Source organism: Methylocapsa aurea (genome assembly GCF_000746085.1).
GTDB lineage: Bacteria > Pseudomonadota > Alphaproteobacteria > Rhizobiales > Beijerinckiaceae > Methylocapsa > Methylocapsa aurea.
This window is the reverse complement of the sequence record NZ_JQKO01000011.1, coordinates 57,672-163,025: the sequence shown is the minus strand read 5'-3', so window position 1 is coordinate 163,025 and position 105,354 is coordinate 57,672. Positions and strand designations below refer to the sequence as shown.

87 protein-coding genes are annotated in these 105,354 nt (G+C 62.4%); 37 read left to right on the top strand and 50 right to left on the bottom strand.

Going from position 1 to position 105,354, the window contains the following annotated elements:
* The 9 genes from DL86_RS09380 to DL86_RS09340 all read right to left on the bottom strand — a co-directional run.
* Positions 1–1,595, bottom strand: a 1,595-nt coding sequence (locus DL86_RS09380; RefSeq protein ID WP_036260585.1) for a malate synthase G, incomplete at its 3' end; no start/stop codon positions are given.
* 185 nt (positions 1,596–1,780) lie between these two features.
* Positions 1,781–3,073: an RsmB/NOP family class I SAM-dependent RNA methyltransferase gene (locus tag DL86_RS09375; protein WP_036260584.1), complete on the bottom strand. Its 1,293-nt coding sequence runs from the start codon at positions 3,071–3,073 to the stop codon at positions 1,781–1,783.
* Positions 3,074–3,080: 7 nt separating this feature from the next.
* Positions 3,081–3,518 carry an MAPEG family protein gene (locus DL86_RS09370; RefSeq protein ID WP_036260583.1) on the bottom strand — a complete coding sequence of 146 codons (438 nt, stop codon included), beginning with the start codon at positions 3,516–3,518 and terminating at the stop codon, positions 3,081–3,083.
* Positions 3,519–3,561: 43 nt separating this feature from the next.
* Positions 3,562–5,052, bottom strand: a complete 1,491-nt coding sequence (gene guaB, locus DL86_RS09365; protein WP_036260661.1) for an IMP dehydrogenase — start codon at positions 5,050–5,052, stop codon at positions 3,562–3,564.
* A 165-nt stretch (positions 5,053–5,217) separates the two neighbouring features.
* Entirely contained in the window at positions 5,218–5,925 is a 708-nt protein-coding gene (locus DL86_RS09360) for an RlmE family RNA methyltransferase (RefSeq protein ID WP_036260582.1), read from the bottom strand.
* Positions 5,922–7,136 (bottom strand): Ppx/GppA phosphatase family protein, encoded by a 1,215-nt coding sequence (locus tag DL86_RS09355; protein ID WP_245276319.1) that lies wholly within the window; start codon positions 7,134–7,136, stop codon positions 5,922–5,924. Before DL86_RS09355 ends, DL86_RS09360 begins: the two co-directional genes overlap by 4 nt.
* Positions 7,137–7,287: 151 nt before the next feature.
* Positions 7,288–10,065, bottom strand: a complete 2,778-nt coding sequence (locus DL86_RS20280; RefSeq protein WP_202899187.1) for a caspase family protein — start codon at positions 10,063–10,065, stop codon at positions 7,288–7,290.
* 192 nt (positions 10,066–10,257) lie between these two features.
* On the bottom strand, positions 10,258–10,788 hold the full coding sequence (locus DL86_RS09345; RefSeq protein WP_245276318.1) for a uracil-DNA glycosylase family protein: 531 nt from the start codon (positions 10,786–10,788) through the stop codon (positions 10,258–10,260).
* Positions 10,789–10,891: 103 nt separating this feature from the next.
* Positions 10,892–11,635: an MBL fold metallo-hydrolase gene (locus tag DL86_RS09340; protein ID WP_036260577.1), complete on the bottom strand. Its 744-nt coding sequence runs from the start codon at positions 11,633–11,635 to the stop codon at positions 10,892–10,894.
* 712 nt (positions 11,636–12,347) lie between these two features.
* Here DL86_RS09340 and DL86_RS09330 point away from each other — a divergent pair.
* Positions 12,348–13,895, top strand: coding sequence for a sensor histidine kinase (locus tag DL86_RS09330; protein ID WP_036260574.1), 1,548 nt, complete (start codon positions 12,348–12,350; stop codon positions 13,893–13,895).
* Positions 13,896–14,171: 276 nt separating this feature from the next.
* Complete coding sequence (locus DL86_RS09325; RefSeq protein WP_051953072.1) at positions 14,172–15,707, top strand: S10 family peptidase; 1,536 nt, start codon at positions 14,172–14,174, stop codon at positions 15,705–15,707.
* 15 nt (positions 15,708–15,722) lie between these two features.
* Here DL86_RS09325 and DL86_RS20275 read toward each other — a convergent pair whose 3' ends face one another.
* Both DL86_RS20275 and cobT read right to left on the bottom strand, forming a co-directional pair.
* On the bottom strand, positions 15,723–15,890 hold the full coding sequence (locus DL86_RS20275; protein WP_202899186.1) for a hypothetical protein: 168 nt from the start codon (positions 15,888–15,890) through the stop codon (positions 15,723–15,725).
* Positions 15,891–15,983: 93 nt separating this feature from the next.
* Entirely contained in the window at positions 15,984–17,009 is a 1,026-nt protein-coding gene (cobT, locus tag DL86_RS09320; protein ID WP_036260653.1) for a nicotinate-nucleotide--dimethylbenzimidazole phosphoribosyltransferase, read from the bottom strand.
* A gap of 446 nt (positions 17,010–17,455) precedes the next feature.
* On the opposite strand from cobT, the gene DL86_RS09315 reads away from it, so the two are divergent.
* The 3 genes from DL86_RS09315 (at position 17,456) to DL86_RS09305 (ending at position 19,319) form a co-directional block, all read left to right on the top strand.
* Positions 17,456–17,725 (top strand): hypothetical protein, encoded by a 270-nt coding sequence (locus tag DL86_RS09315; RefSeq protein WP_156964556.1) that lies wholly within the window; start codon positions 17,456–17,458, stop codon positions 17,723–17,725.
* A gap of 83 nt (positions 17,726–17,808) precedes the next feature.
* The gene (locus DL86_RS09310; protein WP_036260570.1) at positions 17,809–18,600 is read left to right on the top strand and encodes an adenosylcobinamide-GDP ribazoletransferase; all 792 of its coding nucleotides are present in this window, start codon (positions 17,809–17,811) and stop codon (positions 18,598–18,600) included.
* A gap of 221 nt (positions 18,601–18,821) precedes the next feature.
* Complete coding sequence (locus DL86_RS09305) at positions 18,822–19,319, top strand: TIGR00645 family protein (RefSeq protein WP_036260651.1); 498 nt, start codon at positions 18,822–18,824, stop codon at positions 19,317–19,319.
* Positions 19,320–19,431: 112 nt separating this feature from the next.
* Here DL86_RS09305 and DL86_RS09300 read toward each other — a convergent pair whose 3' ends face one another.
* The 4 genes from DL86_RS09300 to DL86_RS09285 form a co-directional block, all read right to left on the bottom strand.
* Positions 19,432–20,754, bottom strand: a complete 1,323-nt coding sequence (locus DL86_RS09300; RefSeq protein ID WP_036260568.1) for a M23 family metallopeptidase — start codon at positions 20,752–20,754, stop codon at positions 19,432–19,434.
* A 134-nt stretch (positions 20,755–20,888) separates the two neighbouring features.
* Complete coding sequence (locus DL86_RS09295) at positions 20,889–21,587, bottom strand: protein-L-isoaspartate O-methyltransferase family protein (protein WP_051953070.1); 699 nt, start codon at positions 21,585–21,587, stop codon at positions 20,889–20,891.
* Positions 21,588–21,596: 9 nt separating this feature from the next.
* Positions 21,597–22,358, bottom strand: a complete 762-nt coding sequence (gene surE, locus DL86_RS09290; RefSeq protein ID WP_036260566.1) for a 5'/3'-nucleotidase SurE — start codon at positions 22,356–22,358, stop codon at positions 21,597–21,599.
* A gap of 167 nt (positions 22,359–22,525) precedes the next feature.
* Entirely contained in the window at positions 22,526–23,440 is a 915-nt protein-coding gene (locus DL86_RS09285) for a cell envelope integrity EipB family protein (protein WP_036260565.1), read from the bottom strand.
* Between the two features lie 189 nt (positions 23,441–23,629).
* Here DL86_RS09285 and DL86_RS09280 point away from each other — a divergent pair, with 189 nt between their 5' ends.
* From DL86_RS09280 to DL86_RS09250, 7 genes are all read left to right on the top strand, one after another.
* Positions 23,630–24,103 (top strand): RidA family protein, encoded by a 474-nt coding sequence (locus DL86_RS09280; protein ID WP_036260563.1) that lies wholly within the window; start codon positions 23,630–23,632, stop codon positions 24,101–24,103.
* Positions 24,103–24,864 (top strand): glycerophosphodiester phosphodiesterase family protein, encoded by a 762-nt coding sequence (locus DL86_RS09275; RefSeq protein ID WP_051953068.1) that lies wholly within the window; start codon positions 24,103–24,105, stop codon positions 24,862–24,864. The genes DL86_RS09280 and DL86_RS09275 overlap by 1 nt, the downstream gene beginning before the upstream one ends.
* Before the next feature lie 278 nt (positions 24,865–25,142).
* The gene (locus DL86_RS09270) at positions 25,143–26,297 is read left to right on the top strand and encodes a glycosyltransferase family 2 protein (protein WP_245276317.1); all 1,155 of its coding nucleotides are present in this window, start codon (positions 25,143–25,145) and stop codon (positions 26,295–26,297) included.
* Positions 26,298–26,618: 321 nt separating this feature from the next.
* Complete coding sequence (locus tag DL86_RS09265) at positions 26,619–27,152, top strand: YcgN family cysteine cluster protein (protein ID WP_051953091.1); 534 nt, start codon at positions 26,619–26,621, stop codon at positions 27,150–27,152.
* A 184-nt stretch (positions 27,153–27,336) separates the two neighbouring features.
* The gene (locus DL86_RS09260; RefSeq protein WP_036260560.1) at positions 27,337–27,792 is read left to right on the top strand and encodes an Lrp/AsnC family transcriptional regulator; all 456 of its coding nucleotides are present in this window, start codon (positions 27,337–27,339) and stop codon (positions 27,790–27,792) included.
* 68 nt (positions 27,793–27,860) lie between these two features.
* On the top strand, positions 27,861–28,880 hold the full coding sequence (locus DL86_RS09255) for an isopenicillin N synthase family dioxygenase (RefSeq protein ID WP_036260646.1): 1,020 nt from the start codon (positions 27,861–27,863) through the stop codon (positions 28,878–28,880).
* A gap of 70 nt (positions 28,881–28,950) precedes the next feature.
* A complete protein-coding gene (locus DL86_RS09250; protein WP_036260558.1) occupies positions 28,951–29,934 on the top strand; it encodes an NAD(P)-dependent oxidoreductase in 984 nt (327 codons plus the stop codon).
* Here DL86_RS09250 and DL86_RS09245 read toward each other — a convergent pair.
* Positions 29,880–31,466, bottom strand: a complete 1,587-nt coding sequence (locus DL86_RS09245; protein WP_051953066.1) for a class I SAM-dependent methyltransferase — start codon at positions 31,464–31,466, stop codon at positions 29,880–29,882. The genes DL86_RS09250 and DL86_RS09245 overlap by 55 nt on opposite strands.
* A gap of 361 nt (positions 31,467–31,827) precedes the next feature.
* Here DL86_RS09245 and DL86_RS09240 point away from each other — a divergent pair, with 361 nt between their 5' ends.
* The 3 genes from DL86_RS09240 to DL86_RS09230 all read left to right on the top strand — a co-directional run bounded on the left by DL86_RS09240 (position 31,828) and on the right by DL86_RS09230 (position 35,289).
* Entirely contained in the window at positions 31,828–34,056 is a 2,229-nt protein-coding gene (locus DL86_RS09240) for a transglycosylase domain-containing protein (protein ID WP_051953064.1), read from the top strand.
* Positions 34,057–34,129: 73 nt separating this feature from the next.
* Positions 34,130–34,708 (top strand): DUF1214 domain-containing protein, encoded by a 579-nt coding sequence (locus tag DL86_RS09235; RefSeq protein ID WP_036260557.1) that lies wholly within the window; start codon positions 34,130–34,132, stop codon positions 34,706–34,708.
* A complete protein-coding gene (locus DL86_RS09230) occupies positions 34,705–35,289 on the top strand; it encodes a DUF1254 domain-containing protein (protein ID WP_051953062.1) in 585 nt (194 codons plus the stop codon). Before DL86_RS09235 ends, DL86_RS09230 begins: the two co-directional genes overlap by 4 nt.
* Positions 35,290–35,412: 123 nt before the next feature.
* Here DL86_RS09230 and DL86_RS19770 read toward each other — a convergent pair whose 3' ends face one another.
* Entirely contained in the window at positions 35,413–35,634 is a 222-nt protein-coding gene (locus DL86_RS19770; RefSeq protein ID WP_156964554.1) for a hypothetical protein, read from the bottom strand.
* Between the two features lie 697 nt (positions 35,635–36,331).
* The gene (locus DL86_RS09220) at positions 36,332–36,709 is read right to left on the bottom strand and encodes a DUF2267 domain-containing protein (RefSeq protein WP_036260640.1); all 378 of its coding nucleotides are present in this window, start codon (positions 36,707–36,709) and stop codon (positions 36,332–36,334) included.
* A gap of 219 nt (positions 36,710–36,928) precedes the next feature.
* Between DL86_RS09220 and DL86_RS09215 the strand changes: the two genes are divergently transcribed.
* Positions 36,929–38,467 carry a helicase HerA-like domain-containing protein gene (locus tag DL86_RS09215; RefSeq protein WP_036260551.1) on the top strand — a complete coding sequence of 513 codons (1,539 nt, stop codon included), beginning with the start codon at positions 36,929–36,931 and terminating at the stop codon, positions 38,465–38,467.
* A 229-nt stretch (positions 38,468–38,696) separates the two neighbouring features.
* Here the strand turns inward: DL86_RS09215 and DL86_RS09210 are convergent, their stop codons facing one another.
* Both DL86_RS09210 and DL86_RS09205 read right to left on the bottom strand, forming a co-directional pair.
* Complete coding sequence (locus DL86_RS09210; RefSeq protein WP_036260549.1) at positions 38,697–39,377, bottom strand: peptidoglycan-binding domain-containing protein; 681 nt, start codon at positions 39,375–39,377, stop codon at positions 38,697–38,699.
* Positions 39,370–41,211: a PAS domain-containing sensor histidine kinase gene (locus DL86_RS09205; protein ID WP_162180414.1), complete on the bottom strand. Its 1,842-nt coding sequence runs from the start codon at positions 41,209–41,211 to the stop codon at positions 39,370–39,372. The genes DL86_RS09210 and DL86_RS09205 overlap by 8 nt, the downstream gene beginning before the upstream one ends.
* A 414-nt stretch (positions 41,212–41,625) precedes the next feature.
* On the opposite strand from DL86_RS09205, the gene DL86_RS09200 reads away from it, so the two are divergent.
* Both DL86_RS09200 and DL86_RS09195 read left to right on the top strand, forming a co-directional pair.
* Complete coding sequence (locus DL86_RS09200) at positions 41,626–41,910, top strand: hypothetical protein (protein ID WP_036260548.1); 285 nt, start codon at positions 41,626–41,628, stop codon at positions 41,908–41,910.
* Between the two features lie 227 nt (positions 41,911–42,137).
* Positions 42,138–42,566, top strand: a complete 429-nt coding sequence (locus DL86_RS09195; RefSeq protein WP_036260546.1) for a SufE family protein — start codon at positions 42,138–42,140, stop codon at positions 42,564–42,566.
* Between the two features lie 507 nt (positions 42,567–43,073).
* Here the strand turns inward: DL86_RS09195 and DL86_RS09190 are convergent.
* On the bottom strand, positions 43,074–43,490 hold the full coding sequence (locus DL86_RS09190) for a Ros/MucR family transcriptional regulator (protein ID WP_036260544.1): 417 nt from the start codon (positions 43,488–43,490) through the stop codon (positions 43,074–43,076).
* Positions 43,491–43,892: 402 nt separating this feature from the next.
* Here DL86_RS09190 and msrB point away from each other — a divergent pair, with 402 nt between their 5' ends.
* Positions 43,893–44,309, top strand: coding sequence for a peptide-methionine (R)-S-oxide reductase MsrB (gene msrB, locus DL86_RS09185; RefSeq protein ID WP_036260542.1), 417 nt, complete (start codon positions 43,893–43,895; stop codon positions 44,307–44,309).
* Between the two features lie 46 nt (positions 44,310–44,355).
* Positions 44,356–46,488, top strand: coding sequence for a S9 family peptidase (locus tag DL86_RS09180; protein ID WP_036260540.1), 2,133 nt, complete (start codon positions 44,356–44,358; stop codon positions 46,486–46,488).
* Between the two features lie 24 nt (positions 46,489–46,512).
* On the opposite strand, the gene DL86_RS09175 is transcribed toward DL86_RS09180, so the two are convergent.
* Complete coding sequence (locus DL86_RS09175; protein ID WP_036260538.1) at positions 46,513–47,706, bottom strand: hypothetical protein; 1,194 nt, start codon at positions 47,704–47,706, stop codon at positions 46,513–46,515.
* Between the two features lie 270 nt (positions 47,707–47,976).
* Here DL86_RS09175 and DL86_RS09170 point away from each other — a divergent pair, with 270 nt between their 5' ends.
* Positions 47,977–48,576 (top strand): superoxide dismutase, encoded by a 600-nt coding sequence (locus tag DL86_RS09170; protein ID WP_036260536.1) that lies wholly within the window; start codon positions 47,977–47,979, stop codon positions 48,574–48,576.
* A 148-nt stretch (positions 48,577–48,724) separates the two neighbouring features.
* On the opposite strand, the gene DL86_RS09165 is transcribed toward DL86_RS09170, so the two are convergent.
* Positions 48,725–49,060, bottom strand: coding sequence for an HPF/RaiA family ribosome-associated protein (locus tag DL86_RS09165; RefSeq protein ID WP_051953058.1), 336 nt, complete (start codon positions 49,058–49,060; stop codon positions 48,725–48,727).
* 301 nt (positions 49,061–49,361) lie between these two features.
* On the opposite strand from DL86_RS09165, the gene lexA reads away from it, so the two are divergent.
* Positions 49,362–50,075, top strand: a complete 714-nt coding sequence (lexA, locus tag DL86_RS09160; protein ID WP_036260534.1) for a transcriptional repressor LexA — start codon at positions 49,362–49,364, stop codon at positions 50,073–50,075.
* Between the two features lie 30 nt (positions 50,076–50,105).
* Here the strand turns inward: lexA and DL86_RS09155 are convergent, their stop codons facing one another.
* Positions 50,106–52,478, bottom strand: a complete 2,373-nt coding sequence (locus tag DL86_RS09155; RefSeq protein ID WP_084572807.1) for a ComEC/Rec2 family competence protein — start codon at positions 52,476–52,478, stop codon at positions 50,106–50,108.
* Between the two features lie 200 nt (positions 52,479–52,678).
* Here DL86_RS09155 and gltX point away from each other — a divergent pair, with 200 nt between their 5' ends.
* The 4 genes from gltX to xth all read left to right on the top strand — a co-directional run bounded on the left by gltX (position 52,679) and on the right by xth (position 58,044).
* Positions 52,679–54,100: a glutamate--tRNA ligase gene (gene gltX, locus DL86_RS09150; protein WP_036260532.1), complete on the top strand. Its 1,422-nt coding sequence runs from the start codon at positions 52,679–52,681 to the stop codon at positions 54,098–54,100.
* Positions 54,101–54,476: 376 nt separating this feature from the next.
* Positions 54,477–55,766 carry a citrate synthase gene (gene gltA / locus DL86_RS09145; protein WP_036260531.1) on the top strand — a complete coding sequence of 430 codons (1,290 nt, stop codon included), beginning with the start codon at positions 54,477–54,479 and terminating at the stop codon, positions 55,764–55,766.
* Between the two features lie 152 nt (positions 55,767–55,918).
* Positions 55,919–57,211 (top strand): FAD-dependent monooxygenase, encoded by a 1,293-nt coding sequence (locus DL86_RS09140; RefSeq protein ID WP_084572806.1) that lies wholly within the window; start codon positions 55,919–55,921, stop codon positions 57,209–57,211.
* A gap of 56 nt (positions 57,212–57,267) precedes the next feature.
* Positions 57,268–58,044, top strand: a complete 777-nt coding sequence (xth, locus tag DL86_RS09135; RefSeq protein ID WP_036260529.1) for an exodeoxyribonuclease III — start codon at positions 57,268–57,270, stop codon at positions 58,042–58,044.
* 34 nt (positions 58,045–58,078) lie between these two features.
* Here the strand turns inward: xth and DL86_RS09130 are convergent, their stop codons facing one another.
* From DL86_RS09130 to mntR, 4 genes are all read right to left on the bottom strand, one after another.
* Positions 58,079–58,927 carry a DUF72 domain-containing protein gene (locus DL86_RS09130; RefSeq protein WP_202899185.1) on the bottom strand — a complete coding sequence of 283 codons (849 nt, stop codon included), beginning with the start codon at positions 58,925–58,927 and terminating at the stop codon, positions 58,079–58,081.
* A 189-nt stretch (positions 58,928–59,116) separates the two neighbouring features.
* Positions 59,117–59,554, bottom strand: a complete 438-nt coding sequence (locus DL86_RS09125; RefSeq protein ID WP_036260527.1) for an anthrone oxygenase family protein — start codon at positions 59,552–59,554, stop codon at positions 59,117–59,119.
* A gap of 57 nt (positions 59,555–59,611) precedes the next feature.
* Positions 59,612–60,442: a tetratricopeptide repeat protein gene (locus tag DL86_RS09120; RefSeq protein WP_245276316.1), complete on the bottom strand. Its 831-nt coding sequence runs from the start codon at positions 60,440–60,442 to the stop codon at positions 59,612–59,614.
* A 671-nt stretch (positions 60,443–61,113) separates the two neighbouring features.
* Positions 61,114–61,581, bottom strand: a complete 468-nt coding sequence (gene mntR, locus DL86_RS09110) for a manganese-binding transcriptional regulator MntR (protein WP_036260523.1) — start codon at positions 61,579–61,581, stop codon at positions 61,114–61,116.
* Between the two features lie 335 nt (positions 61,582–61,916).
* On the opposite strand from mntR, the gene DL86_RS09100 reads away from it, so the two are divergent.
* Positions 61,917–63,248: an Nramp family divalent metal transporter gene (locus DL86_RS09100; protein ID WP_425348911.1), complete on the top strand. Its 1,332-nt coding sequence runs from the start codon at positions 61,917–61,919 to the stop codon at positions 63,246–63,248.
* A gap of 51 nt (positions 63,249–63,299) precedes the next feature.
* Here DL86_RS09100 and DL86_RS09095 read toward each other — a convergent pair whose 3' ends face one another.
* The 4 genes from DL86_RS09095 to DL86_RS09080 form a co-directional block, all read right to left on the bottom strand.
* Positions 63,300–66,020: a valine--tRNA ligase gene (locus tag DL86_RS09095; RefSeq protein ID WP_036260520.1), complete on the bottom strand. Its 2,721-nt coding sequence runs from the start codon at positions 66,018–66,020 to the stop codon at positions 63,300–63,302.
* A 192-nt stretch (positions 66,021–66,212) separates the two neighbouring features.
* Positions 66,213–66,833 (bottom strand): PopZ family protein, encoded by a 621-nt coding sequence (locus DL86_RS09090; RefSeq protein WP_036260626.1) that lies wholly within the window; start codon positions 66,831–66,833, stop codon positions 66,213–66,215.
* 647 nt (positions 66,834–67,480) lie between these two features.
* Positions 67,481–68,851, bottom strand: coding sequence for a TolC family outer membrane protein (locus DL86_RS09085; RefSeq protein ID WP_084572813.1), 1,371 nt, complete (start codon positions 68,849–68,851; stop codon positions 67,481–67,483).
* A gap of 436 nt (positions 68,852–69,287) precedes the next feature.
* Positions 69,288–69,998 (bottom strand): protein-L-isoaspartate O-methyltransferase family protein, encoded by a 711-nt coding sequence (locus DL86_RS09080; protein WP_036260623.1) that lies wholly within the window; start codon positions 69,996–69,998, stop codon positions 69,288–69,290.
* Positions 69,999–70,353: 355 nt separating this feature from the next.
* Here DL86_RS09080 and DL86_RS09070 point away from each other — a divergent pair, with 355 nt between their 5' ends.
* Positions 70,354–70,917: a DUF4337 family protein gene (locus tag DL86_RS09070; RefSeq protein WP_036260516.1), complete on the top strand. Its 564-nt coding sequence runs from the start codon at positions 70,354–70,356 to the stop codon at positions 70,915–70,917.
* Positions 70,918–71,061: 144 nt separating this feature from the next.
* Here the strand turns inward: DL86_RS09070 and DL86_RS09065 are convergent, their stop codons facing one another.
* The 3 genes from DL86_RS09065 to DL86_RS09055 all read right to left on the bottom strand — a co-directional run bounded on the left by DL86_RS09065 (position 71,062) and on the right by DL86_RS09055 (position 73,853).
* Positions 71,062–71,586: a hypothetical protein gene (locus DL86_RS09065; RefSeq protein ID WP_036260515.1), complete on the bottom strand. Its 525-nt coding sequence runs from the start codon at positions 71,584–71,586 to the stop codon at positions 71,062–71,064.
* A 177-nt stretch (positions 71,587–71,763) separates the two neighbouring features.
* Positions 71,764–72,696 (bottom strand): translation elongation factor Ts, encoded by a 933-nt coding sequence (tsf, locus tag DL86_RS09060; RefSeq protein ID WP_036260513.1) that lies wholly within the window; start codon positions 72,694–72,696, stop codon positions 71,764–71,766.
* 128 nt (positions 72,697–72,824) lie between these two features.
* Complete coding sequence (locus DL86_RS09055) at positions 72,825–73,853, bottom strand: 30S ribosomal protein S2 (protein WP_036260511.1); 1,029 nt, start codon at positions 73,851–73,853, stop codon at positions 72,825–72,827.
* A 671-nt stretch (positions 73,854–74,524) separates the two neighbouring features.
* Here DL86_RS09055 and DL86_RS20270 point away from each other — a divergent pair.
* Together DL86_RS20270 and DL86_RS09045 are read left to right on the top strand one after the other, a co-directional pair.
* Complete coding sequence (locus DL86_RS20270) at positions 74,525–74,878, top strand: endonuclease NucS domain-containing protein (RefSeq protein ID WP_202899184.1); 354 nt, start codon at positions 74,525–74,527, stop codon at positions 74,876–74,878.
* Positions 74,879–74,909: 31 nt separating this feature from the next.
* Positions 74,910–76,397 (top strand): FAD-linked oxidase C-terminal domain-containing protein, encoded by a 1,488-nt coding sequence (locus DL86_RS09045; protein ID WP_036260507.1) that lies wholly within the window; start codon positions 74,910–74,912, stop codon positions 76,395–76,397.
* 59 nt (positions 76,398–76,456) lie between these two features.
* Here DL86_RS09045 and DL86_RS09040 read toward each other — a convergent pair whose 3' ends face one another.
* Entirely contained in the window at positions 76,457–77,890 is a 1,434-nt protein-coding gene (locus DL86_RS09040) for a hypothetical protein (RefSeq protein WP_162180413.1), read from the bottom strand.
* Positions 77,891–78,607: 717 nt separating this feature from the next.
* On the opposite strand from DL86_RS09040, the gene DL86_RS09035 reads away from it, so the two are divergent.
* A complete protein-coding gene (locus DL86_RS09035) occupies positions 78,608–79,567 on the top strand; it encodes a TAXI family TRAP transporter solute-binding subunit (protein ID WP_162180412.1) in 960 nt (319 codons plus the stop codon).
* 55 nt (positions 79,568–79,622) lie between these two features.
* Here the strand turns inward: DL86_RS09035 and DL86_RS09030 are convergent, their stop codons facing one another.
* The 3 genes from DL86_RS09030 to DL86_RS09020 are packed head-to-tail and all read right to left on the bottom strand — an operon-like array spanning position 79,623 to position 84,228.
* Entirely contained in the window at positions 79,623–79,991 is a 369-nt protein-coding gene (locus DL86_RS09030; RefSeq protein WP_036260503.1) for a carboxymuconolactone decarboxylase family protein, read from the bottom strand.
* Positions 79,988–83,266 (bottom strand): efflux RND transporter permease subunit, encoded by a 3,279-nt coding sequence (locus tag DL86_RS09025; protein ID WP_036260501.1) that lies wholly within the window; start codon positions 83,264–83,266, stop codon positions 79,988–79,990. Before DL86_RS09025 ends, DL86_RS09030 begins: the two co-directional genes overlap by 4 nt.
* Positions 83,263–84,228, bottom strand: a complete 966-nt coding sequence (locus DL86_RS09020) for an efflux RND transporter periplasmic adaptor subunit (RefSeq protein ID WP_036260499.1) — start codon at positions 84,226–84,228, stop codon at positions 83,263–83,265. Before DL86_RS09020 ends, DL86_RS09025 begins: the two co-directional genes overlap by 4 nt.
* A gap of 61 nt (positions 84,229–84,289) precedes the next feature.
* On the opposite strand from DL86_RS09020, the gene DL86_RS09015 reads away from it, so the two are divergent.
* From DL86_RS09015 to DL86_RS09005, 3 genes are all read left to right on the top strand, one after another.
* Positions 84,290–84,598 carry an ArsR/SmtB family transcription factor gene (locus DL86_RS09015; RefSeq protein WP_036260498.1) on the top strand — a complete coding sequence of 103 codons (309 nt, stop codon included), beginning with the start codon at positions 84,290–84,292 and terminating at the stop codon, positions 84,596–84,598.
* A 14-nt stretch (positions 84,599–84,612) separates the two neighbouring features.
* Entirely contained in the window at positions 84,613–84,816 is a 204-nt protein-coding gene (locus DL86_RS09010) for a YgaP family membrane protein (protein WP_036260496.1), read from the top strand.
* Between the two features lie 80 nt (positions 84,817–84,896).
* Positions 84,897–86,201: an NAD(P)/FAD-dependent oxidoreductase gene (locus DL86_RS09005; RefSeq protein ID WP_036260618.1), complete on the top strand. Its 1,305-nt coding sequence runs from the start codon at positions 84,897–84,899 to the stop codon at positions 86,199–86,201.
* A gap of 15 nt (positions 86,202–86,216) precedes the next feature.
* On the opposite strand, the gene DL86_RS09000 is transcribed toward DL86_RS09005, so the two are convergent.
* Positions 86,217–86,819: a glutathione S-transferase family protein gene (locus DL86_RS09000; protein ID WP_036260494.1), complete on the bottom strand. Its 603-nt coding sequence runs from the start codon at positions 86,817–86,819 to the stop codon at positions 86,217–86,219.
* A 139-nt stretch (positions 86,820–86,958) separates the two neighbouring features.
* Complete coding sequence (gene dnaE / locus DL86_RS08995; protein ID WP_245276315.1) at positions 86,959–90,456, bottom strand: DNA polymerase III subunit alpha; 3,498 nt, start codon at positions 90,454–90,456, stop codon at positions 86,959–86,961.
* A 361-nt stretch (positions 90,457–90,817) separates the two neighbouring features.
* Between dnaE and DL86_RS08990 the strand changes: the two genes are divergently transcribed.
* Positions 90,818–91,711, top strand: a complete 894-nt coding sequence (locus tag DL86_RS08990) for a cupin-like domain-containing protein (protein WP_051953049.1) — start codon at positions 90,818–90,820, stop codon at positions 91,709–91,711.
* 183 nt (positions 91,712–91,894) lie between these two features.
* On the opposite strand, the gene DL86_RS08985 is transcribed toward DL86_RS08990, so the two are convergent.
* The 5 genes from DL86_RS08985 to DL86_RS08965 form a co-directional block, all read right to left on the bottom strand.
* Positions 91,895–92,194 (bottom strand): hypothetical protein, encoded by a 300-nt coding sequence (locus DL86_RS08985; RefSeq protein WP_156964553.1) that lies wholly within the window; start codon positions 92,192–92,194, stop codon positions 91,895–91,897.
* 143 nt (positions 92,195–92,337) lie between these two features.
* Entirely contained in the window at positions 92,338–93,087 is a 750-nt protein-coding gene (locus tag DL86_RS08980) for an amino acid ABC transporter ATP-binding protein (protein ID WP_202899183.1), read from the bottom strand.
* 11 nt (positions 93,088–93,098) lie between these two features.
* The gene (locus DL86_RS08975) at positions 93,099–94,256 is read right to left on the bottom strand and encodes an amino acid ABC transporter permease (protein WP_036260487.1); all 1,158 of its coding nucleotides are present in this window, start codon (positions 94,254–94,256) and stop codon (positions 93,099–93,101) included.
* Positions 94,257–94,258: 2 nt separating this feature from the next.
* A complete protein-coding gene (locus DL86_RS08970) occupies positions 94,259–95,413 on the bottom strand; it encodes an amino acid ABC transporter permease (RefSeq protein ID WP_051953083.1) in 1,155 nt (384 codons plus the stop codon).
* A 162-nt stretch (positions 95,414–95,575) separates the two neighbouring features.
* Positions 95,576–96,589: an amino acid ABC transporter substrate-binding protein gene (locus DL86_RS08965; protein ID WP_036260485.1), complete on the bottom strand. Its 1,014-nt coding sequence runs from the start codon at positions 96,587–96,589 to the stop codon at positions 95,576–95,578.
* A 212-nt stretch (positions 96,590–96,801) separates the two neighbouring features.
* Between DL86_RS08965 and metC the strand changes: the two genes are divergently transcribed.
* Together metC and DL86_RS08950 are read left to right on the top strand one after the other, a co-directional pair.
* Entirely contained in the window at positions 96,802–97,989 is a 1,188-nt protein-coding gene (metC, locus tag DL86_RS08955) for a cystathionine beta-lyase (RefSeq protein ID WP_036260610.1), read from the top strand.
* Between the two features lie 152 nt (positions 97,990–98,141).
* Positions 98,142–98,951, top strand: coding sequence for a hypothetical protein (locus DL86_RS08950; RefSeq protein WP_036260481.1), 810 nt, complete (start codon positions 98,142–98,144; stop codon positions 98,949–98,951).
* A gap of 83 nt (positions 98,952–99,034) precedes the next feature.
* Here DL86_RS08950 and DL86_RS08945 read toward each other — a convergent pair whose 3' ends face one another.
* The 4 genes from DL86_RS08945 to DL86_RS08925 all read right to left on the bottom strand — a co-directional run bounded on the left by DL86_RS08945 (position 99,035) and on the right by DL86_RS08925 (position 105,031).
* A complete protein-coding gene (locus tag DL86_RS08945; RefSeq protein ID WP_036260479.1) occupies positions 99,035–100,711 on the bottom strand; it encodes a formate--tetrahydrofolate ligase in 1,677 nt (558 codons plus the stop codon).
* A gap of 501 nt (positions 100,712–101,212) precedes the next feature.
* Positions 101,213–102,154 (bottom strand): D-2-hydroxyacid dehydrogenase, encoded by a 942-nt coding sequence (locus tag DL86_RS08935; protein ID WP_036260473.1) that lies wholly within the window; start codon positions 102,152–102,154, stop codon positions 101,213–101,215.
* Between the two features lie 224 nt (positions 102,155–102,378).
* Positions 102,379–103,617, bottom strand: a complete 1,239-nt coding sequence (locus tag DL86_RS08930) for an aminotransferase class V-fold PLP-dependent enzyme (RefSeq protein ID WP_036260471.1) — start codon at positions 103,615–103,617, stop codon at positions 102,379–102,381.
* Between the two features lie 148 nt (positions 103,618–103,765).
* Positions 103,766–105,031, bottom strand: a complete 1,266-nt coding sequence (locus tag DL86_RS08925; protein ID WP_036260608.1) for a glycerate kinase type-2 family protein — start codon at positions 105,029–105,031, stop codon at positions 103,766–103,768.
* Positions 105,032–105,354 lie beyond the last annotated feature (323 nt).

Below are 105,354 nucleotides of genomic sequence, written 5' to 3'. Positions count from 1 at the left end.
CCGGCCAGCGGATGGGCGATTTTTTGCGCCAGCATGTCGGCCATCAGGTCCGGAGCGGCCCACATCCCCTTGCCGATCTGCGCCCGCCCCGGCAAGCCGCAGGCGAGGCCCACATCGACATTCGCATTCTCGTAAGCCGCGATCCACGGCGTCGATTTCATCTCGTTCTTGCGGATCATCGGACCCGCCTCCATCGAGGTGTGGATCTCGTCGGCGGTGGGGTCGTGGAAGCCGGTGTTGATGAAAAACACCCGGTCGGCGGCGGCCGCGATGCAGGCCTTGAGATTGAGCGTGGTGCGGCGCTCCTCGTCCATGATTCCCATTTTCAACGTATGCCGCGGCAGGCGGAGCAGGTCCTCGACGCGGCCAAAAAGGTCGTTGGCGAGCGCGGCCTCGGCCGGCCCGTGCAGCTTCGGCTTGACGATATAGACCGACCCAGAGCGGCTGTTGCGCAAGGCGCGGCCCGGCGCCAGATCATGCATGGCGATGAGGGCGGTGATCGCGGCGTCGAGGATCGTCTCCGGGACGGGCCGTCCCTGCGCGTCCAGCACCGCGTCGCTGAACATGTGATGCCCGACATTTCGGACCAACAGCAGGCTGCGCCCATGCAAGGCCATCGGCTCCCCGTCCCGCCCAATGTAGCCGCGGTCCGACGCTAGACGGCGGTCGATGATAAGTCCCCTCTTCTCGAGCGAGGCCGAGAGAGTTCCTTGCATCAGGCCGAGCCAGTTTCGATAAACGGCGACCTTGTCCGGCGCGTCGACCGCCGCGGTGCTGTCCTCAAGATCAATAATCGCGCTCAGCGCGGCTTCGAGAACGACATCGGCCACCCCCGCGATATTGTCGGCTCCGACCAGGCTGCCGTGATCGATCTGGAGCTCGATATGCAAGCCATGCTGGCGCAGCAGAATGACGAAGGCGTCGGACGCCGTCTTTTTATAGCCGGCGAAGCGGCCGGGATGCTTCAAACGCGCATCGAGGCCATTGTCGAGCGTCGCGACGAGTTCGCCATTGGCGACCCTATATTCCGTGACCGCCTTGTGGGAGCCTTTCGAGAGCGGCGTCACTTCGTCGAGAAAATTGCGGACCCATGCAATAACCCGCTCGCCGCGTTTCTTATTATAGCCCTTGCCGCGTTCCGCTCCGCCGGTTTCGGGAATGACATCGGAACCGTAAAGCGCATCGTAGAGGCTGCCCCAGCGCGCATTGGCGGCATTGAGGACATAGCGAGCGTTCGACGCCGGAACGACGAGCTGCGGCCCCGCGACCCTGGCGATTTCCAGGACATTTTCGGTGCGAATCGCGAAATCGGCCGGCTCCGGCTCGAGATAGCCGATGTCGCGCAGAAAGGACTCATACTCCGCCGGATCGAAGGGCTGACTGGCGCGGGCGCGATGATATTGGTCGATCTTTTCCTGCAGCTCGTCGCGAATTTGCAGTTGGGCGCGGATGCGAGGCGCAAAATCAGCGATCAGATCGGCCACCCCGCTCCAAAAATGCTCAGCGTCGACGCCCGTCCCAGGCAAGACTTCATCGCGGATAAAATCATGCAGAACATCGGCAATGCTGATTTTTCCGATTTGCGCGTAAGCCATCGTTGTCTCGTCCCTGTGAGATTGATCGCTCCTCGCGTCGGCGCGCCGCCCCATAGCTTGATCTTTATTCTTTGCTTGAGCTTCGCAGCGCCCTGGCGTGCAGGAGATACGAGAACGCGTCAGCTGCCTTTATAGGCTGTATATAACTCAGGCGCGAGACAAGGCCAGATGCGGCTCCCGTTCAATCAGCCGCGCTGCAGCATGGCGATGAAGAAACCATCGGTTTCGCTCGTCAATGGCGTGAGGCGCAGCCCCGGCCCGAAGGGCGAGGCGAAGCCGCCAAGCTGCGGCAGCCCCGCCTGTTCGGCCATCTCAACGCCGGGCAGGCCCTTGAACTCGGGATGAGCGGCGAGAAAGACCACAAGCCGCTCTTCATTCTCCTCCCGCAGCACCGAACAGGTCACATAGAGAATCCGCCCCCCCGGCTTGACGAACCGCACCGCCTCCTCCAGCGCGCGATCCTGATCCAAGATCCGCTGCTCCAGCGCGCCGGGCCTAATCCGCCATTTGGCGTCCGGATTGCGCCGCCAGGTCCCGGTTCCGGTGCAGGGCGCGTCGACCACGACGAGGTCGCAGCGCCCGTCGAGATCGGCCAGCGCGTCCTGCCCACGGCGCGGCGCCCGAACTTGAACGTTGCGGGCTCCGGCCCGCTCCAGCCGCTTGAAAATCGGCATCAGCCTGCGGCCATCGCTGTCGGTCGCGTAAATTTGTCCCTTGTTCTGCATTGCCGCGGCGAGCGCCAAGGTCTTCCCGCCAGCTCCGGCGCAAAGATCCAGCACCTGTTCGCCGGGCTTCGCCGCAGCCAGAAGCGCAGCGAGTTGCGACCCTTCGTCCTGAATTTCGATGAGACCTTTGACATAAGCCGGCTCGGCGGTGAGCGCTGCGCCGCGTCCGTCCAGCGTCAAAGGGACGCGAAGCCCTAAAGGCGAGAGGCTGGTTGGTTGCGGCTGGAGATGCGCCAGGCTCGCGAGCGCCTTGTCGCGCGTCGCCTTCAGCGTATTGACGCGAAGATCGAGCGGCGCCCTGGCGGCGAGCGCCGCGGTCTCGCCGACGACGGCCGCGCCAAAGACGGCGATGAAGGACGGCTCCAGCCATTGCGGAAAATCGCCTGCGACATGGGCTGGCGCGCCGGTCAGGTCGGCAGAAGCGAGGCGTTCGGATTCGCCGCCATCCAGCGGCGAAGGCGCATGCGCCTCGCCAGAGCAAAGCGCGCCGATCTCATCGACGCTCATCCCCCGGACCTGGCGCAAGGCGCCGAGCATGATGGCGCGAGCGGTTTCTTCCCCCATGATATAGGCCGAGGACGCCCTTCGGCGCAGCGCGTCGAAAACGAGCGAGCCGATCGCTCCGCGGTCCTTGGAGCCGGCGAACCGATGCGCCAAGCCCCATTCCTTCAAAACCTCGGCGGCGGGTCTTTTGCGCGCTTCAATCTCCTCGAGGACCTCGATCGCGGCGGCGATCCGTGCGCCAGGAATCATAGCGGCATCACAGCGGTCCGAGAGCTGGAGCGATGAGAATGCGGAACGCAAAGAGCGCCCACATCAAGAATAGGTCGATGACGCCTAAAATGAAAAACTGGCCGCGCATCGGCACGTAGTTGGACGTCGTGAAAACATAGGCATGCGCAATGCGCGTGACGACGAAAACCCACTCCATGACGACAAAAACGAGATCCGCCTTTTTGGTGATAATGGCGAGAATGACGAGAACATAGAACAGGATCGGAATCTCGAATTGGTTCTGGAAGCAATTGCCGACCTGCTGCGCGGGCGCGGGCCAGGGCGTTTGCTTCAAAGCAATATCCCGCCAATGCATTTGACCGCGCGTGAAAAGGCTCCAGCGCCGCTTCGCCATCCAAAAGCTAAGGAAAAAGACGAGGCCAATCTGAACGAACAGCGGCAGAAGAATCATTTGGAGAGTCATGCGGCCTCATCGCGCAATAGACGCCAGGAATTCACTTCAAGCATTAAATGCCGGTCGGGTAGTTCGGGCTCTCACGCGTGATCGCGACGTCATGGACATGGCTCTCGCGCAGGCTCGCGGATGAGATTCGAACGAACCGCGCGCGGGCGTGAAACGCCGCTATGTCGGGCGCCCCGACGTAGCCCATGGCGGCGCGCAATCCGCCCGCCAATTGATGCAGGATTGGCGCGACGGGGCCGCGATAGGGCACCTGCCCCTCGACGCCTTCGGGCACCAGCTTCAGATGGTCCTTGATGTCCTGCTGGAAATAGCGGTCGGCGGAGCCGCGCGCCATCGCCCCGACCGATCCCATGCCGCGATAGGATTTGAACGAGCGGCCCTGGTAGAGATAGACCTCGCCCGGGCTCTCGTCGGTTCCGGCGAAGAGCGAGCCAATCATGACGCTGTCGGCGCCCGCCGCGATCGCCTTGGCGAGATCGCCAGAATATTTGATCCCGCCATCGGCGATGACCGGGATATTGGAGGCGTGCGCGGCTTCGGCGCAATCCATGATGGCGGTGAGCTGCGGCACGCCGACGCCGGCGACGATCCGGGTGGTGCAAATCGAGCCGGGGCCGATGCCCACCTTGATCGCGTCGGCTCCGGCGTCGATCAGCGCCTTTGCGCCATCGGCGGTCGCGACATTGCCGGCGATCAGCGCGACTTTGTTGGAGGCCAGCTTCAGCCGCGCGACCTGATCCAGCACCGATTGCGAATGACCATGCGCGGTGTCGACGACGATGCAATCGACGCCGGCGTCGATCAGCATCAGCGCGCGCTCGAAACCGGAATCGCCCACCGTCGAGGCGGCAGCGACCCTGAGGCGTCCCTCGGCATCCTTGCTGGCGAGCGGATGCAAGGTGGCTTTTTCCATATCCTTGACGGTGACGAGACCGACGCAGCGGCCGTCCTCATCGACGACAATCAGCTTTTCCAGCCGGTGCTGATGCAGCAGCCGGCGGGCCTCGTCCTGGCTCACGCCCTCGCGGACCGTGATGAGGGTTTTGGTCATCAGCTCGGAAACCGGCTGCAACGGATTGTCGGCGAACCGGACATCGCGATTGGTCAAGATGCCGCAAAGCCGCGCCGGCTTGCCGCCAGGACCGCGCTCCACCACCGGAATGCCGGAAATCCCGTGCTGGCGCATCAGCGCCAGGGCGTCGGCGAGCGTTTCATCAGGGAAAATCGTGATCGGATTGACCACCATGCCGCTTTCGTAGCGCTTGACCTTGCGGACTTCCTCGGCCTGTTCGCTCGGCTCGAGGTTGCGGTGGATGACGCCAATTCCTCCGGCCTGAGCCAGGGCGATCGCGAGCTTCGCCTCGGTGACAGTGTCCATGGCCGAGGACACCATGGGAATGTGCAAGCTGATGGTCGCGGTGAGCCGCGTCTTGAGGTCCGCCGCGCCCGGCAAAATCTCGGAATGGCCCGGAAGGAGGAGCACATCGTCGAAAGTGAGCGCTTCGTTAAGAGACGGTCGGGTGATCAAAGCCAAATGCCAACTCCGTAATTTGCTTCCGGGGGCGACGCCGCCTGAGTTCGTGCGGAAAGCAATTTCCAAAGGAATTACGTCGACCGAGAGTTGCCGGGGGCTCTTAGCACGCATGTGACGAAGCGCAAAGGCGGGAGCGATAAGTCCCGGGAGGCGCGATTGCCCGATTCAGGCGCCTGGAGCGCCGCGGAATCCGGTGGCGAGCACGTAAAGCTCCGCCGAATCGGCGCGGCTGGCCTGCGGCTTCACGTGGCGCACGACCGCGAACTCGCGCTTCAGCCGCGCGAGCAATTCATGTTCGGTCCCGCCCTGGATCACCTTGGCGAGGAAGCTGCCGCCCTCGGCCAGAACCTCGCAAGCGAAATCGGCGGCGAGCTCGACAAGGCCGATGATCCGCAAATGATCGGTTTTCTTATGTCCGGTCGCATTCGCCGCCATATCGGAGAGAACCACATCCGCCTTTCCGCCGAGCCATTCCATGAGCTGGCGCGGCGCTTCCGCTTCGAGGAAATCCATGACTTTGAATTCGACGCCGGGAAGTGGCTCCATTTCGAGGAGATCGATGCCGAGCACCCTGCCCCGGCCAGCCTCGGCGCCGACCGCGCGGGCCGCTACCTGCGACCAGCCTCCAGGCGCGGCGCCGAGATCGACGACCCTCTGGCCTGGTTTCAAGAAATGCCAGCGCTCGTCGATTTCGATCAGCTTATAGGCCGCGCGCGAGCGCAGTCCCTCCCGCTTGGCCCGCGCCACATAGGGGTCATTGAGCTGGCGCGCGAGCCATAGCGTCGAGGAGAGCGAGCGCTTTCGCGCCGTCTTCACCCGCGTCTTCAGCGAGCGTCCGCCTTCGCGGCCGGAGGAGGACGGCGTTTGGGTCATCTGCGCATCCGCACGGAGGCCCTGTCGGCGCTCATGAGTTGAAGCAAGATTCCCTCGCGCAGGCCGCGGTCGGCGATGCGGACGCGATCGGCCGGAAAGGCGCGGCGGATGGCTTCCAGAATAGCGCAGCCGGCGAGCACGAGATCGGCGCGGCCGAGCCCGATGCAGCCATTCGCGGCGCGCTCACCATAGGTCATCTTGCGCAACGACGCCACGGCCTCGCTCACTTCCGCGCTCGACATCCATAATCCGTCGACGCGGCGGCGATCATAACGCGCCAAACCAAGAAAGACGCCGGCGATGGTCGTGACCGTTCCGGACGTCCCAAGAAGATGGAAGCGCGGGCAGCGCTGCTCCGCGCCGACCGTAACGACAAAGCTCCGCAGCTCTCCGGCGACATGCTCGATCATCGCCTCGAAAGTCGCGTCGGAAACCTCGAGGCCGCCGAATTTTTCCGCCAAGGTCACGACGCCAAGTTTCAGGGAAACCCAGCACCGGATCCTTTCGCGCAACGCCATGTCCGTCGGCTCCGCGCCGGCGCGCGCGCCGTTATTGTCGCGGCCAAGCCAAACGATCTCGGAAGATCCGCCGCCAATATCGAAGAGAAGCACGCCAGCGGCCGCCGAATCGGCGAGAGAAGCCGAACCTGCAGCGGCCAAATGCGCTTCGGTTTCGCGATCGACGACTTCAAGTTCGAGGCCGGTCTCTCCGCGCACTTTGTTGAGGAATTCGGCCCCATTTTGCGCCGACCGGCAGGCCTCCGTTGCGATCAGCCGCGCCCGCGTCACGCCGCGCGCGGTCATTTTATCGCGGCAAATCTCCAGTGCGCCGAGCGTCCGGTCGATCGCCGCCGCGCTGAGCCGACCGGTTCCCGACAGTCCTTCGCCGAGCCGAACAATGCGCGAGAAGGAATCGATGACGCGAAACCCTGCGCGGCCGCCGCCTCCGGGCGTCGGACGGGCGATCAACAGGCGGCAATTATTGGTGCCAAGATCGAGCGCCGCATAAAGCTGCTCTTCTCCTGGCCGATGCGCCAGAGCGAAACGGCTGGCTGCGACGCGCGCCGGGCTGGCAGTCTCGGGAGGGACCGTCCCGCCAATGGGCTCGGCGCCGCACAAGCCGGAATTTTGCGCCCGAGTCGCGAGGCTGACGGCCAAGTCCGTGCTTTCGACCGGTCCCATTTCCACCTCCCGGAGCCTTTGACGGGACATTTCGCTCCGTTGCGGCCTAGGCGAGTGTAACAACGGCCGGAGCAAACGCCAAGCGCCACGCTTGGCGGCGCGGCTTGCGTGGCTATTGGTCCGGGCGCTGCGGCGTCTCGGCGGGCTTTGACGCGGGTTTGGCCGCGTTTCCGGAAGGCGCTTATTGCTGCGAAGCCGGGGCATTCCGGCCGGCCTCCGGCTCCGGCGCTTTCGGCTTGATCTGCGGCGCGGCTTTCGGCGCGATTGGCTCCGGCGCCTTTGGCTTGGAGCTAGGCTCTGGCTTGGAACTTGATTCAGGCTTGGAGCTTGGTTCAGACTTGACGGCAGGCGCCGGCTTGGCCGAAGGCGCCTGGGTCCCCGACGGCGAATGCGGCGGGCGGACGCCGGAAGGCGGCGAGCGCTGGTCTTCCGTCGGGACGCGGCTCGGCTCGCGCTTGGGTTGAGCCGGAGGCAGGGTCTTTGCGGCGGGCGGAGCGGTTTTCTCCTTTGGCTGCGCCGCAGGCGGAGTCGCGGGAGAAACCGGCGCCTGATCTGGCGCGGGCGCCCCCGGCGGCGGAGGCGCGCGGCGTCCCTTGGTTTCGCTTGCCGGCTGCGCCTCTTTGCCTTGCGGCAGAGCGTGGCTTGGCGCGCCCTTCGGCTCAGCCTTGGGATGAGCCGGAGCCGTTGACGGCCGCGTCGTGGGCGCGATCGGCGTTTGGCCGGGCTCCTGACCAAGTTCCTGGCCAGGACCTTGGCCTGGAGCCTGGCCAGGCTTGGCGCCCTGCGGATGGCCGCCGGGCGCAGGCGCTCCCGATGGTCCTGCCGGGAGCCGTCCTTTGGGTTCGCTTGCGGCGGGCAGATCCTTGCCTTGCGGCAGAGCGTGGCTTGGCGCGCCCTTCGGCTCGATCTTGGGCTGACCAGAAGCCGCTGAAGGCCGCGTCGTGGGCGCGATCGGCGTTTGGCCGGGCTCCTGACCAAGTTCTTGGCCAGGACCTTGGCCTGGAGCCTGGCCAGGCTTGGCACCTTGCGGATGGCCGCCGGGCGCCGGCGCACCCGATGGTCCCGCCGGGAGCCGTCCTTTGGGTTCGCTTGCGGCGGGCAGATCCTTGCCTTGCGGCAGAGCGTGGCTTGGCTCGCCCTTCGGCTCGATCTTAGGTTGAGCGGGAGCCGTTGACGGTCGCGTCGTGGGCGAAACAGGCTCTGAGCCCGGTTCTTGACTTGTCTTTTGGCCCGGCTTGGCGCCCTGCGGATGGCCGCCGGGCGCGGGCGCTCCCGATGGCTCGCCTGGGCGCTGGCCATTGGGTTCGACCGCCGGCGGCAACCCCTTGCCCTGCGGTAGCGCGTGGCCGGGCCCGGCAGCGCCGCCGACGGGCGCAGGAGCCGGTCCTTCCGATTTCGCGGGTTGCCCTTGCTGTGCAGGTTGCCCTGGCGGCAAAATAGCCGGGCGTCCCTGGAAAGGCCTTTGGTCAGGCGCCGACGGCGCCTCGACAGGCTGGCCCACCTCTTGGCCCACCCCCTGCTCGCGATGGCGCGGCGAACCTTCGCCCTGGCCGAAGCCGGCGGGTCTTTGCTGGCCGAAATTTTGCTGAATCACGACGCCTTGCGGGACATTCGGACGGGCATAGGGCAGCGGAATTGGGATTGGAATCGGCAGAAAGCCCTGGCTTTGCGGTGGCGGCGGCGGCGGAAGCTCAATGAAAACCCTCGGGCGCGGCGGCAGGAAATAAGCCGGGGGCGGCGGCGGCGGCGCGTAGACGTCTCCATCGAACAAAAAGATCGGGCGATCCACGATTCTATATTCCGCCTCGGGCGGCGGCGGCAAACCGCCGAAATCATAATCATCGAACCGCGACGGCGGCTCTGGCGGAGCCGAAAGCAGGATAAGCCTGCGCCGGGCGTCGGCAAAATGCGGCCCGCGCGGATAGCGGCGCATATAGGTCCAATAGCTGTTCGGCGTATCCGCCGCGACGGTGCGCCGCCAGGTCAGCGCTTCGCGCCGCGCCGCCAGCAAGGCGCGCACGCGGCCGGCCAGCCGGTCGTTTGGATAGACCGCGAGAAAATCCTGATAGCCGGCGAGCGTGTCCCGCTCGATCGCGGCGGCATAGGCTTCCGCAACCGGGAACTCCCGGATCGGGCGCGAGCGCGAGGCGGCATAGGCTTGCGCCGTGGCCTGCGGCGGCGCATCCGGCCGGCCGGGCAACAGGACGACCGGCGGATCGAGCTTCGAGACATCCCACGGCACGAAGGCGCCGCGGGTGACTTCATCAACCCGCAGACGAATGCGGGAAAAGACTTCATCGACCGGGATGCCGCCTTCACGCAACATTTCTGCCAGCGCTTGTGCATAAGCGCCATAGGGAGCGGGTTCGTCGGGAGCGATGGTGCCAGGCGCCGTATTGAAGGCATAGAGCGCGCCGGGCTCGGCGTCGACGAGCGCAAGGCCGCTGGCGAGCGGCTGACCGCTTTTCGCGAATGGATTGGCGCGGGCCGCGTCCAGAACGACAATCCGCGCTTTCAAAGGCTGCGCCGCGAGCGCGCGGGTGAAATCGGAGACGCGCAGCGCCTCGATTGGAACATCGGCGTCGCGCGCAATGGTCGCCTCGATCGGCGCGAAATAATTTTCGCCTTCATATTGAAGTCCGCGCCCGGCGAGATAGACGAAGACGATTGCGTCGGGGCCCGCCTGCGCCGTCTTGGCGAGAAATTCCCTGAACGCCCGGCGCAGCGCGTCTTGGTCGAGGTTGGCGGCGCCGCTGACCTGGAAACCCGCGGCGCGCAAAGTTTCGGCGACGAGCCCAGCGTCATTGGCGGGCGTCGCCAGCGGCGACTCGCGATAGTCCGCATTTCCGATCACAAGCGCCAGACGGGGCTCGCCGCCTTGCGCGAAAGCCTGCCGGGACAATGGCAAGGTGAACGCCAGACAAAGGATCAGGAGGCCGCCAATTGCTAATTTTCTCATTTTCATCCTTTGGCGCCGCGAGACAAAACAGGAGGGTCTCTTAGAAACGGCCAATATGGCTGAACATTGGCTGAACGTTGGAGCGCTTTCCGATAGAATGCAGTCATTCGATCGATCAGAAATCGCTCCGATGTTAAAACGTCTGAGCATATTCTCGTCGAACAGATTGAACCAATCTGTTCGGAATAGGCTCTAGCCGCCGATCGCGCGCGCCACCTCGGCCCGCACCATCGGCAGGACATCCGCTTCAAACCAGGGGTTGCGTTTGATCCAGCCGCTGTTGCGCCAGGACGGATGCGGCAAGGCGATGAGTCGCGGTCCCTGCTCCCCAGACCCCTGCCCGCCGAAATCCTTCCAGCGCCGCACGACGTCGTCGAGCCGCGCGCCCTTCGGCAAGGGCCGCCCGAGCCGGGCGAAATGATAATCTTGCGCGTAGCGCCCAATCGCGAGGATGCAGTCGAGCTGCGGCAAAAGCCGAAACAGGTCGTCGTGCCAGGTCTCGCGGCACTCCCGCCGCGGCGGCAGATCGCTCTTGGCTGCGCCATGGCCCGGAAAGCAAAAACCCATTGGAATGATCGCCACCCTCGATTCGTCGTAGAAGACGTCGCGGGTGAGGCCCATCCATTGCCGCAGACGATCGCCCGAGGCGTCGTTGAACGAGAGCCCGGTCGCATGCACTTTCGTCCCCGGCGCTTGGCTAGCGACGAGGAGACGCGCGGTCATTGAGGCGCGCAAGACCGGCCGCGGCTGGTGCGGCAGCGCCGGGCCGCGCGGGGATTCGACGCAGAGCCGGCAGGCCCTGATGCGATCAGCTAGCGCTGCGAGCTCAGAGATCGAAGACCTGTCCGTCATAGGCGATCGTCAGCCCGGCCTGCTCCATCTCGCCGCGGCGCGCCAGCGCCGAGTCGCCCATATGGGTCACGACCATCCGCTTGGCCGAAAAGCCGGGCAAATTGGCTTTGAGCGTCGGCCAATCCATGTGATTGGGCGTCGGCGCGGCTCCGGAATAGCACTCGACGAGAAAAATATCGGCATTGGCGGAGAGATCGAACAGGGTTTCGGTCCAGGCGGTGTCGCCGGAATAGGCGAAGACGCTGTTTCCGTCGCAGAGGCGAACGCCCGTCGACAGGCCGCCGGACTCGTGAACCACCTCGAACGTCTCGAGGCTCATTCCGGCGGCTTGCGTCTTTCGTCGGGCGAGAAGCTCCTCCACCCGCCACGGAAACCGCCACGCCGCATTCCTCGCGCCGGGAAAAAACATGTCCAGCGCGACATCGAGCCGCTGCTTCAGGCCGGGCGGGCCAATCAACGTCAGCGGCTTGGTCCTGCGCTCAACGAACTGACAATCGAGCAAGAGGAAAGGCAGTCCGCCGAAATGATCCCCATGGAGATGGGAAACCACAACCGCATCCACGGCGTCGAACTGGAAGCCAAGGCTCTTCCAGGCCCCGATCGAACCGGCGCCGAAATCGACGATGGCCGTCGTCCCGGACGCGTCGACCCTGAAGCAGGTATGCGCCCTTCCGCCTGATCCAAAGGCGTCTCCTGATCCGACAATAGTTACTTTCATTGAACGCCCGCATCAAACCAAAACACCGAAACTTATATTCTTTATGTTCAGTAGATATTTTTTACCTAACCAAAGTTACTTAGTATAGAAGAACTCAATAGCCTCACGCCAGCCTATCACTATCAAAAATGCCCGAAAACGGCTTTTTTGTCTAATATTTGCGAATTTGGCGCAGCTTTTGAGCATGTTCTAAAAAAGTTGCTCGACTTTTTCAGTCGCAACATGCCCCAACTCTTTGAATCTGGCGATTTCTTTTCGAGCGGATGGGTCCATCCCATCGGGAAGCGCTTTAGGCTGCGTTTCTTGGAAAATCGGCAGGTGCGGCGGGACATCGATTAGACCGCCTGCGCGGTTCGCTATGTGCGTCCGCACACATTCAATTGATAGGCGATGGCGCAAGCGCCGATACGCGGAACGGATGCCGATTCTCGTGACAACAACGGGATAAAACAAACTCTTACAGCGTTTCTTGTTTGCTTTTGAGACAGGTCGGCGCGACGGCGCGACGGGTCCCGAATGAGCCCGCGGGAGCAGCGGCCCGGCTGGCGGCGGCGCATCGCCTTTCGGTCGAACCCAAACAGCGCCGGTCAGCCTCGGGTCCGCCTCGGATGCGATCAATTCAGCCGATCGCGTGAGGCTGTCATTAATCTTTTTCGGGCATCGTCCACGAAATCTTTCCATTGACGCGAGAATTGAGCGGGTCTTCCAAAGGATGACAGAAGTCACCGCAGAAATGATCGCAGGCCGGAGGGCGGCGGATCCGAGGATCGCGGCGAAACCCAGCAGCCTCGCCATCGCCCTTCGCAAGGCGCGGGAAAAGCTGAGCCGGTCGGGTTCTGGGCATCGCGATTTCGATATTGCATTGTTGCGGCTTTTCGCCAAGGGACGGCGCGCGTCCGGCTCCGCCATGGCCATCCTCAGCGGAGTCGCCGCTGCGATTGCGGTCGCCTGGGTTCCCCTCGACGCCGTCCTGATTTGGCTCTGCGCAAATATCGCCGCATTAAGTTTGGGGCACCGGCTCGCCGGCAAATTCCTGAACGCGCCCGACGCCAGCATTGACGTCGATCGTTGGCGCCGAAATTTCGTCATCGCCGAGATGGTCCAGGGCGTCGCATGGGCGATCCTTATTTGCCTCATCAGCCACCCGGCGGATCCCGCCGCGCGCGCTTGCGTCCTCGTCATGCTGTTGCTGGTCGCCGCCATGAACGCGACCATCACCGCATCGATTCCCGCAGCGGCGCAGGCAGGCTTGACCCCGGTGGCTCTGACCATCCTCATTGTCATGCGGCCGGCGAGCCTCTCGGACGGAACCTTGCCGCTTGTCGCCGTCGCCTGCGGAACTCTGCTCTATTTCATGCATCTTGCGAGGAAGCTGCATGCGGCCTCGCTCGAAGCGCTCTCGTTTCAGGCCGAAAAAGACGAATTGATCGCCGAGCTCGAACAGTCCAAGGCCAATAGCGATCTGGCGCGCCGCCGCGCCGAGGAAGCAAACCTCGCCAAATCCCGTTTTCTCGCCACGATGAGCCATGAATTGCGCACGCCGCTCAACGCCATTCTCGGCTTCTCCGAAGTCATGAAAGGCGAATTGTTCGGTTCGCACATCATAGCTTCCTATAAGGAATATTCGACCGACATCCATTCGAGCGGCCAGCATCTGTTGATGCTGATCAATGAAATCCTCGATCTGTCGCGAATCGAGGCTGGGCGCTTCGACCTCAAGGAGGAGCCCGTCGCGCTCCCCCATATCGTCGAGGATTGCCGCCATCTGCTGAGCCTGCGCGCCAAGAAGCGCAATATCGACATCGAGGAGGCCGTGGAGCCCACCTTGCCTCGACTTTGGGCCGATGAACGCGCGGTCCGTCAGGTGACGTTGAATCTTCTGTCCAACGCGATCAAGTTCACGCCGCCAGGCGGAAAGATCACGATCAAGATCGGCTGGACCTCGAGCGGGGGCCAATATTTCGCGGTGCGCGACAGCGGCCCTGGGATACCCGAAGAGGAAATTCCGATCGTCATGTCTTCCTTCGGCCGCGGCACGCTCGCCCAAAAAAACGCCGACGAGGGCTCCGGCCTCGGCCTGCCGATCGTCAAAGGCCTTGTCGAGCTCCACGGCGGCAGCTTCACCTTGAAGTCCAAACTTCGCGAGGGCACCGAAGTCATTGTGATCTTCCCGCCTGAGCGGGTTATGGACGCCGCGCCGATCGCCGAGCCCGACGCTTTCGCGGCAAAGGCCCGGCGCAAGACCCGCTCGGCGGCGTGACCCTCAAACGGGAAGTTCGAGGAGCCTGCGGATCCTTCCCCATCACCGCTTTGTGCAAAGCCATTTGCCGAACCGTCTGTTAGAGCGCTTCCCGATTGCGCAGAATCACGTGATCGAAAAGGAATCGCTCAAATTCAAAGAGTTGGAGCATGTGAGACATCGGATATATTCGATGTCTCAATATCGAAAAAGTCGAGCAACCTTTTCGGGACATGCTCTAATGCGGACAATATATCCAATTTCCGAAGGAGATCAGCACGCGTGGCCTCTCGATCCATGACAGCGACGCCCGGCAATTGGAAATCCATGCTGGCGGCAATTCTTTTCGGCTGCGCCGCCATCGCGCCCGCGACAGCGCTGGAGCCGCCCGCGCCGGCCAAACCCGAAGCGGCGGAGCCCACGCAGACGCCGGCGACGACCCCGCCCAATCCGCTGCCGCCAGCCGCGACGACATCCCATTCGCTCGATCTTCCCGGACGCAACCTTCGCTTCAAGGCAATCGCCGGCGCGATCCGGCTGAGCGATGGGCAGAATGGGACGCCGCAAGCCGACATCGGCGCGCTCGCGTTTCTCTTAGAGGGCGCCGATCCGGCCAAACGCCCTGTCGCCTTCGCCATCAATGGCGGGCCCGGCGCGGGCTCGGCCTGGCTCGACCTTGGCGCATTGGGACCGTGGCGGCTGCCGCTCGATGGCGCGCCGCAATCGCCCTCCGCGCCGCCGATCGCGATCGACAATGCCGAGACCTGGCTCGATTTCACCGACCTCGTCTTCATCGATCCGCCCGGCGCCGGCTATAGCCGCATCTTGGCCAAGGGCGAGGACGCGCGCCGCCATTTCTATTCGGTCGGCGGCGACATCGACGCGCTCGCCGTGACGATCCGCAAATGGCTGGTTGCGAACAAACGGCTCGAAAGCCCGAAATTCATCGTCGGCGAAAGCTATGGCGGCTTTCGCGCGCCAAAGCTCGCCCGCCGCTTGCAGGATCAAGAAGGGATCGGCGTCGCAGGCCTTGTGCTGATTTCACCGGTCCTGGACTTCGGCTGGTTCGAGGGCGCCAATAATCCGCTGACCTTCGTGACCAGGCTGCCCTCGCAAGCCGCCGCCGCGCGGAGCCTCAACGGCGCCGATGGCCGCGCCCGCCTCGCCGATGTCGAAGCTTACGCCGCCGGTCCCTATCTCGCCGATCTTCTGCGCGGAGAGCGCGATGCGCAGGCGCTCAATCGAATCAGCGAAAAAGTCGCGGGCTTCACCGGCCTCGATCCGGCCCTCGTGCGCCAACTCGGCGGGCGGGTCGACATGGCGAGCTTCTCCCGCGAACGCAGCCGCGCCGACGGCAAGATCGCAAGTCTTTACGACGCGAATATCAGCGGCTTCGACCCGGCGCCCCACTCGGCTTCGAGCGACTATTCCGATCCCGTCCTCGACGCGCTCAAGACGCCGCTCGCCAGCGCGATGGCCGACATCACTGGAAACCGCCTCGGCTGGCCCATCGAGGCCCGCTACGAAATCCTCAACGAAAACGTCAATCGGCAATGGGATTGGGGCAGCGGCCGGAGCCGCCCCGAGGCCCTTGGGGATCTCAAGCGGGCGATGGCGATCGACCCGCATCTGCGCGTGCTCGTCGCGCATGGGCTGACCGACCAGGTGACCCCCTATTTCGCGTCAAAGCTTCTGTTGGATCAGGTTCCGCCCTTGGGCGATCCGGACCGCCTGCGGCTCAAGGTCTATGGCGGCGGACATATGCTCTACCTTCAGGACAAGCCCCGCGCCGCCCTGCGCGAGGACGCGCGCAAGCTGATCGAGGGCAAGTAGCCCCAGGGAAGGGGACTATTCTTCGGCGTCGGTGGAAAGAATGACTTCGTCCGGCAGCCCCTCCGTCACGCTCTTTTCGAGAGCGACCCCGGCGACGCGGGCAAAGGCGCCGTCGCCTTCGAGAAGCACCACGGCCTCGCCGGGCATTTCCCGCAGCCGTTCGATCAATTGCGCGACCGTCATCCTCTGTCCTTCGCGTTATTTGCCACCGGCGCGCCATCTTGCGCCGGCGGCAAGAAGCGGCCTGTATAGAGCCGCCTCCAACCAAGGCAAATCCTATTCCGCCAGCCGGCCCGCGACGCCCGCCTGCGCAAAAGTCGCCATATCCGCGTGGCAGGCGAGCGCCGCCTTGACGATCCCGACGGCGAGGGCCGCTCCGGAGCCTTCGCCGAGCCGCAGGCCAAGATCAAGCAGCGGCTTCTTGCCGAGCCGGCGCAGCGCCTCGGCATGCGCGCCCTCGGCTGAAACATGCGCGGCGAGGCAATGGTCGAGCGACGTGGGATCCAGCGCATGGAGAATGGCGGCGGCGGCGCAGACCACATAGCCATCGAGGATGACCGGGATCCGCTGCAGGCGCGCGGCCAGGATCGCCCCCGCCATCGCCGCGATCTCGCGCCCTCCGAGGCGGCGCATCACCTCAAAAGGATCGGCGAGATGCGGCTTGTGGAGCGCTATGGCCGCCTCGACCGCCGCGACTTTGCGCGCAAGGCCGGCATCATCCACCCCGGCGCCGCGACCAACCCAATCGGCCGCCGCGCCGCCATAAAGGCCATGATAGATCGCGGCGGCGATGGTCGTGTTGCCGATCCCCATTTCGCCGAGGCACAAAAGATCGACGCCGCCGGCGATCGCCTCCATGCCGAAAGCGAAGGTCGCCGCCGCCTCAGCCGCCCCAAGCGCCGGAGCCTGGGTTATGTCTTGGGTCGGGATGTCGAGCGCGAGTTCAAAAACCTTCAGACCAATCCCGTAGGTTGCGCAGATCTGGTTGATCGCGGCCCCGCCCGCGGAAAAATTCTCCAGCATGGACCTGGTGACCGAGGCCGGATAGGCCGACACGCCCTTGGCCGCGACGCCGTGATTGGCAGCGAAGACCGCGACAAGGGGATGGTCGACCGTCGGCTGGGGCTTGCCCTGCCAGGCGGCGAGAAACGCGACGATCTCTTCGAGCCGGCCAAGCGCGCCTTGCGGTTTTGTCAATAGCGCGTCACGGGCGCGGACCGCCGCAACAGAGGTTTCGGACGCCTCGGGCATCAGCGCGAGAAGATCGCGGAGGGAGTCGAAGGGCAATCCCTTTGCGGACATCGAAACCTGAAAAATGGAGGAGCGGTAGATCACTTAGAGCAGGCAAGGACAAAGTTGCCAGTGTTTTTCCCCGGGGCCGGTTCGACGCGCCGATTTTCCGAGGCTCGGGGATCAAGTGCGGGGCGAGCGCCAAGCGGAGACGCCGCGTTGCGTTTTTTAGCCCGCGCTATCGCAATGCAGCAAAGGAGGACTATATTGTCATTTGCAAGAGCCGCCGGAGGACAGGACCTAAGCCCAGCCCCGGCGCCGGGATCCGCGTGGAACGCCCCCTCCAGAGGCTGTGTTCTAGCGCCGATACAGAAACAAAAATCGCAAAAATTGGTCCGCGGCGAGATGCCCCAGCCTGTTTCGCTTTTGCTATATTGCAATGCAGCATATGACAGCATATCTTACCTTTATAGGGAGAAAACGTCTCAATCTCAGATCTTGGATTGGAGACCAATATCATGCGTAAGCTTTCTTTCCTCACGGCCGGCCTCGTTCTCGCCACCACGGCCTGCGGCTTTGCCGCCTCCAGCGGCATATCGAACCTGGGTCAGGCGGCGGCGTACTCGATCGTGAGCTCCGCCTCGGCGTCAGAGACAAAGCGCGTCCGTTGCTATTCCGGCGTCAGAGACGACCGTAGCAATTTCTACAACGGCATTAAGGCGGACCCGGACAATCTCTATCGAGGCTGGGTCTGTGAGCCCGACCGTGGCTCTGCGCCGGCGGACTGATGCGCGCCGGGCAAGCAAATGTCTTGACGCAATCCGCTTGCGGGACGTCTCGACAAAGGCCCGCCAATAACCGATGAGAAGCGATGCGCCTTGGCTCGTCGCTTCTCATCGACCTTCTGATTTGCCTCCGTTTCACCACGCGGCTTCCCCTCCCCATCCTCGCCTTCGAGCCCGCGCCGCATGCATTTGCGGGCTTTTCCCGCGCCGTGCGAATGATTCCGGCGGCGGGCGCCTTGCTCGGAGCCCTGGCGGCGGGGGTTCTCGCCATGGCCGCGAGCATCGGCTTGCCGCCGCTGATCGCGGCGCCGCTCGCCATCGGCGCCTTGCTGCTTCTCAGCGGCGCATTGCATGAGGACGGCCTCGCCGATTGCGCCGATGGCTTCGGGGGCGGCTCCAGCGCCGAGCGAAAGCTCGAAATCATGAGAGACAGCCGAATCGGCGCATTTGGCGCTTTGGCGCTCGCGCTGGCGCTCTATTTACGCGTGGCGAGCCTGACGGTCATGGCAGGGCACAAGCTCGCTCTGGCGGGCGCCGTGCTGATTGGCGCGGCGGCCCTCTCCCGCGCGGCCGCGCTCATCCCCCAAGCGCTCCTTCCTCCAGCCCGCAACGATGGCGCGGGCTTTTGCGCGGGAAAGCCCGAGCCGGAAGCGCTCGCCGCCGCCGCATGCCTTGCCATCCTATTCGCGCTGACTCCAATTATCGCAGGGGCCGGACTTGGCAAAGCGCTGGCCGGCGCGGCTGCTGGGATCGGCGCCGCGCTTGCCTTCACGGCACTGGCCAAACGTCAGATCGGCGGCCAGACCGGCGATGTCGCCGGAGGCGCGCAGCAGTTGAGCGAAATCGCCTTTTATCTCGTTTTCGCGGCCGGGAATTGACGCGGGCCAGAGGGCTTGCGCCTGAATCGATTAGGCTTTTGAGCTCATCGCCGCCAAACATTGGCTAAGCCAGAATGCCGCGCCTAAGGACTTTCACACAACAATGATGCAAGAACAAATGGCTCCTGGCGAGGACTTCGCTTAGGTGTCGTCGCCATGCAGATTGCCGCCAAATGCGGCCGATCGAGCGGACTTACGCAATCGCCAAGAAAGCGCTTCTAATGATCGAACGATATCTCGAGAAAATCCTGTTTGCGAGCCGGTGGCTGCTCGCCCCGCTTTATCTGACCCTTGCCCTCGGCCTGGTCGCGCTCCTCGTCAAGATGGTGCAGATGATCTATGAAATCGCGCCCCATCTTTGGGAGGCGCGCGAAGCCTCCGTGGTCCTCGATGTGCTCGCCCTCGTCGACCTGACCTTCGCCGGCTCGCTCGTCGTCCTCGTCATTTTTTCCGGATATGAGAATTTCGTCTCGAAGATCGACGCCGCCGAACATAAATCCTGGCCGGAATGGATGGCCAAGATCGACTTTACCGGCTTGAAGCTGAAACTGATGTCGTCAATCGTCGCCATTTCCGCCATTCAATTGCTGCGCGCCTTCATGGACGTCAGGAACACGCCGGACCGCGAGCTTTATTGGTATGCCGGGATTCATATTGTTTTTGTCGTATCGGCGTTCCTCCTGGCGCTGACGGATCGCTTTACAGCCGAGAAACATTGAAACCTGCGAAAGAGTCCCAGCCCAACGCCGCAGCGAGAACGCCACATCAGCGCAATTCTCGATCGGAAGGCCTCCGATCGATCCCTTCAGGAAAAACGCGAGGCCGATCCGATCAAAGTCCCGCGAGATAGAGCGTCGGATCGACCGGCGTCGCGCCTTTGCGCAGCTCGAAGTGGAGCTGAGGCGAGGCGACATTGCCGCTTTGCCCGGATTTCGCGATGGTCTGGCCCCGCTTCACCGTCTCGCCGCGCTTGACCTCGATGTCGCCATTATTCGCATAGGCCGACACAAAGCCATTGGGATGGCGGATCAGGATCAAATTGCCATAGCCCTTCAATTCACTTCCGGCGTAAGCGACGACGCCGCTTTCGGCCGCCTTGACGGACGTGCCCTCTGGAACCGCTATATTGATCCCGTCATTGCCGCCGGGCTTGAAGGCCTGGATGATGCGTCCCCGCGCCGGCCAGCGAAATTCCGGATTGGCGTCGGCGCTGGCCTTGACGGCCTCGGTCGGGGCGCTCGCGGCCTCCTGCGGCGGCTTTTTCGCCTCCGCGACGGGCGTCTCGACTTTTGCGACTTTCTCCGTTTCCGGCTTGGCCTTCGGCTGGCCGGCGACCACCGGCGGCTTGGCCGCGACCGCAAGATTCTTTGCCGGCTCCTTGACAGGCTCCTTAGCGAGCCCCTTGGCGGCTTCCTTTACCGGCTCCTTCGTCTGGTCTTGACCATGCGCCGCGACGAGTTTGGCCGGCGGCTTGGGCTGCGCCGCCTCCTTCACGGGTTTTGGAGGCGTTCTTTCGGGCGCCGCCACTGTGGATGCAAGCTTGCTCGCGGGCGCCGCGCCGGTCAGGATTTTCACCTTGGCGGCATGGCTCGCCGCCGCGGGGGCCGGAGCCGGCGCTGCGCTCGATGCGGCCAAAGAGGCATTGTAGACTGGGATGACGACGCGGGCGCCCGGCTGCACCTGGGCGGCTGCGCTAAAACCATTGGTGCGAACGAGCGCATCGACTGGGATGCCGTAGCGTCGTGAGAGGATTTCGGCGTTCTCGCCCTGCGCGACGGTGATTGGCGATCCGCCCGTGGCGGTCCAGCCTGCCGTTGTCGGCCCTGACGGCGCCCCGGCGCTCGTCCGTGGGCTCGATTGCGCGAATTTCGAGGGTGCGGGATTTGGTTGCGCAAAGCTGGGCTGTGGCTGCGGCGACGGGCTTGCGCTGGGCGCCGCGAGCGGGCGCGACTGCACGGGAGAGACCGGCGCGGCGGGAGCAATGCTCGATGTCGGCGTCGGATCCACGGCGCTCGCCGTCGCCTGGAAAGGATTGCCGAAAGGATCGGCAAGACGGTCGGAGCTGGCGCAGCCCGCAAGCAAACCGGCGGCTGCGCTCGTCAGGGCGAGACGAAACGCGAGACGGGAGCAATAGATTGAAACGGAATGGCTCATGACGCAACCCACTGACGCAGTACCTGTCTAGGCATTAAATGGGGCGCGGGTTAAGGGAGGGTTTAGATGAACGAATATTCACGAAAATCCCTATGAAATGAACTTTCTTTCACGGCGAATGGCTTGGCCTGAGCTTAGAGCGCCCGCGCTTCGCCGGAAAGGATCGCCTGAAGCCGACATGGACAGATCGGCGTCTCGGCAAGGCCGCCTTCTTCGTCGCGCACGATCCGCACTACATGCTGGCGCATCGGCGCTTCAGGATCGGGACGCGCCGCGACAAGCACGCCGTCTTCAGCCAGCGCCGCGACGAGGCTTTCAGGAATCTCGCTCAACGAGCCTTGCACGATCACGCGGTCGAACAAACCGATTTGCGGCAACATCGCAAGCCCGTCGCCCCATACGACGCCGGCGTTTCGCACCTCCAGCCTTTCAAGCCGGGCCCCAGCTTCGATCGCAAGGCTCTGGAACCGCTCGATCGAGAGCACTTCGCGCGCGATGCGGGCGAGAAGCGCCGTGGCGTAACCTGACCCGGTGCCGATTTCAAGAACGCGGTGCTGCGACGCCGGCGCCAGCACCTCGATCATGCGCGCGGCAAGCCAGGGTTCGGGCAGCGTCTGGCCGCAGCGCAGCGGGAGGGCTAGATCGCGGCGCGCGAGGTCAACATAGCGATGCGGCACGAAAATTTCACGCGGGATCGTCTCAAGCGCGCGCAGGACCTCCAGATCCTGGATGCCCCTCGCCCGCAGCGCCAGCAGAAACACCGCTTTGGCCTGCGCCGCTGCGGCGGCCTCGCCCGATTGCGCTCCTGCGGCTTCGCTGCGGCCGGGCTGCATGGGGCTCAATCAGCATAGCGCCCGCGCATAGCGCGCGAGCGAGGGTTCGTCGGTCAAATCAAGCCTGAGCGGCGTGACGGAAATGAATTTTCGCGCCAAGGCTTCAAGGTCGGTGCCTTCGCCTGGAACCAATTGATTGCGATCGAAGGCGATCCAATAATACGGATTGCCGCGTCCATCGGCCCGCGCGTCGATCTTGACGAGATAGCCGCGCCGGCCCTGCACGGTCACCGCGACTCCCTGAACCTCCTCCGGCCGGCACGCCGGGAAATTCACGTTCATTACGATATGTGGCGCGATCCCCTCGGCCAAGAGCTTGTCGATGAGCGGCGGCGCATGGGTCTCGGCGCAACTCCAGATCGCGCCCTCGCGGCCGGTATCGGAGCTGTAGGACTGGGACAGAGCAATCGATGGGATTCCTAGGATCCCGCCTTCCATCGCGCCCGCGATCGTGCCGGAATAGACCACGTCCTCGGCGACGTTCTGGCCGCAATTGACCCCGGACAGGATGACGTCCGGCCGGACGCCGTCAAGAATCCTACGCACGCCCATGATGACGCAATCGGTCGGCGTGCCCTTCACAGCGTAATGGCGCTCGGAAATCTTGCGCAGGCGCAAAGGATCATTGAGCGACAATGAGTGAGCGACGCCGGATTGGTCGTTTTCGGGGGCGACGACCAGAACATCGTCCGTCAGCGTTTTGGCGATCCGCTCCAAAGCGGCGAGTCCAGGCGCGTGAATGCCGTCGTCATTGGTCACCAAAATACGCATCTCGTCCGACTCCCGCGCAACGGCCCGAATGGATCGGCTCGGTCATACGGCGCCCATCTGTCAAGGGAAATCGCCGCCCGCGATCAAAACGATTTAATCGCGCTGCGCCAAGATCAGGAAGGCGGCGCTGCAATCGGAACGCTTTGGCTAAGGCTGCCGCAGATCGCCTATTTATGGCAAGCGGGCTCGTTCAGCAGCTCAAGGCTGGACATTTCGCCGGCGAGCACGAAATCGCCGTAGTCGAGCTTCAGCGCGCGCGAAATGCCGTTCTCATAGAGATCGAAAGACAAGGTATAGCTCGGTCCGTCATCCTTCTTGCCGGCGTCGAAATAGCTGATCGACACCGGCCAGCGCCGCATGTTTTCGAGCACTGGAATCTTCGCCGCCTGCTCGATGACCGGCGCGGCGATCGGATGACCGATGAAAGTCGTCGTCTCATAAACCTTTTCGCCGGTCTCGGATCCGTCGAAGACCTTGACCTCGATGGAGCTCTTGCCAGCCTGGGCGGCGGCCAGGATCCGTCTCAAATGTTCCGTCGGAAACGCGATGTCAGGCGCGAGATCGAACTTGCTCCGCTTCGGCTTGGCGAGATGGACCGACAAAGGGCCATTGGCGATTTTCGACGCCTTGCCGTCGACTGCCTCGGCGGCTCCGTCATCGACGCTGGTGCGCATCTTGAAGTCGAAACTCTTGCCGTCGGGGTCTTCAAAGGTCGCCGAATGCATGTCCGATACGCGCGTTGGCCCTTCGGCTGGCTGCAATTCGGTCAATTGCCGGAAGTTTTGCACATAGCCCTCGCAGGGGGAGCCCGCGAAATCGAAGGCGATGCGTCCATGCGCCGCCGTTGGACTCTTGCTGCCGACCGATTTTGACAGCGTCAGCTCATAGACCGCTCGATGCGAGGCGAGCGCCACGGCGCCGCTCATGTCCATTTTTGCCTGGGTCTCCGGCGCGGAGCGGGGCGGCGCGGGTTGCGCCGGGGCCGATTTGGCGGCGAAGGCCGAAGGCGCGAAGGGACCGACCGTGATGAGGGCCAAGGCCCACGCGCCTGAGGCCAGGAAACGGGCGTGCGAAGCAAGCATTATCGATGTTCCTCGAACGACTTGGGTCAGCGGCGTTAGGAAACGAATCCAGACCGCGAAGAGTAAAATTAGAGTTAAGGCGCGCGACATGCAACCCAAACCGTCCGGTGTGCGGATTTGCCCTTCGCGCTCCAGCGTTTTACGCTTTAGCAGCGTACTATAGCGCACAGGCAAAAGGAGTTCTCATCTATGAGCAAGACCGAAGAAAGATTGGCTGCTTTGGGCGTATCGCTTCCGATCCCCGCCGCGCCGGTCGCCAATTACGTTCCTTTTGTAGCGACGGGCGCTCTCCTTGTCATTTCCGGCCAGCTCGCCTTCGGCCTGGACGGCAAACTCGATCCCGCCCATGTCGGCAAGCTCGGCGCGCAGGTTTCGAGCGAAGCGGGACGCGCGGCGGCGCGCAATTGCGCAATCAATATTCTTGCGCAAGCGAAGGCCGCCTTGGGCGATCTCGACAAGATTTCGCGCTGCATCCGGCTCGGCGGCTTCATCAACACGGCGCCGGGGTTCTCGGCGATCGCCCCGGTGATGAACGGGGCCTCCGATTTCATGGTTGAGGTTCTCGGCGACAAGGGACGCCATGCAAGATCCACCGTGGGAGTCGCCGAATTGCCATTCGATAGCGTCGTGGAGGTCGAAGCCCTGTTCGAAATCGCCATCTGATGCCGCGGCACATGATCGCCGCGCCCGATTGGCTGACCGCGCGGCCGATCGCCCATCGCGGCCTTCATTCGAAGGCGCGGGGATTGGTTGAAAACACGCCCGCGGCGGCGGCGGCGGCGATCGCCAAAGGCTACGCCATCGAATGCGACATCCAGCGCGCCAAGGACGGCGAAGCCATGGTGTTTCACGATTTCACGCTCGACCGCCTGATGCGCGCACAAGGCCGCCTCGACGCCTATAGCGCCCGCGAAATCGCGGCGTTCGCCTACAAAGACAGCGACCAGTCGATTGCGACCCTGCCGGCGTTTCTGGCCTTTGTCGATGGACGCGCCCCGCTCATCATCGAGGTCAAGAGCCGGTTCGACGGCGATCAGCGCCTCGCCGAACGCGCCATCGCCGTCGTGGCGGATTATCGCGGTCCGGTTTGCCTCAAAAGCTTTGATCCCTTGATCCTCGCCCATATCCGCGCCGCTGGCGTCGCCTGCCCTCTCGGTCTCGTCGCGGAGGCCAGCTATGGCGAGGCCGACTGGCCCGAACTCACGCCACAGATGCGCGCCCGCCTGACCGATCTCCGCGATTACCCGAGAATCCTGCCGGATTTTCTGTCCTGGCATGTGAGCGATTTGCCGCATGCGGTCCCACAGCTCTGCCGGAGCGGGATTGGCATGCCGGTCATGACCTGGACGGTTCGGTCGGAGGCCGACGGAGCCTACGCGGCGCCATGGGCCGATCAAATTATTTTCGAGGGTTTCGAGCCTTGAGCCAATCTTATTGCGCACCCCCTTCGCTGTTTCACAAACGGCTTCCGAAACAGTTCCTGATTGGGCCTAAGGGGCGCGAAACGTCTTCGATTCCGGGCGCATCGGATCATGCGATCCAGATTAAGCCATGACGCCTTTAGCAAAAACAAATTTGCGCTCTATTTCTCCGCTTTAGTGCAGGTCTTGCTCAAGGAGCCATCCTCCGGGATTGCGTTCTAACCCACTGACGCTGGCCGGCTATGCCGAGAACCGAGATTTAAGCGATGGATGAACGGCGCATGGCGACCAATATTTCGGGCTTGGACATCGACGCCGCGGAAGACGCCTTTCGCCCGCCCTTGGTGAGCGTCATTGTCGTCAATTTCAACTACGGACGCTTCCTTCGGGCCGCGGTAGACTCGATATTCGCGCAGACCTATCCGAATATCGAATGCGTCATCGTCGACAACGCCTCGACCGACGAGAGCGATGCCGTCCTGCGCGCGATCGAGCGCGATCGCAAGGGCGTTAGGATCATCCGGCGCGCCGAGAATGGCGGTCAAACGCTGGCGACGCTGGAGGGTCTCGCCGCATCCAGCGGACCCTATGTCATCTTTGTCGACGCCGACGATTTCCTGCTCCCCCACTGCATTGAGACGCATATTTTCGTGCATCTCTCGCTTCGCATCCACGTTGGCTTCACCTCCGGCGACATGCTCCAGGCGCTCGACGACCAGGTGGTTCTTGGAACCGAGAACGCTTTCAATCGGATCATGCAGACCGAGACCGGAAAGAAGTCCAATGCAACGCGGCCCTATCGTCAAGTTTGCGGTTCTTGGCCCGGCGAGGCTTTTGACCGTTCGGTTCTGGAAAAAATCCGCTTCGTCGCGCCGATGACCAATGAGTGGGTCTGGGCGCCCACGTCGGGCAATTGTTTTCGCCGCGATGCGCTTTCCCTGTTTTCGGACAATCCCGCCTTGGCCAGCCTCCGCACCGGGACCGATCTTTACTTCTGCCTCGGAATCAACGCCGTCAGCGGCAGCGTCCTGATCGATGACGCGGTCGCGGTCTATCGCCTCCACGGCGGCAATATGTTTTCGCGGCGCCCGCAATTGAACCACGTGCTCTGCTACGAACCCGGCGGCGCCGGCGACAGCAACGCGCAAGCGAAAGCCATTCTGATCGACCATTTGATCGAACATGCGGCGCGGTTCGTGGACCGAGGCTGGACCCGGTTCGATTACGCCCGGCTCCTGCGGCGGACCGATTGCTCGAACCCCGGCGTCGATGCGCCGCGATGGCTGAGCCGCTCTCGCGTCGCCGACCAGCTCATCGCGCGCTTCGGCATGGTCGCGGCGGTGCTCGGCGTCTGGCAAACCAGGGCCTTGATGTTTCAGAGCGGCGTTCCCTGGAAGCTGATTTGGCGCTCGCGTCAGGTTTCACCGACCGGCTAGAGCATTTTCGAGCGAAGTGGATACTGGTTCGCGTTAAGAAAATGCGACAAAACAAAGACCTAGAGCTGCTTTTTGATTCCGCCGAAACTGAAAGCGCTCTCGGTCCCCGACCGGCCCCTTGACGACCGCCTTAGGAGAGCGCAAGTGCGGGGCGCTGCTTTCAACCAGGGGCGCGCCCAGCCGATGCCTTCGTCCTCATCTCGAAATGCAAGCGCCGCTCCTGCCAAACCCAAAGCGGCGAGCCCGAGATCCGCGAAGCCAAAGTCCGCCGCAAGCCCCAAATCCAAAGGCGCCAAAGCCGCGAACACCAAAGCCGTCGGGATCTCCAAGGCGGCTGCCGAAACGCCATTTTGGAAGCAAAAGCCGCTTGAGGCCTTGAGTCAGGCCGAATGGGAAAGCCTTTGCGACGGGTGCGGGCGCTGTTGCCTCGTCAAATTGGAAGACGAGGACACCGGCCAAATCCATTATACGGATATCGCCTGCAAGCTGTTTTCGGCGGAAACCTGCCGCTGCGCCGATTATGGGCAACGGCGGCGCAAAGTGCATGATTGCGTCAAGTTGACTCCGGCGGCGGTGCGGTCGCTGAAATGGCTGCCCCGCTCTTGCGCCTATCGGCTGATCGCCGAGGGACGCGACCTCGCCTGGTGGCACCCGCTGGTCTCCGGCTCGGCTTCCACGGTGCATGAGGCGGGCGTTTCCGTGCGCGGCCGCGTCGCGCTCTCGGAGACAGAGGTCCAGCTCGCGGATTATCCTGATTACATCGTCTCCTGGCCCGGGCAGGCCCCGAGGCCGGCGAAGACTCGAGGCTCCGGCGCGGAGAAACCGCGACGGCGCGCGGAGCCCGCCCCAGAGTAAGGCGCCCCAATCGGTCGCCCATCCGATTCGGAGGCTATTGCCTGCCGCTTCCCCCGGTTCGCACACTGACCCAAGGCGGAGCCGACGCCCCTGCGCAATCCGCGCTTGCAATCCGGATATCAATAAGCTCTATAATTCTTATAGTCTAACTAGCGACTGTTTGACGATGAGCTCAATGAGAATCATGGACGCGATTGACCGGCGGATTTTGCGCATCGTGCAGAAAGACGCGTCGCTGTCGATCTATGAAATCGCGACGCAAGTCGGACTTTCACAAACGCCCTGTTGGAAGCGGCTGCAGCGGCTTGAAGCCTCCGGCGTGATCAAGCGCCGCATCGCTTTGCTCGATCCGGCGAAAGTCGGACTCGGAATCACGGTTTTCGTCTCGATCCAGGTCGGCGACCATTCCGGCAAGGCTTTGGCGCGCTTCGCCGCCGAGGTCTCGGCGATGGAGGAAGTGCTGGATTTCTATCGGATGGCCGGCGATGTCGATTATGTCTTGCGCGTCGTCGCTCCCGACACATCGGCGTTCGACGCCTTTTACAAGCGATTGATCGAGATGATGCCGCTTAAGAATGTGACGTCGCGTTTCGCTCTCGAAAGCATCAAGTCGGAAACCGCCCTTCCGATCGCGACCTGATTGTCGCCGCTTGTCGAGGGACGAGACTTCGGCGATCCTGGATTGGGAAACATGGGCTTGGAATGGCCATGACGCGAGCGCCGCAATACTCCTCCCTGCCGCTCCTCGACCTTCGCCGGCTTGAGGACGCCGACGAACGCGCCGGATTTCTCGCCGATTTGCGGTCGGCCGCGCGCGACGTCGGATTTTTCTATCTGGCCGGGCACGGCGTGGAAGCCGAGCAGAACGCCGAGATTCTCAGCATCGCGCGCCGGTTCTTTGCCCTTCCGGAGAAGGCGAAACAGGCGGTCGAGATGATCCATTCGCCGCATTTTCGCGGCTATGCCAGGGCCGGCGCGGAGATCACGCGCGGGCGCGCCGATTGGCGCGAGCAGTTCGACATCAACTCCGAGCGCGAGGCGGTTTGGCGACCCGGCGCTCCGGCCTGGATGCGCCTGCAAGGCCCCAATCAATGGCCGGCGGCCCTGCCCGAGCTGCGCCCGGCGCTGCTTGCCTGGCAAAGCGCGCTGACCAAGGTCGCAGTCCGGTTGCTGCACGCTTTCGCGCAAAGCCTTGAGCAAAGCCCCGACGTTTTTGAGCCGACCTATCGGGACGCGCCCAACCAGCATATCAAGATCATCCGCTATCCAGGCCGCGACGCGAGCTCGACCGACCAGGGCGTGGGCCCGCACAAGGACAGCGGCTTTCTCACTTTTGTGCTCCAGGATCGCCAGGACGGCCTCGAGGTCGAGGCGGCGGACGGCCAATGGATCAAGGCGGAGCCGCGGCAAGACACATTCGTCGTCAATATCGGCGAGCTCTTGGAGCTGGCCTCGAACGGGTATTTGCGCGCCACCGTGCATCGCGTCGTCGCCCCGCCTCCCGGCGCGGAGCGGCTTTCCGCCGCCTTCTTCCTAGGCGCAGGGCATGATTCGACAACGCCTTTGCTGGCGCTTCCCCCAGCGCTGGCCGGCGAGGCGCGCGGCCCCTCGAGCGATCCCGCCAATCCGCTTTTCCGGCATGCCGGAGAGAATTATCTCAAGGGGCGGCTGCGGTCGCATCCCGACGTCGCCCAACGCCATTATGGCGGCCTGATCGAAGTCAGTTAGGCTCAGATCGATTGGCGTTGCAGGTTAAATTTCGCTATCGCTTGGAGAAGGCGAAATTTAAAGAGAAGCCATGATCGATTCTCCCGAGCGTTCCGGCGCGGCCGAACCGGTTCGCACCCCCGTCATCGTCAATCAGGGCGGCCGCAAGCTCGGCGAGCGCTTGGCCGCGCATTGGTCCCGTCCGCAAATACTCGAACATCCCAAAGACGCGCCGGCCTGGGCGATCCCGCCGCATGCCGACGTTCTCGTCACCCAGCCCTCCGCCTGGAATGGGGCGGGACAAAGCCCACCGCCGGGCTGGCCCTTCGGCCTGCACTTCATTCAAGTGATCACGGCCGGCGTCGATCCCTACCCCTCATGGCTGTTCGAGGGCGCAATCGCCGCTTGCGCGCGCGGGGTCGCCGCCATTCCGGTCTCGGAATTCGTATTGGCGACGATCCTCGCCTACGAAAAGGATTTCGACGCCATCCGCATACATAGCCCCTCGCAATGGAAAATGCGGCCGCTTGGCTCCCTCCAGGGGCGTTGCCTCGGCCTTGCGGGCTATGGGGCGATCGGGCGGGCGATCGCGGTCCGGGCGCAGCCGTTCGGCGTGCGGATCGTCGCGTTGCGGCGCGGCTCCGGCCCGCTCGACGCCAATGTCGAGCCCGCATCGGATTTCGCCTCCCTCGTCGCCGAGGCGGATCATCTGGTTCTGGTCTTGCCGCTGACGCCGCAAACCCATCATATCCTCGATGCAGCCGCCTTGACCCACGCAAAAAACACGCTGCATGTCATCAATGTGGCGCGCGGCCCCCTCATTGATCAGGAGGCTTTGCTGGCGGCTCTCGATCAAGGCCGCATCGGCGCCGCCAGCCTCGACGTGACCGATCCCGAACCGCCGCCTGAAGGGCATCGTTTTTATGCGCACCCAAAGGTCCGGCTGACGCCGCACATTTCCTGGGGCGACGTTAAGGCCACCGATCGGCTGGTCGAAAAGATATTCGCCAATCTCGATCGCTACGCGCGCCGCGAGCCGATTGAAGATATTGTCGATCCAGCGCGCGGATATTGAGTTTGGCGCGACGTCTCGGCGATCTTCAAACGCCGAAGGACAGGTAGCGTTTTCGCATCGAAGCTTTCGAGCTGAGCCTCTATGGCCGCGCGCTCCGGCGCGCAGGCGGGCGCGCCAGCGCTCCCCGGCGCGTCCTTCAGGAAGCCTTCGACAAAACTTAACCGATCCTCGATCCCCTCCCGCATCGCCAGCAAAGCGAGCTGTCCGATCCGGTCGACCGCGACCCCAGCTCCTGTGACCGGCGAAGCCAGGAATTCAAAATGCGCGCCCAGCCGCGCGCGGAGCAGGACGGCGCGATTGAACGCGTCCGTCGCCTTCTCCCGCTCCCTCTCTCCATGCGCGGGCAAAGCGATCTGACAGGTCTTCTGCGCGACAAGAACCAGAAGGTGCTGGCGCAAATTGGCCCAGCCCATGGCTGCGATGCGCGGCTCGGCGAGGAGCTGTCCCACGCTCGCAGGGCCGGCGTCGAGGCGATCGAGGAGCGGCCCGTAGGTTTCCGGCGCGAGGGCGGCTTCCGCCAGCGTTCCCTTGACTGTCAGCGGAATATCCTGGGCGCGGGCCGTCAGCGCGAAGCGCAGATCCCGCCAGAGGTCCCAGGCGTTCTCGACGGGCTGAAAGGCGCCCTTGATATAGATGTCGCTCCTGAAATCCTGGTTGACGATGAGGTCCCGCAGCGATTCCTTGCGGATGGGGTCCTTGACCTGATTCAAGATGTACTGCTGCCGGTCGGTAAGGTTCAAGGGATCAAGATGATCGGCGATTTGGGCTGAGCCGACAAACTGCAGCTTGGCTTGCGCAAGCTCCCGGCTGACGTCGGCGGAGTGAAAAATCGTCCAGTTCGCGTTAAGAAATTCATGCGCAAGATAATTGCGCGGCAGAGTCTCCATCTGTCTGAAGCGCTCGATGACGCCGGGATTCGCATTAAGGCAGCGCGCGCCCATATCGCCAAGAAGCTTGAATATTTTGAAGAATTGATCGATCCGAACGTCGATCGGCTCCTGCGGCGCCCCCGCCGCGATATCGGCGAAAAGGCGCTGGATTGGAATCGACGGCGCCCAGCCAGGGTGACAATTATACGAAAGATATAAAATCCCGCCCGGACGAAGCTTCTCGCGCGCGATCTGCACAATCTGGGCCCGACTCTCCGCCGACACCCAGCTGTAGATTCCGTGCAGAGTTATAAAGTCGAATTCGCCGGCGCCGGGATCGGCGGCGAATTCCTCGAACGAGGCTTCGCTGAAATGGACATTGTCGACGCCGCCGGCGCGGGCCAACGCTTTTGCGCTGGCGATATGTCCCGGGTTGAAATCGATTGCCGCATATTCAATATGCGGATTGGCGGCGGCGATGACATTGGCCGAAAATCCCTGCCCGCATCCAAGCTCCAGCACGCGAAGCGGACCGCCATCGAGCCCCGGCGCGGCGACGCCTTTGGCCAAAGCCGCCAGCGCCAGATTTTGCGGCGCAAGGGCGCGGAAATAGCCCGCGCCGCAGCCGACTTCGGTGACGTAGCCAGCGGTCCAGTCCGTCATGAAATAGCCTTTCCAAAATTCGAGGCTCGAGGGGCGCGCCGGCGTTCCGAGGCCTTCCGCATACTCTCCCCGATCAAGCTGGCGGCGGGCTGGCGGGTGCTTCAGGGGCCGTTTCCGAAAAGCCCCGGCCTTGCGCGGCGGGATTGGCTCAACATATTGATCTGGAGTGGGCTTTTATCGATTAGACGAGACAGCCGGACGGATCGGCGCACTGGAGCGCTTCCCGATCAGATGGACTCAGGGGATCGAAAAGGAGCCGCTCAGAGTCGAAGGGTTAGCGCGCCGTTCGCCTGACCTTGAAAATGTTCTATACTGAAGCACTTCCGACCTCCCGCGTCGGTCAGTTTGGGAGCCTCAAACTTTGTTCGATGGTCTGCGATCGTCGCGTCTTGGCCGGAAAATCGCGCGGGGGCTGCTCGCCTTCGACGCCTATGTCGATTCGCAGCTCTACGCCAGCGGACAAAGCGCGCGCGAAAACTACGCCGCCTTTTCCGCCTTCATGGACCGGTTCCATATCGCTGGCTGGCGGCGCGTCCTCAATGAACTCGCCTGCGAAACAATGACGATCGGGATCGGCGTCGGCCTCGTCGCCCTCGTCCTGGCGGGTCCCGCCTTCCTGGAAACCTCGGACGATTGGCTGAAGCAGCAGGACCTCTCGGTGACCTTTCTCGACCGCTATGGCCAGGAGGTTGGGCAGCGCGGCATCAAGCACGACGATTCAGTCTCCTTCGATCAATTGCCCGAACATCTGATCCAGGCGGTCCTAGCGACGGAGGATCGGCGTTTCTTCGAACATTTCGGCATTGACGTGATCGGCACGATGCGCGCCCTGACCGTCAATGCGCGGGCGAACACCGTCGTCCAGGGCGGCTCCTCGATCACCCAGCAATTGGCGAAAAACCTGTTTCTGTCGAACAAGCGGACCTTGGAGCGGAAAATCAAGGAGGCCTATCTCGCGGTCTGGCTGGAATTCCGCCTACCCAAGCGCGAGATCTTGCGGCTTTATCTCGATCGCGCCTATCTCGGCGGCGGCGCCTTCGGCGTGCAAGCCGCCGCCGAATTCTACTTCGGCAAGTCGGTGCGCGACCTCTCGCTCGCCGAGGCCGCCATGATGGCCGGACTCTTCAAGGCCCCGACGAAATATGCGCCGCATGTCAATCTGCCCGCCGCCAGAGCCAGGGCCAACGACGTCTTGAACAATATGGTCGACGCCGGCTACCTGACCGAGGGGCAGATCTACGCCGCGCTCCGCAATCCGGCGACGGCGGTCGATCGCAACCGCGACGCCAGTCCCGATTGGTATCTTGATTACGCCTATGATGAAGTGAAAAAACTCGCCGAGGCGAAGAAGCTCGGCGACGATCGCGTGCTCACGGTGCGCACCGCCCTCGACGCCGGCCTGCAAAAGCACGCCGACGCGACCATCGAGGATCAATTGCGCCAATATGGGAAGGGCTATCACGCGAGCCAAAGCGCTATGGTGGTCGTCGAACCGCTCGGCGCGCTGCGGGCGATGGTTGGCGGCCGCGACTATGGCGCGAGCCAGTTCAACCGCGCCACCGACGCCCTGCGCCAGCCGGGCTCATCGTTCAAGCCTTTCGTCTATCTGACCGCGCTGATGACCGGCAAGTTCAAGCCCACGACCATCGTCGTCGATGCGCCGATCTGCATCGGCAATTGGTGCCCGCATAATTACGGCGGCTCCTATGCCGGCTCCCTGCCGCTGGTCAACGCCTTGGCCCGGTCGCTGAACACTGTCGCGGTCCGATTGTCGATCGCGATAGGCGACGGCAGTCCGAAAGCGGGCCGCGCCAAGATCATCGACACGGCGCGGCGGATGGGGCTGACGACGCCTTTGGTCGATACGGTCTCCTTGCCGATCGGCGCCGCCGAAGTCACCGTGGTAGATATGGCTTCGGCCTATTGCACCTTCGCCAATGGCGGCCTGCGCGCGCCGCCTTATTCGGCGGTCGAGATCGCCAACAGCCGCGGCGAGGTGATCTACCGGCATGATCGCGACGCCCCGCCGCCGCGCCGGATCATCGAGGCCGACACGATCGCCACGATGGACTCGATGCTGATGCAGGTGGTCCTCGCCGGCACCGCTCGAAAGGCCCAACTCGACAATATCGACGTCGCCGGGAAGACGGGGACGACGAATGGCTACAAGGACGCCTGGTTCATCGGCTTCACGGGAAACTATGTTGGGGCGATCTGGTTCGGCAATGACGACGACACCTCGATGAAAAACATGACCGGCGGCAGCCTCCCCGCAGCGACCTGGCACGAAGTCATGGCCTATGCCCATCAGGGCATCGAACTGAAGCCTTTGCCCGGCCGGCCGACCCCGGTCGCCGCGGCCGCTGAACCTTTGGCGGCCGGATCCAGCGCCGCCACGGACGGCGCGCATCGGCGCCCCGCCACATTATCCGTGCGCGCGGTCGAAGTCCTAGGCGGGATCGAAGCCGCGATGAAAGCCAGCGAAAAACAACGCCAGGAGGCCGGCCTCGTATCGCGTCCCATTGACGAAGGCGCCAAGGGCCGCGACAACGCTGTCGGGCGGGGCAAAGGCGCGGGCGGTGGGGGCTGAGCTTTGCCGTTGCCGCTGTCCGTGAGCAATCATGGACGCTATGCGGCGCCCCTGAAGCAAATTGCGAGCGAGCGTGGCGACTTTCTTCAAATTCCTTCTAGTCGGCGCCATAGGCTCCGTTCTTGGACTGGCCTTGACCTTCGTGACGATCCAGCGCGGAACCGGCTTTAGCGCCGTCAAGGCGGGTCCTTGGGTGGCCTATCCAAAGATTGGCGCCGGCGACGTCGACCCTTACGCGCGCGCCATGCTCGCGCATTCGGGCGAAATGGCCTTGGGCGCATCGGAAGGACTAAGCTTCGTCGCCCGCCGCGACAGCACCGGCGCGGCGCTCGACCCGGACTGTGACTACACGCTGACCGGCCAGCCGCCGAAGGCCCGTTACTGGACCCTGACTTTGCTGTCCCCGGCGGGTTTTCTCGTCGCCAACGCGGCGCAACGGCACGGCTTTACGTCGAGCCAGATCCTGCGCGGGTCGGATGGCGGATTCGAGATCGCGCTCTCGCGCCATGCGCGACCGGGCAATTGGCTGCCGATCGGCGAGGACGGCAAATTCATCCTTGTCCTACGTCTCTACGACACCGAACTCAGCGCGGCCACGGTTGCGCTCGACGCGACGAACCTCCCAAGACTCGTCAAAGGCGCTTGCCGATGAGCTGGCTCGATCGCTTCCTCGCCGGCCTGCTCTGGCTGCTTGGCGTTGTTTTCGTGGCGGGAATCGTCCATCTGGTCGCGATTTTCACCCTGCCCGGCCTCGAAGCGAATGATGCGTTCGGGCGGCTTTCGAAGCTGGCGAAGCCGGCCAGCCTGACCCTGCTGCCAAGCCCGCGCCCGGGCGCGCAAAACATGCCCTTCGAGGATCCCGCCTTGGCGCAGGGCGTCTGCCTGTTCGATCTTTCTCAACGCGCCCTGCGTCTCCATGGCGACGTCGACGCCGACCGGCTGCTCACGCTTTCGTTTCGCACGCCTGCGGGCCAGGTCTTCTATTCGATGACAGACCGGGGGGCCCAACATGGCAAGATCGACGTTCTGCTTCTCAGTCCGGAGCAACTCGAAACGCTCGAGGCTGAAGCCGACGATGAAGACGAGCCGCCCCAGGAATTGCGGCTTCTCTCCCCAACCCGCCAAGGAATTATCTTTATCAGCGCATTGGCTTCCCTCCCAAGCGAAAGGGCGGAGGCCGAGGAGCGGATCAAAGCCATTTCTTGCGAGGCGGAGGAAGCGCCCCAGGAGTAGCGCTCCTCGGTCGCATCTCAGGACGCTCGAAAGCGTCGGCCCCGGCCGGGCGCGGCCTCCGGGCAGGAGCATGATCGCATCACGGCGATGCGATTGTCGTTTACTTTCGCGCCTCGCTCAAATCTACTTGGAAATCGTATCCTTGGCGCGGCCAGAGCGCGACTTGCCTGGGCTCTTGCCGGAGGCTTTGTCCGCCGTCCTGCCCGCGCGTTTCGATGCCTTGCTGGGATCAATCGCGCGTTCGCGCCAGACGCCGTTGAAAAAGAGGATTGTCGCGGGCTGGATCGGCCCCGGACTCGGGCGCGGGGCGCCTTTCGCTACTTTGAAAGCTATGAGTTCGCCCATTGGCCTCGCCTCCAAACATCCATTTTGCCGCCGACAGAGGGCCAGGCCCAATTCGTCCGCAGACATCAAAATCTACCGCGCGCGCCTTGATAAAGTTTCAGAACCCAATGAAAAATCCCAACAAAAGCATCAAGGATTTCCCCAACGCGCAACCGGCAGCCAAATCTCCGTCCGTGACGCGGGCGGATTGCGAACTTTGGTCCACGAAGCGCTCACAGATCGCATGATAGATTGCACGTTCGGCGCCTTTCGAATGTGATCAATCGCACCTTCCTGAACGGCGGCGCCTATGAAACACATAGGCGCCGCCCTTGGTTGCGAATGGGCCGGGACGACGACGCGACTCTTTCGGGCCTCGCACCTCCAAATGCATCAATCGGGAAGAGAAGTTGCAGCCCTCTTGCGAAAAATCCTACGCCAAAACAGACGGACAGCCGGCAGTTCGATCCCGCTCAAAATGGCCCTAGAGCGCCTTCGGCTTCGGCGGAATCAGAAAGCAGCGCTAGAGCCGGATGATTTTGGACGGAATCGCAAGGCGATCTCGTCCAAAGTCTGAATCCGCCTCTTCTCAAAGAGTTAGAGCATGATGTCGTCCGAAAACCGGTTTCCACTTTTCGGCATCATGCTCTAGGTCCTTGTTTTATCGCATTTTCTTAACGCGAACCGGTTTCCACTTCGCGCGAAGATGCTGTAGACTTTAAAGAAACTGGCTAAGGCCAGGAATCGCCGCGGCGACTTGGCCAACGCGCTCGTCGCCAGCCTTTTCGCGAACAAAGGCGAAGACCTCTTTGCCAGTCGCCTGCATCTGGCCCATGCCGAGGCCAAGCGCGGTAAGCCGAGCGGCGAGTCCCATGAGGCCGCCTCCCATCATGCCGGCGAGGCCGCTCAGCGCGCCGCTGCTGTCCGCAGCGGTCGCCGCCGCCTCCGCCGCACCGGGAACGCTTGCAAATAATTCGTCGACCTCGGCTTGCGGCCCTTCCTTGCGAAGAAAGTCAAGAATGACCCCGACCGCCTTTCTGGCGACCTCCGGCTCGCTGCCCGAGGCGGCAGCGATGCGCGCAATCAATTCATCCATTTGAGCCTCTTTCATGCTCCGCGTCTTCGTCCTATCGCCGTTCACCCGCATCGGAGTCCGCTTCGCCTTGAAACGCCCCAGCGACTCCCGCACTTGCCACCTTGGCTGGGAGAAAATCAAGGCGCGCTCCGTTGCGAAAAATCTGCTGGCGAGGCGATCGCACGTCGTCCCATAATGGCTTTTGTCCTTTTGTGGTTCCCAAGAGCTAAGGAAAGCCGGATGGCCGATGACCCCGCACAGGCTCCTGGCCGCATTCTCGTCGGCAAGGGCGATCGATACGAGCACCTCCTTCTGGCGCTCGGCAACCGCCATGGCCTCATCGCCGGCGCGACCGGAACCGGCAAGACCGTGACGCTGCAGCTTCTCGCAGAAGGGTTTTCACGCGCAGGGACGGCGGTTTTTGCCGCCGATGTCAAAGGGGACCTCGCCGGAATCGCGATGCCCGGCGAATCGAAGCCGCATTTCATCAAACGGGCCGAGGATATCGGGATCGCCTATGCGCCTGACCATTTTCCGGTCGTCTTTTGGGATCTTTTCGGCCAGCAGGGCTGCCCGATCCGCGCGACCATATCGGATATGGGGCCCTTGCTTCTCGCCAGCCTTCTCGAGCTCAACGAGATTCAGGAAGGCGTCCTCAACATCGCCTTCAAGATCGCCGACGAAGCCGGGCTTCTTCTTCTCGATCTCAAGGATCTGCGCGCAATCCTGCAGCACCTCGGCGAAAATGCATCGGCCCTGACCAAGACCTATGGCAATGTCGCGCCGGCGACGATTGGCGCGATCCAGCGCCAATTGCTGGTGCTCGAAAATCAGGGCGCGGCGGCGTTTTTCGGCGAGCCGGCGCTCGACATCAACGACTTCCTGCGCATCGGCCCCGATGGGCGCGGCGCCGTCAACTTGCTTTGCGCCGACAAATTGATGCGCTCGCCGCGTCTCTACGCGACGTTCCTCTTGTGGATGCTATCGGAATTGTTCGAGCAATTGCCCGAGGTCGGCGATCTCGACAAGCCCAAACTCGTTTTCTTCTTCGACGAGGCGCATCTGCTATTCAACAAGGCTCCCAAGAGCCTCCTCACCGCAGTCGAGCAGGTCGTCCGCCTGATCCGCTCGAAGGGCGTCGGCGTCTTTTTTGTCACGCAAAATCCGCTTGACGTGCCCGACGCCGTGCTAGGACAACTCGGCAATCGGGTGCAGCACGCGCTGCGCGCCTTCACGCCGCGCGATCAGAAAGCGGTTCGCGCCGCAGCCGACACATTCCGTCAGAATCCTGCGTTCGAGACGGCTGCGGTCATTACCCAGCTGGGCGTTGGCGAAGCCCTGGTCTCGATGCTTGACGCCAAAGGGACGCCTGAAATCGTCGCGCGGGCGCTGATCGCGCCGCCTTCAGCGCGGGTCGGGCCGATCAGCATCGAGGAACGCCAGGCGCTGATGCGGGCAAGCGGATTTTCCGCCAAATATAAGGCGACGATCGACAGGAAGTCGGCCTTCGAGGATTTGCAAGAGGACGGCAACCGGCTCGATCGAACCGCCGCGACTCCTCCAGACGCCACATCCGAACAGCACGCGGCGGGCGGATTTCTTGGTTCGCTCGCCGGGGCCATCGGCGGACTTTTCGGCAGTTCTCCGGGGGGCAAGCGGCAACGCATGTCGACCGGAGAACTCATCGTTCGTTCGGCGGTCCAGTCCGCCGCGCGTTCGGCTGGAACCCAGATCGCGCACGCTATCGTGCGAGGCCTTCTTGGCGGCCGGTCGAAATAGCCTTCGAGCCCTTTCCGATTCAGCGGAATTGGAAAGCAACTCTAATTTCCTATTCCATCGCATTTTCTTGACGCGAGCCGGTATCCACTTCGCTCGAAAATGCTCTAGAGCCGGATGACTTTTGATGGAATCGCAGCGCGGTTCCATCAAAAGTTTGAATCCCCCTCTCATCAAAGAGTTAGAGCATGATGTCGCCCGAAAACCGGTTTCCACTTTTCGGCATCATGCTCTAGTTGACCGGAACGCCCGACGCGGCGCTCAATTGCCTCATCAAGGCCGGCGTGAGTTCGCCGCGCACCGGCAATTTATGGTCGCGCTCATAGCGTTCGATGGCCTGCCGCGTCGCCGCTCCCGCCACGCCATCGGCCTTCAGCACATAGCCCAATTTGATGAGCGCCCGCTGCGCCGCCATCACCGCTTTGCTCGGCTCAGCCGATGTCTTGGCGGCGGGCTCGTGAGCCGGCGTCTTCAACAATTGAGAAATCGGGTCGTGCTGGCGCGGCTCCGCAGCCTCGCCCGGCGCGGCTGGGAGCGCCGGATGCGGAGCGCGCTCGACTGGTTTGTCGGCCGCAGGATTGGCGGGCGCCGCCTTTGGCGCGGAGCGTTGCGCCGGAGCGCGGGCCGTCTCGGCGATCGATGGCTCCTTCACGCGCGGAGCCGGGACCGTGCGCCCGAAAAGAGGCGCCGGATGACGAGTCTTTTGCAAGGTCAGCGCATTGACCAGAATGCCGCAGATGGCCGCGACGGCAAGGGCTCCTGCGAACCAAATGGCGTAGCGCCGGGTTCGCCGCGCCGAGCGGCCTGAGCCGCGCCGCTTCACCGCGGTTATCTTGTCTCTCAATCGCTTCGATTTCGAAGCCGGTTCGGCCAGAACGAAATCATGATCGGCGGCAGCCAGAGCTTCACGCAATTTTCTTCACCATCATTTGCTGGAATAGGTCGCGCTCGTCTTCGCCTCTGCAATAGCGCGGGATCGTTTCGATCTTGACCGAGGCGCGCATCTTGTCGATGGAGCGCCGGCAGTCGACCGGCAGACGGACCAGAACGCAGGTCCCCTTGTCCGGCTCGCTGGCGAGCGCGATGGCGCCCCCTTGAAGGCCAACAAGGCCGCTCACGATCGAAAGGCCAAGGCCTGTTCCCTCGAATGGACGGTCAAGCGAGGCTTTGACTTGAAAGAAAGGATCGCCGAGCCGCGCCAGATCGCGGGCGTTGATGCCGATGCCTGTGTCGGCGACAAGGATCAAAAGCGAATTTCCCTCCAGTCGCGCGCCGATGCTGACGCTGCCCTTGGCGGGGGTAAATTTAACCGCATTCGAAAGCAGGTTGATCAAGATCTGCTTGAAGGCCCGCTTGTCGCCGATGATGTCCTCAAGCCCTTCGGGATAGGCGCGCTGCAGCTCGACGCCGGCCTCTTTGGCCTCGAGCTGGACCATTTCACAGCAGCGATCGATCAGCGGTCCGATCGAAAAAGGTTCGGGCAGGAGATCGAAAGAGCCCGACCGAATCTTCGACAGGTCGAGAATCGAATTGACGACGGCGAGAAGATGCTGCCCGGATTGATGGATGATCGCGGCGTATTCGCGTTGTTTGGCGGGGTCGCTTGGGGCCAGTTGAGCGTCGCTGAGGATTTCTGAAAATCCGATGATCGAATTCAGCGGCGTGCGCAGTTCATGGCTCATATTGGCGAGGAAATGATCTTTGGAAAGGCTCGCGTCCTCCGCGCTCGCGCGGGCGGCTTCAAGCTCGTCCTGGCGCAGCTTGGCTTTGGTGACGTCGCGAAAAATGGCGATCGCGCCCTCGCCCGGCCTCCCCCGGCGCTGGGCGTTTGCGTCTTCGCTCCAGCGGCTCGCGCGCATGTCCAGCCACAGAAAGACCGGCTCGGCGTAAGCTCCCCGATCGACCAGCGCGGACGTGCGCAGACGCAAGGTCGTATGGACCGGTGCGGCGCCGTGGCTGGCGTCGGCAATGGCCTTGAGAAAGGCGGGCCTGTCGGCGACATGAACATGTTCGAAGAAGCCGCGCCCCATCAGCTCCCCCGGCGGCAGGCCGAACAGGCTCTGGCAATTCCGGCTGAGCGAGGTCACCGCGCCTGACCGATCATGGGTGACGACAAGCTCGCCGACCGTCTCAATCAGGACGCGGAAGCGCTCGGCCTGGAGCTGCTCCGCCGACGAGCGCCTGACTTGAAGCCTGACAAAGCCTATTGCCGCCGCCGTGGCATAGGCAAGCGCCGGAGCGACGAAAAAAGCGGCGCTGGCCATGCCCGCCGGGGCGCCGGAAAACCCGAGGGCGTCAGCCGCGGCGAGCGCGAGAACGGCCAGGATGGCGAAGCCGCCGCTAAGGCCGACAAGGACAGCGTTCAGGGTGAAAATGCTGTCGAGCGGCGCGAGAACCAGCCAGGCGAGCGCAGTCTGGTCCGCAGCGCCCGCACCGCAAGCGGCCGTCAATCCCGCCGCAATGAGGGCGAAGGTGGAGATTGCCTCGGCCGCAAGCAGCCGGCCCGTGGCGGAGAGAAAGGCGATGGCGCCAAGCGGCGCGATCAGCCAGACGAAGACCAGCGCCTCAAGAAGGGTCGGCGCGCCATGCAAAGCAAGGTAGAGGGGCGCCGCCGCCGCCGCCGCGAGCGAACTCGCCAGCCGGCGCAGGATGAAGCTCTCCTGGCGCGCCCGCTCGATCGGACGCGTCAAGGCGTCCGGATGGACCAAATTGGCGATCTGGCCTTCGAGGCTCAGAGAATAACCCAAAACCCTCTCCGCGCTGCGCTGCGCCAAAGCATGTTCTTTGAGTAACGCGATCGAGGTTAAGCGATCGGAACATGCTCTATTTCTTGGATCCGGACATTTCCGTTGCGAGCGGATCAGTCGATCTGCTCGGGAAGCGCGCCAGCTCCAGCAGCCCATTTGACAAGGAGGAGCGTGCCAGACGCATATTAAGGCGGCCCTAAGCGGTGCCGGCCCTGGCCCCTCGGATCCGCGCCAAAAGCACGAAATCGCAGGCGCCCGAAGCGGGCAAATGGCGCCATGGTATAGAAATCGTTGCGATTTAGCCGCGACTGGGCGAACAGCGATCTTTATTGACCGGTTTCGGGCCGTCGATTGCGGCGGATCTTAATAAAGGGCGCGTAAAAAGGCATCCAGAGTCCCATCCGAGACTGATCGATGCTTTTTCTGATTCGCTCCGCCTTCTGGTTGACGATTGTCTTCGCCTCCATGTCTTGGCCGGACGATGTCCCGCAGCAGATTTCATCGGCGGCCACAAATCTTCCCAAGACGCAGGAAATCCTGACCCGGACGCTCGTCAACGCCCGCGCAGGGATCGGCAAGGCCTGTTTCGAGGCGCCGGCGGCTTGTTTGGAGGCGGCGGCCCGCCTGAGCCAAATCGCGGGCGACAAGCGCGAAGGCCCGCTCAAGGCTCCGCTCGACCGTCTGGAGCATGTTCGGTAATCGACTTTTTCGATCAGAGCGCGTTTCAACACATTAGAATTAAAGCGCGTCTCTAAACCAGCACCCGCTTTGAGGGGGCGGCGGCGCGTCGCTGCAAAGGCCCAATTTGGCGCTGGTCGGAAAAATGCATGGCGCTGGGCGCGCCTCGCGAGGGGAGCGTTTTTGATAGCTCCGCGCGCGCCGCGCCGCTATAAAGACAGATCAACCTCTTTGCCCTTCGGACAGCTATGAACCTCGACGACATCATTGAGAACTTCAACTATCTCGACGAGTGGGAAGACCGCTACCGCTATCTGATCGAACTTGGCCGCATGCTCGAGCCGCTGGACGAGGCCGCGCATAATGATGCGAACAAGGTTCTTGGATGCGCCAGCCAGGTTTGGCTGGAAACCCGCATTGCGGCGGGCGATGCAGGAAGCCCGGTCCTCAATCTGAAGGGGGACAGCGACGCCCATATCGTGCGCGGGCTTGTCGCTCTCGTGCTGGCCCTCTATTCCGGCCAGCCCGCCGCCACGATCCTGACAACGGACGCCCAGGATCTGTTCCAGAGCCTCGGACTTTCGGCGCATTTGACGCCGCAGCGCTCCAATGGCGTGCGCTCCATGGTCGAACGGATCAAGACAGACGCCCGCGCCGCCGTCGCCGCGCACGCCTGACGCGGCGACCCCTTGTCCAATTTAAGGGCGAAGGGGGACTTCGGGTCTGGTTGTTGGACAACGCCAAGCGTTGGACTGGCGCACTTCAACTCGCCAATAAGCGCGTCGGAAGGAGCTCTCGCGCCAGCTCCAAAGATCTTTCCGGTCCGCTGAAATGAGAAATCGGCGAACTCTTTGCTTTTCGCGCTCGCATCAAGCGAGCCGGTCTCCGCTTCGGCTGACGCGAACGCGGTCTGGAAAAGCAACAGACTTTTTAGGGAAGATCATGCGTCAGAGCGAAAAGATCAACCGCATAATCGCTTCGCTTTGAAGCAATCATGCTCTGACGGATCGGCGTAATAAAAGCAGATCTTAGGCGCCCTGCGCTGCAGCGAAACCGCATGAACAGGCCAATGGCCCAATCCTGACGCTTTGCCCCGCGCCTCAAAACCGCTTCGGCCCGCCAAATTCAAAGAGCCAGCCACTTGTTTAGCCCCGATCGATGGGAGTTATCCGTCGATCGGGATGCTAGCGCACGCGCCGGCGCTGCTGCCCGAGGCCCATTTGTTTGGCGAGATTGGAGCGCGCCTTGGCGTAATTTGGGGCGACCATCGGGTAATCGGGCGCCAGACCCCATTTCTCGCGGTATTCGTCCGGCGACATATTGTATTGCGTGCGAAGATGCCGCTTCAAGGACTTAAACTTTCGTCCGTCCTCGAGACAAACGAGAAAATCGTTGGTCACCGATTTCTTGGCGGGCACCGCCGGCTTTGGCACTTCGACCGCAGCGACCACAGTCCCCGAGGTAACGCGCAGCAATGCCGAGTGAACCTCATTGATGAGCGAGGGAAGATCGCTCGCCGGCACTGAATTGTTGCTGACATAGGCCGACACAATGTCGGCGGCCAGCTCTATGTAACTGTTAGAACCCGACGTCTCGCTCATAGCGCTCAATATCCCGAGTAGAAGGCGCCACCGATGGAATGTGGGTCAAAGAGCGACCCCATGGTTTCCGCATGTGGCGGCAAGACCCCACCAAACAAAAGTTCCTTTAAGCGACCTTCGCGAATCGACCCGTAAGAACATTTTTCTTTTCTAAGACCGAATCTTCGTATCTGCAAGTAGCTATGAACTCACTTTATTGTTTTCAAGAAAAAAAACCTTCTTCACGCCGATTCGAGCAAATGAACGCAGAGCTGATAAAGGCGGCGTTACAGATTGATTGTCCTGGCGCGCGAGGGATTCCTCCCCATATGACTGATCGCGCAGTTTGAGGATCGCGGCCCCGCAAGACGGCTTGCCGATGGCGCCGCCCTTGGAATAGTTTGCAGCGATAGGAGCGAAGCCATGACAAAGGATGCGGCCAAGGAGAAGATCTCGAAAAGCGAGGCCGAATGGCGCTCTCAACTTACGCCAGAGCAATTTGAAGTCGCTCGCAAACACGGCACCGAGCAGGCCTTTACCGGTCCGAACTGGGATCAGAAAAAGCCGGGGCTCTATTCCTGCGTTTGCTGCGGCGAGCCCCTGTTCGACGCCAAGACTAAGTTCGATTCAGGCACCGGCTGGCCGAGTTTCTACGGGCCGGTGGCCGAGGACGCCGTCGAGGCGCATGAGGACAATTCGCATTTCATGCGCCGCACCGAAGTCCGCTGCGCGCGGTGCGAGGCGCATCTCGGCCACGTCTTCCCGGACGGGCCGAAGCCGACCGGCTTGCGTTATTGCATGAACGGCTGCGCCCTGAAATTCACCCCCGCGGACGCCTGATCATGCATTCTTCTCTCGCTTCTCTCGTCGCCGCGAGCCTCGCCCCATGACTGGGCAGGCTCCTGACAATCCGCCCTCGCCCCCGCCGGCCATCCCCAAACAGGTGGAGCAAAGGATAGTGCATGGCGTCGCGCTGAGCGACGAATACGCCTGGCTGAAGGCGGCGAACTGGCAGGAGGTCCTGCGCGACCCTGCTGCGCTTCCGTCCGACATTCGCGCCGTAATCGAGGCGGAGAACGCTTTCGCCCGGACGGTTCTCGCTCCGGAGGAAGGTTTGCGGGCAACCCTCGTCAAGGAGATGCGCGGCCGCATCAAGGAAGACGACGCGGAGGTTCCTCTCCCCGACGGTCCCTGGCTCTATTATTCCCGCCACAGGGAAGGCGGCCAGCACCCGCTCTTCTGCCGCGCCACGCAGGCAGGCGGCGAGGAAGAGATCCTTTTGGACGGCGACGAGCAGGGCGCCGGCAAGAGCTTTTTCGAGCTGGGCGAGGTTCGCCATTCGCCCGATCACGCCAAGCTGGCCTGGAGCGTCGACGAGAAGGGCTCGGAGCTCCATTCCATCCGGGTCCGCGATCTCGCCCTCGGAACGGATGGCGCGGAGACCGTCGTCGATACCGATGGCGGCTTCGTGTGGATGGCCGATTCGAGCGGTTTCTACTATGTGCGGGTCGACGAGAACCACCGACCATCCGAGGTCTTCCGGCACGTCGCCGGAACCGATCCCGCGAGCGACGTCCTCATCTTCGAGGAACGCGATTCCCGCTGGTTCCTGCATGTCCGGCGCAGCCAGTCGGGCGCCTTCGCGATCATCGTCGTCAGCGATCACGATTCATCCGAGTGCCATCTGCTCGATCTTCACGATCCCGCCGCGAGGCCCCGCCTCGTCGAGCCGCGCGCGGCGGGGCTGCGCTATGAGGTCGAACATCGCGGCGACAGGCTCTATTTCCGCACCAATGCCGATGGCGCCGAGGATTTCAAGATCGCCAGCGCCCCCTTGGCGACCCCTGGCAAGGCTTTCTGGGTCGACGAAGTTCCTCACCAGCGCGGCCGGATGATCGTGAAGGCGGCGCTCTATCCGGATTATCTCGTGCGCCTCGAACGGGAGGCCGGACTGCCGCGCATCGCAATCCGGCATTTCGAGAGCGGCGCGGAGCACGCCATCGCCTTCACTGAGGAGGCCTATCATCTTAGCCTCGGCGAACGTCTCGAATATGAATCCCGCGAGCTGCGATTCACCTATTCGTCGATGACGACCCCAAGGGAGACCTACGACTATCATTTCGCAACCCGTGAACGCCGCCTGCGCAAGCGGCAGATCGTGCCCTCCGGTCACGATCCCGCGCAATATGCAACGCGTCGGCTGTTCGCGATCGCGGCGGATGGCGAGGAGGTCCCGGTCTCGCTCCTCCACCGGGCCGACTTGCGCCTCGATGGCTCCGCGCCCGTTCTGCTCTACGGCTATGGCGCCTATGGCTCGCCGATGCCGGCGTCATTCAGCGCCAACCGCCTCTCCCTGGTCGATCGCGGATTCATTTACGCCATCGCCCATATCCGCGGCGGAACGGACAAAGGCTGGCATTGGTATATTGACGGCAAGTTAGACAAAAAACCCAATACATTTGCCGACTTCATCGCGGCGGCCCGGCATTTGATCGCGGCCGGCTACACCAGCCAGGGACGAATCGTCGCCGAGGGCGGCAGCGCTGGCGGCATGCTGATGGGCGCGGTCGTCAACATGGCGCCCGAGCTTTTCGCCGGGGTGATCGCCGACGTGCCTTTCGTCGACGTCTTGAACACGATGCTCGACGCCGACCTGCCGTTGACGCCGCCCGAATGGCTCGAATGGGGCAATCCAATCGAGGACAAAGCCGCCTTCGCGACGATCCGCGCCTATTCGCCCTATGACAATGTCGCGGCCAAGCGCTATCCGCCAATTCTCGCCCTTGGCGGCCTCACCGATCCCCGCGTCACCTATTGGGAGCCGGCCAAATGGGTGGCGCGCTTGCGCGAGCGGATGACCGGAGGCGGCCCGATCCTCTTGAAGACGAATATGGGCGCCGGGCATGGCGGCGCGTCAGGACGGTTCGAGCATCTCGAGGACATAGCCCTGCAATTTGCTTTCGCCTTGGCCTGCGTCGAAGGACGCTACGCGGCGACGCCTGAACCCGCTTTGGCTTGAGACGCGCGACGACCCCGGCCGAATTCATTGGGCTTCGATAAAGGCTTTGAGTTCCGCCATGGACTCGAAATGGAAAGCGCCGGCCGCCGATTGGGCGTCGATCGATCCATCGGCATACATGACATAGGACGTGCCTTCGGATTGATAGCGCCCGACGATGGCCGGCTTGCCTGCGTCCTGGAGCGACGGGCCTGATGACGCAGGCTCTGCGGCGGCGTCCGACGCAGCGTCGGACGAGACCTGCCGCCGCAGGAACTGCGGCCCAACCGAGAGGAAATCTCCTTCGGAGACGGTGACTGGCGCGCCGGTCTCGGCGGGCGGCGCGCGGGTTTCCGCGGGCGACGCATAGGTCTCCCTCGGGAGCGCATTGATCGCTGGCGGCGCCTGGTCGGCGCTCGTCGCCTCCTCGATTTTCGCGCGCGCAATGAAGGGGGCGGCGATTGGCGCCGTTCCGGCTACCCCGCCTTCTGGCGCATTGGCGCCCAAGCGACGCAGCGGCGTGGGTTCGACCGGGCGCGGGCTATCGACCTCGTCAATGGGCGCGCCGACGGAGCGACCCGGCTCCGCGGCGCCGCCAAAAACGCGCTCCGGCGCCGCCTCGGCAAGCGGTCCCCGCAGGGCTCCGGCGGCCTCTTGCGCGCCGGAAGCGCGCCTGGCCTGCGTCGACGATGCATTCTTAAGCCGTTCGGCGACGACCCGGCGCACGTCCTCGATCGACGCGCGCGAGATGTTCGGAGAAGCACTGGGCGCGATATCAGGAAATTCTGGCTGCGGCGCTGCTTCGGCGCGCTCGCGATAAAGGCCCGCAGTTGCCGCGGGCGGCGCCGAGGCATTCTGATCCGCTTCGCTGAGATGCCCGACATGGGTCGCGCTGAACGGCGCGCTGCTCCAGGGATCCCCCGAAGGCGGGAACGCGAATTGTTCCGCATCGACGGCGGGCGCATCGTCTAGGCGCGGCAGGCTCTCCTCGCGCCCAGACCCGCTCTTGCCCTTAACCGGCTTGAGTTGATTTTTCGCGACAAGCAAGGCCTGTAACTTGGCGAGACGGCGCAAGATGAACGCGAGCGCGATCGTCACGACGCCGCAGGAAAGCGCCATCGCGCCGGCGATGACGCTGGCCCAGCCGCGCTCGACCGCGATAATTCCATAGCCGAAATAGATGGCATAGGCGCCGCAAGACGAGAGCAGGAGCCCGAGGCCGAAAACAAGATAGCTCATTTTCCCCTATCCACGCGTTGTTTCCTGTCGAGGGCCGAGCCGATTGGCCAACGCGCCAAGCTAGCTGCAAAACAAGCGCTTGCAAATTCCTCCGGCCTCAAAGGCCGGCCAGACTGCGCCGCCTTAATCGCAAATGATATAATATGACACAACTAAAGTTAGCAGCCGGAACGGTTGCTGCGCTGCGCAAGGCCGTTTACTTATGGAGCCCGCGCCACCAGCCAAGGCGCCGCCTTTGGCGGCCGCATATCGTTATTTCAGGAGCCTTCAATGTCGTTCACTCTGCCTGACCTCCCCTATCCCTACGAGTCTCTTGCGCCTTACCTTTCCAAGGAGACGCTCGAATACCATCACGACAAGCACCATGCGACCTATGTGACCAACGCCAACAACCTTCTGAAGGATAGCGGCCTGGAGGGGAAATCCCTGGAGGAGGTCGTCAAGGAAACCCACGGCAAGAATGTCCCGCTTTTCAATAATGCGGCGCAGCATTACAACCATTCCGAATATTGGAAGTCGATCAAGCCGAACGGCGGCGGGAAAATTCCCGGCTCTTTGGAAAAGGCCCTCGTCGACAGTTTCGGTTCGGTGGACAAGGCCAAGGAAGACTTGGTTCAGGCCGGCGTGACCCAATTCGGTTCGGGCTGGGCCTGGCTGGCGGTCAAGGACGGCAAGATCATCGTCTCGAAGACCGGAAACGCCGAAAACCCGCTGGTTCAGGGCGCGACGCCGATCCTCACGGTCGACGTCTGGGAGCACACTTACTATATCGACTACCGCAATCGCCGCCCCGACTATCTCAAGGCCTTCGTCGACAATCTCGTGAACTGGGAATATGTCGAAGAACGCTACGCCGCCGCGATCAAGTAGCATTTCCCTTGGTTTGCTTCGTCGCGGACAAGACCGCACGCGACCAAGCTCGGCGACCAAGGTCTTGGCTCGACGGCCAAGCCTCGGACGCCCCCAATCCACCGCGTGCGTTCAAACGCACGCGGTCAATCAGCGGAGCTGACTCGCCTCAAGATCGGCGATGCACGATCGCGGCAAGATCCTCGAGCTGGCGTCTGGCGGCGTCGAAGACGCGGTTGATCACGTTCTCCCCGCCCATTCCGGCATGCGGGGCGGCTTGCGATCTGGCGACGAGCTTGGGCCGGCCGGGCACTTCAATCTCCACGGCGATCGCGAGCGGCTTTTTCACCGCCCGACTCCCATGCGGGAAGCCTTCCGCCACCACCCGGCAGCCGATGATATGAGAATAGAAATGTTCGAGGCGCTGCGCCTTTTCTCGAATGAGCCTCGCCAAAGACGCCGAACGCTCGATATCGCGGAAGACGATTTGCAGCGGTCTGTCCATGCCTGTTTACTCCCCGAATGAAATTTCAGCCAAACGCGCCGGTCGATTTCTAAAACGCGCCGCGCGCTGGCTAGGATTTCAACATTCGGCCGGACGGTAAGTTCCACGCCCCAGCTCCCGCCGAACCTTCCTGGAAAAGGACGCGTCTCCGCCCGAAAAATGCGTTGACGCTCTTGCGGAACGCAGCACGAACAGATATCGTACGTTCACTATTTGTGCAGATTCATCTGACAGGGTGCGCCAACTGGCGAACCCTGTTGATTCGGGGCGCCGTTCGCGGTTCGCAAGAAGGGCCAAGTCTATGTTGACCAAGAAGCAAAGCGAATTATTGCGCTTCATTCACGAGCGCCTGAAGGAGACCGGGGTTCCACCTTCCTTCGACGAGATGAAGGACGCTTTGGATCTTCGCTCGAAATCCGGCATTCACCGGCTGATCATCGCGCTTGAGGAGCGCGGCTTTATTCGTCGCCTTCCCAATCGGGCCCGCGCGTTGGAAGTCCTGCGATTGCCCGGCTCCTCGACGCCGCCCGAGATCAACCGGGGCAAGAAATTCGAACCAAGCGTCATCGAGGGCAATCTCGGGCGCGTCCGCGCTCTGCCGCCCAGCGCCGCCGATGACGATCTCGGCCGCTCCATTGTCGCCATCCCGGTGATGGGCCGGATCGCCGCGGGCACGCCTATCACCGCTCTGCAAAACCGCAGCCACACAATCAGCCTGCCGCCTGAAATGCTGCCCCAGGGCGAGCATTACGCCCTCGAAGTCCGCGGCGATTCGATGATCGAGGCCGGAATTTTCGACGCCGACACCGTTGTGATCCGCAAACAGGAGACCGCCGAAACCGGCGACATCGTCGTCGCGCTCATCGACGATGAAGAGGCCACGCTGAAGCGGCTGCGCAAGCGCGGCGCGTCGATCGCGTTGGAGGCCGCCAATCCCGCATATGAGACGCGAATTTTCGGCCCGGATCGCGTCCGCATCCAAGGCAAGCTCGTCAGCCTCATTCGCAAATATTGACGCGTTCGCGCATGGGACGGGGCGCCGGCGCTACTCCAATGGCGAAGCGTCATCGGCCTCAGCTGCATATAACGGCGCGGCTTCCCGCCAGGGATCCGGCGCCGGCGCTTGACTCGATGCTTGGCTCGACTCCTGCCGAACGTATTGCGCTGGCGCATAGGTCTCGCCGAACGCGATCGGCGCGCTGCGGCCCCAACGGCGCTTTGGCGCGCGCGACCATGGCCGATCCTCATCCTCGGCCCGCGCAGTGCGGATTCGCCATCCTTCCTTCGCGTTAGATAAGGTGAGCGCGCCGGTTTGCTTGAGCCTGTCCCGATCGATCACAAGTTTGGCGGCGCAGCCGGTTGGCGCGAACAGCGGCGTAACGACAATATCCGCGCGCAGGCAATCCTCGGCGAAAGCGCGCTTGTCGAGGACGACCGCGACCGCCCGCCCATCGGGCAGGCGCCCGATGCAGCCGATCCCATCGCAGCCGGTTCGCTGCAACGCTCGCGCGCCTGGGCGGCCGTCGGCGTCGGCGCGAAGCCATTGTTCGGCCGAAAAGGCGCTGGGACGGGCGCCGATGACCGCCAGCCGGCCATCCGGTCCCCGCAACGCCACGGCGTCGCCGGTGGCGGGCACGGCGATGTCGAAAGTAGGACCCGCCGCCGCGCCGCAAAGTCCGATCGCCGCAAGCGGCAGCGCCATGGCGCGGAAGAGCGCGGTCCGCCACAACACCGCGCACAGCACTGCGAGCGTGAGAAAGACGATCGCCCAAGGCGCGAAGGCCGGCAGATGGATCGTCGCCCCGGGCAGCCCTCCCGCCGTCCGCGCCGCCCACATGATGCCGTCGATCCCTAAGCCGACGTAGCGCCAGACCCAGGGATCGAGCCCAAGCGGATAGAGCAGCGCGCCAATGAGCGCGCCTGGAACCGCGAAAATCTCGATGACGGTCAAGGTTAGCGGATTGCCGATCAGCACATAGGGGCTCAGCTCGTGGAAATTATAGGCCATGAAGGAAGCCGTCGCCGAGGTCGCGCAAAAGGTCGCGAACAGGACCCCGCCGGGGCCCTGCCGCAGATTCCGGAATACAGCGTCCCAGAACAAGCGCTTCCGCTCGCCTTTGACCGGCCGCGCCGCGAGCAGAAATGGCTCGTCGCGCTCGCGGGCGATCGCCGCCATGCGCGCCTCGTACACCGCGACCAGCGCCGCCACCGCCGCGAAGGACAATTGAAAGCTGGCGCCCATGATGGCTTCCGGCTCAATCAAGATGACGATCAAGGCGGCGAACGCGAGATTGCGCATGGTTAGCGCCTGGCGGTCCAAAAGAACTGCGCCGAGCATGATCAAGGTCATGAATAGAGCGCGTTCGGTGCCGACCCTCGAACCTGTCGCGATATCGTAGAAAATCGCCCCGGCCATGGCGAGTCCGGCGGCCCATTTCTTGATCGGATAACGCAAGGCGAGCGTCGGGCTCAAGGCCAGAAGCCGGCGCAAGCCGACGAAAAAGATCGCGGCGACCAGCGTCATCTGGACGCCCGAAATCGTAATGATGTGAAAAATTCCAGCCTCGCGGATCACCTCCTTGGCCTGATCGGACAGCAGATCGCGCTTGCCGGTGACCATGGCCGCCGCGATCGCCCCGGCGTCGCCGCCAACGATCGCATCGACGCGCCGCGCCAGGGCGTTTCGGCCGCGATCGATCGCCATCGCGAAACCGAGCGCCAAGCCGGGCGCGGCCGGCGGCGTCGCCACGTCGATCCGGCCGAGCGCATTGCCTACGGCGCCAAGCCGCGCGAACCAGGCGTCCTTGGCGAAATCATAGCCGCCGGGGAGGCTGGCGCGCGCCGGCGGCAGCAGCCGCGCCTTGAGGCGCACATAGGCGCCCGCATCGAAGGGCGGCGCGCGGCGCATCGAAAGCCGGACCCGGAAGGGCGTTTCCTCGGGCGTCAGTCCGGCCGCCGAATGGACCCGCAAGATGAAGCGGGCGCCGGTGCGGCGGAAATCCATTTGCTCGATGAAGCCCTCGACCGTCGCGATCCTGACTCCGCCGACGACGGGGGCCGCGACGCGCGCGGTGCGCCATGCCGCTGAGAGTTCGCCAACGAAAAAAGCGCATAGGCCGCAGAGAATCCAAAAGGCGACTCGGCGCTCGCGCGCCAGATAGGCGAGACCCGCCAGCGCGGCGGCAGCCGGCGCCGCCAGCCACAAGGAGGGTTCGCGGTCAGCGTAGACATAGCATACGACGCCCGCGCCGGCGGCGACCGGCAGCCAAAGAAACAGCCGGCGAAGCGCGACCTCGGTTTCAAAAGCCTGAGCAAATTGCCCGCGCAATCGGGCAAGCCGGCCGCGGAGCTTGACGGCGAAGCCGCTCGCTTCGGTCAGGCCGCCATCGGCTATCGCTGTTCCGCTTGTGTCCCCCATTCTAGAAGTCTAAAGCGCATTCATGATTTATGAAAATGCGAAAGTCTTCATTCGTTATATGTTTTGACGCTTTCAGGCAGAGGCGACGCCGAAGCCCCTTTTCTTCCGGCGTTTCCATGTTACACGACGCGGCGCGGCGCCTACGGCCAGCGGGGGATCTCGCCGGCGTTTTGAACTTTCAGCCGTGCAGGAATTTGCTCATGCCCGATGCGGTGGTTACCCGTTTTGCTCCCTCCCCGACAGGTTTTCTTCATATCGGGGGCGCCCGCACCGCGCTGTTCAATTGGCTCTACGCCCGCGGCCAAGGCGGCAAGATGCTGCTGCGCATCGAAGACACCGATCGCGAACGCTCGACCAATGCGGCGATCAACGCGATCCTCGACGGACTGAGCTGGCTCGGCCTCGATTGGGATGGCGAGGCGATCTATCAATTCCGGCGCGCCGACCGCCATCGCGAAGTCGCCGAAAGCCTGCTTGCCTCGGGTCATGCCTATCATTGCTACGCAACGCCGCAAGAGCTCGAGGCGATGCGCGAAAAGGCCCGGGCGGAGGGGCGCGCGCCCCGATACGACGGGCGCTGGCGCGAGCGGTCGGCGTCCGAGGCCCCTTCCGGCGTCAGGCCGGTGATCCGGCTGAAGGCGCCGCAAGAGGGCGAAACCGTCCTCGACGATAAAGTGCAGGGCCGGGTGAGTTTCGCCAACAAGGACCTCGACGATTTCATCCTGCTGCGTTCGGATGGCACGCCGACATTCATGCTCGCGGTGGTCGTGGACGATCATGACATGGGCGTCACCCAAGTCATCCGGGGCGACGATCATCTCACCAACGCGGCGCGGCAAATGCAGATCTATCAGGCGCTCGGCTGGACCGCGCCCGGCATGGCGCATATTCCACTGATCCATGGCGCGGATGGCGCGAAGCTCTCGAAACGCCACGGCGCGCTTGGCGTCGACGCCTATCGCGGCATGGGCTATCTGCCGGCGGCGCTGCGCAATTATCTGGTGCGGCTCGGCTGGAGCCACGGCGACCGGGAGTTTTTTTCGACGCAGGAGATGATCGAGGCTTTCGATCTCGCCCATGTGGGGCGCTCGCCGGCGCGTTTCGATTTCGTCAAGCTTGAGAGCATGAATGGTCACTATATCCGCTCCAGCCAGGACGCCGAACTCGTCGCCGCGCTTGAGGCCACCCTCCCTTTTCTTCCCCAAGGAGAGAACGCCAAACTCGAGCTCGACGCGGCGAGCCGGGCGAAGCTGCTCGCCGCCATGCCCGGTCTGAAGGAGCGCGCCAAGACCTTGATCGAATTGCTGGACGGCGCCGCCTTTCTGTTCGCGCAGCGGCCCCTCGCCGTTGATGCGAAGGCCGCCGCCATTCTCGATGCCGGAGGTCGGGCGCATATCGCGGCGCTGCTGCCGCGTTTTGCCGCTCTGTCGGAGTGGTCCGCGGCCAGCACGGAAGCCGCGGTGCGGGACTATGCCCAGGAAACCGGGATCAAACTCGGCCAGATTGCCCAGCCTCTGCGCGCCGCGCTCACCGGCCGCACGACATCGCCGGGCATTTTCGATGTGCTGGACGTGCTGGGACGTGAGGAAAGTCTCGGCCGGCTGCAAGATCAGGCCGGGTGACCCCGCTTTCGTCCACGCGCGACGGCCTGTTCCTTGCTTTCATGCTAGAACATTCTTGAGCGAAGGGGACGCCGGGGCCCGGTAAGCAAAGAGGGCAATTCAAAGTATTGAAAGGCGGCGGCGGTTCACGGGAAAGCTGTCCGCGAAGGCGTCGGCGAGGCGCCTTCGATGGCCCTGCATCGAACCGAGAAGCTAGCGCATTCAGGCTTCCGCCTCTGCTCCAACCGCCGTCCCGGCCTGCGCTTGAATGGACGGCGCGTATGCGATAGGGGTGTTGCGCCGCATCATCTATACTCTGCGACCGGAATTTCCATCCTCCCACGAACACAAGACTCGCCAATTAGGCGAAGACACGAACTTAGAGAAGGCAGTATCCATGAGCGCGACGACCGGCTCCTTTAGTCTCGGCGACACGACGGTCAGCATGCCGGTCAAGGCCGGATCGATCGGTCCTTCGGTCGTCGACATCAGCAAGCTCTACGCCCAAACCGGGATGTTCACCTTCGATCCCGGCTTCACGTCGACGGCGAGCTGCGAATCCGAGATCACCTATATCGACGGCGACGAAGGCGTCCTGCTGTATCGCGGCTATCCGATCGCGCAGCTCGCCGAACACGGCGATTTTCTCGAGACCTGCTATCTTTTGCTTTATGGCGAACTGCCGACCGCGGTTCAAAAGAAGGATTTCGACTACCGGATCACGCGCCACACGATGGTGCATGAGCAGATGGCGCGGTTCTTCCAGGGCCTGCGCCGCGACGCGCATCCGATGGCCATCATGGTCGCAAGCGTCGGGGCGCTATCGGCCTTCTATCACGATTCGACCGATATTTCGGATCCTCGGCAGCGCATGGTCGCCTCGTTCCGCCTGATCGCCAAAATGCCGACGCTGGCGGCGATGGCCTATAAATATTCAATCGGGCAGCCTTTCATCTATCCGAAGAACGAACTTGGCTACGCCGCGAATTTCCTGCGCATGTGCTTCGCGGTCCCGACCGAAGATTATAAGATCAATCCGGTTTTCGCCCGAGCGCTCGACCGCATCTTCATTCTGCATGCGGATCATGAGCAAAACGCCTCGACCTCAACCGTGCGGCTGGCGGGCTCGTCCGGCGCCAATCCCTTCGCCTGCATCGCGGCCGGCGTCGCCTGCCTCTGGGGCCCCGCGCATGGCGGCGCGAATGAAGCCGCGCTGAAAATGCTGACGGAAATCGGCACTGTGGATAATATTCCGAAGTTCGTCGCGCGCGCCAAGGACAAGAATGATCCTTTCCGGCTCATGGGATTTGGCCATCGCGTTTACAAGAACTACGATCCGCGCGCCAAGATCATGCAGCAGACCTGCCATGAAGTCTTGAGCGAACTCGGCATCAAGGACGATCCCTTGCTCGACGTCGCGATCGAACTCGAGAGAATTGCGCTCAGCGACGAGTATTTCATCGAGAAGAAACTCTATCCGAACATCGATTTCTACTCGGGCATCACCTTGAAGGCGATGGGCTTCCCGGTTTCCATGTTCACCGTTCTTTTCGCCGTCGCGCGCACCTCCGGCTGGATCGCGCAATGGAAAGAAATGATCGAGGATCCGGGGCAGAAGATCGGCCGCCCGCGCCAGCTCTATATCGGCGCCCCCCAGCGCGACTACACGCCCCTCGACAAGCGCTGAGAACTCCCGCCTGTCGCCGAAAGCGACGGGCGCCAGGTTCGGATTTGGGTTCGAGCGAAGACGCCGCCGAAGCCGCGCGGCCAGAAAAAACGCGCGGCGCCCGCTCGCCAGATCCGCTTTGCCAGTCTAAATAGACCGGCAAAGGACTCCAAATGGCGCTCTCGACCCACGACACCCATGCCGATATCCTCGTCGCCGGCGCCGGCGCCGCGGGCCTCTCGGCCGCGCTCGCCCTCGCCCAGGCCGGATTTTCGGTCATCTGCGTCGGCCATGTCGATCGCCGCGCCAATGGCCGGACCGTCGCGCTTTTCGAAGCCTCCCTGCGTTTCTACAAATCGCTCGATATCTGGCGTCGCTTTCGCGGCAAGACCGCCGCGATCGAAAAGATCAGGATGATCGATGCGACCGGGTCGCGGTTTCCTGCGCCGCCGGCATCCTTCGCGGCCAGCGAGATCGGCCTCGCCGCTTTCGGCGAGAATATCGAGAATGACGTTCTGGTCGACGGCCTCGCCGAATTGGCGGCGGCCCATCCCAACCTCGTTCTGCACGAAGGAATGCTTGACGACATTCGCTTCGAGCCCGAAGCGGTCTCCGCTGCTTTGGCCAACGGACATCGCGTGAGCGCAAAGCTCGTCGTCGCCGCCGACGGACGCGGCTCCCTAGCCCGAACCAAAGCCGGGATCAGCGCCCGCAGCTGGACCTATCCGCAGGTCGCCCTGACGGCGCTGCTGTCGCATGAAAAGCCGCATCGGCAAATTTCCACCGAGTTTCATACGCGCTCTGGCCCCTGCACTCTGGTGCCGCTGCGGCCGCTCCCAGATCGGCCGCATCGTTCGAGCCTGGTCTGGCTGATGTCGGCGGACGACGCCGAACGTCGGCGCGCGCTGGGTTTGGTCGCCCTCGCCGACGAGATCGAGCGCCAAACCGATCGGATCGCCGGGCGGATCGAGGTCGAAGACTCATGCGGCTTTTTTCCGATGGCCGGGATGAGCGTCAGCCATCTCTTCCGCCACCGGATCGCGCTGATCGGCGAAGCCGCCCATGTCTTTCCGCCGCTTGCGGCGCAGGGCCTGAACCTCAGCTTGCGCGACATCGCCGCTCTCGTCGAGACTGTGGAGGACGCCCGCGCGCTTTGCCTCGACATCGGCGGCCTGGAAGCGCTCGCCGGCTATGCAAAGGCGCGCCGCGGCGACATTTCCCTGCGCACCAATGGAATCGACATCCTCAATCGCTCGCTGCTGTCTAACCTGCTTCCGATCGATGTCCTGCGCGGCGCGGGATTCTTCGCCTTTTCGCTGATTGGGCCATTGCGCCGGGCTGTGATGCGCGAGGGCGTCCTGACGCATGGGACATTGCCGCGCCTGATGCAGGAGCGCGAACGCCCGCGCCGGACCTCGTCATCGAGGGGCCCCAAGCCGTGCGACGAAGCCAATCGGCCGGTTTGACGGACGCCAGGCAGCCATCGGCAGGAGCCCCAATTTCCATTTCAAGGACTGTTCTCGTGCAAATCGCGACCTGGAACGTCAATTCGGTGCGGCAAAGGACCGAGCATCTCCTGCGCTATTTGAAAGAAATCTCGCCGGAAGTCCTCTGTCTGCAGGAGTTGAAATGTGTCGACGAGGCCTTTCCCCACACGGAAGTCGAGGCGCTTGGCTATAATGTCGCCGTGCATGGCCAAAAAGGATTCAACGGCGTCGCGATCCTCGCCAAGGCGCCGATCGAAGTAACGCGCGGCCTCCCCGGCGATCCGAATGACGAGCATGCGCGCTATATCGAGGCGATCGTTCCCGCAGGCGCCGGCATCGTCCGCGTCGCCTCGATCTATTTGCCGAACGGCAATCCGCCGCAGACCGACAAATATACATACAAGCTCGCCTTTATGGATCGCCTCATCGCCCATGCGAAATATCTGCTGGCGCTGGAGGAGCCGCTGGTTCTCGCCGGCGACTATAATGTGATTCCAGCGCCGCGCGATTGCTACGACCCCGCCGCCTGGAAGGATGACGCCCTTTTCCTGCCGCAGACCAGGGAGCGCTTCAACACCCTGCTCAACCTCGGTCTGACCGACGCCTTGCGGGCGACGACCGACGAGGCCGGGCTCTATACGTTCTGGGATTATCAAGCCGGCGCTTGGCAGCGCAATAAGGGGATTTGCATCGATCATCTGCTGCTGTCGCCGCAGGCCGCCGACCGGCTGGTCAAGGTGACGATCGACAAGCAAAGACGCGGCGAGGACAAGCCCTCGGATCACGTGCCGGTGCGGATCGAACTGGCCTGAGAGCCGGCTCGGCGGCGCCCGGCCGCGCGCCAGTTCAGGCGGTCTCTTTGTCTGGCTCCAAACGCCCGATGAGCGCGCGACCCGCGGCGGGATTGCGCTCCTTAGCGCCGGCGACGAAAAAGATGAAGCTGTCGCGCCCCTCGGGCAGCGCCGCCGCGGGCTCTGCAAGATAGGGCAGGTCTTCGGGCTGCATGCCTTTAGCCCAAAGCCGGGCGCGCTTCGCCCAAGCGTCGATTTCGGTTGCTGGATATCCGGCCTCAAGCGCGGCGGCGCTGCGTTGCAGCCGGACATAGACGAAATCCGCGCCGATATCGGCGATCATTGGGTATTTGTCCGAATCCGCAAGGCAGATCGCGCAAGCCTGCCGCCGCGCCAGCGCGACGAAATCCTTATCGCAAAAGCTCTCGTGCCGGACCTCGACAACATGCCTGAGTTTGATTCCGCCGGCCTCCCGAGGAAGAGCGGCGAGAAAGGCTTCGAAATCGTCGGGCTCGAATTTTTTCGTCGGCGCAAATTGCCAGAGCAGAGGCCCAAGCTTCGTCCCCAGTTCCAACACCCCGCTCGAAAGGAAGTGGTCGATCGATGGCCCTGATTCGGCGAGGCGCTTGCGATGCGTCGTCAGGCGATGCGCCTTTACCGAAAAGACAAACCCGTCCGGCGCCTCGCCGGCCCAGCGGCGGAAGCTTTCGGGCGATTGCGTCCGGTAAAAGGTTGCATTGATTTCAATCGCGCTGACCTTGCGGCTGGCATAGGAAAGCTCCTGGGCATGCGTGAGGCCGCGCGGATAGAAATTGTCGCGCCAAGGCGCGAAACTCCACCCGCCGATGCCGACCCGGATCCGCGCGGGCGCCGAATGAAAGCTGCTTCCTGGCTGTCTTTGCAAGAGATGCCGCCTTGATCAGAACAGCGCGGGACTTAGAGCGCTTCCCGATCAGATCGAATCATATGATCGAAAAGGAATTGCTTAAATTCAATGGATTAGACCATGTTCTTATGAGACATCAGAGATATCCGATGTCAAAATATCGAAAAAGGCGATCAGCTTTCTTAAGAACATGCTCTAGCAGCGCCGTCAAAATGATCGCAACGAGGCCCATAGAAAGGCGCCCGTCGCCGACGCGCCGAGAGCGCTGCGCACCGCGTGAAGACGACCCCATTTTTCGATCAGCGCCCGGCTCCGCGCGCCGGCCTTCTCCGGTTCGATCGCCATCAAGAGGATGTTGGTCGGCATAATGGCGATGAGGGTGAAAGGCCAATTGGCCAGAAGTAAAAAGGCGCCGGCCAGCCAAGCCCCGTCTTGGCCGCGCCAAGCGGCGACAAAGCCAAAGAGAGAGCCGATTGCCGCCAAGGACGCTTGCATCGCGAAGCCGCGTTTGTAGGCGGGTTTCCATTCGGCGAGGAGGGCGCGGTCATCGAGGCCGAGGCGGGCCGGTTGTTCGGCAAAGCCGATGTAGGCCGCCCCGCCCGTAAAAGCAGCCGCGACGACAAGAGCCAGTTGTCCTTCAATCATCACGCCCCCGCCTTGGCTGACGATCGCGCGGCCGCCCGTCTTCGGCGATGGCGAACGTCACCTCCTGCGCTTGAGGTGGTCCTCCAAATACGCAAGGGCGTTCTGGCGATCTTCGTCATTAGCGGAGGCCATGGCGTTGTCGTAGAGATCAATGATCCATTGATCCTTCTTGGAATCGCTGGCGGCTTCCCGCGCCAAGGTCAGCCACATCAGCGCATGGGCGCGCTGCGGCCGGATGCCGTCCTGGCCGGCGAAAAGCATTTGCCCGAGCAGCGCCTGAGCCTGGAGATGGCCTTTTTCGGCCGCCAATTTCAGCCAGCGCAGCCCCTCTCGGCTATCCTTGCCGACGCCGGCGCCATCAAGATGCATCCTCGCCAAGTTATATTGCGCATTCGCGTCACCAAAATTCGTCGCGGCGAAGCGGAACATCTGCATCGCCCGCGCGGGGTCCGGCCGAACATTCGTGTCGGCGATTCCGTTCAAGCTATAGATGCCGACAGCAACGAGGGCGCTCGAGACGATCGAGACGTCGCGCCGATTCGGGCTGTCTTCATCATAGCTGGCGACGATCTGGGAAAAATAATCGTAGGCCTTCACGTCGTCCCGCGGGACGCCGTCGCCGGTTGCGTAGATTTTCGCGAGCTTCCACTGCGCCGCGAGTTCTCCGCCGGTCGCAGCATATTTCAGGGCTTCGATCGCGGCGCCAGAATCACCCGAACGAAAGTCTTCGAGGCCGGCGCGCAGCGCCGCCCGCGGCGTCTGAAATCTTTGCAGCGGCGCTTTCTCGGCGGCCGAACTGTCGGCGCCTTCCAGCGCAAAAATATGCGTTCCCCAGAAAGAGGCCGCCAGTCCGAACAACGCGAGCACTGCAATGCGAGATTTCTGCATCGACATTCTTCCAAAGCACCTAAATGCAAAGCACCTGAATAGAAAGAAAACTGAATGCTTCACCGCTGCTGCGCCGACGGCTTGGGCATATGCCCATAACGCGCCGGAACCGAATTTAGTTTTGCGCAATCAGCAATAATTGTTTGCGTTTTGTAAATTTCGCATCACCCAAATGGAGGTAGCCAGATGCGGCGGCGAAAAAAAGCGAAAGGCGGCCGGAGAGGCAAATCGCCCGTCGCCCTTCAGCTCCATGCGGCGAAGATACGAGGCCGCCGGCGGCAATGATGTGCCCTCCGTCACATGCCGCGCCGAAAGCCTATTTTGGTCAAATGCGCGAGCGTCCATGGACAACCGCCCTGGGTGTGTTTGGAGATAAATCTGATGCTGTGGAAGAATCGCCGTCGAGCGAAGCTTGTTGGCCCGCGGGGAAGCGGGTCGGAAATCCTGTTGCCTGCGCGCTCGGGAAGCTCGACGCCGCTCCGATCGAAACCTGTGTCTGCTATAGAGTAGCAAGTTGTTTCGAGCTGAAAAGCGACATTCTTCTTTCCACGCCAAGTCGAAGTTAACTTGCCGCTTTCTGTGGCTGAAAAGGCACAAATTTTTCTCGTCGGCCGCTCCGCCGCTGCGCCAGACTGGACCCTGTCGTCCAACCCGACGATATGCTGGCTGGATCAGGCCTCTTTGGCTTGGGCCTTGAGGAACCGGGAGAACGCCGCCAGCGCGACATCCGAGACATGGTGTTCGATCCCCTCGGCATCAAGCTCGGCGCAGTTCCGTGGCACCCCGACCGCGATCAGAAGATCGACGACGATGCGGTGACGGGCGCGGACGCGGGTGGCGAGGCCATGCCCCTCGGGGGTCAGGAACACGCCTCGGTAAAGCTTTGATGTGGCAAGCCCCTCGCGCTTCAAACGGGCGATGCTCTTGATCGCCGTTGCATGCGAAACGCCAAGCCGGCGGGCGATGTCGGTTGGACGGGCCTCGCCGCCGGTCGCCAAAAGATCATCGATCAATTCGACGTAATCTTCGAGCACCGCCGTCGCCTGCGCCGAACGCGCTTTTTCAAAGCGCAACGCCTGGTCCGCCACGGGCGGCAACTCGGCGGGAGCTTGGGCCAGAGCGGCCTTTTTCGCGGTCATTCAGCTTTTGCTCCCCAGAGCATTTGCGCGCGAAGCCGGCGCCGATCCGCGCGCAAATGCGAAAGTCCCTTGGAACTGAAGGCGCTCTAGAGCGCCTCCCGATCGGATGGAATCATCTGATCGGGAAGGAATCGCTTAGATTCAACAAGTTAGAGCATGTTTTAATCGAAAAAGTCGATCAACTTTATCGGAACATGCTCTAACGAAATCTTGGCGCCATTTCGCTTCCTCGGTCCCTTGCTCCAGGAAAAGTGATGATAAGTCAACAAAGCTTTACCATTGGATTTTTTTGTAGCTGATGCTACATCTTGGGCGTCGAGACTCCAGGATCAATGATGATGACGTCATCCGCTTCCCCATCGCTTCCGCCTGCGGCCGCTCGCTCGCTCGGGGCGGCGTTCGGCAGCGTCCACGTTCCCCGGAGCGGGTCCTCGCTGCGCCGCTTTCTCGCCTTCGCCGGTCCTGGCTATCTCGTCGCCACGGGTTACATGGACCCCGGCAATTGGGCGACGGCGCTGGCCGGCGGCTCGCGTTTCGGCATGGCGCTCTTGTTCATCGCGGTTCTGTCGAGCCTCATGGCGATCGTCCTGCAGGCGCTCTCGGCCCGCCTCGCCTTCGCGACCGGACTCGACCTCGCCCAGAACTGCCGCCACGCCATGCCAAGGCCGGTCAGCTTCGCATTCTGGCTGATCGCGGAGACGGCGATCGTCGCGACCGATCTCGCGGAAGTCATCGGCACCGCGATCGGTCTCGAACTGCTGTTCGGCGTGCCGCTCGGCGTCGGCGTGATCCTGACGGCGCTCGACGCCTTGCTCGTCCTCGCCTTCATGCGGTTCGGCTTCCGCAAGCTCGAGGCCTTCGTGGTCAGCCTCCTGGTGCTGATCGCATCCTGTTTCGCGATCGAGCTCGTCCTCGCGCGGCCCGACATGGCGGAGGTCGCGAAGGGCCTTGTGCCGACCAGAGCCTTGTTCACCGATCCGCAAATGCTCTATCTCGCGCTCGGGATTCTTGGCGCGACGGTCATGCCGCATAATCTCTATCTCCATTCGGGCATCGTCCTCACCCGCGACGTCGGTCCGCGCCGGGAGGACAAGGCTCGGGCCATCCGCCTCTCCATTCTCGATTCGACGATCGCGCTGCTTTTCGCGCTGACGATCAATGGATCGATCCTTATTCTCGCAGCCGCGGCCTTTCATGCGCATGGTCATCAGGAAGTCGCCGAACTGCCGGAGGCCTATAAGCTCATCGCGCCTCTTCTCGGCAGCGTCCTCGCGGCCAAGCTTTTCGCCATTGCCCTGATCGCCTGCGGCCTGAACTCGACCCTGACCGCGACCCTCGCCGGGCAGATCGTTATGGAAGGCTTTATCAGGATCGGGCTCAACCCCGTGGTCCGCCGGCTTGTCACGCGCTCCGTCGCCATCGTTCCGGCTGTCGCGGTGATCTTCATCGGCGGAGAGGCCGCGATGAACGGGCTGCTGGTCCTGAGCCAGGTCGTCCTCAGTCTCGCCCTACCCTTCGCCGTCGTGCCTCTCGTCTGGTTCACAGCCTCCGGCAAGCGCATGGGCGATCTTGTCGCGTCGCGGACAATGAGCGCCGTCGCCGCCCTGATCGCCGCCGTCATCATCGCCCTGAACGGCAAGCTCCTCTTCGACGCCCTCGCCGGGTGATAGGGGCTTTAGGCCCAGGCGGACTTTAAACTTCGTCCGAAAAGCGCTCGCTTAGCCCAGTTTCCCCAGGGCAGCCTGGAGTTTTTCCGCGCGGGCGCGCGCCTCGGCGAGTCTTTCGCGATTTTCCTCGACAACCTCCTCCGGCGCGCGGGCGACGAAATCGGCATTGCCGAGCTTGGCCTCGGTCTTCTTGGCGTCGGCCTGCAATTTGCCGATCTCCTTGGCGAGCCGGATTTTTTCGGCGTCGAAATCGATGACGCCCTGGAGCGGCAGAGCGGCGATGCTTCCACGCACGATCGCCTGGACGGATTTTTCCGGCGGCTCGGCCGCGAAGGAAAGTTCCGACAGCCGGGCAAGGCGCTTCAGCGTCTCCTCCCAGATTTTCGCCCGCGCCTCGATCTCGGCATTCGCGCCGACAAGGACCAAGGGAATCAGCGCCGCCGCCGGCACATTCATTTCGGAGCGCACCGACCGCACCTCGGACACCAAATCAACCAGCCAACCGATCTCGGCCTCGGCTGCGGGATTCTCGCATCCGTCTAGCCAAGGCCATTCCGTCAGCGCCAGGAGGCTTGTCCGCGCCGGCCCCTCGGCGCCCTTGATCCCCCAAAGCTCCTCGGTGATGAATGGCATGAAAGGATGCAGGAGCTTGACGATCTCGTCGAGAACGAAGGCGGTCGCCGCACGGGTCTCGTCCTTTTGCGGCCCGTCGGCGCCTTGTAGAAGCGGCTTGGCCAGTTCGAGATGCCAATCGCAGAAAATATTCCAGACGAAACGATAGACGGCGTTGGCGGCGTCGTTGAAGCGATAGGCCAGGAGCGCCTCCGTCACTTCCGTCCCAGCCTTGGCGGTTTCGCTGACGATCCAGCGGTTGAGCGTGACTTTGACGCCCCTGTGGTCGAAGCCCTCGACCCGGACGCAACCGTTCATTTCGGCGAAACGCGCCGCGTTCCAGAGCTTCGTCGCGAAATTGCGATAGCCTTCGACGCGGGCCGGCGAAAGCTTGATGTCGCGCCCCTGCGCCGCCATGGCGGCCAGCGTAAAGCGCAGGGAATCCGCGCCATATTGATCGATGAGGTTCAAGGGATCGATGACATTGCCCTTGGACTTCGACATTTTCGCGCCCTTCTCGTCGCGGACGAGGGCGTGGATATAGATGTCGTGGAACGGGACCTCATGCATGAAATGAAGGCCCATCATCATCATCCGGGCGATCCAGAAGAAGATGATGTCGAAGCCGGTGACGAGGACGCTGGTCGGATAATAGCGCTTCAAGTCGGGCGTCTCATCCGGCCAGCCGAGCGTCGAGAAGGGCCAGAGCGCGGAGGAGAACCAGGTGTCGAGGACGTCCTCGTCGCGGATCAGATTGGTTGGCGCGCCGTAATGGGTGAGGGCGGCGATTTCCGCCTCGCCTTGCGACAATTCGACGAAGACCTTGCCATCCGGTCCATACCAGGCCGGAATCTGATGTCCCCACCAGAGCTGGCGCGAGATGCACCAGGGCTGGATATTCTCCAGCCAATCGAAATAGGTTTTTTCCCAATTCTTCGGGATAAAATTGGTCTTGCCGCTGCGGACAGCCTCGAGCGCAGGCTGCGCCAATGTCTTGGCGTCGACATACCATTGGTCGGTGAGCCAAGGCTCGATGACGGCGCCGGATCGGTCGCCATGCGGGACCATATGCGCGTGCGGTTCGATTTGGTCGAGGAGGCCCCGCGCCTCCATCATGTCCACGATCCTGGTTCGCACCGCCTCGCGCGGCAATCCATGCAAATGATCGAGGACGTAGCCGGCGTCCTCCGAAGAATCGAGCCCAACCAGAAAGGCGTCATTCTCCTGAAGCGCCAATTCGGCTTCGGCATTGAAGATATTGATCAGGGGAAGCCTGTGCCGCCGCCCGACCTCGAAATCGTTGAAATCATGCGCCGGCGTGATCTTCACCGCGCCGGTGCCTTTTTCCGGGTCGGAATAATCGTCGGCGACGATCGGGATCAGCCGGCCGACCAGCGGCAGCCGGACGCGCTTGCCATGCAGATGGAGGTAGCGTTCATCGCGCGGATTGACCGCAACAGCGGCGTCACCCAGCATCGTCTCCGGCCGGGTCGTCGCGACCACGATGAATTCGCCGGTCTCGGCTCCCTCCTCATCGACAACCGGATATTTGAAGTGCCAGAGGCGCCCCTTGGTCTCGACCTGCACCACTTCGAGGTCGGAGATCGCGGTGAGCAGTTTCGGGTCCCAATTGACGAGCCGCTTGTCCTTGTAGATCAGACATTCCTTGTGGAGCTGCACGAACACTTTGACGACGGCGCGGGACAGACCTTCGTCCATCGTGAAACGCTCGCGCGACCAGTCGCAGGAGGCCCCCAACCGCTGCAATTGGTTGATGATTTCGCCGCCCGATTCCGCTTTCCACTCCCAGACGCGATCCAAGAACTTGTCGCGGCCCATGTCGCGCCGGCCGGGTTTCTGGCTCTCCATCAATTGTCGCTCGACGACCATTTGCGTCGCGATGCCGGCATGGTCCGTGCCCGGCTGCCAGAGCACGTCCTTGCCGCGCATCCGCTCGAAGCGGCAAAGAATATCCTGCAAAGTGCTGTTGAGCGCATGGCCCATATGCAGGGAGCCGGTAACGTTCGGCGGCGGGATGACGATCGTGAAAGGCTCCGCCCCGGCGCGCTCGGGGCGTCCAGCGCGGAACGCCCCAGCCTCTTGCCAAGCGGCGGCGATACGGCCTTCGACCGCCTTAGGATCGAAAGTCTTGTCCATCATGAGATATTTTTCTTCCGTCGTTCGCGCGCCTGCCTTGGGCGAACTCTTGCGGCCTAAGCGCTTGCGTGAGCGATTGCAAACGCGCGGGCAAAAGGCAAGTTTTTAGAAGATGTCGCGCAATGGAATGCGCGCAACCCACGCCGCCCTTGCGCGCATGACGTGGGATCTTGCGCTGAGCTTGTCGATTGCGCCCTAATCCCCTCGCGCAACCCGCTCGATTTCGGCGCGCACCAGCCGCTCCACAAGGGCCGGCAGATGGGCGTCGAGCCAAGCCGTGAGCATGGGCCGCAAAAGCTCGCGGGTCAAAGCCGCGATCGCATCGGAATTCTGGACGAAACGGGTGGCGACCAGCGCATTGAAAGCCGAAGCGACGGAAGCATCGGTCGCCGCCGAAACGAGCCTTGGCTCCACGCCGACGGCAGGCGAAGCCGGCTCCCCCCCGGCCGCTGGCGCCGAACCATCCTCCGGCTCCCAGCCGGTGGAACGCGGCGACGGCTCCAGGCCGGCAGCCTGAGGCTTGGAATCAGGATCGAGCCCGCCGCGCAACCGATGATCCTCCGATGCCCAAAGGGCCAGGTCCGGTTCGAGCGCGCGCTGTTCTTCGTCAACGGCATACGAGGCTCCGCTCGCTCGCCCAATATCCGCTGCAGCCGGCGCAAACTCCTGCCTCGCTCCCTTGGCCGCCTCGCCAATGTCGGGCGCTTGCGCATCAAGCTCCGGCCGCGGCGCGTCGAGATCGAACCCGTCGCGGTTCGCAAATAGCGCCTGATCGTCGGCGATGATTCGCCGGATCGAGGCGAGAATTTCCTCCATCGAAGGCTCGCGCGGGCGCATTTCGGGTAAAGGGCTGCTGTTTTGAAGGGGACTGGCTGCGCTCATGGCCTCAATACTTTCAAAACGAAGATGCGCCGATCATGCCCGCCGCGCTCCCGAGGATGTTGACGCGATGGAATTGGCTGGCCGATGAAATCATAGAGCCGGTGAACAAAGGGATTCAAACGGATGGGGCGATCTGCTTGGGCTTATCCACCAGCGAATCGGAAGCCCCGCCGACGCCCGCCGCAAATTCGCGTGGGAAGCGTAGTCCTGGCCTGTCGCTGCTGGCAAGGAGAAGCGTCGGGCGCGCTCAACAAGACCCCCATTCTTGGCAAGCGCGCCGGACGCCAAGACTATTCGCAGGTCTATCTTGGCCGAAGCTGACGTCCGGCCCAATCGCGCTAGAGCATGATGCCGAAAAGTGGAAACCGGTTTTCGGACGACATCATGCTCTAACTCTTTCATGAGAGGCGGATTTAAGACTTTGGACGAGATCGCGTCGCGATTCCGTCCAAAATCATCCGGCTCTAGAGCATGTTCTTATGAGATATCGAATATATCCGACATCTCATAAGAACATGCTTCAACTCATTGAATTTGAGCGATTCCTTTTCGATAAGGTGACTCCCTCTGATCGGGAAACGCTAGCGTCCGTCGGGAGTGCGAAGGCCGATCCACTTGTCCTTGACCTGATCGAAATGAATCGTCGGATCATATTGCGCGACATTGAGGCTGAGATTCGCCGCCGATAGCCGGCCGATGGCCGCCATCACGGCATAGGACGCGACAACCCGGTCGCGCTGCGCGGTGACGAGACTCACCCTCGTATTCAGCAAGGTCTGCTGCGCGAACAGGACGTCGAATGTCGTTCGCTGGCCGACTTTCGCCTCCTCGCGGATGCCTTCGAGCGCGATCTCGGCAGCTTTGACTGCGGCCCTTGAGGATTGAATGACCGCGCGGGCGGAGTCCAGCACGCCCCAGGCCGAGACCACCGAGGCGCGGATGAAATCGCGCTGCAGGTCCGCCTGCAAGCGGGCCTGGCCAAGCGTTTCCTTGGCTTGGCGCGCCCGCGCGTCGACCTCGCCGCCCGTATAGATCGGCACGGTGATCTGGCCGATGAGCGACGTATTAAACAATTGCTGTTTGGCAAATCCCGCATAGGCCCAATTTTGTTGGACATTGGCGGTTATGCCGACCGTCGGATAAAGTTCGCCCTCGACCACCTTGACCTGCAAAGCCGCCGCGTCGACGGCGTGCAACGCCGCCTGAATCGCAGGATGTTCGGAGAGGCCGACGACAACCGCGCTATCCAAGCTACGTGGCAAAAGGTTCTCGATCGTTCGAGCCGGCTCGAGCCGGCCTGGCTGGATGCCGATGATCTGCCGGAAATTGGCGACGCTATTTTGCAGATTGGCTTGCGCCGTGAAATAATCCGAACGGGAGTTCGCGAGGCTCGCTTGCGCCTGCGCGACGTCGGTCCGCGTCACCTCGCCAACGTTGAAGCGGTCGCGGGTCTGGCGCAACTGCTCCTCGAGCACGGTGATGTTGTTCTTGCGCAATTCGACAATAGCGGTGTCGCGCAAGACATTCATATAGGCCGTCGCGCCATTTTGCAGAACATTCAGCTCGGTGTTGCGCAAGCTCTCGCGCGCGCCGAAAATATTTGATTCCGCTTGCCGCACCCCGTTCAAGGTGCGGCCGCCGTTGAAAAGATTCTGGGTGACGGTGAGCCCGACGCTCCTCGGAATGGAGCTTTCCCTCTGCCGCAACGCCGCATCGCCCGAGATTGAATCAAGATAATTATAACCGGCCTGTCCGCTCGCGCTGGCCGATGGCCGCCATTGTGAGGAGACGCGCGGCAGATCTTCATCGGTGGCGCGAACATAGGCGCGCTGCTGATTGAGATCCGGGTTGCCGACATAGGCGCGCGACAAAGCGCCCGACATCGTTTCCGCCACGCAAGGCGACGAGAGGAGCGCAAACGCCCCGATGATCACGCCGCGAGCAATCCTCATGCGATCAGATCCCAGATCGGCATTCGAGCAAATTGAAAACGCGCAGCGCGATGCATGAAAAATTCCTGACGTGTCGTCCTCTTCGCGGCTACGGCGCAGGTCCGCGGGCGGTTCCGACAAAAGCTGTCCGGCCGAGGAATTCCTTTGCCGAACAGGCGCGATGGTTTCACGATTCAGCGCAACATGAAAGTAAGCTCTTCTTTGATTTTGTGGCATTTTCTTGTCGAAAGCCGCCATCCCGCTTGCTAGGCGAAGGCTGAAGACTAACTTTCGACAGATGGTTGCGGATATTCAAGATGAAGATCAATCCGCCAAATGACAAAATCTTTGAAGTTTCCATTCATCCGCCGCCGGACCGTTTGAGGGTTCGCTCTGACCAGAGGCATTATGTAAAATAGCAACGAAAAATGTGGCGCGGAACAGCTTTCCTTAAGCTTCAAGCAAACGTGAATTCCCCGGCCGCGCGGAACGCGTCGAGCACCGGAGCGGAGGCGCTGAACAAGACCCGGTAGCCCGTCTCGCCGGCAACCTTCTCGTAACATATCGCCTTGCCGGCGCCTCCGGCGGGATCCTCGGGGAGGCGCAGAACCGCAAGCAGCCGGCCGCCTTCCTTGAGTTGCGCGAACAGCGATTTGAAATTGGCTTCGACCGCGCCATTGATGAAAATGATGTCGAAAGGAGCCTCTTTGGGCGCGCCTTCGGCGAGCGGCGCCATGATCGCGCGAACCCGCTCCAGTCCGAACCGATCAAGATTGGCGCGGGTCATCTCGAATAAGACGCGATCGGATTCAAGCGCGACGACCGCGCCGGCAAGACCGGCAAAAAGCGCCGCCGAATATCCGGTCCCGGATGCGATGTCGAGCACCTTGTCCCCGGAACGCACTCCCGCGCCTTGAATGAGGCGCGCCAAGACGAGCGGCGGCAACAGCGTCCTTGGCTTTTCGCCAGGCTCGCCCTTCACGCGCAGGGCGGCATCCGAATAAGCGAGCGGCGCAAGATCCGCGGGCAAAAATTGTTCGCGCGGGACCTCGAGCAGCCGCGCGAGCAGCGCTTGATCGGTGACGTCGAAGGTCCGGATCTGACAATCAACCATCGTGCGGCGCGAATGGGATGAAAAATCGGCGCTGCTCGCGTCTTGGATGCTCATGTCCTGCATGATTCCTCAAAACCCTCCTCGGGCGAGCGCTCCGGGTCCGCCCCGCCTTGGCGCCAGCTTATAGATGGAGCGCTCGATGCTGTCTATTGGAAGGGTCCATTGTCGGACAGCGCCAATCACGCCCTTTCGGCTTTGTCCGACCCGCCGGAGCCCACCAGCGCATCAAAGGCATGGGGCCAGGACATGAACCGATTGATCGCGCGGTTTTCAAGGCGAGGCAACTCGGGATTTCCTTTTGATCTGGCTGGCCCCCTTTTCTTTCGCGGCTCCAATTGATGGCGGGCGACAAAAGGGACCAAAATAGCTATGACGCCCAACGCAATTCCTTGCAGGAGGACAAAGGTTCATGACGGATTCTCCGACCGAGCATTTCGAGCACGTCGAACATGCCGAGCATGTCGCGCATCTTGGCGATGTTTTCTTGACTCAGGTGTCGATTACGATCGCCATCCTCGCCGTCGTCGCCGCAACCGTCGGCAGTCTTGAAACCATCGAAACCGCAGCGACGATCGGCGACAAGAACGCCGCCGTGCTCTTGCAAAACAAGGCGACGGACAATTGGAATTTCTATCAGGCAAAAAGCATCAAAAAAAATCTCTACGCGATCGCCGCCGCCAATGGCGGTCCTTCCGTCGAAGACTTCAAGAAGAAGGCGGAGGGCTATGGCGCAGATGAAAAGGAGCTGTTCGCCAAAGGCGAGGAACTCGAACATCAGACCGAAGAAAAACTGCATGCCAGCGAACGGCACGAACATCGCCATCATATATTGACGGTTGCAGTGACGTTTCTTCATGTCGCGATCGCGATCGCGACCATCTCGATCATCATGCGCGGTCAGCGCTGGCCCTGGTATAGCGCGCTCGCTCTCGGGGCGATCGGGGCGGCAGGCGCCACTTACGCCTACTTTTGAGGGGATGAGAGGAGCGGCGGACGGACCGATCCAGGTTGCTCCCCCGAACGCGCGGCGCAGTCAACGTCGCGCGGAAACCGCAACTCTTTCGTTTTTGCTGTTTTGACGGAAGGGCCCGAAACGCCGCGACGTTTCGGACTTGCGCTATTCGCCGCCCTTCAGGCGCTTGTTGCATTCACTGTAATAGCCGCCGCCCTTCTGGATCCACTTCAGGCCGCCATTGGAATTGGTCGCCTTGTTGGCCCTATATTGATCGGCGCAGGTTTTTTGGCGCGCCACGCCGGGCTTGTCCTTGGCATGCGCTGGCGCAATTGCGGCTGGAAAAACAGCCGGCCCAGGGGCGGGCGCTGCAGCCGGGGCTGGCTTCGGGGCGGGTTTGAGCGGATTGGCTGCGACCGGAGCCGCGGGGACAGCCGGAGGAGCCTGAGCCGGCGCGGCCGTCGGGGCGGCCGCTGGATCTGTGGCCTTGGTCTTAGCCTCCGCCATGCATTGGCTGTAGAACTGCGGCCAGGTCTGTCCGGCGAGCGTCCCAGCGGCCTTTTCGGCCTGGTACTTGGCGCTGCACTGCTGCTGCGCAGATTGAGCCGAAGCTGGCTCCAAGAGCGCGAGGGCGAAGCAACTCGATGCCGCCGCGATGCCGATCACTGAAAATGCGGAACGAAAAGACATAGCAGATCTCCATCGAAATGGGTGCGAATCGGCGCGGCGCAAAATGTATGGGCCGAACTTCCTGCGAAACCAGACGGAGGTCAAATAAGAATAGAAAACAACAGCTATGCGACGGGGGGACTTATGAAGGGGCGAAGCAGGCGCGCATGGGTCGCTTCGCTCCGCCGCCTCAACGATTCAGGCTTGACCTCCGGCGGCGGCGGCGACTTCCGCCGCGAAATCCGTCTCCTGCTTTTCGATGCCTTCGCCGAGCGCGTAACGCACGAAAGCCTTGAGGGTCACCGGCGCTCCGGCGTTTTTCTCAGCGTCCTTCACCACTTGTCCAATTGTCTTATTGGCGTGTTCCGCGTGAATCGACGGCTGATCGACGAGGCAGACTTCTTTATAATAGCTTTTCAGGCCGGACTCGATGATCTTCTCGAGAACATGAGGCGGTTTGCCGGCGTTCTTGTCAGCAAGCACCGCCTTTTCACGCTCGACGACTGAAGGATCGAGGCCAGCGGAATCGAGCGCCAGCGGACTCGCCGCCGCGACATGCAAGGCGATCAACCGGCCAAGCGGCGCCAGTTGCACGGCGTCGCCGGTCGACTCCAGGGCGACGATGACGCCGATCTTGCCAAGGCCTTCCGACACCGCATTATGGACATAATGCCCGACGAACCCCTGCGCGACACGGACAGCGCCAACCCGGCGCAGGGTCATGTTCTCGCCGATCGTCGCGATGGCGTTGGCGATGGCTTCGGCCACAGTGCCGCCGCCCGGATAATGGGTCGCCTTGATCGCCTCGACGTCGGTCAGGCCCTTTTCGACCGCGACGAGGGCGATGGTGCGGGCAAGCGCCTGGAACTCCTCGTTGCGGGCGACGAAATCCGTCTCCGAATTGACCTCGACGACAACGCCGTCAGGGCCGTGAACGGCGACGGCGACAAGGCCTTCGGCCGCGATCCGGCCGGACTTCTTGGCCGCTTTGGAAAGGCCCTTCTTGCGCAGCCAATCGACCGCGGCTTCGATGTCGCCGTCGGTCTCGGTAAGGGCGTTCTTGCAATCCATCATGCCGGCGCCGGTCTTCTCGCGAAGATCCTTCACCAGCGCGGCTGTGACGCTCGCCATGTTCGCTTTCCTTTAGGTTCCGGCGGGCTTGTCCAATTTCCCGCCGTCAAATCGACTCGGATCCGAATTGCTTGCCAATAGGGCCGCGCCGCGCGCGCGCCAACGCACGCCTGACCGCGCGGCGGCGATCAAGCGGCGGCGAGACCGCGCGCCAAAGCGATCCAGCCATCGCGCTCGATGCGGCCGGCAAGCTTCAAGTCGTGATCGGTCTTGGCGGCGTCGGCCGGGGTCATGGCGGCGATCTGCCAAAAATGATAAATGCCGGCGTCATTGAGCTTCTTGACAATTTGCGGACCGATGCCGGGCAGTTTGCCGAGATCGTCAGGAGCGCCGCGCGGGGCGGTCAGAAGCTCGAAAGCCTCGGTCGGGGCTTCGACCGCCTCGGCGGCCTCAACCGCGGCTGCCTCGATGGGAAGCTCCTCCGCCAGAGGCTGCTCCGCTTCGCCGAAGTCGATCCCGGCCGAGCCTTGGCCGCGCGAAATGCCATCGAGCGCGGCGCGCGCGATGAGATCGCAATAGAGCGTGATGGCGCGGCCAGCGTCATCGTTCCCCGGAATCGGATAAGTAATCCCGTCCGGATCGCAATTGGTGTCGAGGATCGCCGCGACCGGAATATGCAGCCGGGCCGCCTCCTTGATCGCCAATTGCTCCTTGTTGGTGTCGATGACGAAGATGAGGTCCGGAATGCCGCCCATCTCCTTGATTCCGCCGAGCGCCTTTTCGAGCTTGTCGCGTTCGCGCGACATCATCAGGCGCTCTTTCTTGGTGAGGCCGACGGCGCCGCCGCCAAGCAATTCGTCGACCTTGCGCAGACGCTGGATCGACGCGGAAATCGTCTTCCAATTGGTCAACATGCCGCCAAGCCAGCGCGAATTGATGTAATATTGCGCCGAACGTTGCGCCGCATCGGCGATGGAGTCCTGGGCTTGGCGCTTGGTTCCGACGAAAAGCACGCGGCCGCCGCGCGCCACGGTATCGGACACGGCCTTGAGCGCCTGATGCAGCAAAGGCACCGTCTGGGCGAGATCAATGATATGAATATTGTTGCGGGCGCCGAAAATGTAGGGCTCCATTTTCGGGTTCCAGCGATGCGACTGGTGGCCGAAATGAGCCCCTGCTTCGAGAAGGCCGCGCATAGTGAATTCAGGCAATGCCATGATGGATCTTTCTCCGGTTGAAGCCGCCGCGGAGCGTTATGGACTTCTTCGCCGCGGCGCTCCCGAAGGAACTCCATAGGAAAAAGCCACCGGGAGCGGCCCTTCAAGCAGGGTCGCGCGATCCGCGTGTGGAATGGTCGGGTTATAGGATGCCCCGGGCGGGAATGCAAGGCGCGGCTTCGTCGGCGCGGTTGCGCCGTGATGCGGCGCGGGCGTGGACTTCCCTGGCGTCGATGTGATAAATGATGAAAATACTCAGTTATCATATCTGTGGATAAGAACGAGTGATGCGCACAACATTCCGTGTCTGGTTAGAGCGACGGACCAATAACAGCAAGTCCATTTCTTCCAGGTTATCAAACATAGACCGTGTCGAAAAAGCCTATGGAGATCTCGACAAGCACTATGAAGCCAGCAGGCTTGAAGATATAATTTCTAATTTGCAATATACGAAAGATGATAAGCGGATTGGACGCCGCAACCCTTCCAAATTGCAGATCCAGGGCGACATATACGATGGTCTCGCAACTTGTAGGTCCGCGACCCGCCTCTATCAGAAATTTCGCGACTCTGGAGACATCGGCATTGACGTTTCAGACGCAACCGGCCTCCTCCCAGCGTCAGAGCAAAACGAGAAGCGGCCCTCGCAGAAAATCGATCTCGAGCGCGACATGCGGGTTGCCCTTAGATGTTCGATTGAGCAACTCGAACCCGGATTGGTCATCGTCGACGGCGGCGCCGAGCGTTTCGTCGCCTCTGGATTCATCGACATCACCGCGCGAGATCCTTCCGGAGTTCTAGTGGCGATCGAAATCAAGACCGGCGCCGCCGGACAAAGGGCTGTTGCTCAGGTGCTAAGCTGCATGGGCGATCTCGCGAACGAAGAAGGAACCGGCGGACGCGTCAGGGGCATTCTCGTCGCGGCGGATTTTGAAACGAAGGCCCTGGCGGCCGCCAAAATGGTCCCAAATCTATTGCTTCGCCGCTATCAAGTGAATTTTCAATTTGCGGAAGCGAGTTTGTAGCTGACGCGGACGATGGGAACGTGGCCAAGAGATGAAACCGCTCGATGTCGATCAAGCAACCCTCGCCCGGCGCGACGAGATCGTCGCCGCCTTGCGGAAAATCGTTCCCGGTGAGGGCGTCGTCGACGCCAAAATCAGCCGGCGCGCTTATGAGAGCGACGCCCTGACCGCCTACCGGGCCCTTCCTATGGTCGTGGTTCTGCCGGAGAGCGTGGCGCAGGTTCGCGCGGTCCTCGCCTATTGCCATGAGAATAATGTCAAGGTTGTCGCGCGCGGGGCCGGAACCTCGCTGTCGGGCGGCGCCCTGCCGCTCGAGGACGGCGTTCTGCTGTCGATGATGAAATTCAACAAAATCAAGGAGATCGATTTCGAGAACAGAATCGTGGTCACGGAGCCGGGCGTCACCAATCTCGCGATCACCCGCGCGGTCGAGGCGCAAGGCTTTTATTACGCGCCCGATCCCTCCTCGCAGATCGCCTGCTCGATCGGCGGCAATGTGGCGGAGAATTCGGGCGGCGTGCATTGCCTGAAATATGGCCTAACGACCAATAATGTCCTTGGCGTCGAAATCGTCCTTATGACCGGCGAAGTCATCCGCCTCGGCGGGCGCCATCTCGACCAGGACGGCTATGACCTGCTGGGACTCGTCACCGGCTCTGAAGGGATGCTCGGCGTCGTGACCGAGGTCACGGTGCGCATTCTGCGCGCGCCGGAAACCGCCCGCGCCTTGATGATCGCCTTCGATTCAAGCGAATCGGCCGGCGCCTGCGTCGCCGACGTCATCGCGGCGGGAATCATTCCAGGCGGCATGGAAATGATGGACAGGCTGGCGATCGAGGCGGCCGAGGATTTCGTCCATGTCGGCTATCCGCGCGATGCCGAGGCGCTGCTCATCGTCGAACTCGACGGCCCCTCCGTCGAGGTCGATCACCTCGTCGGCCGCGTAGAGGCGATCGCTTTGAAGCGCGGCGCGACGCAGTGCCGGATCTCAAACTCCGACGCCGAGCGCCTCGCCTTCTGGGCCGGACGCAAGGCGGCCTTTCCGGCGGTCGGGCGGCTCTCGCCGGATTATTTCTGCATGGATGGCACGATCCCGCGCAAAGAACTGCCGCGCGTTCTGGCGGGGATGCGGCAATTATCGGAAAAGCACGGGCTGCGGGTCGCCAATGTGTTCCATGCCGGCGACGGCAACCTGCATCCGCTGATTCTTTATGACGCCAACAAGCCGGGTGAACTTGCACTGGCCGAAGAGTTCGGCGCCGACATCTTGCGCCTTTGCGTCGAGGTCGGAGGCGTGCTGACCGGCGAACATGGCGTTGGAATCGAGAAACGCGATCTGATGCCGGAAATGTTCAGCGACATCGATTTGAGCCATCAGATCAGGGTCAAATGCGCCTTCGACGCGAAGCACCTGCTGAACCCCGGGAAGGTGTTTCCGGTGCTGCATCGCTGCGCGGAATTGGGTCGCATGCATGTGCACGGCGGACGGCTGGCGTTCCCGGAGATCCCGAGGTTTTAGTGCTTCCGGTTAGAGCGCCTGTAGCCGGTTGTCACCTCCGGCGCCGACTATCCAGATGCTCAGTGGCACGACGAAAACTTGAAGGAGCGAATGCGAGTGCTCCAATTGTACTTGCCTGACTTCGGCAGATACTCCGTCGTGTACCAGAAGGTGCAGTCGTCAACCGGATCGATGCTCATGCTGCTGTAATCGCCCCAGTTGTCCAGTTTGAGCTGGGAGCCTCCTCCTGGGAGGATTGTTTGCTCCGCCTGCAGTGTACCCAGCTTGTCGCCCGCGAGGCGGCCGGTAAAGCGGATCGAGGGGTACATGCCGCTACTTGAGACGCTATAGCCGATCGCCATGTCCCCGACTTTGTCCATCGCCACGCTGCCCATCCAGCGGAAGTTCGCGTCCGGGGCAAAAGTGCCTTTCTGGAACACGGTCGGGACGCCGTTCGGATCTCGAATCTCATACCAGCGCACCCCTACAGTCGACACTGTCGACCCTGTCGGCACTGCGGTTACCGAGTGGTTCACGACCAGCGACTCATGGTCTCTGAAGTTTCGGTACGCCAGGCGGTACATCAGTCGGTCGCCGAGCGAGTCGAGCAGTTCCTTGGTCCCCGCCTGAGGGATGCAAATTCCACCGCCGCAGGCTTCCGTAAAATCATCCACTTGGATGTTCGTCGGCCCCGTGACCTGCGTTTTCTGGGAATCGTTAAAATCCACATGGAATTTCCAAAGTTTCAGCGAGTTTGTCCCAAAAAAACTCAAGAAGTAATTGGGCGAACCCTCGGGAGGCGGCATGTTCCCGTCGAGGTCCGAGGGCAAAAGATGCGCGTAGTCCGGATTCAATGAATTCGATGGAGGCCAGCACTGCATGCTGGCGTTTTTGTCGCCCTTGAGCATAAGCGAGCGGTCGAAGGCGCAGAGGTAGGGCCCCTTGAACTTGCCCCCATATCCCTGCCCCTGCGTGTACAGATCGATCGACATGTAATAAGCGTCCGGCCAGATCCCCAGTTTGGGGTAATCAGGAAACGCCGGCATCGAGAACGCATAACGGTGAAATTGGCCTGTGTACTCGGATGTCGTCGATACGGCGAAGCATATAGCAAAAGGGTTGGTGAAGACGGGCTGGGTCAAGACCCACCGGCCTGCCGTTTTATCGTATTGGGCGATGGGATCACCGCTGTTGTTGGTTTCGCAAGGACCGCCGAAGCCCTTCCACAAGGTTTTCCCGGCGGCTGGACCGTAGACCATCTCCCCCGAGGTTTTATCAAATACCGCAAAGGCATAATTAACCCATTGGACAAACTGGGTGGCTCCCACCGCCCCATTAGTGTCGGGCGGGATGGCGAGGAGGCCACTCGCACCTTGCTGAGCGGCTTCGTCGATGCCATCAAAATTTAAGCCCGGGGTCACGGAAATTAGTGGACCCCGCGAAGTCTGAAGGGCTGGGTCTGGCTGGGCGGGGGTGGTGATTTTGGGTGGGTGCGCCCACAGGCGCTGAATCACGCGCGGAGGCCCAGGCTCTGGCAGAGCGGGTTTTATATCCCGGAGCGGCGGGGACACATCGTGCTTGAGCGGCCGATACACATCGGGGTGGATCTGGACGGGCTGGCAAAGCGCGGCAGATCGCGACAATAAGGTCAGGCAAAGCGCGCCAAAAAAGATCTGTGCGACACACGTTATTCTCGTGCTCACGGATGTCCCCATCAACCAAAGGCGCTGCCGCGATTTCGGTTGGAATTTGTTTTGGTGAGATCGCCAGCATGATGAGGTTACCCAATCATGCAGCGAGGTCAATGATCTAGGTCATGTGCGCCCGATCCAATTCCGCCGGTTGGTGCGAGCCCCAGACCTTCCCCAAAGCCGGATGCTCCGAACGTCCGAAATGGGTAGATACTGTTGAAAAACTCGAATTTCGTTGTCGATCACAATTCTCGAGGCCGCGGGCTGGCCCGAAAAAGAAAGCGCTGGGGATTCATTTTGCGGCGTGCCGCTGTCGTATGAGATTGGTCACGACGATGAACAGCCATAAGCGCTTTCCGCGCGCAAAGCCGAGATTTTTGTCCCCGCCATTTTCTGAGTTTTTCAGTATCGGTAAGGATCGGCCCGATCATGGGATCGCAGTCGCAGCCCTGTCATGAAAATGTCGAAGAGTGCGGCCGGACCGGCGCCATTGGGCGCCGTCGCTTTAGCATGTTCTATCTTCTCCGGGAGTTCCCACAAATGGCCCTCGCTCTTCGCTCCGCCGCCGCCCTCTTGGCTTTTCTCCTGGCGGGGACCCAGACACACGCCGAGTCTCTGTCCGAGCGCCGCGCCGCCAAGGAGAAGGTTGAGATTATCGAGGTCGAGGTCGCCTGCGGCAAATTGGATAAGGAAAACTGCGCCATCGTGGTTCCGGAAATCGACGCAAAGACGGCGTCGAAGGGCGTTCGCCTAAAGCCCCTGGAGTCCAAGGGCAGCGTCGAATCCCTCAACGGCCTCTGCGACGGCGACGTCATGGTGGCCGTCGTCCAGGCCGACGTTCTGGCGGCGCGCGTCGGCAAGCCCAATTGCACCGGAAAGGTCGTCGCGCTCGGGCCGCCGGTCTACCCTTATGAAGGATTCGTGGTCGTGCGCGCCGAAACGCGGGAAGACAAGTTCGGCGACATGATCGATAATTTGAAGCCGGGCACGGTGCTGCGCGTCGCCGCTGGAGGCTCGGGATCGGGCGGCGAACTGACGCTGCGCAACATTCTCGCCAACGCGCCGGAATGGAAACAGACCATCGACATCCAGCCGGACGGCTCGGCCACCGCCCTCAACAAATTGCGCGATCGCCAGCTCGACGCCTTTTTCGTCATGGACGGCCCGCAGTCGCCGCTGCTGCAGGAGGTGCGGGAGACCGTCGACCTGAAGACCAAGCAGAGAGTGTTCAAATTCGTCGACATTCGGCCGAGCGCCAAACTATTGGGCGTGCAATTCAACGGCCGCGGCCTCTATGCGACGGCGACCATCGAAGCCGGCTGGTTCAGCGCCATTAAATCGATTTCGACCCCCGCCGTGATCGCCATTCGCGACGATTTCTATAAAAGCCAACCGGCGGTCGCGGCTAAAATCAGACAATCGACCGAAGACGCCTTGCCGGCGATTGCCATCCGGGCGGGGGCCCGGCCCGATTGGCGCCAGGATTTCGATCGCCCCTGAGCGTTCCAGGAGCGCGCGCCCAGGCATGGGCATGGACTTAAATGCCGACGAGCGCTCAAGCTCTCTGCCCTGCGCCATCCTTGGCGGCGGCGAATTGGTCATAGGCGGCAAGGGCGTGGCTTGAATACATGACGGAGGGGCCGGCACCCATGTAGATCGCCATGCCGAGCGTCTCGAGCACCTCGTCGCGGGTCGCGCCCTGTTCGAGCGCCCCCTTGATATGAAAGGCGATGCAATCGTCGCAGCGCACCGCCACCGAAATGCCGAGCGCCAACAGTTCCTTCGTCTTAAGGTCGAGCGCCTTGGGCGCCAAAGCGGATTGTGCGACGGCGGAGAAAGCCTTCATCACCGCAGGGGCCCCGCCGCGCAAGGTCTTAAGGTCCGCGGAAAGCGCCTGGGTCAGTTCGGGCCAGTTGGTGGTCATGCATGGGTCTCCTTGTGGGATTGTCCGGCCGGCGCGGCCTCGGCGTCGAAGCCCTTTCCATCGTCCCGCAGCCAGACATAGATCGCCGGAATCACGAGCACCGTGAGCGCCGTCGAAGAGGCGAGCCCGAACACGAGGGAGATGGCGAGGCCTTGGAAGATCGGATCGGTCAGGATGAACGCCGCGCCGATCATCGCCGCAGCAGCAGTGAGAAAGATCGGCTTGAAGCGGATCGCGCCGGCGTCGATGAGCGCGCGGCGCAGGGTAACGCCCTCGGCGCGGCGGTGGCGGATGAAATCGACAAGCAGAATCGAATTACGCACGATGATGCCCGCGAGCGCGATAAAGCCGATCAGCGACGTCGCCGTGAAGGCGGCGCCCAGCATCCAGTGGCCGAGCACGATGCCGATCAGCGTCAGCGGCACGGGCACGAGAATCACCAGCGGCAGCTTGAACGAACCGAACTGGGCGACGACCAGCAGATAGATGCCGAGGATCGCCACCATGAAGGCGGCGCCCATGTCGCGGAAGGTGACATAGGTGACCTCCCATTCGCCGTCCCAGAGAAGCGTTGGCTCAAGGTCAGCGATTGGCTGACCGTGATATTTGATTGTCGGCGGCCCGCCGGGGCCCCAGTCAATCGAAGCCAGCTTGTCCTCGACGGCCAGCATGCCATAGACCGGCGCCTCGAAACGGCCCGCGACTTCGGCCCTGACCATTTCCGCGAAACGTCCATTGTGCCGGAAGATCGGGTAGGAGGCCGGCTCGCGGGTTACCTTGACAACGTCGCCAAGCTCCACATTGGCGCCTTGGCGCGGCGTGCCGCCGGCGGGGAGCGGCGTCGACAGCAAACGTTCGCTCAGCTCCAGCGCGGATTTTGGCAGCGCCAGCGCAACGTCGATCGGCTTCAATCCGCTGCCGCGCTGGGAATAGCCGATCTTCACTCCACCGACGATCGCGGCGATCGTGTCATAGACGGCCTGTTCCTCGACGCCGTGGTATTCGAGCGCCTCCTGATCGATCGAGAACCGCAGCCGCTCGGCGCGAACGCCGTAACTGTCATCGATGTCCACGACGAAGTCGACCGCCTCGAAACCCTTGCGAATCTTCGCGGCGAGATCGCGCCGCGCCGGCGCATCCGGTCCATAGACCTCGGCCAGCAGCGTCGCCAGGACGGGGGGACCCGGCGGCGCCTCGACCACCTTGAGCGCCGAGCGCGGCGGCAGCGGCAAGCCTTCGAGCCGCTTGCGAATATCGAGCGCGATGGCGTGGCTGGCCCGCGCCCGCTCGCCCTTGGGGACGAGATTGATCGAGAGGTCGCCAAGCTCCGGGCTTTCGCGGAGATAATAATGGCGCACGAGTCCGTTGAAATTGAAGGGCGCGGCGGTCCCCACATAGGCCTGGATCGACGTCAGTTCGGGGAGGTCCTTCAACCGGTCCGCGATGGCGGTGAACATGCGGTCGGTCTGCTCCAGCGACGCCCCGCGCGGCAGATCGACGACGACCTGAATTTCCGACTTGTTGTCGAAAGGCAGAAGTTTGACGCGCACATCCTTGGTCGCGAAAAGCGTCAGCGAGCCGAGCGTCGCCGCGCCGACAGCGAGAAGAAAGATCTTCGAGCGGACGCGTCCGGCGAGCAGCGGCGTCGCGATCCGCGCATAGAACCGGCCCATGGCGCCGACCTCATGCCCGTGACCATTGTCAGCGCCATCGGCATTCGCGCCGCCGGCGGCTTCGAAGCGTCCGCGCGCGATCTTCAGGAGCAGCCAGGGCGTGATGGTCATGGCGACGAAATAGGAGAACAGCATCGCCATCGAGGCGTTTGCCGGAATGGGGCTCATGTAGGGGCCCATCAGCCCGCTGACGAACAGCATCGGCAGGAGGGCGGCCACGATCGTGAGAGTTGCGACGATGGTCGGGTTGCCGACTTCCGCGACCGCCTCGATCGCGACCTCGACGAGATCGCGCCTGCCGCGCATCTGCCAATGGCGGACGATGTTCTCGACGACCACGATGGCGTCGTCGACGAGGATGCCGATCGAAAAGATCAACGCGAAAAGGCTGACGCGGTTGATCGTGTAGCCCATCAGCCAGGAGGCGAAGAGCGTGAGCAGAATCGTCGTCGGAATGATCACGAAAACGACGACGCCTTCGCGCCAGCCGATCGCAAGGGTGATCAGCGCCACGATGGAGACGGTGGCGAGCGCCAGATGGAAGAGCAGCTCATCGGCTTTTTCGCTCGCCGTCTCGCCATAGTTTCGCGTCACCGTGACGTCGATGTCGGCTGGAACGATCCGGCCCTTCACCGCCTCTAGGCGGGCGAGGATCTCATGGGCGACGATGACCGCGTTGGCGCCCTTGCGCTTGGCGATGGCGATGCTGACGGCGGGGCGCTTGTCGAGGCCTCCGCTCGCGTTGCGCGTCAGGGTCCAGGCGCGCTTGTCGAGTTCGGCCGATCCCACGCGCACGTCCGCAACGTCTTTGACATAGACGGGCCGGCCATCGCGCGAGGTGAGGAGCAAGAGGCCAATATCGGGAACGCCCTGCAGCGTCTGGCCGGCGACCACCGGGACCGCGTGGTCTTTCTCCCGCATATTGCCGACGAGGAAGGCGCGGTTGGCGTTGGTCAGCTTTTCGGTGAGTTGCGCGAGGGTCATGCCGTAGAGCGAAAGCCGCTCGGGATCGGGCTCGACGCGGATCTGGTTCGGGCTGCCGCCAACAATATAGCTCGCGCCGACATTCTCGACCTTGGTCAGATCATGCTGCAGTTCTTCGGCGATCTGATAGAGGCCATTGTCGCTCCAGCGATCCGCGCGCTCCGGCTTGGCCGCGAGCGTGAGGACGACGGTCGCCACATCGTCAATGCCGCGGCCAATGATCAGCGGCTCGGGAATGCCTTTCGGCAATCCGGCGATCTTGCCGCGAATCTTTTCGTGGATGCGCAGCGCCGCCGTGTCCTGATCGACGCCGACGAAGAAGCGGGCGGTGACGACGACCCTGTCGTCCTCGGTCTGCGAATAGACATGCTCGACGCCATTGATGCCCTTGACGATGTCCTCCAACGGCCGGGTCACGAGCTCGACCGCCTCATCGGCCTTGTAGCCATTGGCGGCGACGAGAATGTCGACCATCGGCACGCTGATTTGCGGGTCCTCCTCGCGCGGCAACGCGAGGAGCGCCAAGCCGCCGACGATGAGCGCGGCGAGCAGCAGAAGCGGCGTCAGCGGCGATGTGATGAAGGCGCGGGCGAGCGCGCCGGAGAGGCCTTGCTTCATGGGCGGACCACCACATCGCCGTCGCGCAACCCGGAAAGAATCTCGACTCCGTCCGGCCGCGTCTCGCCCGGCTGGACGACGACCTCCGTTCCGTCCTTGAGCTTGACGAAATTCACGCCAGCGCGCCGGTAGACATAATCGCGCGGCGCGACGATCGTGTCGCGCTTGCCCGTCGTGAGATAGACCCGCGTGCGCTCGCCGACGAAATAATTGCCGAGCTCCTCCACGTCGACATCGGCGATCACGCGGCCCCCCCGGAGCTCGGGATAGACGATGCGCACCTTGCCTTGGCGCATGGTCTCCCCGTTTTCGGTCCGCTCGCCGCGCGCGCCGATCAGCACCGCATCGCCGGCCCGCATGAAGCGCGCATGCCGCTCCGGCAATGCAAGCCGCAAGATGTAATTGTCTTCGGCGAGCGTCGCGATCGTCTCGCCCGGCAGGACCACCCGGCCGACCGACACAGGCAGCGTCAAAACGCGCCCGGCGCCCGGCGCCAACACGGCGCCCTCGGCGGCTTGCTGCACGATGACCTCGCGATCGGCGCGCATGGCGGCGGCGGTCCGTTCGGCGACATCGAACGCCGTGCGCGCCTGATCGAGTTGCTTCTGCGTGCCGACGCCGCGGCGCATCAGCTCCTCGGCGCGATCGAGATCGATCTTGGCCTGATCGCGCTGCGCCTGCTGCGACCTGATCCGCGAATCCAGCGCCTGCATCTGCAGCGCGAGCTTCTGGTCAACGACGACGGCGACCTCCGCGCCAGAGGCGACCAGGTCGCCCTCCCGCACCTTAAGGCGGATGATCGTGCCGCCGATGCGCGCGCGCGCGGCCAGAAGATGGACCGGCTCGACCGTGGCGATCACCGCCTTTCGGTCGTCGACCTGGCTTGAATGAATGCTAAAATCTTCGGCGGACGCCCCGGAAGCGAGGCAGACCGCCGAAAGCAGAACAAGGGCAAAGCGCATGGCTGGAACCGGCAAGAGAGAACGCTTGACACTTAAAACAGAAAACTCTAATTTAGTAAATATGAAATTAGAAGAACTTGGATCAAGGGCCGGCAAGGCGGAGGCCTTTCTTAAGGCGCTGGCGAACCGTCATCGGTTGATGATCCTTTGCGAATTGCACAAGGGCGAGCAATCGGTCGGCGTTCTTCATGAGGCGATCGGGTTAAGCCAGTCGGCCTTGTCGCAGCATCTCGCCCGCTTGCGCGAGGACAAACTCGTCAAGACGCGTCGGGAGTCGCAGACAATCTATTATTCGCTTGCGAGCAAGGAAGCCACCCAAGTCATCGCATTGCTCTACGACCTGTTCTGCTCGCCAGGGTGCAAGAGCTAACGAGGATCAACAACATGAGTATCGATCGCGCTGTCATGGCCTTCGCCGGAACGATGATTCTACTGAGCCTCGCGTTCTCGCACTGGATCAGTCCCTATTGGTTGCTGCTGACAGCCTTCGTCGGCCTCAATCTCCTACAGGCGGCCTTCACCGGCTTCTGCCCGGTGGCGATCCTCCTGAAGCATCTCGGCTTCAGGCCGGGATGCGCATTTCTATAACGCCGATGCGCAAAGCAGCGCCCACAAAGGCGCTGGCGGGCAACCAAAGCAAAACCACAACAAACCGGAGAGGAAGCGCTATGCCCAAGGTAGTTGTCATCGGCGCCGGAATTGGCGGGATTCCGATGGCGTTCGAATTGCGCGACATGCTCGGACGCTCGGCCGACGTCACCGTCGTGTCCGATACGGATTATTTCCAATTCGTCCCCTCGAACCCCTGGGTTGCGGTCGGCTGGCGGCGCCCGGAAGACATCAAGATCGCATTGCCTGAAGTCTTCGCCAAGAAAGGCGTCGCCTTTTCCTCCGCCGGCGCAACGCGGCTCTCTCCCGATGAAAACAAGATTTATCTCGGCGATGGGACGACTCTCGATTACGATTATCTTGTCATCGCGACTGGGCCGAAGCTCGCCTTCGACGAGGTGGAAGGCCTTGGCCCGCAAGGCCACACGAAATCGATCTGCGCCGTCGATCATGCCGACCAGGCCTCAAAGCAATGGGAGGCCTTTTGCGCCGACCCCGGCCCGATGGTGGTCGGCGCGGTTCAGGGCGCCTCCTGTTTTGGGCCCGCGTATGAATATGCGCTCTGCGCTGTCACCGACCTTCGCAAGCGCAAGATCCGGGACAAGGTCCCGATGACCTTTGTGACCTCCGAGCCCTACATCGGGCATCTCGGATTGGGCGGCGTCGGCGACACCAAAGGAATGCTGGAATCGATCCTGCGCGACCATGACGTCAAATGGATCACCAATTGCAAAATCGACCGGATCACCGCCGATGGCGTCGAGGCGACCGAGGTCAACGAGGACGGCAGCGTCAAGCGCGCACATAAGCTCGCGTCGAAATTCTCGATGTTTCTGCCGGCATTCCGAGGCGTCGACTGCTTCCGGACCGATGATGGAAAATGGATCGAGGGACTGACCAACCCGCGCGGATTCATCCTCATCGACAAACATCAACGCAACCCCAAATACCGCAACATCTTCGCCGTCGGCGTCTGCACCGCCATTCCGCCGGTCGAGCAGACTCCGGTGCCGACGGGAACTCCAAAAACCGGCTACCTGATCGAGTCGATGGTGACCGCGACTGCCCATAACATCGCCGATCTCATCGCCAATCGGGAGCCGACCCATGAGGCCACCTGGAATGCGGTCTGCCTCGCCGATTTCGGCGACAGCGGCGTCGCCTTCGTGGCCCTGCCGCAGATTCCGCCGCGAAACGTCAACTGGTCGAGCCAGGGCTATTGGGTGCATCTGGCGAAGGTCGCTTTCGAAAAATACTTCCTGCGCAAGATCCGCACCGGGTCGAGCGAACCGGGCTATGAGCGCTATGTCATGAAGAAGCTGGGAATCGAAAGATTGAAACCGGCGGGCAAGCACGCATCCTGAGGCCGCTTGACCTGCTTAAACCCCCGCCGCCTCGATCGCCTTGGCCCGCTGAAGCGCCGGGCGGGCGAGGCAGCGGTCGACATAGGCGCGCAGGGCCGGGCGCGAGGGGACAAGCTTGAAAATATCGATCCCGAAATGGAGATCGAGGCCGATCATGACGTCGGCCGCGGAAAATCGCTCGCCGAGCAGCCAAGGGCCTGTGGCGAGCGCATTTTCCAGCACGTCGAAGACCCGGTCAAAATCGCCAAATCCCGCGCTCTCGGGTCGGACCGAGATATTGGCGGACTTGGCAAGCAAGGCGGGCTCGATGCAGCCCGGCGAAAAGAACAGCCATTGCAGATAGCGCCCGCGGGCCGGATCCCCAATCGGCGGGGCGAGCTCCGCGTCGGGATAGGCCTCCGCGACATAGGCGCAGATGGCGCCAGATTCCGCGACATTTAGCGGCCCGTCGGTCAGCGCCGGAACTTTTGCCATCGGGTTGATGGCGCGAAATTCCGCGCTCTTTTGTTCGCCCGCGGAAAGATCGAGACGAACCCGCTCGTAAGGCGCGCCCGCCTCTTCGAGGACCCAGAGCGCGCGCAAGGACCGCGTTCGCGGCGCCCAGTAAAGCTTGATCATGCAAACCTCCTCCGCTATCGCTAAAGCGGGATGCGAAAGTGGAATCCGGTTTTTCGCGTCAAATCCCGCTCTCTTCTCAACAAGAGATCACGTTTCATGCTTTTAGATGTTTCCATCCAAAAGCATCGTGACCTAAAGCTTACACATGCTCCACCGCGACAATCCCCGGAATGGCCTTGAGCGCGCCGGCAACCTGCGGCGACACCAGATATTTGCCGGGAAGCTTCATTTCGACTTCGCCATTCGCGGTCAAAAGAATCAGCGCGACTTCGCCATCGCCCCGCGCGCTCAAACGCTGCGCGATCTGGCCGAGCGGGTTTTCATCGCGCAGAAAAAGCCGCAACCCTTTTTGCACGCGGCTCGCAGCAAGGTCCAAGGGCTCCGCCGAGGCGATCCGGGCGCGGACGTCCTCGCCTTCGACATTGGCTTGCAGGCCAAGCAGCAGGCAGGCGCCCTTTTCCAGCACATCGCGATATTGGTTGAGACCCTCCTGGAACAGAATCGCTTCATATTGGCCGGACTGATCGGAGAGGGTGACGATCCCCATTTTCGTGCCCGACTTGGTGCGCCGCTCGTGCCGGTCGAGCACCGTCGCGGCGAGGCGCCCGGCGCTGGCGCCTTGCTTGACCGCTCTGGCGAAATCCGCCCAGCGCTGCACCCGAAGCCGGGCGAGAATGGCGCCATAAGCGTCGAGCGGATGGCCGGAGAGAAAGAATCCGACGGCGTCGAACTCGCGCTGCAGCCGCTCCGCCAGCGGCCAGGGGCTGGTTTTTGGAAGCGGCAATTGATCTTCCGCCCCGGCGCAAAACAGCGCGGTCTGGCCGGCGCGGCGCTCCTCGTCGCGCCGATGCGCGAAGGCCAAAATCGCTTCGATCGCGGCGAAGACGCGGGCGCGGTCCGGTTCGAGTTCATCGAACGCCCCTGCTGAAGCCAGACTTTCGAGCATCCGCTTATTCACTTCGCGAGGATTGATCCTGCCGGCGAGATCGCCAAGATCGCGAAACGCCCTTCCTCCTCTCGCCGCGCCGAACGCCGCCGCATGGCCCTCGCCGACGCCCTTGATCGCGGAGAAGGCATAGCGGATGGAAAGGTCGCCCGCCTCATCCGCATGGACGTCGAAATCCGCTCCCGAGGCTTGCACCGAAGGCGGCAGAACCTTGATCCCCAGTCGCCGCGCCTCGTTGCAGAATTCGGCGAGCTTGTCGGTGTTCGATTTATCGAGCGTCATCGAAGCGGCGAGAAATTCGACCGGGTAATTCGCCTTGAACCAGGCGGTCTGATAGGCGATCAGCGCATAGGCTGCGGCATGGCTCTTGTTGAAGCCGTAATCGGCGAATTTGGCGAGCAGGTCGAAGATCTCGTCCGCCTTGGCTTTGGTCAGCCCATTGTCGATGGCGCCGTTGACGAAGCGATCGCGCTGCGCGTCCATCTCGGCCTTTATCTTCTTGCCCATGGCGCGGCGCAACAGGTCCGCTTCTCCGAGCGAGAAGCCTGAGAGCACCTGCGCAATCTGCATCACCTGCTCCTGATAGATGATGACGCCAAAAGTCTCCTTCAGGATCGGCTCGATCATGGGATGGATGTAGTCGGCCTCCTCCTCGCCGAGCTTGACCGCGCAATAGGTCGGAATATTCGCCATCGGGCCTGGCCGGTAGAGCGCGACGAGGGCGATGATGTCCTCGAAACGGTCGGCCCGCATTTCAACCAGCGCCTTGCGCATGCCGGCGCTTTCAAGCTGGAACACGCCGACCGTCTCGCCCCGCCCAAGCATTTCATAGGTCTTCTTGTCGTCCAGCGGAATCTTGGCGAGATCGACGGCAACCCCGCGCCGCGCCAGAAGCTTGACGCAGTTGGACAGCGTCGTCAGCGTCTTGAGGCCGAGAAAATCGAATTTGACGAGACCCGCCGGCTCGACCCATTTCATATTGAACTGGGTCGCCGGCATGTCGGATTTCGGGTCGCGATAGAGCGGCACCAATTCCTCCAGCGGCCGATCGCTGATGACGACGCCGGCGGCGTGGGTGGAGGCGTTGGAGTAGAGCCCTTCGAGCGTCTGCGCGATCTGCAGCATCTTGGCGACGCGCGGCTCGCTGGCGGCGGCTTCCTTCAGCCGCGGCTCGGTCTCGATCGCCTGTTTGAGATTGACCGGCGCCGCCGGATTTTGCGGCACTAGCTTGGCCAGCCGATCGACCTGCCCCAGCGGCATTTCGAGGACGCGGCCAACGTTGCGCATCACCCCGCGCGCCAGAAACGAGCCGAAGGTGATGATCTGCGCCACTTTGTCGTCGCCATAGCGGCGGCGGACATAGGCGATGACCTCGTCGCGCCGGTCCTGGCAAAAATCGATGTCGAAATCGGGCATCGATACGCGTTCGGGATTGAGGAAGCGCTCGAACAAAAGGCCGAATCGGATCGGATCGAGATCGGTGATCGTCAGCGCATAGGCGACCAGCGATCCCGCCCCCGAGCCGCGCCCCGGCCCGACCGGGATGTCTTGCGACTTCGCGTATTTAATGAAATCCGCGACGATCAGGAAATAGCCGGGAAATTTCATCTTGACGATGACGTCGAGTTCGAAGGCGAGCCTTGCGCGATAGTCGTCCGGCGAAAAGCCCGAAGCCGCGCCATGAGCGGCAAGCCGCGCCTCGAGCCCCGCCTCCGCCTCGCCGCGCAGAGCGGCAGCCTCGTCCTCTATGGCGCCGCTTGACCCAAAACGCGGCAGCATTGGTTTGCGGGTCAACGGCCGATAGGCGCAGCGCAGCGCGATCTCGACGGTGTTGGCCGTCGCCTCGGGCAGATCGGCGAAAGCGGCGACCATTTCCGCCCGCGTCTTGAAGCGATGCTCGGGCGAAAGCTGGCGCCGGGCGCCATCGCCGATCACGGTTCCCTCTGCGATGCAGATCAAAGCGTCATGCGCCTCATAATCCGAAGCCGCGGCGAAAAACGTCTCGTTGGTTGCGACCAAGGGAAGAGAAGATCGATAGGCGAGGTCGAGGAGGCGCGGCTCGACCTCGCGCTCGCCGGCAAGGCCATGGCGCTGGAGTTCGATATAGAACCGGTTTGGGAAAAGCCCTTCGAGCGCCGCGCTCCGGGCAAAGGCGCGTTCCGGCCGCGCCGCCGAAAAGGCGCGATCGAGCGGACCGCCAGGACCTCCCGAGAGCGCGATCAAGCCCTCGGTTCGCCCCTGCAGCCGGGCGAGGCGGACATGGGGCGGCTCGCCCGGGTCTGGACCCAGCCACGCGAGCGAGGCGAGATGCATCAGATTGAGATATCCGACGCGGTCTTGCGCCAGCAGCACAATCGGCGCGCGTCCGGCTCCGCTCTCCTCGCCGCGCGGCGCCATCGCAGCGCCATCGCCAAAGTCTAGGGCGATCTGCAAGCCGGCGATCGGCTGCACGCCTTCCTTGGCGAGCTTTTCGGAGAACTCCAAGGCGCCGAACAAATTATTGCTGTCGGTGATCGCCAGAGCCGGCATCCGGTCGGCGAGCGCGAACTTGGCCAGATTGGAAATCGACATCGCTCCTTCGCGCAACGAATAGGAGCTGTGAACGTGGAGATGGACGAAGCCGACATCGGCTGGGACGCGGGCTCGCCGCTGGCCTTCCGGGTCCAAACGGGGCGGAATCGGAGCGGTCACGTCGAGGTCCTTTCGGGATGATCCAACTTAATTTCAAAATGACTTGATCTGACCGACATGATCAAGGGCGCAGGCCAACTCCAAAAAATGTCATTCTTCCTGGCGGATCTTTTTTATACTTTTCAGTCGCCATACTATACATTCGACGATTATTGATGCAAAGCGCTGGCGGACCGAAACTTCTTTCGCTGCGCGCTTTATGTGGCGTTTTCCACAGATCGAAGCCGGCCTTGCCGAGCGCCGCCAGATTTGCTTCGCAAGCTCAAAAGACAGGCGCGCGCGTCCGCTCTATTTCGCGATCGAGCGATTTGAGATAGAGTTTTCGCAGCCCCCTAAGCATTTCCAGTGTTGAGAGCGACCGATGCAAACGCAGATCACCCCCTCGCCCGACCTGGCGTCTGGAAAGTGGACCACGGTTGATCCGATCGAGGCATGCCGCCTGGCGCTCCACAAGAAACCATTCGCCGCGCGTCACCCCCTTGCCGGCCATCCATTGTTTACGATCGACGCCCTGATTCCCGTGGCCGAGGAAGCAGCCAAACGCCGCGGCGATCTCTACGCGGATGTGGGCGACCTGACGATCACCGACAAATGGGGCACGACCCCCGAGCCGACTATGCCCATCCCGAAGATCATCGACCGCATCGAAACGGCGGGCGCGTGGATCGTCATGAAGCATGTCGAGGTCGACCCGAGGTATAAGGCGGTGCTCGATGACTATGCCGATTTCGTGCGCGGGATCGCCGGTCCGGAAGGCGCGAAGCTTCTCCGCAATCCCGAAATGCTGGTGTTCATCACCTCGCCAAACCGGATCACTCCCTTCCATTTCGACGCGGAAGTGAACTTCCTCGTCCAGTTGCAGGGGTCGAAGGATCTCTGGGTGTGCGATCCGTCCGACCGCAGCATCACCACGGAAGAGGAGATCGAGCGCTATTACGGCGTATCCATCACCGCCGGGACGTACAAGCCGCATGCCGAGGAGCGGGCGACCAAGTTCTCGCTTGGGCCAGGGGATGCCGTCCATATTCCCACCCATGCCGGGCACTGGGTGAAGAACCACGACAACATCTCCGTGTCGCTCAGTCTCAACATGGAGTTCCCCAACTGGATGCAGGCGGATGTCCACCGGGCCAACCATTATCTGAGGCGGCTCGGCCTTTCGCCGCGTCCGCCGGGCCGCTCGATCCTCGTCGATAAGTCGAAGGCGGCGGTGATCGACGCGATGCGCACTGCCAAGCGCCTCGTTCGACGCTAACTAAAGGGTTTCCCTGGACAGCCTTGCGCAAGGCGCGATCCAACCCAGACGCGGTCCAATCGCCGCTGGCGGACAAAAACGAACCCCGACGCACGACCGGCATCGGGGTTCGCCTTTCAGATAGGCCAGCGGGAGAAACCTGGCTCGATCAATCTACACGTTCGGGCTTGCGCGCAGCTTTCTTCACCAATAATGCCGATGATAGTAGCCGCCCCATCCATATCCATGGCGGCGCCAGCCGCCATAGCAACCATAGGGACGCCACGGCCGCGGCCCCCAGTAGCGCCAGCCAGGAACCCAGCGGCAGCCGCCATAAGGGCCGCAGATCCAACGCACATTTTCAACGCTTTGCGCGATGTCCTCGGACATCGCGACGGCCGGAGCGAGCCCATTCATAGGCATCGCAGAGGCGGCCGGCGCAGCAAGGCCAAACCCGCCAAGGCCGATCCCGGCGGCCAATATCAAAGTTGGAAATATCCGCATGTTCTCCTCCACCATTCCGGCCAAAGTCTTGGCCGGTCATGAGCCTATGAAGGAGAGCTTCGCGAATCGGCGCTGAAGCTCACATGAGCGGTTCGTTCACGTCCGGTTTAAGGTTTGGGCTTGAGCCCACGCTTACAAGCCGACTATTTCAAAATCTGGCCGAGGAAGGCCTTGGTCCGCTCGTGCTGCGGATCGCTGAAAAAGGCCTCGGGACCGTTGATCTCGACGATAGCGCCGGCATCCATGAAGATCACCCGGTCGGCGACCTGCCGGGCGAAGCCCATTTCATGGGTGACGCAAAGCATGGTCATGCCCTCCCTGGCGAGTTCGGCCATGGTCTCGAGCACTTCCTTGACCATTTCCGGGTCGAGCGATGACGTCGGCTCATCGAACAGCATGATCTTTGGGTTCATGCAAAGCGCCCGCGCGATCGCGACGCGCTGCTGCTGGCCGCCCGACAATTGGCCGGGATATTTATGCGCCTGTTCGGGAATGTGAACCTTGCCGAGGTAATGCAAGGCGATCGCTTCGGCCTCCGCGCGCGCCATCTTGCGCACCTCGATTGGGGCCAGGGTGCAATTCTCCAAAATGGTCAGGTGCGGAAACAGATTGAAATGCTGGAACACCATGCCGACCTCGCGGCGGACTTCGTCGATCTTGCGCAGATCGCCGGTCAGTTCGGTTCCCTCGACTATGATCTTGCCGCTCTGATGCGCCTCCAACCGGTTGATGCAGCGGATCAGGGTCGATTTGCCGGAGCCGGATGGGCCGCAAATGACGATCCTTTCGCCCGGCGCCACGGACAGGTTTATGTCGCGCAGAACATGGAAAGCGCCGAACCATTTATTGACCGCGATGATCTCGATCGCTGGCTTTTGGTTATCTTGCGGCATTGCGGGGTCCATCAGCGGTCGCGCCCGCGCGACAATCGGCGCTCGACAAACAGCGAATAGCGCGACATGCTGAAGCAGAAAACAAAGTAAAACAGAGCAGCGAAGACATAGCCCGTCGCCGAGATCGTCGGACCAGCCCAGACCGGATCGAGGCGCGCCGAATCGACCGTGCGCAGAAAATCAAAAATGCCGACGATCGCGACCAAGGTCGTATCCTTGAAAAGCCCGATGAAGGTATTGACAATGCCCGGGATCACATGGCGCAGCGCCTGTGGCAGGATGATAAACCGCAGCGTCGGCAGGGCGCGCAAGCCGAGCGCCTGCGCGCCCTCGAACTGCCCTTTGGGGATCGCCTGCAAGCCGCCGCGAACCACCTCCGCCATATAGGCCGAGGCGAACAGGGCGACGCCGATCAAGGGCCGGATCAGGCGATCAGGCGCCAGACTTTCCGGCACGAACAGCGGCAGCATCGTATTGGCCATGAACAGAACCGTGATCATCGGCACGCCGCGCACGCATTCGATGAATCCGGCGCAGGCGAGACTGAGCACAGGCAAAGACGAGCGCCGCCCAAGCGCGAGGAGGATGCCCAAGGGCAGCGAGGCGACGATGCCGACGGTCGCGACGAGAAGGCTGACGAAAATGCCGCCCCAGAGGTCGCTGTCGATGGTGGGCAGGCCGAAGCTTGGCGCGCCATGCAGCAGGAGGAAGGAAAGAATTGGATAGGCGAAGAAAAACAGAAACGCGGCTAGCCGCCGGCCGGGCGCATCGAGCCAGAGCAGCCAGACGATCAGCGCGGCGCCAAAGGCAAGCGTCAGATCGACCCGCCAGCGTTGGCCGATGGGATAGGAGCCATAGGCGAAATAAGGCAATTTTCGCGCGATGAAGGCCCAGCAGGCGCCCGCCCCCGGCGCCCGGCAGAGTTCGCCATCGGGCGCCGACCAGACCGCATCGAAAATCAGGAATCGCAGCAGCGGCGGCAGGGCGAGGCCAAGCAGCGCCAGCGCAGCGATGGTCATCATGCTGGAGCGCCAGCCGCCGAACAGATTGTCCCCGATGGCGGCGAAAACGCCTTGGCCGGAAGGCGGCGGCGGGCAGGCCGGGGCGGGGTCTTGCCGAACGAAGGCCGCGGCCCTTGCCGGCGTCGCGGAGAGGGGCTCGCCCGGCACGGCTAACGCTCCACGAGGGCGAAGCGCCGATTGTAGAGATTCATCGCCAGCGACGCGAAAAGCGAGATCGCCAGATAGACCGCCATGGTGATGAAGATCACCTGCACGGCGGCGCCGGTCTGATTGAGCACCGTGCCGGCAAAAACCTGCACGAGATCCGGATAGCCGATGAATACGGCGAGCGATGAGTTCTTGATGAGATTCAGATATTGGCTCGTGAGCAAAGGCGTAATGATCCGCATGGCCTGCGGGACGACGACGAACCGATTGGTCTGCCGGCGCGACAGCCCGAGCGCCGCCGCCGCCTCGCTCTGTCCGCGCGGCACCGCCTCGACGCCGGCGCGCACGATCTCGGCGATGAAGGCGGCGGTATAGAGGCCTAGCCCGAGGACCAGCGCGACGAACTCGGGAAGGAGCCGGACTCCGCCGCTGAAATTGAACCCCTTCAACTCTGGAACGATGAAACTGACCGGCTGCCCGGCAAGAAAATAGGCCGCGACCGGGAGACCTATGAGCAAAGTCGGCCAAAATCGGCCAAGCCGCGCGCCAATGCCGGTCAGCCGCGCCAAGACCGCGACGAGCGCCGCCACAATCACGGCCGCGCCAATCCATTGCGCGCCAGGCCCAAACACCAGTTCGGGCGCGAAAAGCCCACGGTTGTTGAGATACATGCCGAAGGGCAGGACATAGGATTGGCGCGGCGCCGGCAAGGGCTTCAGGACGGCGTTATACCAGAACAGGAGTTGCAGAAGCAGCGGCACATTGCGCAAGGCTTCGACATAGACCATGGCGAATTTGGCGACGATCCAGTTTTTCGAAAGCCGGGCGATCCCGATCGCGAAGCCGACGACCGTCGCCAGAATAAGCCCGAGCGCGGCGGCTAGACCCGTGTTCAAGAGCCCGACAAAGAAGGCGCGGCCATAGGTGGACGTCGCGGAATAAGGGATCAGGGTCAGGTTGATGTCGAACCCGGCGACGTCGTCCAGAAAATCGAAATCGGTCGGTATGCCGCGCGCCTGCATGTTGGCGCGGACATCGACGATGGCCTCGAACAGCACAATTCCGAGCGCGAGAACAAACAGGGTCTGATAGATCCTGCCGCGAATGGCGGGGTCATACCAGAACGCAAGCGGGCCATTTTCGGACCGCGGCGCCATTTCCGGCCCGCTCCCGCCCGGCGTCGAAGGCCTCGCCCCGGATATCATATGGCGCGAGTGCTCGACAGATCAGCGTTGGCGCGCCGACGCAGACCTGCATGGACATCCTGAAGCCGCATCATTTTCTTCCGAAAGCCGGCGGCCGCTTTTCGAAAAATATGCTTAGCGAATCGGCGGAGCATAATGCAGGCCGCCTTTCGACCAGAGCGCATTGACGCCGCGCTTGATCTTCAAACTCGACCCCTCGCCGAGATTGCGGTTGAAAACCTCGCCATAATTGCCGACCAGCTTGACGATGCGATAGGCCCAATCCTCGGTGAGCCCCAGCGGATCGCCGAAATTTCCTTCAAAGCCCAGCAACCGCTTGATCTCGGGATGGAGGGACTTCGCTTTCTCATCGACATTCTTCGACGTCACGCCAAGTTCTTCCGCGTTGAGCATGGCGAAATTCACCCATTTCACGAGGTTGAACCATTGATCGTCGCCCTGCCGAACGAGGGGTCCCAGCGGCTCCTTGGAGATGATCTCGGGCAGCACGACATGCTCATCCGGATTGGCGAGCTTTGGACGCTGGGAATAAAGTCCTGAGGAATCAGTTGTATAGGCATCGCAGCGGCCGGCGTCATAGGCTTTCAGCGCTTCGTCCGCGGTGGCGAAATTGACCGGCTCGTAGTTCATGCCATTGCCGCGAAAGAAATCGGCGAGGTTCAATTCCGTCGTCGTGCCTTGCTGAACGCAGACCGAAGCGCCGGACAATTCCAACGCCGAGGACAGGTTCAGCTTCTTGCGCACCATGAAGCCCTGGCCGTCGTAGTAAGTGACGCCGGCGAATAGGAAGCCCTGGCCTGTCTCGCGCGACATGGTCCAGCTGGTGTTGCGGGCCAAGACATCGACCTCGCCCGATTGCAAGGCGGTGAAGCGATCCTTGGCGCTCAAGGGGATGAATTTCGCCTTGGCGGGGTCATTGAAGATCGCGGCGGCGATGGCGCGGCAAAAATCGATGTCGAGGCCGGTCCAATTGCCCTTGTCGTCCGGCAGGCCGAAGCCAGCCAGGCCGGTATTCGATCCGCACGCCAGGAACCCGCGCTTCTTCACCTGATCGAGCGTGCCCGCCTGCGCAATGGCCGCGACAAGACTAAAGATGGCGGCAAGCGCCAAGGCATTCAACTTGAACATTCAAACGAATCCGAAATGATGCGCGCGAGGACGCGGGGAGCGACGTTGCGGTTGTCGGGCGCAAGCGCGGCCGGCACGTTGAGGCCTTTGCCAAATTGGGTCAAGAGGCGCGCCTTTTTGCGGCCGCCGCCCTTACATTTTGCTTGGCAGCTTGACGGAACAAGGATCAAGCCCCCAGTTTGCGGCGCACGCAAGGCAGACTGGACGCGCCAATGACCGAGACGACTCCCGAAGACCGCACCCGATTGAAGAACCGGACCAAGCTGGTTCACGCCGGCCGCCGCCCGTCCGACCAGCATGGTTTCGTCAATACGCCGATCTATCGCGGCTCGACCGTGCTTTATCCGACATTCGAGGATATTCGCGCCCATAAGGCGCGTTTCACTTATGGCACGAAAGGGACGCCGACGACGGAAGCGCTCGAGGGCGCCTGGACAGAACTCTCGGGGGCGGCGGGAACCGTTCTCGCCCCTTCCGGCCTCGCCGCCGTCACGCTCGCCCTCTTCGCGGCGGTCAAGGCAGGCGATCATATCCTCGTGACCGACTCCGTCTATGGTCCCACCCGCCTGTTCTGCGGAACGGTTCTGGCGCGCATGGGGGTCGAGACGACCTATTACGATCCCTTGATCGGCGCCTCCATCGAAGCGCTGATCCGGCCGAACACCAGCGTGATCTTCCTTGAAACCCCGGGTTCGCAAAGCTTCGAGCTTCAGGATGTTCCGGCGATCGCGGCGGCGGCGCAGGCCAGGGGCATCTGCGCGATTCTCGACAATACCTGGGCGACGCCGCTGTTTTTCCCGCCCCATGCGCGCGGCATGGACATGGCGATCGAAGCCGGAACGAAATATCTCTCCGGCCATTCCGACCTGCTGCTCGGACTCGTCTCGGCCAATGCGCGATGGTTCCCGCGGCTTCGCGCGACCTATGACGCCTTTGCAATGTGCCCGGGTCCGGAGGATGTCTTTCTGGCGCTGCGCGGCCTGCGCACGCTCGACCTCAGGCTGCGGGAGGCGGAGCGGCAAGGGCTCGATCTGGCGCGATGGCTGGCTGGGCGCCCGGAGATCGTCCAGGTCCTGCATCCAGCGCTCCCTTCCTGTCCGGGCCACGCTCTATGGAAACGCGACTTTCTGGGCTCGTCGGGGCTTTTTTCAGCGCTCCTCGCGCCCTGCTCCGACGCCGCGCTCGCGGCGATGCTCGATGGACTGAAACTATTTGGAATGGGCTATTCCTGGGGCGGCTTCGAGAGCCTCGTCATTCCCTTCGATTGCCGCTCCTATCGCAGCGCGACGGTCTGGAGCCCGCCAGGGCCCGCCTTGCGGTTTTCCGTCGGCCTCGAGGACATCGAGGACCTGAAGGACGATCTCGACCAGGGGTTCCAGCGGTTGCGCTCCACCGCCTAAACCCGGCCGCCAATGAAGCGTCGGAGGCGATGAGCCGGTTAAAGACCTAGAGCTGCTTTCTGAGTCCGCCGAAACTGAAAGCGTTCTAGAAGGCTTGCCGGACCTCGCGGTTGTGGGCAAAGTCCAGATCCCTGTCGCGGAGATCCGCTTGCATGCACATCTTGAGGATCGCGCTGCTCGGCCTCGCCGCGATTGTCGCGATCGTTCTGGGTTTGACTTTTCTGCGGAAAGCCAGCCAGCCTGAAACAACTCCTTCCGCGCATCTCGCAAGGAAGCACGCCTCGCCGGAGGCGATCGCCGCGGCGCGGCCCCGCATCGAAGCCAAGCTTGCGGCGACGCCGGAATATTCTGACTTTTTCAACCGCCTGAAGGCCGATTTCCCGGCGGAATATGAGGCTTTCCTCGCCAAGGCGTCGCGGCGCTCGGCTGTCACGGGCGAGACGGGAAGCCCCGATCTCCTCATGATCGAAGCCGCGCGCGCCTTGCGATCCTCGCACGGGATTCTCGCCGCCAAAGCCGAGCGGCCCGCGCTGGATCATGTCTTCGAGATGCAGCTGGCGATGCTGCGCGTGCTCGCCGAAAGGGATCAACGCCTCTGCGTCGATTTCCTTTTCGGTGGCGGCAGCGGCGATTTTCTGAAATTTTCCGCCGAAAATCGCACGCTCTTCGCCGCCGTGGCGAAAGCCGGGATCGACGCCATCAATGACGGACAAAACAAGCGGATCGTGAGAGAGGCGCCGACCCAGAAGGATTTCCAGATGCTGGAAGACCAGCTTCGCGCCAAGGGCCTGGGCAAAGCCGAGATCGAGGCGCTTCTCGACGCGAAAACCACCGATCCCTCGCTCGACGATGTCCGGATGTGCCGCGCCGGCGCGATCTATCTCGAAACGCTGGCCGCCCTGCCCGAACCCGCGCGAATGCGGATTTACAGCTTCGCCGTCCAGCTCATGGCACGGTCGTAGCGTCTGAGCGATTCATCGCTCAGACGCTTTATTTTGGCGCATTCTCCCTGACGCGAATCGGCGTCCACCCGGTCGAAAATGCTCTAGAAAAGCCCCACGACCTTGCCGGCGTCATCGAGGTCGATCTTGATCGCCGACGGCGCCTTGGGCAGGCCCGGCATGGTCATGACGTCGCCGCACACCAGGACGATGAACTCGGCGCCCGCCGCGAGCCTAACTTCGCGGATATTGATCTCATGATTGGTCGGCGCGCCGCGCAGCTTCGAATCCGTGGAGAAGGAATACTGGGTCTTGGCGATGCAAATCGGGTATCCGCCATAGCCCGCTTCCTGCAATTTCTGGATCTGATTGCGGATTTTCGAGTCCGCCGTCACCCCGCTCGCGCCATATAGTTTGGTGGCCACCGCAACCACCTTGTCCCAAAGCGTCGCCGATTCCTCATAGACGAAACGGAAGTCAGCCGGCGTCTTGTCGACGATATCGACGACCAGGCGGGCCAGATCCTCGGCGCCGGCGCCGCCTTGCGCCCAATGCCGGCAGACCACGACCGGGGCTTCGTGATGCGCCATTTTCTTCTTGAGAAGATCGATCTCGGCTTCCGTATCGAAGGTGAAATGGTTGATCGCGACGATGCAGGGAAGGCCGTAGTGGTTGCGAATATTGTTGACGTGACGCTCCAGGTTGGCGATGCCCTTCGTCAAGGCCTCGAGGTTTTCCGCGTTGAGTTCCTTGAGATCGACGCCGCCATGATATTTGAGGGCGCGGATGGTGGCCACGATCACCGCCGCCTGCGGACGCAATCCGGACTTGCGGCATTTTATGTCAACGAATTTTTCGGCCCCGAGATCCGCGCCGAAGCCGGCTTCCGTCACCACATAATCCGACAGTTTCAGCGCCGTCTTGGTGGCGAGAACCGAGTTGCATCCATGAGCGATGTTGGCGAAGGGCCCGCCATGGATGAAGGCGGGGTTGTTTTCGAGCGTTTGCACGAGATTGGGCTGCAAGGCGTTTTTCAGGAGCACGGCCATGGCGCCATGGGCGTTCAGGTCGCCGGCAAGGATCGGCTTCTGCTCCCGCGTATATCCCACCACGATCTTGGCCAAACGGTCCTTCAGGTCCTTGATGGAAGTCGCCAGGCAGAATATCGCCATCACTTCGGAGGCGACGACGATGTCGAATCCGTCCTCGCGCGGAAACCCGTTCGCCGGACCGCCGAGGCCCACGGTGATCTGCCGCAGCGCCCGGTCGTTCATATCGACGACGCGCTTCCAGGCGATGCGCCGGACGTCGAACCCCAACTCATTGCCATGGTGGATGTGATTGTCGATCATAGCGGCCAGCAGATTATGGGCCAGTCCGATCGCGGCGAAGTCGCCCGTAAAATGAAGATTGATCTCCTCCATCGGAACGACTTGCGCATAGCCGCCGCCCGCCGCGCCGCCCTTCATGCCGAAGACCGGGCCGAGCGAGGGCTCGCGCAGGCAGATCGAGGCCTTCTTGCCGATCCGGTTCAGCGCATCGCCAAGGCCAACCGTGGTGGTGGTCTTGCCTTCGCCCGCGGGGGTTGGACTGATCGCGGTCACCAGAATCAGCTTGCCGTCGGGCCGGTCCGCGAGACTATTGATATAGTCCAGCGATATCTTGGCCATGAAGTGGCCGTAGGGCTCGAGATTTTCATCCGCGACGCCTAGCTTTTCGAGCGCCACCTGGGTGATGCGCTGCATCTTGGCTTGCTGGGCAATTTCAATGTCCGCGGGCATGAGTCCCTCCTCTCGAAGCTGCGCTTGCGCCGATTTCGCCGGGCGTCGAATCGGTTCAGCTTTTTCCCTTCGTCGACCCTGCGTTGCGCGCCACCGGCAGCATGGTTCGACTGACGTTCAAATCGATCTAGAGCATGTTCCGAAAAAGTTGATCGACTTTTTCGATCAGAACATGCTCCAACTTATTGATCTGGAGCGAGTTCTTATCGATTAGATGATTCCATCCAATCGGAACGCGCTCTAAGTCAATGCTGCGCCTGAAATGCCAGCCAGCATCCGCGTCGCTTACAACGGTCGAAAGCGTGACCAGATATTGTCGGAGCCGATCACGCTCTCAATCTTACCGACTCGCCGCATGGTCTTATCCAAAAAGCCCCCAGCATCTTGGGACCATGCCTCTAGAGCGCTTTCAGTTTCGGCGGAATCAGAAAGCAGCTCTAGGTCTTTAGTTTTATCGCATTCTCTTAACGTGAACCGGCATCCACTTCGCTCGAAAATGCTCTAGGCTTCCACCACGTTTTGCGGCTTTCCAGCGACAAAGGCCTCGACATTATCGATGAGCTGATCGGCGAGGATTTGCATCGCCTCGCGGCTCGCCCAGGCGACATGCGGCGTTATGATGAAATTCGGCAGCTTCAGATCGAGCAGGATATTGCCCTGCTTGGGCGGCTCCGTGGTCAGCACGTCGAAGCCGGCCCCGCCAATGACGCCCTGCGTCAGCGCTTGCGCCAAGGCCTCCTCGTCGACGAGGCCGCCACGGCCGGTATTGATCAGAATGGCGCCCGGCTTCATCAGCTTCAATTCACGCTCGCCGATCATGTTTTTTGTCTCGGCCGTCAGCGGCGCATGGAGCGTGATGATGTCGCTCTCGCGCAGCAAGGTTTCCAAATCGACGAGGCCCGGTTGCGGGAACGCGTCATAGGGCAACACCTTCATCTCGAAGGCTTCCGCAATTCGCGCGACCGCCTTGCCGATCGCGCCATAGCCGATGATGCCGATGGTCGAACCGCGCATGTCGTGGATCGGATGGTCGAAGAAGCAAAACTGGTCGCATTCCTGCCAGCGCCCGGCGCGCACATCGTCTCGATAGGCGAGGATGTTGCGGCGCAGCGCGAACGCAAGCGCGAAGACATGCTCCGGAACTGTATTGAAGGCATAGTTGCGGATGTTCGAGACGATAATGCCATGCGCCTTGGCGTAGCCCTTATCGACCACATCGGTGCCGGTCGCCGCCACCGCGATCAATTTGAGATTGGGAAGCTTGGCGAGCGTCGCCTCGCGCATCGGCACCTTGTTGATGATTGCGATCGTGGCGTCGCCGAGCCGGTCGACGATCTCGTCGACCGTTGTGACCGGATATTCCTTGTAGCTATGCGGGAAATTGGGCGTCCGCAGATTGGCCTCGAGGGTCGAACGGTCGAGAAAGACGATCGAGTGTTGCACGGCGTGATCTCTCTTAAAGCGCGTTGTCGCTCTTCAACAATTGCCAAGGGTTTAGGCCATGCTCGCGGCGGCGCGCCGCCCGCGCTGGGGCGCTTCGAGCCTGAGCGGCGCAGCGCGACCGGACGCGGACCGCCGCGGACGACGCGAGACATTCTTGAAACCTGAGCGGGCTCCCGATCAACCTTGATCGGAAACCCGCTTTGGGACGTTAGGGTCTCAGCGGCTTAGTCGTTGAGAACGCCTTCCGGATGGACTTCGGCGAAGCGCTCCTGTTCGGTCGGCTTCTTTTCCTTGGCCATGACATGCGCGCGGAAATGCGCCTGCGCCGCGCCGACGCCGCTGCCGAGTTTGACGTCGATGCCGACATCGGCCATCGCCATTTCCGCGCCGCCAATGGCACCAAGGACCATGAGGTCGTTGAGATCGCCAAGATGGCCGATGCGGAACACTTTTCCGGCGACCTGCGACAGACCGGCGCCGAGCGACAGATTATAGCGGCGATAGGCAGCGTCGATCACGTCGGCGCCGTTGATTCCCGGCGGAACCACAATCGCGGTGACCGTGTCCGAATACCATTTCGGCTCCGTGGCGCAGGGCTTGAGACCCCAGGCCTTGACCGCAGCGCGGACGCCGCCGGCCAGAACATGATGACGTTCGAACACGTGTTCGAGCTTTTCCTCAAACAGGATCTTGAGCGACTCGCGCAGGCCGTACAGCATCGGCAGCGCCGGCGTGTAGGGGAAATAGCCCGTCGCGTTGGCCTTGATCATGTCGTTGAAATCGAAGAAGACGCGTTTCAGTCCAGCGGTCTTGCTGGCCTCGAGCGCGCGCGGGCTGGCGCAGACGATGCCAAGGCCCGCCGGCAGCATAAGACCCTTTTGCGAACCGGCGATGGCGAGATCGACGCGCCATTCGTCGGTGCGGAAATCGAGGCTGCCGATCGAGCTCACGCCGTCGACGAAAAGAAGCGCCGGATGATTGGCGGCGTCGATGGCCTTGCGCACGGCGCCGATGTCGCTTGTGACGCCGGTCGCGGTCTCATTGTGAACCGCCATGACGCCCTTGATCGCATGCGCCTTGTCCGCGCGCAGGATCTCCTCGATCTTCTCCGGCTTCACGCCGGTGCCCCACTCCTCCTCGAGCACCTGCACATCGAGGCCGAGCCGCTGGGCCATGTCGATCCACAAATGGCTGAACTGGCCGAAACGCGAGGCGAGCACTTTGTCGCCGGGCGACAAAGTATTGCTGAACCCAGCCTCCCAAGCGCCAGTGCCGGACGATGGAAAAATGAACACCTGTCCGTCGGTGCTCTTGAAGACCTTCTTCAGATCCTGGAATAACGGCAATGTCAGCTCGGGAAATTTCGAGGACCGATGGTCCTCCATCGCCACGAGCATGGCCCGCAAAACGCGGTCTGGCACATTGGTCGGTCCAGGGACAAAAAGAAAGTGGCGGCCCGCCATAGTGAATCCTCCATTTTATTGCCGGCGGCAATATCCACGAAAATAACGCCAACCACAAGTCAGCGCCAAACAGCCTTTCGCCGCGCTAAAAAATGCGCGCGCGTTGTCCTATCGCACAGATTCGCATCTCACAAGTGACCGTCCGCCGTCAGCAACGCACGAGGATGGCGCGAAAATCATTCACATTGGTGCGCGTCGGTCCGGTGACGACGAGATCGCCAATGGCCGAAAAGAATCCATAGCCATCATTGTCCGCAAGTCGCGCCTTGGCGCCAACGCCGATCGCGGCGGCGCGCGCTATGCTGTCAGGCGCCAGCACGGCGCCTGCGTTATCTTCCGTGCCATCGATCCCATCGGTGTCAGCGGCGAGCGCATGGATGCCAGGATGGCCGTCCAAGGCGACGGCGAGCGCCAGAAGGAATTCCGCATTGCGGCCGCCGCGGCCCGTCCCGCGCACCGTGACGGTGGTCTCGCCGCCCGAGATCAGGACGCAGGGAGGAGCCAAAGGCTGATCGAAATCATAGGATTGACGCGCGATCGCCGCATGCACCAAAGCAACGTCGCGGGCCTCGCCCTCGATCGCATTGGCGAGGATGAGGGGCGTCGCGCCCGCGCTCCGCGCCACCGCAGCAGCGGCTTCAAGGGAGGATTGCGGCGTTGCGATCATGACATTGGCGACCCCAGCCAGCCGCGGATCGCCGGGCTTCAGCGTCTCCGCTTGCGGCGAGCCAAGATGCGCGAGGACGTTATCCGGCGCGGCGATCGCATATTTGCGCAGGATGGCGAGCGCCTCCGCCGCGGTCGTCGGATCGGCGACCGTTGGCCCGGAGGCGATGACGCAAGGATCGTCGCCCGGCACGTCCGAGATCATCAGCGCGACCACCCGGGCCGGCGCCGCGGCTGCGGCAAGCCTGCCGCCCTTGATCGCCGAGAGATGTTTGCGCACGCAATTCATTTCGGAAATGGTCGCGCCGCTCTTCAACAGGGCTTTATTAATGGCCTGCTTATCGGTCAAGCTCACGCCGGGCGCCGGCAAAGCGAGCAAAGAGGAGCCGCCGCCCGAAATGAGGCAAAGCACCAGATCGTCGGCGGTAAGACCTTGAACCATTGAAAGAATGCGCTCGGCCGCCTCCCTTCCAGCGGCGTCCGGCACCGGATGGCCCGCCTCGACGACCTCAATGGCCCGGCAGGGCGCGCCATGCCCATAGCGGGTGACGACGAGTCCTTCGATCGGCCCCGGCCAATGATCTTCGACCGCCTTGGCCATGGCGCCCGCCGCCTTGCCGGCGCCGACCACAATGGTTCGGCCAGCGGGCCGAGGCGGCAGATGCGGCGGAACGCACCGCTCGGGCGAGGCCGCGCCCACCGCCGCGTCAAACATGTTCAAAAGCAGTTGGCGAGGATCGAAAGCCATGGCAAGTTGAATCCGCCTTAACGTCGTTTGCCGGGTTCTTGAAATCGGCGATTTCTTGGGCGCGATTTCTTTCAGAGATAGGAAATTCGAGACAAGAGAAATCGGAAGAAGAGAATTAGGAAGCTGATCGATCGGCAATCGACCGCGCCGGTTTCAAAATGGCCGCCGCGTCGCGCTTCCCCCTGGAGCCGCCCCGCAAGCCGGGTCTTCTTATTGCGCCTGATGACGCCGTTCTATAACCGCAAATGTCGGTCTTTCAACCCTTTTCTCATCCAACCGTTTCTGATCCGACCCTTTAATGTTTCTGCTCCGGCTCCCGCCGC

What these genes read in the sequence shown, in the direction of transcription:
- DL86_RS09375 (WP_036260584.1), bottom strand. Translation starts at nt 3,073, where the DNA reads ATGATTCCTGGCGCACGGATCGCCGCCGCGATCGAGGTCCTCGAGGAG.
- DL86_RS09370 (WP_036260583.1), bottom strand. Translation starts at nt 3,518, where the DNA reads ATGACTCTCCAAATGATTCTTCTGCCGCTGTTCGTTCAGATTGGCCTC.
- DL86_RS09360 (WP_036260582.1), bottom strand. Translation starts at nt 5,925, where the DNA reads ATGACCCAAACGCCGTCCTCCTCCGGCCGCGAAGGCGGACGCTCGCTG.
- DL86_RS09355 (WP_245276319.1), bottom strand. Translation starts at nt 7,136, where the DNA reads ATGTCCCGTCAAAGGCTCCGGGAGGTGGAAATGGGACCGGTCGAAAGC.
- DL86_RS20280 (WP_202899187.1), bottom strand. Translation starts at nt 10,065, where the DNA reads ATGAGAAAATTAGCAATTGGCGGCCTCCTGATCCTTTGTCTGGCGTTC.
- DL86_RS09345 (WP_245276318.1), bottom strand. Translation starts at nt 10,788, where the DNA reads ATGACCGCGCGTCTCCTCGTCGCTAGCCAAGCGCCGGGGACGAAAGTG.
- DL86_RS09340 (WP_036260577.1), bottom strand. Translation starts at nt 11,635, where the DNA reads ATGAAAGTAACTATTGTCGGATCAGGAGACGCCTTTGGATCAGGCGGA.
- DL86_RS09330 (WP_036260574.1), top strand. Translation starts at nt 12,348, where the DNA reads ATGACAGAAGTCACCGCAGAAATGATCGCAGGCCGGAGGGCGGCGGAT.
- DL86_RS09325 (WP_051953072.1), top strand. Translation starts at nt 14,172, where the DNA reads ATGACAGCGACGCCCGGCAATTGGAAATCCATGCTGGCGGCAATTCTT.
- DL86_RS20275 (WP_202899186.1), bottom strand. Translation starts at nt 15,890, where the DNA reads ATGACGGTCGCGCAATTGATCGAACGGCTGCGGGAAATGCCCGGCGAG.
- cobT (WP_036260653.1), bottom strand. Translation starts at nt 17,009, where the DNA reads ATGTCCGCAAAGGGATTGCCCTTCGACTCCCTCCGCGATCTTCTCGCG.
- DL86_RS09315 (WP_156964556.1), top strand. Translation starts at nt 17,456, where the DNA reads ATGCGTAAGCTTTCTTTCCTCACGGCCGGCCTCGTTCTCGCCACCACG.
- DL86_RS09310 (WP_036260570.1), top strand. Translation starts at nt 17,809, where the DNA reads ATGCGCCTTGGCTCGTCGCTTCTCATCGACCTTCTGATTTGCCTCCGT.
- DL86_RS09305 (WP_036260651.1), top strand. Translation starts at nt 18,822, where the DNA reads ATGATCGAACGATATCTCGAGAAAATCCTGTTTGCGAGCCGGTGGCTG.
- DL86_RS09300 (WP_036260568.1), bottom strand. Translation starts at nt 20,754, where the DNA reads ATGAGCCATTCCGTTTCAATCTATTGCTCCCGTCTCGCGTTTCGTCTC.
- DL86_RS09295 (WP_051953070.1), bottom strand. Translation starts at nt 21,587, where the DNA reads ATGCAGCCCGGCCGCAGCGAAGCCGCAGGAGCGCAATCGGGCGAGGCC.
- surE (WP_036260566.1), bottom strand. Translation starts at nt 22,358, where the DNA reads ATGCGTATTTTGGTGACCAATGACGACGGCATTCACGCGCCTGGACTC.
- DL86_RS09285 (WP_036260565.1), bottom strand. Translation starts at nt 23,440, where the DNA reads ATGCTTGCTTCGCACGCCCGTTTCCTGGCCTCAGGCGCGTGGGCCTTG.
- DL86_RS09280 (WP_036260563.1), top strand. Translation starts at nt 23,630, where the DNA reads ATGAGCAAGACCGAAGAAAGATTGGCTGCTTTGGGCGTATCGCTTCCG.
- DL86_RS09275 (WP_051953068.1), top strand. Translation starts at nt 24,103, where the DNA reads ATGCCGCGGCACATGATCGCCGCGCCCGATTGGCTGACCGCGCGGCCG.
- DL86_RS09270 (WP_245276317.1), top strand. Translation starts at nt 25,143, where the DNA reads ATGGCGACCAATATTTCGGGCTTGGACATCGACGCCGCGGAAGACGCC.
- DL86_RS09260 (WP_036260560.1), top strand. Translation starts at nt 27,337, where the DNA reads ATGGACGCGATTGACCGGCGGATTTTGCGCATCGTGCAGAAAGACGCG.
- DL86_RS09255 (WP_036260646.1), top strand. Translation starts at nt 27,861, where the DNA reads ATGACGCGAGCGCCGCAATACTCCTCCCTGCCGCTCCTCGACCTTCGC.
- DL86_RS09250 (WP_036260558.1), top strand. Translation starts at nt 28,951, where the DNA reads ATGATCGATTCTCCCGAGCGTTCCGGCGCGGCCGAACCGGTTCGCACC.
- DL86_RS09245 (WP_051953066.1), bottom strand. Translation starts at nt 31,466, where the DNA reads ATGACGGACTGGACCGCTGGCTACGTCACCGAAGTCGGCTGCGGCGCG.
- DL86_RS09230 (WP_051953062.1), top strand. Translation starts at nt 34,705, where the DNA reads ATGAGCTGGCTCGATCGCTTCCTCGCCGGCCTGCTCTGGCTGCTTGGC.
- DL86_RS19770 (WP_156964554.1), bottom strand. Translation starts at nt 35,634, where the DNA reads ATGGGCGAACTCATAGCTTTCAAAGTAGCGAAAGGCGCCCCGCGCCCG.
- DL86_RS09220 (WP_036260640.1), bottom strand. Translation starts at nt 36,709, where the DNA reads ATGGATGAATTGATTGCGCGCATCGCTGCCGCCTCGGGCAGCGAGCCG.
- DL86_RS09215 (WP_036260551.1), top strand. Translation starts at nt 36,929, where the DNA reads ATGGCCGATGACCCCGCACAGGCTCCTGGCCGCATTCTCGTCGGCAAG.
- DL86_RS09200 (WP_036260548.1), top strand. Translation starts at nt 41,626, where the DNA reads ATGCTTTTTCTGATTCGCTCCGCCTTCTGGTTGACGATTGTCTTCGCC.
- DL86_RS09195 (WP_036260546.1), top strand. Translation starts at nt 42,138, where the DNA reads ATGAACCTCGACGACATCATTGAGAACTTCAACTATCTCGACGAGTGG.
- DL86_RS09190 (WP_036260544.1), bottom strand. Translation starts at nt 43,490, where the DNA reads ATGAGCGAGACGTCGGGTTCTAACAGTTACATAGAGCTGGCCGCCGAC.
- msrB (WP_036260542.1), top strand. Translation starts at nt 43,893, where the DNA reads ATGACAAAGGATGCGGCCAAGGAGAAGATCTCGAAAAGCGAGGCCGAA.
- DL86_RS09180 (WP_036260540.1), top strand. Translation starts at nt 44,356, where the DNA reads ATGACTGGGCAGGCTCCTGACAATCCGCCCTCGCCCCCGCCGGCCATC.
- DL86_RS09175 (WP_036260538.1), bottom strand. Translation starts at nt 47,706, where the DNA reads ATGAGCTATCTTGTTTTCGGCCTCGGGCTCCTGCTCTCGTCTTGCGGC.
- DL86_RS09170 (WP_036260536.1), top strand. Translation starts at nt 47,977, where the DNA reads ATGTCGTTCACTCTGCCTGACCTCCCCTATCCCTACGAGTCTCTTGCG.
- DL86_RS09165 (WP_051953058.1), bottom strand. Translation starts at nt 49,060, where the DNA reads ATGGACAGACCGCTGCAAATCGTCTTCCGCGATATCGAGCGTTCGGCG.
- lexA (WP_036260534.1), top strand. Translation starts at nt 49,362, where the DNA reads ATGTTGACCAAGAAGCAAAGCGAATTATTGCGCTTCATTCACGAGCGC.
- DL86_RS09155 (WP_084572807.1), bottom strand. Translation starts at nt 52,478, where the DNA reads ATGGGGGACACAAGCGGAACAGCGATAGCCGATGGCGGCCTGACCGAA.
- gltX (WP_036260532.1), top strand. Translation starts at nt 52,679, where the DNA reads ATGCCCGATGCGGTGGTTACCCGTTTTGCTCCCTCCCCGACAGGTTTT.
- gltA (WP_036260531.1), top strand. Translation starts at nt 54,477, where the DNA reads ATGAGCGCGACGACCGGCTCCTTTAGTCTCGGCGACACGACGGTCAGC.
- DL86_RS09140 (WP_084572806.1), top strand. Translation starts at nt 55,919, where the DNA reads ATGGCGCTCTCGACCCACGACACCCATGCCGATATCCTCGTCGCCGGC.
- DL86_RS09125 (WP_036260527.1), bottom strand. Translation starts at nt 59,554, where the DNA reads ATGATTGAAGGACAACTGGCTCTTGTCGTCGCGGCTGCTTTTACGGGC.
- DL86_RS09120 (WP_245276316.1), bottom strand. Translation starts at nt 60,442, where the DNA reads ATGCAGAAATCTCGCATTGCAGTGCTCGCGTTGTTCGGACTGGCGGCC.
- mntR (WP_036260523.1), bottom strand. Translation starts at nt 61,581, where the DNA reads ATGACCGCGAAAAAGGCCGCTCTGGCCCAAGCTCCCGCCGAGTTGCCG.
- DL86_RS09100 (WP_425348911.1), top strand. Translation starts at nt 61,917, where the DNA reads ATGATGACGTCATCCGCTTCCCCATCGCTTCCGCCTGCGGCCGCTCGC.
- DL86_RS09095 (WP_036260520.1), bottom strand. Translation starts at nt 66,020, where the DNA reads ATGATGGACAAGACTTTCGATCCTAAGGCGGTCGAAGGCCGTATCGCC.
- DL86_RS09090 (WP_036260626.1), bottom strand. Translation starts at nt 66,833, where the DNA reads ATGGAGGAAATTCTCGCCTCGATCCGGCGAATCATCGCCGACGATCAG.
- DL86_RS09085 (WP_084572813.1), bottom strand. Translation starts at nt 68,851, where the DNA reads ATGAGGATTGCTCGCGGCGTGATCATCGGGGCGTTTGCGCTCCTCTCG.
- DL86_RS09080 (WP_036260623.1), bottom strand. Translation starts at nt 69,998, where the DNA reads ATGAGCATCCAAGACGCGAGCAGCGCCGATTTTTCATCCCATTCGCGC.
- DL86_RS09070 (WP_036260516.1), top strand. Translation starts at nt 70,354, where the DNA reads ATGACGGATTCTCCGACCGAGCATTTCGAGCACGTCGAACATGCCGAG.
- DL86_RS09065 (WP_036260515.1), bottom strand. Translation starts at nt 71,586, where the DNA reads ATGTCTTTTCGTTCCGCATTTTCAGTGATCGGCATCGCGGCGGCATCG.
- tsf (WP_036260513.1), bottom strand. Translation starts at nt 72,696, where the DNA reads ATGGCGAGCGTCACAGCCGCGCTGGTGAAGGATCTTCGCGAGAAGACC.
- DL86_RS09055 (WP_036260511.1), bottom strand. Translation starts at nt 73,853, where the DNA reads ATGGCATTGCCTGAATTCACTATGCGCGGCCTTCTCGAAGCAGGGGCT.
- DL86_RS20270 (WP_202899184.1), top strand. Translation starts at nt 74,525, where the DNA reads ATGCGGGTTGCCCTTAGATGTTCGATTGAGCAACTCGAACCCGGATTG.
- DL86_RS09045 (WP_036260507.1), top strand. Translation starts at nt 74,910, where the DNA reads ATGAAACCGCTCGATGTCGATCAAGCAACCCTCGCCCGGCGCGACGAG.
- DL86_RS09035 (WP_162180412.1), top strand. Translation starts at nt 78,608, where the DNA reads ATGGCCCTCGCTCTTCGCTCCGCCGCCGCCCTCTTGGCTTTTCTCCTG.
- DL86_RS09030 (WP_036260503.1), bottom strand. Translation starts at nt 79,991, where the DNA reads ATGACCACCAACTGGCCCGAACTGACCCAGGCGCTTTCCGCGGACCTT.
- DL86_RS09025 (WP_036260501.1), bottom strand. Translation starts at nt 83,266, where the DNA reads ATGAAGCAAGGCCTCTCCGGCGCGCTCGCCCGCGCCTTCATCACATCG.
- DL86_RS09020 (WP_036260499.1), bottom strand. Translation starts at nt 84,228, where the DNA reads ATGCGCTTTGCCCTTGTTCTGCTTTCGGCGGTCTGCCTCGCTTCCGGG.
- DL86_RS09015 (WP_036260498.1), top strand. Translation starts at nt 84,290, where the DNA reads ATGAAATTAGAAGAACTTGGATCAAGGGCCGGCAAGGCGGAGGCCTTT.
- DL86_RS09010 (WP_036260496.1), top strand. Translation starts at nt 84,613, where the DNA reads ATGAGTATCGATCGCGCTGTCATGGCCTTCGCCGGAACGATGATTCTA.
- DL86_RS09005 (WP_036260618.1), top strand. Translation starts at nt 84,897, where the DNA reads ATGCCCAAGGTAGTTGTCATCGGCGCCGGAATTGGCGGGATTCCGATG.
- DL86_RS09000 (WP_036260494.1), bottom strand. Translation starts at nt 86,819, where the DNA reads ATGATCAAGCTTTACTGGGCGCCGCGAACGCGGTCCTTGCGCGCGCTC.
- DL86_RS08990 (WP_051953049.1), top strand. Translation starts at nt 90,818, where the DNA reads ATGCAAACGCAGATCACCCCCTCGCCCGACCTGGCGTCTGGAAAGTGG.
- DL86_RS08985 (WP_156964553.1), bottom strand. Translation starts at nt 92,194, where the DNA reads ATGCGGATATTTCCAACTTTGATATTGGCCGCCGGGATCGGCCTTGGC.
- DL86_RS08980 (WP_202899183.1), bottom strand. Translation starts at nt 93,087, where the DNA reads ATGCCGCAAGATAACCAAAAGCCAGCGATCGAGATCATCGCGGTCAAT.
- DL86_RS08970 (WP_051953083.1), bottom strand. Translation starts at nt 95,413, where the DNA reads ATGGCGCCGCGGTCCGAAAATGGCCCGCTTGCGTTCTGGTATGACCCC.
- DL86_RS08965 (WP_036260485.1), bottom strand. Translation starts at nt 96,589, where the DNA reads ATGTTCAAGTTGAATGCCTTGGCGCTTGCCGCCATCTTTAGTCTTGTC.
- metC (WP_036260610.1), top strand. Translation starts at nt 96,802, where the DNA reads ATGACCGAGACGACTCCCGAAGACCGCACCCGATTGAAGAACCGGACC.
- DL86_RS08950 (WP_036260481.1), top strand. Translation starts at nt 98,142, where the DNA reads ATGCACATCTTGAGGATCGCGCTGCTCGGCCTCGCCGCGATTGTCGCG.
- DL86_RS08945 (WP_036260479.1), bottom strand. Translation starts at nt 100,711, where the DNA reads ATGCCCGCGGACATTGAAATTGCCCAGCAAGCCAAGATGCAGCGCATC.
- DL86_RS08930 (WP_036260471.1), bottom strand. Translation starts at nt 103,617, where the DNA reads ATGGCGGGCCGCCACTTTCTTTTTGTCCCTGGACCGACCAATGTGCCA.
- DL86_RS08925 (WP_036260608.1), bottom strand. Translation starts at nt 105,031, where the DNA reads ATGGCTTTCGATCCTCGCCAACTGCTTTTGAACATGTTTGACGCGGCG.